The sequence below is a fragment of the Neorhizobium galegae genome (assembly GCF_017877055.1).
Taxonomy (GTDB): domain Bacteria; phylum Pseudomonadota; class Alphaproteobacteria; order Rhizobiales; family Rhizobiaceae; genus Neorhizobium; species Neorhizobium galegae_D.
This window is the reverse complement of record NZ_JAGIPG010000001.1, coordinates 852,038-964,260: the sequence shown is the minus strand read 5'-3', so window position 1 is coordinate 964,260 and position 112,223 is coordinate 852,038. Positions and strand designations below refer to the sequence as shown.

The 112,223-nt window shown below is 62.0% G+C and carries 115 protein-coding genes and 2 pseudogenes (2 of these 117 running past the window's edge); 52 read left to right on the top strand and 65 right to left on the bottom strand.

Annotated features, from left to right (window positions below):
- Window positions 1–1,155, bottom strand: partial view of a flavin-containing monooxygenase gene (locus J2857_RS04435; RefSeq protein ID WP_210008806.1) — the 5' portion only. Its footprint begins 387 nt before the window's first position; only the first 1,155 of its 1,542 coding nucleotides appear in the window; the start codon lies at window positions 1,153–1,155; the stop codon falls past the left edge of the window.
- Window positions 1,156–1,290: 135 nt separating this feature from the next.
- Here J2857_RS04435 and J2857_RS04430 point away from each other — a divergent pair, with 135 nt between their 5' ends.
- The gene (locus J2857_RS04430; RefSeq protein WP_210008805.1) at window positions 1,291–1,761 is read left to right on the top strand and encodes a pyridoxamine 5'-phosphate oxidase family protein; all 471 of its coding nucleotides are present in this window, start codon (window positions 1,291–1,293) and stop codon (window positions 1,759–1,761) included.
- Complete coding sequence (locus J2857_RS04425; protein ID WP_245363009.1) at window positions 1,758–3,107, top strand: GAF domain-containing protein; 1,350 nt, start codon at window positions 1,758–1,760, stop codon at window positions 3,105–3,107. The genes J2857_RS04430 and J2857_RS04425 overlap by 4 nt, the downstream gene beginning before the upstream one ends.
- 457 nt (window positions 3,108–3,564) lie before the next feature.
- Here the strand turns inward: J2857_RS04425 and J2857_RS04420 are convergent, their stop codons facing one another.
- On the bottom strand, window positions 3,565–3,960 hold the full coding sequence (locus J2857_RS04420) for a hypothetical protein (RefSeq protein ID WP_210008804.1): 396 nt from the start codon (window positions 3,958–3,960) through the stop codon (window positions 3,565–3,567).
- A gap of 490 nt (window positions 3,961–4,450) precedes the next feature.
- Here J2857_RS04420 and J2857_RS04415 point away from each other — a divergent pair, with 490 nt between their 5' ends.
- Window positions 4,451–5,293: an alpha/beta fold hydrolase gene (locus J2857_RS04415; RefSeq protein WP_210008803.1), complete on the top strand. Its 843-nt coding sequence runs from the start codon at window positions 4,451–4,453 to the stop codon at window positions 5,291–5,293.
- 356 nt (window positions 5,294–5,649) lie between these two features.
- On the opposite strand, the gene J2857_RS04410 is transcribed toward J2857_RS04415, so the two are convergent.
- The 8 genes and pseudogenes from J2857_RS04410 to J2857_RS04375 form a co-directional block, all read right to left on the bottom strand.
- A complete protein-coding gene (locus J2857_RS04410; RefSeq protein WP_210008802.1) occupies window positions 5,650–7,893 on the bottom strand; it encodes a molybdopterin cofactor-binding domain-containing protein in 2,244 nt (747 codons plus the stop codon).
- On the bottom strand, window positions 7,890–8,363 hold the full coding sequence (locus tag J2857_RS04405; RefSeq protein WP_210008801.1) for a (2Fe-2S)-binding protein: 474 nt from the start codon (window positions 8,361–8,363) through the stop codon (window positions 7,890–7,892). The genes J2857_RS04410 and J2857_RS04405 overlap by 4 nt, the downstream gene beginning before the upstream one ends.
- Window positions 8,360–9,646, bottom strand: coding sequence for a cytochrome c (locus J2857_RS04400; RefSeq protein ID WP_210008800.1), 1,287 nt, complete (start codon window positions 9,644–9,646; stop codon window positions 8,360–8,362). Before J2857_RS04400 ends, J2857_RS04405 begins: the two co-directional genes overlap by 4 nt.
- Before the next feature lie 563 nt (window positions 9,647–10,209).
- A pseudogene (locus J2857_RS04395) lies at window positions 10,210–11,879 on the bottom strand (FAD-dependent oxidoreductase).
- A 14-nt stretch (window positions 11,880–11,893) separates the two neighbouring features.
- Complete coding sequence (locus J2857_RS04390; RefSeq protein WP_210008799.1) at window positions 11,894–12,196, bottom strand: UBP-type zinc finger domain-containing protein; 303 nt, start codon at window positions 12,194–12,196, stop codon at window positions 11,894–11,896.
- Window positions 12,197–12,258: 62 nt separating this feature from the next.
- The gene (locus J2857_RS04385) at window positions 12,259–12,630 is read right to left on the bottom strand and encodes a response regulator transcription factor (protein WP_046602038.1); all 372 of its coding nucleotides are present in this window, start codon (window positions 12,628–12,630) and stop codon (window positions 12,259–12,261) included.
- 68 nt (window positions 12,631–12,698) lie between these two features.
- Complete coding sequence (locus tag J2857_RS04380) at window positions 12,699–13,364, bottom strand: response regulator transcription factor (RefSeq protein WP_210008798.1); 666 nt, start codon at window positions 13,362–13,364, stop codon at window positions 12,699–12,701.
- Entirely contained in the window at window positions 13,357–14,943 is a 1,587-nt protein-coding gene (locus J2857_RS04375; protein ID WP_210008797.1) for a PAS domain-containing sensor histidine kinase, read from the bottom strand. The genes J2857_RS04380 and J2857_RS04375 overlap by 8 nt, the downstream gene beginning before the upstream one ends.
- A 495-nt stretch (window positions 14,944–15,438) precedes the next feature.
- On the opposite strand from J2857_RS04375, the gene J2857_RS04370 reads away from it, so the two are divergent.
- From J2857_RS04370 to J2857_RS04360, 3 genes are read left to right on the top strand one after another with little or no spacing between them, the layout of a single operon-like run.
- Window positions 15,439–15,957, top strand: coding sequence for a Dps family protein (locus J2857_RS04370; RefSeq protein ID WP_210008796.1), 519 nt, complete (start codon window positions 15,439–15,441; stop codon window positions 15,955–15,957).
- A gap of 30 nt (window positions 15,958–15,987) precedes the next feature.
- Window positions 15,988–17,202 carry an MFS transporter gene (locus J2857_RS04365; protein WP_210008795.1) on the top strand — a complete coding sequence of 405 codons (1,215 nt, stop codon included), beginning with the start codon at window positions 15,988–15,990 and terminating at the stop codon, window positions 17,200–17,202.
- Entirely contained in the window at window positions 17,199–18,314 is a 1,116-nt protein-coding gene (locus J2857_RS04360) for an FAD-dependent monooxygenase (protein WP_210008794.1), read from the top strand. The genes J2857_RS04365 and J2857_RS04360 overlap by 4 nt, the downstream gene beginning before the upstream one ends.
- Before the next feature lie 51 nt (window positions 18,315–18,365).
- Here J2857_RS04360 and J2857_RS04355 read toward each other — a convergent pair whose 3' ends face one another.
- From J2857_RS04355 to J2857_RS04340, 4 genes are all read right to left on the bottom strand, one after another.
- Window positions 18,366–19,052: a VOC family protein gene (locus J2857_RS04355; protein WP_210008793.1), complete on the bottom strand. Its 687-nt coding sequence runs from the start codon at window positions 19,050–19,052 to the stop codon at window positions 18,366–18,368.
- A 78-nt stretch (window positions 19,053–19,130) separates the two neighbouring features.
- Window positions 19,131–20,201, bottom strand: coding sequence for an ABC transporter substrate-binding protein (locus J2857_RS04350; protein ID WP_210008792.1), 1,071 nt, complete (start codon window positions 20,199–20,201; stop codon window positions 19,131–19,133).
- A 23-nt stretch (window positions 20,202–20,224) separates the two neighbouring features.
- Complete coding sequence (locus J2857_RS04345; protein WP_210008791.1) at window positions 20,225–21,055, bottom strand: ABC transporter permease; 831 nt, start codon at window positions 21,053–21,055, stop codon at window positions 20,225–20,227.
- Window positions 21,052–21,834 carry an ABC transporter ATP-binding protein gene (locus J2857_RS04340; protein WP_210008790.1) on the bottom strand — a complete coding sequence of 261 codons (783 nt, stop codon included), beginning with the start codon at window positions 21,832–21,834 and terminating at the stop codon, window positions 21,052–21,054. Before J2857_RS04340 ends, J2857_RS04345 begins: the two co-directional genes overlap by 4 nt.
- 238 nt (window positions 21,835–22,072) lie before the next feature.
- On the opposite strand from J2857_RS04340, the gene J2857_RS04335 reads away from it, so the two are divergent.
- Complete coding sequence (locus J2857_RS04335; protein ID WP_210008789.1) at window positions 22,073–23,179, top strand: NADH:flavin oxidoreductase/NADH oxidase; 1,107 nt, start codon at window positions 22,073–22,075, stop codon at window positions 23,177–23,179.
- Window positions 23,180–23,226: 47 nt separating this feature from the next.
- Here the strand turns inward: J2857_RS04335 and actP are convergent, their stop codons facing one another.
- From actP to J2857_RS04280, 11 genes are all read right to left on the bottom strand, one after another.
- Entirely contained in the window at window positions 23,227–24,873 is a 1,647-nt protein-coding gene (gene actP / locus J2857_RS04330; protein ID WP_210008788.1) for a cation/acetate symporter ActP, read from the bottom strand.
- Window positions 24,870–25,190 (bottom strand): DUF485 domain-containing protein, encoded by a 321-nt coding sequence (locus J2857_RS04325; protein WP_210008787.1) that lies wholly within the window; start codon window positions 25,188–25,190, stop codon window positions 24,870–24,872. Before J2857_RS04325 ends, actP begins: the two co-directional genes overlap by 4 nt.
- 72 nt (window positions 25,191–25,262) lie before the next feature.
- A complete protein-coding gene (locus J2857_RS04320; RefSeq protein ID WP_007753627.1) occupies window positions 25,263–25,670 on the bottom strand; it encodes a hypothetical protein in 408 nt (135 codons plus the stop codon).
- A 20-nt stretch (window positions 25,671–25,690) separates the two neighbouring features.
- Window positions 25,691–26,917 carry an FAD binding domain-containing protein gene (locus tag J2857_RS04315; protein WP_210008786.1) on the bottom strand — a complete coding sequence of 409 codons (1,227 nt, stop codon included), beginning with the start codon at window positions 26,915–26,917 and terminating at the stop codon, window positions 25,691–25,693.
- Window positions 26,918–26,987: 70 nt separating this feature from the next.
- The gene (locus tag J2857_RS04310) at window positions 26,988–27,710 is read right to left on the bottom strand and encodes an ABC transporter ATP-binding protein (RefSeq protein WP_210008785.1); all 723 of its coding nucleotides are present in this window, start codon (window positions 27,708–27,710) and stop codon (window positions 26,988–26,990) included.
- Complete coding sequence (locus J2857_RS04305) at window positions 27,700–28,437, bottom strand: ABC transporter ATP-binding protein (protein WP_210008784.1); 738 nt, start codon at window positions 28,435–28,437, stop codon at window positions 27,700–27,702. Before J2857_RS04305 ends, J2857_RS04310 begins: the two co-directional genes overlap by 11 nt.
- A complete protein-coding gene (locus tag J2857_RS04300; protein ID WP_210008783.1) occupies window positions 28,437–29,411 on the bottom strand; it encodes a branched-chain amino acid ABC transporter permease in 975 nt (324 codons plus the stop codon). The genes J2857_RS04305 and J2857_RS04300 overlap by 1 nt, the downstream gene beginning before the upstream one ends.
- The gene (locus tag J2857_RS04295; protein WP_210008782.1) at window positions 29,408–30,259 is read right to left on the bottom strand and encodes a branched-chain amino acid ABC transporter permease; all 852 of its coding nucleotides are present in this window, start codon (window positions 30,257–30,259) and stop codon (window positions 29,408–29,410) included. The genes J2857_RS04300 and J2857_RS04295 overlap by 4 nt, the downstream gene beginning before the upstream one ends.
- A 46-nt stretch (window positions 30,260–30,305) precedes the next feature.
- Window positions 30,306–31,844: an aldehyde dehydrogenase gene (locus tag J2857_RS04290; protein WP_210008781.1), complete on the bottom strand. Its 1,539-nt coding sequence runs from the start codon at window positions 31,842–31,844 to the stop codon at window positions 30,306–30,308.
- The gene (locus tag J2857_RS04285; protein ID WP_210008780.1) at window positions 31,837–32,844 is read right to left on the bottom strand and encodes an amidohydrolase family protein; all 1,008 of its coding nucleotides are present in this window, start codon (window positions 32,842–32,844) and stop codon (window positions 31,837–31,839) included. Before J2857_RS04285 ends, J2857_RS04290 begins: the two co-directional genes overlap by 8 nt.
- Window positions 32,845–32,879: 35 nt before the next feature.
- Window positions 32,880–34,109, bottom strand: a complete 1,230-nt coding sequence (locus J2857_RS04280; protein ID WP_245363006.1) for an ABC transporter substrate-binding protein — start codon at window positions 34,107–34,109, stop codon at window positions 32,880–32,882.
- Between the two features lie 163 nt (window positions 34,110–34,272).
- On the opposite strand from J2857_RS04280, the gene J2857_RS04275 reads away from it, so the two are divergent.
- Window positions 34,273–34,905, top strand: a complete 633-nt coding sequence (locus J2857_RS04275; protein ID WP_046602029.1) for a TetR/AcrR family transcriptional regulator — start codon at window positions 34,273–34,275, stop codon at window positions 34,903–34,905.
- Between the two features lie 710 nt (window positions 34,906–35,615).
- On the top strand, window positions 35,616–36,242 hold the full coding sequence (locus J2857_RS04270) for a hypothetical protein (RefSeq protein ID WP_210008779.1): 627 nt from the start codon (window positions 35,616–35,618) through the stop codon (window positions 36,240–36,242).
- Between the two features lie 206 nt (window positions 36,243–36,448).
- On the opposite strand, the gene J2857_RS04265 is transcribed toward J2857_RS04270, so the two are convergent.
- Window positions 36,449–37,114 carry a hypothetical protein gene (locus J2857_RS04265; RefSeq protein WP_210008778.1) on the bottom strand — a complete coding sequence of 222 codons (666 nt, stop codon included), beginning with the start codon at window positions 37,112–37,114 and terminating at the stop codon, window positions 36,449–36,451.
- Between the two features lie 349 nt (window positions 37,115–37,463).
- On the opposite strand from J2857_RS04265, the gene J2857_RS04260 reads away from it, so the two are divergent.
- Window positions 37,464–38,738 carry an MFS transporter gene (locus tag J2857_RS04260; protein WP_348635655.1) on the top strand — a complete coding sequence of 425 codons (1,275 nt, stop codon included), beginning with the start codon at window positions 37,464–37,466 and terminating at the stop codon, window positions 38,736–38,738.
- Between the two features lie 10 nt (window positions 38,739–38,748).
- Here J2857_RS04260 and J2857_RS04255 read toward each other — a convergent pair whose 3' ends face one another.
- Window positions 38,749–41,622, bottom strand: a complete 2,874-nt coding sequence (locus J2857_RS04255; RefSeq protein WP_245363005.1) for an ATP-binding protein — start codon at window positions 41,620–41,622, stop codon at window positions 38,749–38,751.
- Between the two features lie 212 nt (window positions 41,623–41,834).
- On the opposite strand from J2857_RS04255, the gene J2857_RS04250 reads away from it, so the two are divergent.
- The 8 genes from J2857_RS04250 (at window position 41,835) to J2857_RS04215 (ending at window position 49,056) form a co-directional block, all read left to right on the top strand.
- Window positions 41,835–42,716, top strand: a complete 882-nt coding sequence (locus J2857_RS04250) for a helix-turn-helix domain-containing protein (protein WP_210008775.1) — start codon at window positions 41,835–41,837, stop codon at window positions 42,714–42,716.
- A gap of 135 nt (window positions 42,717–42,851) precedes the next feature.
- The gene (locus J2857_RS04245) at window positions 42,852–43,967 is read left to right on the top strand and encodes an SMP-30/gluconolactonase/LRE family protein (RefSeq protein WP_210008774.1); all 1,116 of its coding nucleotides are present in this window, start codon (window positions 42,852–42,854) and stop codon (window positions 43,965–43,967) included.
- Between the two features lie 127 nt (window positions 43,968–44,094).
- Window positions 44,095–44,853: an alpha/beta fold hydrolase gene (locus tag J2857_RS04240; RefSeq protein ID WP_210008773.1), complete on the top strand. Its 759-nt coding sequence runs from the start codon at window positions 44,095–44,097 to the stop codon at window positions 44,851–44,853.
- Window positions 44,854–45,064: 211 nt separating this feature from the next.
- Window positions 45,065–45,274, top strand: coding sequence for a 2TM domain-containing protein (locus tag J2857_RS04235; protein WP_210008772.1), 210 nt, complete (start codon window positions 45,065–45,067; stop codon window positions 45,272–45,274).
- 89 nt (window positions 45,275–45,363) lie between these two features.
- Entirely contained in the window at window positions 45,364–46,620 is a 1,257-nt protein-coding gene (locus J2857_RS04230; RefSeq protein WP_210008771.1) for an MFS transporter, read from the top strand.
- A gap of 75 nt (window positions 46,621–46,695) precedes the next feature.
- Complete coding sequence (locus tag J2857_RS04225; RefSeq protein ID WP_210008770.1) at window positions 46,696–47,415, top strand: dihydrofolate reductase family protein; 720 nt, start codon at window positions 46,696–46,698, stop codon at window positions 47,413–47,415.
- 45 nt (window positions 47,416–47,460) lie between these two features.
- Entirely contained in the window at window positions 47,461–48,471 is a 1,011-nt protein-coding gene (locus J2857_RS04220) for an aldo/keto reductase (protein WP_210008769.1), read from the top strand.
- Between the two features lie 18 nt (window positions 48,472–48,489).
- A complete protein-coding gene (locus J2857_RS04215; RefSeq protein ID WP_210008768.1) occupies window positions 48,490–49,056 on the top strand; it encodes a hypothetical protein in 567 nt (188 codons plus the stop codon).
- Window positions 49,057–49,074: 18 nt separating this feature from the next.
- Here J2857_RS04215 and J2857_RS04210 read toward each other — a convergent pair whose 3' ends face one another.
- Entirely contained in the window at window positions 49,075–49,818 is a 744-nt protein-coding gene (locus J2857_RS04210; RefSeq protein WP_210008767.1) for a hypothetical protein, read from the bottom strand.
- A gap of 137 nt (window positions 49,819–49,955) precedes the next feature.
- Here J2857_RS04210 and J2857_RS04205 point away from each other — a divergent pair, with 137 nt between their 5' ends.
- Window positions 49,956–50,135, top strand: a complete 180-nt coding sequence (locus J2857_RS04205; RefSeq protein ID WP_210010030.1) for a type II toxin-antitoxin system HicA family toxin — start codon at window positions 49,956–49,958, stop codon at window positions 50,133–50,135.
- Window positions 50,132–50,584, top strand: a pseudogene (locus J2857_RS04200) (type II toxin-antitoxin system HicB family antitoxin). The gene J2857_RS04205 and the pseudogene J2857_RS04200 overlap by 4 nt, the downstream one beginning before the upstream one ends.
- Here J2857_RS04200 and J2857_RS04195 read toward each other — a convergent pair.
- The 12 genes from J2857_RS04195 to J2857_RS04140 all read right to left on the bottom strand — a co-directional run bounded on the left by J2857_RS04195 (window position 50,516) and on the right by J2857_RS04140 (window position 58,358).
- Window positions 50,516–51,265: a metallophosphoesterase family protein gene (locus J2857_RS04195; protein ID WP_210008766.1), complete on the bottom strand. Its 750-nt coding sequence runs from the start codon at window positions 51,263–51,265 to the stop codon at window positions 50,516–50,518. The pseudogene J2857_RS04200 and the gene J2857_RS04195 sit on opposite strands and share 69 nt — an antisense overlap.
- A complete protein-coding gene (uraH, locus tag J2857_RS04190; RefSeq protein WP_210008765.1) occupies window positions 51,265–51,621 on the bottom strand; it encodes a hydroxyisourate hydrolase in 357 nt (118 codons plus the stop codon). Before uraH ends, J2857_RS04195 begins: the two co-directional genes overlap by 1 nt.
- The gene (locus tag J2857_RS04185; RefSeq protein WP_210010029.1) at window positions 51,618–52,118 is read right to left on the bottom strand and encodes an ureidoglycolate lyase; all 501 of its coding nucleotides are present in this window, start codon (window positions 52,116–52,118) and stop codon (window positions 51,618–51,620) included. The genes uraH and J2857_RS04185 overlap by 4 nt, the downstream gene beginning before the upstream one ends.
- A gap of 15 nt (window positions 52,119–52,133) precedes the next feature.
- Window positions 52,134–52,496: a HepT-like ribonuclease domain-containing protein gene (locus J2857_RS04180; RefSeq protein WP_210008764.1), complete on the bottom strand. Its 363-nt coding sequence runs from the start codon at window positions 52,494–52,496 to the stop codon at window positions 52,134–52,136.
- Window positions 52,493–52,783, bottom strand: a complete 291-nt coding sequence (locus tag J2857_RS04175) for a nucleotidyltransferase family protein (RefSeq protein ID WP_210008763.1) — start codon at window positions 52,781–52,783, stop codon at window positions 52,493–52,495. Before J2857_RS04175 ends, J2857_RS04180 begins: the two co-directional genes overlap by 4 nt.
- 68 nt (window positions 52,784–52,851) lie before the next feature.
- The gene (gene uraD / locus J2857_RS04170; RefSeq protein WP_210008762.1) at window positions 52,852–53,349 is read right to left on the bottom strand and encodes a 2-oxo-4-hydroxy-4-carboxy-5-ureidoimidazoline decarboxylase; all 498 of its coding nucleotides are present in this window, start codon (window positions 53,347–53,349) and stop codon (window positions 52,852–52,854) included.
- Complete coding sequence (puuE, locus tag J2857_RS04165) at window positions 53,346–54,272, bottom strand: allantoinase PuuE (RefSeq protein WP_210008761.1); 927 nt, start codon at window positions 54,270–54,272, stop codon at window positions 53,346–53,348. Before puuE ends, uraD begins: the two co-directional genes overlap by 4 nt.
- 70 nt (window positions 54,273–54,342) lie before the next feature.
- Window positions 54,343–54,645, bottom strand: a complete 303-nt coding sequence (locus tag J2857_RS04160; protein WP_210008760.1) for an AzlD family protein — start codon at window positions 54,643–54,645, stop codon at window positions 54,343–54,345.
- Entirely contained in the window at window positions 54,642–55,337 is a 696-nt protein-coding gene (locus J2857_RS04155; RefSeq protein ID WP_210010028.1) for an AzlC family ABC transporter permease, read from the bottom strand. The genes J2857_RS04160 and J2857_RS04155 overlap by 4 nt, the downstream gene beginning before the upstream one ends.
- Before the next feature lie 80 nt (window positions 55,338–55,417).
- Window positions 55,418–56,275 (bottom strand): AraC family transcriptional regulator, encoded by an 858-nt coding sequence (locus J2857_RS04150; protein ID WP_210008759.1) that lies wholly within the window; start codon window positions 56,273–56,275, stop codon window positions 55,418–55,420.
- 60 nt (window positions 56,276–56,335) lie between these two features.
- Window positions 56,336–57,043, bottom strand: a complete 708-nt coding sequence (locus J2857_RS04145; protein ID WP_210008758.1) for a DUF1045 domain-containing protein — start codon at window positions 57,041–57,043, stop codon at window positions 56,336–56,338.
- Between the two features lie 124 nt (window positions 57,044–57,167).
- Entirely contained in the window at window positions 57,168–58,358 is a 1,191-nt protein-coding gene (locus J2857_RS04140) for an NAD(P)/FAD-dependent oxidoreductase (protein WP_210008757.1), read from the bottom strand.
- On the opposite strand from J2857_RS04140, the gene mnmD reads away from it, so the two are divergent.
- Window positions 58,357–59,079, top strand: coding sequence for a tRNA (5-methylaminomethyl-2-thiouridine)(34)-methyltransferase MnmD (gene mnmD, locus J2857_RS04135; protein ID WP_210008756.1), 723 nt, complete (start codon window positions 58,357–58,359; stop codon window positions 59,077–59,079). The two genes, J2857_RS04140 and mnmD, sit on opposite strands and share 2 nt — an antisense overlap.
- Before the next feature lie 69 nt (window positions 59,080–59,148).
- Here the strand turns inward: mnmD and J2857_RS04130 are convergent, their stop codons facing one another.
- A complete protein-coding gene (locus J2857_RS04130; RefSeq protein ID WP_210008755.1) occupies window positions 59,149–59,511 on the bottom strand; it encodes a hypothetical protein in 363 nt (120 codons plus the stop codon).
- A gap of 407 nt (window positions 59,512–59,918) precedes the next feature.
- Here J2857_RS04130 and J2857_RS04125 point away from each other — a divergent pair, with 407 nt between their 5' ends.
- Window positions 59,919–60,443 (top strand): chemotaxis protein CheD, encoded by a 525-nt coding sequence (locus J2857_RS04125; RefSeq protein ID WP_210008754.1) that lies wholly within the window; start codon window positions 59,919–59,921, stop codon window positions 60,441–60,443.
- A 170-nt stretch (window positions 60,444–60,613) separates the two neighbouring features.
- On the opposite strand, the gene J2857_RS04120 is transcribed toward J2857_RS04125, so the two are convergent.
- Complete coding sequence (locus J2857_RS04120) at window positions 60,614–64,333, bottom strand: response regulator (protein WP_210008753.1); 3,720 nt, start codon at window positions 64,331–64,333, stop codon at window positions 60,614–60,616.
- Between the two features lie 468 nt (window positions 64,334–64,801).
- Here J2857_RS04120 and J2857_RS04115 point away from each other — a divergent pair, with 468 nt between their 5' ends.
- Window positions 64,802–65,158: a hypothetical protein gene (locus tag J2857_RS04115; RefSeq protein ID WP_210008752.1), complete on the top strand. Its 357-nt coding sequence runs from the start codon at window positions 64,802–64,804 to the stop codon at window positions 65,156–65,158.
- 408 nt (window positions 65,159–65,566) lie between these two features.
- Entirely contained in the window at window positions 65,567–67,294 is a 1,728-nt protein-coding gene (locus J2857_RS04110; RefSeq protein WP_210008751.1) for a DEAD/DEAH box helicase, read from the top strand.
- Between the two features lie 42 nt (window positions 67,295–67,336).
- On the opposite strand, the gene J2857_RS04105 is transcribed toward J2857_RS04110, so the two are convergent.
- From J2857_RS04105 to J2857_RS04095, 3 genes are all read right to left on the bottom strand, one after another.
- Window positions 67,337–68,080 (bottom strand): SDR family oxidoreductase, encoded by a 744-nt coding sequence (locus tag J2857_RS04105; protein ID WP_210008750.1) that lies wholly within the window; start codon window positions 68,078–68,080, stop codon window positions 67,337–67,339.
- Between the two features lie 87 nt (window positions 68,081–68,167).
- Window positions 68,168–69,040 carry a DMT family transporter gene (locus tag J2857_RS04100; protein ID WP_210008749.1) on the bottom strand — a complete coding sequence of 291 codons (873 nt, stop codon included), beginning with the start codon at window positions 69,038–69,040 and terminating at the stop codon, window positions 68,168–68,170.
- A gap of 138 nt (window positions 69,041–69,178) precedes the next feature.
- Complete coding sequence (locus J2857_RS04095) at window positions 69,179–70,402, bottom strand: FAD-dependent oxidoreductase (protein ID WP_210008748.1); 1,224 nt, start codon at window positions 70,400–70,402, stop codon at window positions 69,179–69,181.
- 461 nt (window positions 70,403–70,863) lie between these two features.
- On the opposite strand from J2857_RS04095, the gene J2857_RS04090 reads away from it, so the two are divergent.
- The 5 genes from J2857_RS04090 to J2857_RS04070 all read left to right on the top strand — a co-directional run bounded on the left by J2857_RS04090 (window position 70,864) and on the right by J2857_RS04070 (window position 75,907).
- Entirely contained in the window at window positions 70,864–72,273 is a 1,410-nt protein-coding gene (locus J2857_RS04090; RefSeq protein WP_210008747.1) for a circularly permuted type 2 ATP-grasp protein, read from the top strand.
- A 12-nt stretch (window positions 72,274–72,285) separates the two neighbouring features.
- Window positions 72,286–73,227: an alpha-E domain-containing protein gene (locus tag J2857_RS04085; RefSeq protein ID WP_210008746.1), complete on the top strand. Its 942-nt coding sequence runs from the start codon at window positions 72,286–72,288 to the stop codon at window positions 73,225–73,227.
- Window positions 73,228–73,254: 27 nt separating this feature from the next.
- Entirely contained in the window at window positions 73,255–74,076 is an 822-nt protein-coding gene (locus J2857_RS04080; RefSeq protein ID WP_210008745.1) for a transglutaminase family protein, read from the top strand.
- Window positions 74,077–74,339: 263 nt separating this feature from the next.
- Window positions 74,340–75,305, top strand: coding sequence for a hypothetical protein (locus J2857_RS04075; protein ID WP_210008744.1), 966 nt, complete (start codon window positions 74,340–74,342; stop codon window positions 75,303–75,305).
- Between the two features lie 119 nt (window positions 75,306–75,424).
- Window positions 75,425–75,907, top strand: a complete 483-nt coding sequence (locus J2857_RS04070) for a hypothetical protein (protein WP_210008743.1) — start codon at window positions 75,425–75,427, stop codon at window positions 75,905–75,907.
- On the opposite strand, the gene J2857_RS04065 is transcribed toward J2857_RS04070, so the two are convergent.
- Window positions 75,904–76,128: a DUF3329 domain-containing protein gene (locus tag J2857_RS04065; protein ID WP_210008742.1), complete on the bottom strand. Its 225-nt coding sequence runs from the start codon at window positions 76,126–76,128 to the stop codon at window positions 75,904–75,906. The genes J2857_RS04070 and J2857_RS04065 overlap by 4 nt on opposite strands.
- A gap of 46 nt (window positions 76,129–76,174) precedes the next feature.
- A complete protein-coding gene (locus tag J2857_RS04060) occupies window positions 76,175–77,401 on the bottom strand; it encodes an ROK family transcriptional regulator (RefSeq protein ID WP_210008741.1) in 1,227 nt (408 codons plus the stop codon).
- 202 nt (window positions 77,402–77,603) lie between these two features.
- Here J2857_RS04060 and xylF point away from each other — a divergent pair, with 202 nt between their 5' ends.
- From xylF to J2857_RS04030, 6 genes are all read left to right on the top strand, one after another.
- Window positions 77,604–78,644 (top strand): D-xylose ABC transporter substrate-binding protein, encoded by a 1,041-nt coding sequence (gene xylF / locus J2857_RS04055; RefSeq protein WP_210008740.1) that lies wholly within the window; start codon window positions 77,604–77,606, stop codon window positions 78,642–78,644.
- Between the two features lie 182 nt (window positions 78,645–78,826).
- Window positions 78,827–80,152: a sugar ABC transporter permease gene (locus tag J2857_RS04050; protein WP_210008739.1), complete on the top strand. Its 1,326-nt coding sequence runs from the start codon at window positions 78,827–78,829 to the stop codon at window positions 80,150–80,152.
- Between the two features lie 14 nt (window positions 80,153–80,166).
- On the top strand, window positions 80,167–80,952 hold the full coding sequence (locus tag J2857_RS04045; protein ID WP_210008738.1) for an ATP-binding cassette domain-containing protein: 786 nt from the start codon (window positions 80,167–80,169) through the stop codon (window positions 80,950–80,952).
- Window positions 80,953–81,163: 211 nt separating this feature from the next.
- The gene (locus J2857_RS04040) at window positions 81,164–81,343 is read left to right on the top strand and encodes a hypothetical protein (protein WP_210008737.1); all 180 of its coding nucleotides are present in this window, start codon (window positions 81,164–81,166) and stop codon (window positions 81,341–81,343) included.
- Window positions 81,344–81,468: 125 nt separating this feature from the next.
- Window positions 81,469–81,858 (top strand): group II truncated hemoglobin, encoded by a 390-nt coding sequence (locus J2857_RS04035; protein ID WP_210008736.1) that lies wholly within the window; start codon window positions 81,469–81,471, stop codon window positions 81,856–81,858.
- Window positions 81,859–81,862: 4 nt separating this feature from the next.
- Window positions 81,863–82,234 (top strand): DUF423 domain-containing protein, encoded by a 372-nt coding sequence (locus J2857_RS04030; RefSeq protein ID WP_373426830.1) that lies wholly within the window; start codon window positions 81,863–81,865, stop codon window positions 82,232–82,234.
- Between the two features lie 20 nt (window positions 82,235–82,254).
- Here J2857_RS04030 and J2857_RS04025 read toward each other — a convergent pair whose 3' ends face one another.
- Together J2857_RS04025 and J2857_RS04020 are read right to left on the bottom strand one after the other, a co-directional pair.
- A complete protein-coding gene (locus J2857_RS04025; RefSeq protein WP_210010026.1) occupies window positions 82,255–82,476 on the bottom strand; it encodes a hypothetical protein in 222 nt (73 codons plus the stop codon).
- Window positions 82,457–82,861, bottom strand: a complete 405-nt coding sequence (locus J2857_RS04020; RefSeq protein WP_210010025.1) for a DUF2325 domain-containing protein — start codon at window positions 82,859–82,861, stop codon at window positions 82,457–82,459. Before J2857_RS04020 ends, J2857_RS04025 begins: the two co-directional genes overlap by 20 nt.
- A gap of 226 nt (window positions 82,862–83,087) precedes the next feature.
- Between J2857_RS04020 and J2857_RS04015 the strand changes: the two genes are divergently transcribed.
- Both J2857_RS04015 and preA read left to right on the top strand, forming a co-directional pair.
- Window positions 83,088–84,461: an NAD(P)-dependent oxidoreductase gene (locus J2857_RS04015; RefSeq protein WP_210008735.1), complete on the top strand. Its 1,374-nt coding sequence runs from the start codon at window positions 83,088–83,090 to the stop codon at window positions 84,459–84,461.
- 15 nt (window positions 84,462–84,476) lie between these two features.
- The gene (gene preA, locus J2857_RS04010) at window positions 84,477–85,790 is read left to right on the top strand and encodes an NAD-dependent dihydropyrimidine dehydrogenase subunit PreA (RefSeq protein ID WP_037076661.1); all 1,314 of its coding nucleotides are present in this window, start codon (window positions 84,477–84,479) and stop codon (window positions 85,788–85,790) included.
- Between the two features lie 21 nt (window positions 85,791–85,811).
- On the opposite strand, the gene J2857_RS04005 is transcribed toward preA, so the two are convergent.
- The 6 genes from J2857_RS04005 to J2857_RS03980 all read right to left on the bottom strand — a co-directional run bounded on the left by J2857_RS04005 (window position 85,812) and on the right by J2857_RS03980 (window position 88,732).
- A complete protein-coding gene (locus tag J2857_RS04005; RefSeq protein ID WP_210008734.1) occupies window positions 85,812–86,294 on the bottom strand; it encodes a hypothetical protein in 483 nt (160 codons plus the stop codon).
- A gap of 137 nt (window positions 86,295–86,431) precedes the next feature.
- Window positions 86,432–86,659 carry a hypothetical protein gene (locus J2857_RS04000; RefSeq protein WP_210008733.1) on the bottom strand — a complete coding sequence of 76 codons (228 nt, stop codon included), beginning with the start codon at window positions 86,657–86,659 and terminating at the stop codon, window positions 86,432–86,434.
- Between the two features lie 87 nt (window positions 86,660–86,746).
- A complete protein-coding gene (locus J2857_RS03995; protein WP_210008732.1) occupies window positions 86,747–86,974 on the bottom strand; it encodes a hypothetical protein in 228 nt (75 codons plus the stop codon).
- A 97-nt stretch (window positions 86,975–87,071) separates the two neighbouring features.
- Window positions 87,072–87,299, bottom strand: a complete 228-nt coding sequence (locus tag J2857_RS03990) for a hypothetical protein (RefSeq protein WP_037076669.1) — start codon at window positions 87,297–87,299, stop codon at window positions 87,072–87,074.
- An 87-nt stretch (window positions 87,300–87,386) separates the two neighbouring features.
- The gene (locus J2857_RS03985) at window positions 87,387–87,611 is read right to left on the bottom strand and encodes a DUF680 domain-containing protein (RefSeq protein WP_210008731.1); all 225 of its coding nucleotides are present in this window, start codon (window positions 87,609–87,611) and stop codon (window positions 87,387–87,389) included.
- A gap of 221 nt (window positions 87,612–87,832) precedes the next feature.
- The gene (locus J2857_RS03980; protein WP_037076676.1) at window positions 87,833–88,732 is read right to left on the bottom strand and encodes a LysR substrate-binding domain-containing protein; all 900 of its coding nucleotides are present in this window, start codon (window positions 88,730–88,732) and stop codon (window positions 87,833–87,835) included.
- 114 nt (window positions 88,733–88,846) lie between these two features.
- Here J2857_RS03980 and J2857_RS03975 point away from each other — a divergent pair, with 114 nt between their 5' ends.
- Window positions 88,847–89,887, top strand: a complete 1,041-nt coding sequence (locus tag J2857_RS03975) for a YeiH family protein (RefSeq protein ID WP_210008730.1) — start codon at window positions 88,847–88,849, stop codon at window positions 89,885–89,887.
- Between the two features lie 64 nt (window positions 89,888–89,951).
- Here the strand turns inward: J2857_RS03975 and J2857_RS03970 are convergent, their stop codons facing one another.
- Window positions 89,952–90,149 carry a DUF2735 domain-containing protein gene (locus J2857_RS03970; protein WP_210008729.1) on the bottom strand — a complete coding sequence of 66 codons (198 nt, stop codon included), beginning with the start codon at window positions 90,147–90,149 and terminating at the stop codon, window positions 89,952–89,954.
- Between the two features lie 446 nt (window positions 90,150–90,595).
- On the opposite strand from J2857_RS03970, the gene J2857_RS03965 reads away from it, so the two are divergent.
- The gene (locus J2857_RS03965; RefSeq protein WP_210008728.1) at window positions 90,596–91,633 is read left to right on the top strand and encodes a glutamine synthetase beta-grasp domain-containing protein; all 1,038 of its coding nucleotides are present in this window, start codon (window positions 90,596–90,598) and stop codon (window positions 91,631–91,633) included.
- 75 nt (window positions 91,634–91,708) lie between these two features.
- Here the strand turns inward: J2857_RS03965 and rutR are convergent, their stop codons facing one another.
- A complete protein-coding gene (gene rutR, locus J2857_RS03960; protein WP_007773843.1) occupies window positions 91,709–92,353 on the bottom strand; it encodes an HTH-type transcriptional regulator RutR in 645 nt (214 codons plus the stop codon).
- Between rutR and J2857_RS03955 the strand changes: the two genes are divergently transcribed.
- From J2857_RS03955 to hydA, 4 genes are read left to right on the top strand one after another with little or no spacing between them, the layout of a single operon-like run.
- A complete protein-coding gene (locus tag J2857_RS03955; RefSeq protein WP_210008727.1) occupies window positions 92,352–92,591 on the top strand; it encodes a hypothetical protein in 240 nt (79 codons plus the stop codon). The genes rutR and J2857_RS03955 overlap by 2 nt on opposite strands.
- 19 nt (window positions 92,592–92,610) lie before the next feature.
- Window positions 92,611–93,864 carry a Zn-dependent hydrolase gene (locus J2857_RS03950; RefSeq protein WP_210008726.1) on the top strand — a complete coding sequence of 418 codons (1,254 nt, stop codon included), beginning with the start codon at window positions 92,611–92,613 and terminating at the stop codon, window positions 93,862–93,864.
- A gap of 58 nt (window positions 93,865–93,922) precedes the next feature.
- Complete coding sequence (locus J2857_RS03945; RefSeq protein ID WP_210010024.1) at window positions 93,923–94,555, top strand: endonuclease domain-containing protein; 633 nt, start codon at window positions 93,923–93,925, stop codon at window positions 94,553–94,555.
- A complete protein-coding gene (gene hydA / locus J2857_RS03940; protein WP_210008725.1) occupies window positions 94,552–96,006 on the top strand; it encodes a dihydropyrimidinase in 1,455 nt (484 codons plus the stop codon). Before J2857_RS03945 ends, hydA begins: the two co-directional genes overlap by 4 nt.
- Window positions 96,007–96,049: 43 nt before the next feature.
- On the opposite strand, the gene J2857_RS03935 is transcribed toward hydA, so the two are convergent.
- Window positions 96,050–96,463 (bottom strand): cupin domain-containing protein, encoded by a 414-nt coding sequence (locus J2857_RS03935; protein WP_210008724.1) that lies wholly within the window; start codon window positions 96,461–96,463, stop codon window positions 96,050–96,052.
- A gap of 113 nt (window positions 96,464–96,576) precedes the next feature.
- On the opposite strand from J2857_RS03935, the gene J2857_RS03930 reads away from it, so the two are divergent.
- The 9 genes from J2857_RS03930 to J2857_RS03890 all read left to right on the top strand — a co-directional run bounded on the left by J2857_RS03930 (window position 96,577) and on the right by J2857_RS03890 (window position 106,914).
- On the top strand, window positions 96,577–96,906 hold the full coding sequence (locus J2857_RS03930; protein ID WP_210008723.1) for a hypothetical protein: 330 nt from the start codon (window positions 96,577–96,579) through the stop codon (window positions 96,904–96,906).
- Window positions 96,903–97,277, top strand: a complete 375-nt coding sequence (locus J2857_RS03925) for a hypothetical protein (protein ID WP_210008722.1) — start codon at window positions 96,903–96,905, stop codon at window positions 97,275–97,277. The genes J2857_RS03930 and J2857_RS03925 overlap by 4 nt, the downstream gene beginning before the upstream one ends.
- Window positions 97,274–98,065 carry an ABC transporter ATP-binding protein gene (locus J2857_RS03920; RefSeq protein WP_210008721.1) on the top strand — a complete coding sequence of 264 codons (792 nt, stop codon included), beginning with the start codon at window positions 97,274–97,276 and terminating at the stop codon, window positions 98,063–98,065. The genes J2857_RS03925 and J2857_RS03920 overlap by 4 nt, the downstream gene beginning before the upstream one ends.
- Before the next feature lie 48 nt (window positions 98,066–98,113).
- Complete coding sequence (locus J2857_RS03915; RefSeq protein WP_210008720.1) at window positions 98,114–98,998, top strand: ABC transporter permease; 885 nt, start codon at window positions 98,114–98,116, stop codon at window positions 98,996–98,998.
- Window positions 98,995–100,122, top strand: coding sequence for an ABC transporter permease (locus J2857_RS03910; RefSeq protein ID WP_210008719.1), 1,128 nt, complete (start codon window positions 98,995–98,997; stop codon window positions 100,120–100,122). The genes J2857_RS03915 and J2857_RS03910 overlap by 4 nt, the downstream gene beginning before the upstream one ends.
- A 60-nt stretch (window positions 100,123–100,182) precedes the next feature.
- Window positions 100,183–101,157, top strand: a complete 975-nt coding sequence (locus tag J2857_RS03905; RefSeq protein ID WP_210008718.1) for an ABC transporter substrate-binding protein — start codon at window positions 100,183–100,185, stop codon at window positions 101,155–101,157.
- Window positions 101,158–101,450: 293 nt separating this feature from the next.
- On the top strand, window positions 101,451–102,686 hold the full coding sequence (locus J2857_RS03900; RefSeq protein WP_245363004.1) for an efflux RND transporter periplasmic adaptor subunit: 1,236 nt from the start codon (window positions 101,451–101,453) through the stop codon (window positions 102,684–102,686).
- An 11-nt stretch (window positions 102,687–102,697) separates the two neighbouring features.
- Window positions 102,698–106,033, top strand: a complete 3,336-nt coding sequence (locus J2857_RS03895; RefSeq protein WP_210008717.1) for an efflux RND transporter permease subunit — start codon at window positions 102,698–102,700, stop codon at window positions 106,031–106,033.
- A gap of 197 nt (window positions 106,034–106,230) precedes the next feature.
- The gene (locus J2857_RS03890) at window positions 106,231–106,914 is read left to right on the top strand and encodes a Crp/Fnr family transcriptional regulator (protein WP_210010022.1); all 684 of its coding nucleotides are present in this window, start codon (window positions 106,231–106,233) and stop codon (window positions 106,912–106,914) included.
- A 235-nt stretch (window positions 106,915–107,149) separates the two neighbouring features.
- Here the strand turns inward: J2857_RS03890 and ureG are convergent, their stop codons facing one another.
- The 7 genes in view from ureG to J2857_RS03855 are tightly spaced (at most 45 nt apart) and all read right to left on the bottom strand, a layout consistent with a single transcriptional unit that may run on beyond the window.
- Window positions 107,150–107,761 (bottom strand): urease accessory protein UreG, encoded by a 612-nt coding sequence (gene ureG / locus J2857_RS03885; protein WP_210008716.1) that lies wholly within the window; start codon window positions 107,759–107,761, stop codon window positions 107,150–107,152.
- A 43-nt stretch (window positions 107,762–107,804) separates the two neighbouring features.
- Complete coding sequence (locus tag J2857_RS03880; RefSeq protein ID WP_210010021.1) at window positions 107,805–108,437, bottom strand: urease accessory protein UreF; 633 nt, start codon at window positions 108,435–108,437, stop codon at window positions 107,805–107,807.
- A gap of 45 nt (window positions 108,438–108,482) precedes the next feature.
- Entirely contained in the window at window positions 108,483–108,947 is a 465-nt protein-coding gene (gene ureE / locus J2857_RS03875; RefSeq protein ID WP_210008715.1) for an urease accessory protein UreE, read from the bottom strand.
- A gap of 15 nt (window positions 108,948–108,962) precedes the next feature.
- Window positions 108,963–109,634 carry a TIGR02117 family protein gene (locus J2857_RS03870; RefSeq protein WP_210008714.1) on the bottom strand — a complete coding sequence of 224 codons (672 nt, stop codon included), beginning with the start codon at window positions 109,632–109,634 and terminating at the stop codon, window positions 108,963–108,965.
- Window positions 109,635–109,659: 25 nt separating this feature from the next.
- Window positions 109,660–111,369, bottom strand: coding sequence for an urease subunit alpha (gene ureC, locus J2857_RS03865; RefSeq protein ID WP_210008713.1), 1,710 nt, complete (start codon window positions 111,367–111,369; stop codon window positions 109,660–109,662).
- Between the two features lie 30 nt (window positions 111,370–111,399).
- The gene (locus J2857_RS03860; protein ID WP_210008712.1) at window positions 111,400–112,176 is read right to left on the bottom strand and encodes a hypothetical protein; all 777 of its coding nucleotides are present in this window, start codon (window positions 112,174–112,176) and stop codon (window positions 111,400–111,402) included.
- A gap of 18 nt (window positions 112,177–112,194) precedes the next feature.
- Window positions 112,195–112,223, bottom strand: partial view of a lysozyme inhibitor LprI family protein gene (locus J2857_RS03855; protein ID WP_210008711.1) — the final stretch only. The gene runs 385 nt beyond the window's last position; the window shows 29 of its 414 coding nt (coding positions 386–414); its start codon lies off the right edge, out of view — the gene reads right to left on this strand; the stop codon is at window positions 112,195–112,197.

The following is a 112,223-nucleotide window of genomic DNA, read 5'->3' as shown; positions in this document are numbered from 1 at the left end:
TTCAAGAACCGGGAAGGCCGGTCCGACCAGATCGAACAGGCCGAGGAAGGCGAGCCCCGGCAGGTCCGGGTGGAAGGTGTGATCGTGAAGATCGGCACCATAACCGTCGAGACGGATCGTCCGGACGATATCCTCCGAAAGCCAGGGCATCGACAGGCGGTAACCTGTGCCGAACAGGATGGCGTCCACATTGGCGCTCGTCCCGTCGCGGAACCAGGCGGTATGACCGTCGATCCGCTCGATCCAGGGCTTCACCGCAATGCGCCCCTCCGCCACCGCCGGCAGAAAACCCTGCGACTGCGAGATGCCCGCCACAAAGGCGTTGCCCTCCGGCCTCCGTGCGCCGAACTGGTCCGGGGAACCGGCCACCTTCAGAACCTTCATGGTCAGACCTTCGGCCAGCATGCCCGGCGGCAACACGCTTTCCATCAGCACGGCGGCCCGATTGAACATCACGTGATCCGTCGGCACGCCGGCGATGATTTTCGGCAGGATGTAGCGCTGCCGGCGGTTGGCGGAGATCACCTGCGCCGCACCGCCGAGCGCGATGTCGGAGGCAATCTCCAGCGCACTGATCGAGCAGCCGGCCACAAGCACCTTGCGCCCGCGATAACGCTCCGGGCCGTTATACTGGGCGGTGTGGGCGGCGCCGAGAGCTCCGGCAAAGCCATCGAGTCCTGGTACTGCCGGCAGGTCGGGCACGTTCTGGCGTCCAGTTGCGATGATCACCCGCTGGAAGACTTCGGAACGCTCCTGCCCGTCTTCGGTCGAACGGATCAACCAGCCATTGCCAGCCCGCTCCAGCCGCTCGACCCGCGTCTTCAGTCTCAGATGCGGCAGCAGGCCAAAGGTGAAGGCATATCGTTCCAGATAATCGAGCATCTCTTCCTGCCGCAGATAGGCGGCGCTTCCGGAGGCGTGGTCGAGATCGGAAAAGGCGGTCATCACGCGGCTGGTGTTGGTGCGCATGCCGGGCCAGATGGCGCTGGAGGCCGAGGTGGAATTCCATTGGCCACCCAGGCGGGACGAGGCCTCGAAAATGACGGGTACCAACCCGCGGGCGATGAGGAAGCGCGCGGCGACGAGGCCGGCTGGACCGGCGCCGATCACAGCGACGGCGTTTTCAGGCATTGTGAGATGGTTCTGGGTGGACATCGGCTTGTTCCTTGTTCGATGGGAGCGCTTTAGCCCGTTCCGCGAATGTCGTTTCCTAAAAGCTCATTAAGTCGCGCGGGGGGAATCCTAAAACCTGCCTAACTGCGCTATGAACCTGTCCAAGGGGGACGCTCGATGTTCGGGGACGAAATCGCAGGCTTCATAGAAAGCCCGGTGATGCAGATCATCGGCAGCTCGAACGCTGCCCGCCAGCCGGAGATCGGCCGGGCCGTGGGCGCCTGGGCGTCCTACGGCGGCGATACGATCGACCTCGTGACCTCAGCCTGGCAATGGCCCGAGACCGTCGCCAATCTGCGCGAAAACGGAAAAATTGCCGTTACGTTCGCCCGGCCATCGGACTACGTCTCCTATCAACTGAAGGGACAGGCCACCATACGACCCGCAGAGCCGCACGAGGTGGAGCGCTCTTCCCAATATATCGTTGCGATCGTTTCGACGCAGATGAGACTTGGTATGCTACCGGAACTGATCATGCCGGTTCTTTCCAACCGCGATCCGATGCTGATCACGATGCGCGTCGCCTCGGTCTTCGTCCAGACGCCCGGCTCGCGCGCCGGGAACCGTATCTGGAGCACAACCCCATGACGCCAACGTCAATCGGGCTGACCCTGGCTGATCTCGAAGCCTGTTTTGAAGGCGTGATCCCATCAATTATTTCAACGGCGGATGCCGACGGGCTGCCGAACATTTCCTATCTCTCGCATGTCGCCGTGGTCGACGATCGGCACGTGGCACTCTCCAACCAGTTCTTCGCCAAGACCGCCGCCAACATCCGCCTGAACCCGCATGCGATGCTGCTTCTGGTGGATGCCCGCAATTCTGCGCAATACCGGCTGGAACTGGTCTTTGCTCACTCCCTGGAGGCGGGCCCGCTGTTCGAGCACATCGCGCTGCAGATCGACGCCAGCAGCGCCCAGGTCGGCATGGCGGGCATCATGAAGCTGCGCAATCTCGATGTCTTCCGGGTCGTGAGCATTGAGGCGATCCCCTCCCAGGTCCAGACCGCCGAACTCCCTCGGTCAAAACGAAACCGGCTGATAGGCGCTGCCAGGATTGCCGAGGCTATCGCCGCAGAAACCGACGCAGACGGCATCATCGATGCCATGCTGGAGGGCCTGCGCACGGAGTTCGGTTTCGCACACGGCTTGTTGCTGCAGCTTGATGGAGAGCGCAACCAACTCGTTGCCATCGGCAGCATGGGCTATGTCCCGTCCGGCATCGGCTCCGAAATTCCTGTCGATGAAGGTGTGATCGGCGCGGCCGCCGCCGGCGCGCGCCTCGTCAAGCTGAGCGACATGAGCCGCATCCGCCGCTTCGGCGCGGCCGTGCGCGATTCTTCCGCCGACGAGAACCGCACGCGGGCGATCCCGCTCCCCGGCATGCCGGACGCGATGAGCCAGATCGCCGTGCCGCTGATCGCCGCAGGCTTGGTGCGGGGCGTCCTCTTCCTCGAAAGCCGCGACCGCATCGCCTTCACCGGCGAGGACGAGGCGGCACTTTCGGTGATTGCAAGGCAGACGGCCATGGCATTGGCACTGAGCGAAAAACTTTCGCTCGAAGCCGAGCCGCAGGGCTTAGTCCGGATCCAATCGCCGGCATCCGAAAAGACAGTTCAAGTTGTCCATCATCGCTTCGATGACAGCGTTTTCATCAATGGCGATTATGTCATCAAGGGAGTGGCCGGCAGGCTGCTTGCCTCGATGCTGGAACAGCACCAGCAAAGCGGCCGTCTGGAATTCACCAACCGCGAAATTCGGCTCGACGCTGTGCTGAAACTGCCCGACTTCAAGGATAACCTGGAAACGCGGCTGTTGCTGCTCCGCCGGCGGCTGGACGAAAAGCGGCTGCCGATCCGGCTGACCCGCCTGGGCCGCGGCCGGATAGGCCTTTTCGTGGAAGGCCGACTATTGCTCAGCAAGGACCTCGCATAAAGGGCTTAGAGGGTTCGCAGCTTGTCGCTCCGCCAGGCCCACACGCTACACAACCTTCAAAACGTGGCGAGATATCCTGACGGTCGAGGAAGCAATCGAACCCTTCTACAATCGCATGATACTCGAATGTGAAGCCAGACTGGTCCATGCCGCCGCCCTGGCGGCTGGCCGCTCACCGAAGCGCTCCGGAGACTCGAGCGCTTGAGAAGACGGGATATCGGGGCTGACGTCGCTCCCGAAATCTGACAGCCCCCAGCCATGAAACGGCCGGATGCTTGCGATCTCGTGTGGATTCAGCATGCCAGCTTCGGTACATCTTCGCGAAGCCATCCGGGCTCGGTGCGAACATGATCAACATCGCAGACGGGCGACACCGATCGCCGAGAATGTCATAAATTGATCTGGATGTCGCAGCCGCCGAAGGTTTGCCGGAATGTATTCCGCGACGCATCCGGACTCAAACCTCTTTTCCGCTCACGGCATCACCGCTTCGCCGCAGGTGCCCGCGTTTGCGACGCTGACCGACAACGATGCGGCCGCCCGTGTACGGCTTGAACCCGACCGCATCGAGCGCCTCACCGAAGGTTTCCTGATGTCGCGCGGCGGTAACGAGTTCGGCAAGATCCTTGACGGAGATCACAACCGCCAGGTCATCAGGCTTCTCCAGATTGCCGATGATCTGCGGAACGCCACTTCGAGCCATTCTGAGAACTGCGCTTAGCTCGTCTCTCGCCTTCCTCACGGTCAGAGGATCACCGCTGGCATCGACGATCGTTTCCACGAGGCCGTCGGCAATCGCCTGCTGACTTGCGCCGCTGCTCTCTTGAACGCGCTTGATTATCCCGGGATCCACGTCGTCATCTCCAGTTATCGCGGAAGAAGGTGGAGCGGTAGAGGCTCATCTGTCAATTGGTCGACGATGGCATCCATATCGGCAAGATCTCCGTCCCCTCTCGTAGCGCTCAGCCCGCCTCAACATTCATCGTGATGCTCAATACGGAGGTCCCTTGCACGCCACCCGAACAGCCTATCTATCCTGATCCTAGGTATAGGTGCGGGCGCTGCTACGCTGCCGTAGTCTCTTCACGTCAGCAGCCGAGAACGAGCGGCGGAGCCCAGTGAGGGTTTCGCGTCCTTCATTAGGGCCACCGACGGCACTGAATGACCAACCTCGGATGACGGAGAGATAGGCCACCATGCAGACCGCGAATTCCGATCTGAAGCTCTCACGACGCGACGCGCTACGCACGGGCGCCGCGCTGGCAGCAGCAATCTCGCTGCAAACGTCACCGGCCTTCGCCGCGACGCAACACTCACAGCAACCAGGAACTGGAAACAGGTAAATGACCCAATCTTTCATCAGGACCAAGGACGGCGTCGATATCTTCTACAAGGACTGGGGTCCAAAGGATGCCCAGCCGATTGTCTTCCATCACGGCTGGCCGCTGTCGTCGGACGACTGGGACAACCAGATGCTGTTTTTCCTTGCCAGCGGCTACCGCGTCGTCGCCCATGACCGCCGTGGCCACGGCCGCTCGCAGCAGGTGAGCGAAGGCCATGACATGGACCATTACGCAGCCGACGCCTCAGCCGTCTACGAGCACCTGAACCTCAATAATGCCGTCCATATCGGTCATTCGACCGGTGGCGGCGAAGTTGCCCGCTACGTCGCCAAGTTCGGCCAGCCGCAGGGCCGCGTCGCCAAGGCCGTTCTGGTTTCCGCCGTTCCGCCGATCATGGTGAAGACCGCGAGCAATCCCGGCGGCCTGCCGATCGAGGTGTTCGACGGCTTGCGCAAGGCGCTCGCCGACAACCGCGCCCAGTTCTACCTCGACCTGCCGACCGGTCCGTTTTACGGCTTCAACCGTCCAGGTGCGAAGGTTTCCCAGGGTGTCATCCAGAATTGGTGGCGTCAGGGCATGATCGGTGGCGCCAAGGCCCATTATGAAGGCATCAAGGCGTTTTCCGAAACAGACCAGACCGAAGACCTGAAGAACATCACCGTTCCGGTTCTCGTCATGCATGGCGACGACGATCAGATCGTGCCGATCGACGATGCCGGCCGGCTGTCGGTCAAGCTCGTCAAGAACGGCACGCTGAAGGTCTATCCGGGCTATCCTCACGGCATGCTCACCACGCATGCGGATGTCATCAATCCGGACCTGCTCGCATTCGTCAAGGAATGAGCGGCAGCCTCGCTCACCCTGACTGGATTTTGTTCTCTGTTACAGGACGGCTGGCTCTTGCCAGCCGTCCTTCGCCGTCGTTGCATGCCTGAGGTCAGTCCGGTGAGGATTTTAGGTATGGGAGGATGTCTGGTCCCTCACCCCAGTTCGCCTGTCTTTAGAGGTGCGATCGGGATGTTGCTGGACGAGCCACATTCCGCCGCCGAAGTCGAGGCTTCGGATGCTCACCGCGCGAGTGTGCTTGCCCCCCGGCGGCGCCGTCTGCTCACCGCGGTTTCTCCTGTCCCGGTCCAAGCTCCGCACCCCGTGCGGCAGGACAAGACCGGAAGCTGGCCTACCGTGCCCGAGGATCGAAGTCAGAGCGTGACAATTGCAGATCTAACCACCTCTGCAGTGATCGGCATATCGGTGAACCGGACGCCGGTCGCGTCGGCGAGAGCATTGGCGAGCGCTGCCGAGGCTGGTCCCTGGCCGCACTCGGCTACTCCCAGGAACGGCTTCCCCGGCTGGTCTTCCACTATGACATCGATATGTTCAGGGACATCGCGGAAGCGGAGAATTGGATAAGTGCTCCAGTCGAAGTTTTTTCTCAGAGTTCCATCGGTTGCTGCGGCTTCGCGAGTACACCAGCTCAAGGATTGTATGATGGCCCCTTCGACCTGGTTTTCGATACCGTTGGGCGAAACGACCTCGCCGCAATCCACGGCCGCCTGGACCCTTCGGACGATGACCCGCCCCGTGTCCCGCTCTATGCGGACCTCCATGAAGATTGCGCAGTAAGCGCCGAGGTTCTTGTAACGCGCGAACCCCATCCCGAATCCCTGCAATTGTGCCGCCTTCTTGCGCTTCCTCCAGCCGAAGGCGTCGGCCGCGGTCAGCATAACCTGTCGCGCGCGGTCATCCGCCATGTGGTTCAGTCGAAGGTCGAGCGGGTCGATTCCCGCCGTCAGAGCAAGTTCGTCAAACATGCTCTCTATCGAGAAGACATTAAGGTGGGCGCCCAGTGATCGCAGCGCGGAAACCCGGATCGGCATGTCCTTGATGAAATGATAGACGACATTCATGTTTGGCAGGTCGTACAGAGGGTTGGAATTGCGGCTGCCATCGCCTTCGGGCATCGGAATGGGCTTGCCTTCCGGCACCGGAAACGAAGGGACGACCTCGTTCCCTACCAGGACGCCGCCCGCCCCCACGGGGCGATTGTTGTGGGGATTGCTCCACACATCGTAGTTCCATCTGACGATCCGGTTGTCGCCATCGAGGGCAGCATCCACCTCGGTCGCCATTCCGGGGCCTAGCGGTTCCCAGCCGAACTCCTGCTCCCGCATCCATTGCAGTCGCACGGGTCGACCCGGCAGAGATGCGGCGATCAGGGCAGCCTCGGCAGCGACATCGTCGGCACCGTTCTGGCCATAGCAGCCTGCTCCCTCGACATGGATCGCGCGGATAGTCTCGATGGGGCGCTTCAGGAGATCCGCGGCGACGCGCCGGACATCGAACGTGCCCTGGCTGTGGGTCCAGATCGTCAGAAGGTCATCCTGCAGCCAGGCCAGAGCGCACGACGGACCAATCGAACCATGACTTATCCAATGCCTGGTGAAGCTCTTCCTGACCGAGCGCCTGGGATCCGCAGTCGGCTTGCTGGCATCCAGAATGACGATGTCCCTTGCAGGCAGCGCCTTCAGCGTCTCGGCGACCCCACCCGTCGGGAACGGCGATCTCGCAAGCTCGTAGGGCGAGGCCTGGAGCCTCCGCATGAGCTTTACGGCGTTCCATTCACGTTCTGCCACCACCGCCGCGAAGTTTCCGTTCCGCACGAACTTCACGACACCGTCCATGGCCTCGATCTCGCTGTCCGGTGGCAACGCCAGCCTCGTTCCTTCGCTCGGTCCCCTGACGACTCTCGCATGCAGCATTCCGGGCAGCCGCATGTCGTGAATGAAAGCGGCTCCGCCCGTGGTTTTCGCCGGGATGTCCAGCCGTGGAAGATTGGTGCCCATTGTCCGGAACTGGCTCTTCCGGCGAAGCGGCGCGTCGGGTACGGCCTCGACACGCATAGACAGGGCTGATGCGGTTTCGCCGTATCCGATGCGGCGGCCATCGCTGGCTCTGATGGTCCCATCGCCCATCGAAGTCACGTCGCCTTCCCCGACCATGAGGATCGCGGCCGCCTGTCTGAGCAGGAGCATCCGGACGTTCGCCGCTGCATTCCGGATCGCGGTGCCACTGTCCTGCATCGAGTGGCTACCAGCCGTCAGCCCTTCGTCAGGCGTGCGCAGGGTGTCGACAGTGACGAGATCGACGTCCGCTGGGGGTAGGTCGAGTTCCTCGGCCGCCACCTGCGTCAGGGCCGTCCTGATGCCCTGGCCGAGTTCGGCCTTCCCAGAAAAGACGGTGGCCCTTCCGCTCTGATCGAGCAGGATCCAGGAATCGAGGTAGGGGGATGATTTCAGGCTGCCCGGAAGAGCGGGAGCGAGAGCCACAGGCTCGGCCCCTCCCTCGCCGCCGCCGGCAAGCTGGGCGCGAGCCGGTCTCGTCATGGCGAATGCCACTGCAATGCCGCTGGCTGCGAGGAAGGAACGTCTCGTGATCGGGTTCATCTGATCACTCCGGCCATTACATCGCTGGCACGCCGGACCGCATGAAGTATCCGCGCATGGGTTCCGCAGCGGCAGAGATTGGGCTGCATGTGCTCCCGGATCTGTTCGTCGGTCGGATCCGGGATTTTTTCGAGGAGAGCCTGCGCGCGCATGATCATGCCGGCTATGCAGTATCCGCACTGTGCCGCCTGCTCATCCTGAAAGGCCTTCTGCACAATTCCAGGCGCATCAACCGAGCCGAGACCTTCCAGGGTCCTGATCGATCTGTCACCGATAGCCCCGACCGGGGTGATACAGGAAAAGACCGCCTTCCCGTCTATGTGCACCGTGCAGGCACCGCATTGTCCGAGCCCGCATCCGAATTTTGCACCGTTCAGTTCCAGGTCATCCCGAAGCACGTAGAGCAGCGGCGTATCAGGATCACTTCCGATCTCGTGCTTCGCGCCATTGACTGTGATGGATATGGTCATCTTGCGTTCTCTTTCCGGATATCGCGAACCGTGTTCGCAAGGTGCGGCCAAGGCGACTGGGACGTGAACCGCGACCTTGCGTAGGCCAGGAGGTCCGCGACCTGTTCGTCGGTGAGATTGTCAGTAAAGGGCGGCATGAATGGAGCGTCGCTGGTCGGATCCTTGATGCCCTGCAGCACTGCCTGAATGGCGTTCCGCGGGTCCGGCGCGTTCACGTCCGAGGTATCCGAAAGCAGGGGCCGCCCTCTCGATGCCATAGGTGCGGCTGGCTCGTGACAGCCACCGCATGCGCCTTCGAACAAGGTGGAGGTTGCGGGATGTGACTGAACGGCGTCGCCAGCGACCCGCCGGCCGGCGGGACGAGTTACGGTGCCGGCATGCATAGTGGAATCGATGTAGGTAGCGATCGAACGGACGTCGTCATCGTTCAGTCTGGAAAGACCTTCCGTAACCGGCCCCATGGGGCCTGCTGCCGAGCTGTGCCCGCGTGCTGTGCCCGTCTTCAGATATTCGTAGAGCGTTTCGGTGTTCCACCGCTCGGACGAAACATTGCTTGCGTCCAAAGGAGGCGCGTTCCACCCTTCGGCCACGCCTCCAGCGAAGTGCTTGCCCCATTCCTCGCCGCCAAGGATGTTTCGCGGCGCATGGCAGCCGCCGCAATGGGCCAACCCGTCGACGAGGTATCTGCCCCGGTTCCATTCCGGACTCTCGGATGGATTGGAAGCCGTCGCGGCGGTTCGCAAGAAGAGTAGTTTCCATCCTGCAAGCAGCGGTCGAAAGCCTAGTCCCGGCATGAGCTCGTTCGGCGGGGCAGTCTTCTTCACAGGGTCCCGGCTCATCAGGAATGCGTAGACGGCATCGAGATCATCGTCGGTGACGCGCGAAAAGTGTTCGTACGGAAGCGCCGGATAGAGATGGCTCCCGTCGCGAGCGACACCCTGCTTCATCGCTCTTCTGAAAGCATCTGCCGACCAATTGCCAATCCCGCTGTCGGGGTCCGGGGTGATATTGTTGGAATAGAGGGTTCCGAATGGCGTGGCCAGGGCTCTCGAACCCGCAAGCGCAGGCCCATTGTCCGCGGTGTGACAGACGATGCAGTCCCCGACGGCGGCCAACTGCTCGCCTCTCCGGATCAGTGCAGGCGAGAGCGAGGCGCGATCCGGCGGCTTGATCCTTGGAATTTCCGGCTCATAGACGATCCACCCAGCAATTCCGAGGCCAACGACCGTCGCGAGACCGAAAAGGGTGGCGCCTGCCAGCAGTTTCCGATTAGTTGCGCCCATTCGTGAAAGTCCCTCTGTTTGCGAATGCCGGCGACATCCCTTGTCAGATCCCGCGAAACATCTATCGGCGGCCGTGATCAGGAGCGTTTCAGACGCATTCATTCCTCAGCTAGAAATCGATTGCCGATTTTTAGCCGACCAGGATCCGTCCGGAATCCGACTATGAGTTTGGTCTTCCTAGACCTTGGTATATGACCGTTCGGTCGACGGCATCACGGGACGGCTACGTCACACGCCCATCGCAGAGGATCGGCGAGATCTACGTGGTCTACCTTCCCAACCGTCAGCATTCCTCCAAGGGTCAGAGCCTTCATCGACTTCTTCGCCGCCAAGCGGCGTCACCACGATCAACGCGGATGGAGCATACTGCTGGACCAGAACACTGCGCCTTGAACGCCTCATCGCGCCCGTGGCGAAGAGCCGTCCTGAAGGGTCCTGTTGATTACGGCCTTCCTGCCCTCCCGACAACGCGGACGAGAGGGAGTATGGCATCATCAGATCGGCGCGGCTGCTTGCAGGTGCGCTAGAACACACCTCGAAAGACAGAGGCAGCCTGCTGTCTTCTAATTGCCAGTCGACCGTCGGAGACATTCGTGGATCTGAGACACGACAGCCGCGCCTTCGCCGACCGCGGCAGCCACACGCTTGGTCGATCCCGACCTTGCGTCGCCGACGCGAACACGTTGGGGATGTTGGTCTCGAGCGGCAGCACCGAGCGGCCTCCCGGAACGGGCTCGCCCGTCAGTACGAATCCCTTGTCGTCGACGTCCACCTGGGAACGAATCCATGCCGTGTTCGGATCCGCACCGATGAACAAGAAAAGATGTCGGACTGCAAACCGACGCTCGTTTCCGGATGAGCGACTGCGCACGACGGCCCCGGTAAGACCGGTTGCGCGGTCGCCTTCCAACTCGACGATCTCGCTGTCGACGTGGATCTCGACGTTGGGAAGTGCGGCGATACGCTCGATCAGATAGCTCGACATCGTTTCCCCGAGTGCCCTGCGGACGACGACATGGAGCTGCCGGACCCTTGGAGCGAGGAAGACGATCGCCTGCCCGGCCGAATTCCCACCTCCGACAAGGACGACCTCTTCGCCCTCGCAGAGCTTCGCTTCGATCGGGGAGGCCCAATAGGAGACGCCGGCACCTTCGAAGATGGAGATATTCGCGATGGGCGGGCGGCGATATCGCGCGCCGGATGCGATCACCACTGTGCGTGCCTCAACGCTTCGTTCTCCATCCAGCCTGAGCTTCAGGATCGCGTTCCCTTGTCCTGACTGTGGAGCGCAGGAGAGATCGAGCACCTGGATCGGGAAAGCGATTTCCGCCCCGAATTTCAACGCCTGATTGAAAGCGCGCCCTGCAAGGGCCTGCCCCGATATTCCGGCCGGAAAGCCCAGGTAGTTTTCGATCCGGGCCGACGCTCCAGCCTGGCCGCCAGCGGACCGCTCGTCGATCGTCAGGACCCTCAGCCCCTCGGAGGCGGCATAGACGGCGGTGGCGAGACCTGCGGGACCTGCGCCGACGATTGCCACGTCATAGATCGTACCGGGCACGAGATCAGGCGTGACCCCCAGGCAGACGGCGGCCTCGCTGTCGGTCGGATCCTTCAACACGGTTCCGCCGGGGCACACCATCAGGGGTAGCTCGTCGGACAGGATTCCCAGGCGATCGATCAGCTCACGGCCCTCGCCATCGGCAGTGGCGTCAAGGACGACATACGGATATCCGCTTCGCGCCAGGAAACCTTGAAGCCGGACTAGGTTCGGGCTGCCCGGTCTCCCGATCAGCACCGAACCAGCGCCGCCCTCGTCGATCAGTGCGACACGGCGAAGGATGAAGGCGCGCATCACGATCTCGCCGATATCCGCCGAACCGATGATCAGAGCTCTGAGATGGGGGGCATCGAATGAGACGGCCATGCACCCGTTCGTTCCGGCCCGCCCGCCCGCAAGCGACGGGCGGCCGGAAAGCTGGCTGACTTCCCCTGAGAACTGCCCGATAGTGTGGGCCGTCACCGGGACCTCGCCCGTCAGGCCGTCATGGCGGAACACGTCGATCGATCCGTCAAGCACCAGCCATGCGGGAGTGTGCTTTTCGCCGATATCGAAGATGGTCTCCCCCGGTTCGAAGTGGCGCGAGGCTCCATCAGCGAAACGCCTCGCGGCCGCCATCTGGTGCGGATCGAGGGCCGGGAACATCTGGTAGTCACGCGAGCCAGCGGTGCCCATCGTTTTTCCAATCTTCAATAGTAGCGCGGGATGGGGCCGCGCTGCGGCGTCTGATCCGGTAATTCGACGAAAACCTCGTCTACGTAGCACCACCCCCATCCTTCCGGAGGATCGTAGCCTTCGATGATGGGATGCCCGGTCTGGTGGAAATGCGCCGTCGCGTGTTTGCCGATCGATTGATCGCAGCAGCCGACATGGCCGCATTCACGGCAGATCCGCAGATGGAACCACGCCTGGCCCTCTTCCAGACATTCCTCGCAACCGATCGTCCTGGGAGTGACTGACCGGATTGTGGCTCCGTGGCTGCAATCGCTCATGCTCGTTCTCCATCATCAAAAGTATCTTGGATCGACTTTCCGTTTTCGACGGGAAGTAGTTCTCAACCCTTGCCTAGCGCCTTCTCGAGAGCGGCAATAAGGCAGTCGAATTCGACGGGCTTGCCGAGAAACGCCAATGCTCCTCCCTCCATCGCGGCGGAGCGGGTCCGCTCGTCGTGATAGGAGGTCATGAAGATGATGGGCGGCTTCGGTGGCTCCGTGTTAAGCAAGGCTTGGAGTTCCAGCCCGGACAGACCGGGCATCTTCACGTCCAGAAGCATGCAAACGATTGAGTCGCGTTGCTCCAGGGACAGGAATTCTTCGGCAGAGGAGAACAAGCGGCTCTCGTAACCGCATGACTTGACCATGTCGTCCAGCGCCTCGCGCATGGCTTGGTCATCGTCGACGATTGCGATGGTGGGGACAAAAGACACTGGAACGGCCTAATCTGTTTATTTTGTAGTTCTTCTTATGCGCTCGTCGGTCCGACCTCGATACCAGACTATGGTGTAGGTACGATCCCCGCTTCGTCCAGCAGCTCGGTCTTGCGCACTAGATCCGCTACCGAACGCGCGTCCATTTTGCGCATGACGTTGCCCCGGTGAAGTTTGACGGTGATCTCGCTGATGCCAAGGTTGAACGCGATCTGCTTGTTCATCAGGCCTTGGACAACTGCGGCCATGACCTCTCGCTCCCTCGGCGTAAGCGTGGCTGCAAGCGCGGCGACTGCGTCGGACGCCGCACTCTCGCGGCGACGCTGTGCGTCCTTGTCGAGGGCGACCGTCACAGCATCAAGGATATCCTGATCGCGGAAGGGCTTGGTCAGGAAATCCACCGCCCCCGCCTTCATGGCGCGCACCGACATCGGAATATCGCCAAATCCGGTCATGAAGATGATAGGCATATGGTTCCCCAGGCGCTCAAGGTGACCCTGGAAATCCAGACCGCTCACACCGGGCAGGCGTACGTCGAGTAGGATACAGCCGGGTTGGTCGCGGCGGTATGATTCCAGGAAAGCCTGCGTTGTCGCAAACGCCCGGCTCGAAATCTGCATCGACTGAAGCAGGTCCGTCAGTGCCTCACGCATGGATTCGTCGTCGTCGAGGATGTGGACGACTGGCCCTGCTGGAATCTGTTTCATTTTATTCCTGCTATTCGTCTCAGTCATCGGCGTTCTCGCTCATCGGTATTGTGATTTCAAAGACTGCGCCGCCGTCGGTATGGTTGCGCGCCGACAGGTCACCTCCGCGCGCTTCCATCATGCTCTTGCAGATCGAGAGCCCCATCCCCATCCCGGTAGCCTTGGTCGTGAAGAACGGCTCGAACAGACGGGCCATCGCCTCCTCGCTTATTCCAGGCCCGAAATCCCGCACCGATATCACCGTCGACCTGTCATCCCGGCGCTCCGTTTCGATGACGATCCTCCGCCTCGGGACATCCTTCTCTGCCATGACCTGGATCGCGTTCGAGATCAGGTTGATCAGGACCTGCTGCAGCTCGATCCGGACAGCGGCCACCGTTCTTGCCCCGGGTCCGTAAGTGACGTCAACGGTCACGTCCTCCCTGCCAAGATCGTGATCCATCAGCGCCCGCGTCTCGGCGATCAGCTCAGGAAGTCCGACCCGTTCAGGAACCTGGACCTCATGGGAAAGCAGCGAACGGGTATTTCGAATGATTTCACTCGCCCTCTTGCTGTCGCGGATCATTCGCTCGGCGGACCTTCGGATCGCGGCAAGATCGGGTGGGTCGCGATCCATCCACCGCAGCATGGTCTGTGCGTTCACGACGAGGGCGCCCAGCGGCTGGTTGAGTTCGTGCGCAAGCGACGCCGACAGCGCGCCGACAGTAGCGGCACGGGACGCGCGCGTGAGTTCGGCCTGAGCTTCGAGCAGCGCCTTCTGCGTCATCTCCCCTTCAGTGATGTCGACCATGCCAACGATGATGCGATCAAACTTGGACGAATCGTCAGGCAGGGTCATGCTCATGAGCACCAGTTTCGTCTGGCCATCCGCTGCCATCAGGTTGCCCTTCCCTTCGAACGAATTCTCCTCGTTGAAGATCGCGACCATCAGCTCGAGGAATGTCACGTCGTTCGGCGCCAGATACCTCCGCATCGAACCGTCGGGAGCTATCTCTCCGATCGTCCCCAGCAGGTCCCGGGCTGCAGCATTCGCGGCAACCGTCCGGATAAGTGCAACACAGTGGGATATGATCTCGGGTCTGGCCGCCGCGTACTCCCGAAGATCGACTACGCCTGTCGCTTTCAGCCCCATCAGGAAAGATCTCACTTGCGAGTAGTCCCGTTCCCAGAGTGCCACGCGGCTCTGCTCGAAGATCGAGCGGTAGCGGCGCTCGCTGTCCTTCAGGGCGGCATGGGAAGCGATCAGATCGCTTCGCGACCGGTCGTTGCGAAGGATCAGGGAGCAGGTAATCAGGAGCGCGGCAAGCGACACCGCTAGGCGCAGTAATGAGGGAAAATCGGGGCTGAAGCTGTGCGTGCCGAAATAGGAGACTATGGCGAGCGAGCCGCACACAAAGGACACTATCCAGATACCCTTTCGACTTAGGGACTCCGCCGCAAGGAGCAGCACAATCACGTACAGAACGGCGATGGCGCTTTCGATCGATGTGAACGTGTCGACGTAGAAGACCGTCACCGCAAGGATGAACGCGGCAAAGCGAGCAGCGAAATGGTGGCTTGGCGTGGCCGGAACCGCCCCGGGTATGGTCAAGTGATTGATTCTCATCGGTTCCCCTGCGTTTTGTCCGAACGCATTTTGCCAGCGGATTGAGAATAGTCCATCGAAAGGGTCGAAGGACCTATACAATGGTCTGGGCCTCAGGCAGCCGTAGCAGCAACGGCCGATATTGCTCTGAAGCCCACGTGACCACGGATACGGAGCCGCGGCATGCCACGGGACTTCGGCACACGGGGTTGAGGCGCCGGTCTCCATAGACGGCATTATCGATGCTGCCTGCCTCCGTGCGGAAATCATTTCCGAGAGACTTGTTGAGGCTACGCGGTGATCGCCGTTCCCGAGCTATACGAACGTACCGATCGGGCTGTGCCGGCGGCGAGATGTCGGCCCCCTAGCCCTAAGTATAGGACCCCTTAGACCAGCATTGGATGTCATGCGCTTCCGGGCTGTTCTAGCTTTCGTCAGCCGCAAGAGAGATCCCTGACCGGGTCGTCCGCGAGGATCCGCGGCTGAAAGTCAACGTTCTAGCTCAGGAGATAGACCATGGACCGCATCGCCGTCGAAACACGCCGCAAGGCACCCCTGACAACTCCCTCGGACTTCGAGCCCAACGCAGTCACCGAAATATCGGGTGCCTTGACGACGCTGCTGGCCGACGCGTTCGCGCTCTACCTGAAGACCAAGAACTTTCACTGGCACATGAGCGGCCCACACTTCCGTGACTACCACCTCATGCTTGACGACCAGGGCGACCAGATCTTCGCAATGACCGACGCGATAGCCGAACGCGCCCGGAAGATTGGTGGCACCACGCTCCGCTCGATCTGGCATATCGGCAAGCTACAGCGCATTCTCGACAACGACGCAGACTTCGTAACCCCCCGCGACATGCTCGCCGAGCTGAAGGACGACAACCAGCGCTTCGTATCCTTCATGCGGCAGACCCACGAGCTCTGCGCCGAGTACAACGATGTCGCCACGACCAGCCTGCTGGAAGTCTGGATCGATGAAGCCGAGCGCCGCGCATGGTTCCTGTTCGAGACAACGCGCGACGCGGCATAATTCGTCATCAGAATTCCGGAAGGTACGACCATGACTACCATCAGTGAAGAAATTCCGAGCACGAAGCCGATGAGCCAGATAGGTCTTCTGGCGATGGCTGTCGCTGCCGGCATCGCCGTCGCGAACATCTACTACAACCAGCCGATGCTCGGCATCATCGAGGCCGAGTTTCCCGGCCAGCACGTCGTCGGCATGGTTCCGACGGCAACCCAGCTCGGGTACGCGGTTGGACTGTTCCTGTTGCTCCCCCTCGGGGACCTCGTCAACCGGCGCTGGCTGATCATCGGCCAGTTCTTCATCCTGGCGGGTGCGCTCGCTCTTGTCGCAGTGGCACCGACACCTGCGCTGCTCATTGCCGCCTCGCTGATCGTGGGGGCCAGTTCCACGGTCGCGCAGCAGATCGTACCGTTCGCGGCATCCCTCGCCCCACCCGAGAAGCGCGGCGCGACCATCGGCACGGTGATGGCGGGCGTTCTGTCCGGCATCCTATTCAGTCGGACGCTGTCGGGCTTCGTCGGCGAGCATGCCGGATGGAGGGAGATGTTCTGGATCGGGGTCCCTCTGGCGCTCTTCGCCATGGCGCTGATGTTCTGGACGCTGCCTCATCACAAGCCTACGACACGCCTTCCCTACCATCACGCCATCGCCTCCCTCGCCGGACTCTGGAAGCGTGAGCGGACGCTGAGGGCGGCCACCTTCATCCAGGCGTTCCTGTTCGCGTCCTTCACGGCCTTCTGGACAATCCTGGCGCTTTACCTCCAAGGCCCGCAGTTCAACTTCGGTGCGGACATCGCAGGACTGTTCGGTGTGGTCGGCGCGGTCGGCATCTTCGCCGCACCGCTGGCAGGTCGGATCGCCGACCGCCGGGGACCTCATTTCGTAGTCTGGCTCGGCGGGCTGTTGACCGTGGCCGCCTGGATCCTCTTCGGATCTTGGCCGTCGCTGATAGCCTTGGTCTTAGGCGTCATCGTGCTCGACTTCGGGATCCAGGGTGCGCTGGTCTCCAACCAGCACCTCATCTACGCGCTCGATCCGAATGCACGCAGCCGCATCAACACGATCTTCATGACCGGGATGTTCCTTGGCGGTGCGGCTGGTTCGGCTCTCGCAACCGCGGCCTGGAGTCAAGCTGGATGGTTGGGCGTCAGCGTACTAGGGGCGACCCTCGGCATCATAGCAGTTGCGATAAAGGCCGCCCATCATCTGAAAATTCCCTCCAGTACCCTCAACGGCAGGCCATCATGAGGAAGCTCCGCATAAGGGTTGTTGGCGGTTCGCTGGCAGGGGTCTTCGCAGGGATACTGCTTCAGAGGAGCGGCCACGACGTGACGATCTATGAGCGTTCCGCGCACGGACTGGGAGGGCGAGGCGCAGGCCTCGTTCCCCAGCAAGACCTCTTCAACCTTCTCCGGATGATCGGTGCCGAGGACGCCGAAGAGGTCGGTGTGGTGGCGAGGGAACGGATCTACTTCGGCCGCGACGGACGCGTCCTTCAGACGACGCGGGCTCCGCAGAAGCAGATTTCGTGGGATTACCTCTACAATACGGTACTGTCGCACTTCGATTCGGAAGCATTCATGCTCGACCGAGAGGTGGTCCGGGTCGAGGATGGCGAACAAAGCGCGGAGATCATCTTCGGGGACGGCACCACGGAAACCGCCGATCTCGTTATCGGAGCCGACGGCGTCGGCTCCGTGGTGCGCGCCACCCTTAATCAGACGGACCACGGCAACCAGTTCGCGGGCTATGTCGCCTGGCGTGGACTGATCCCGGAAACGCAACTACCCAATGGCGCATCCATACTGCTCGACCGTTTCGCCTTCTACGTGACCAGCGGCGTGCACATCCTCGGCTATCTCGTTCCCGGATCCGGAGGCGAAATCGATGTCGGCCGCCGCAGATACAACTGGGTCTGGTACAGACCCACCGAACAGGACGAGCTGCAGCGGACCTTAACGGACGAGCGCGGTCATTCATCGCAATATTCGCTCCGTCGAGGTGGGCTTTCCATGGAACGGCGCGATGCCCTTCGCCGGGACGCCCATGAAATACTGCCGCCGCAGTTCGCGCTTGCCGTCGAAGCAGAGCCCACTCCCTCGATCCAGGGCATCTTTGACTATGAGGCGCCAAGGATGATCGGAAGATCTGTCGCGTTGGTTGGGGACGCCGCGTTCGTGGCGCGACCGCATACGGCGATGGGAGTATCAAAGGCCGCAGCAGATGTCATGGCGCTGGTGGCTTGCCTTGCCGGAGAACGGCAGATTCAGGCTGCGTTGGAACGGTACGAGGCCGCCAGGATCGGTGTTGGTAGAGAGATCGTAGACTATGGACGCCGTCTCGGAGCAACGGCTTTATAGATCCGGAATAGACAGGCGGTGCTTATTCGACCGCCTGTCAGAATGGTCGGGCTAAGCCGCCTGCCTGCCTGTCGTGCCGCTGATCACATTGCGCCGTATTACGATCTCGCCGTCACTGGTCGACACTCCCATCGCGTGCAGCCCATGCGCGCCGCCATTGAACCGCAGGCCCAGGGAATTCGCCGGGATGCCGAGGTAATCGCTCATCTCCTCTTCGGAGCCGCCGAGTTCCAGCCAACTGATTCCCGTGGCAGTCCGAGTGCCGAACTGCGGAGTGACGCGCGACGGATGCTTGGTGATGTCGCTGACGAGGAAGAAGTTCGGGAGGCCCGCACGCCAGCTTGGGATAGTCTCGGGAGTGCGGATCGCGACGCCCATCATCCCGTCGGGACGGGTACGCAGCGTGCTTTCGATCACATCGGTGCCGAGACGCTTGGCAAGCTGCTCCAGTTCATCCCGGCTATCGACCCGGGCACACCAGCCGATGAACACGTCGCCGTCCTCGCATTTCTCCTTGAAGAAGCGGGCAGAGGCATTGCCCTTCTCGTATTCGAAGACATCGACGACACTTTCGACCTCGATGTAGGTGTCGTTCCCTGTCGGGAAGATCTTGTTGGCGAGGCCGAGCTTGGGAAACCACCCTCCCTCGTAGCAGCCGAGGCCTGTCTCTTCCCGCAGGCGCTGTGCGCCATCGAAGAAATTGCGGACGCCGAGGCAGACGTGATCGATGTGAATCATTTTCCAGTTCCTGTTTCATTGAACATTGGAGACGGCCTACGACGGCCGCCCTTTGAGGATCGTTCTGGGAGGTCCCACTCAGAAGCCCGAGCATGCCTTGGCCTGCGCGATGACGGCAGCATGGTCGAAGTTGTTGATCCTCCGGAAGAAGGCTTGGTCATCCGGCACGAGCTTCTTGGGGTCGATCGTCTGGGGAATGAGCTTGTTCTCGAGCAGGAACGCCTGAAGCTTGTCGAGGCCCTCGACCGAGACCTTGGCGCGCAGCTCACCGCCGGCCCTGTCGAACGCCAGGTTCGCCTCCTCGACGTTCGACTTTTCGATTTCGGTATCCTGCTCGAGCGTCGTCGTGCGGTTGGCTCCGTAGTTCTTGCGATAGATCTTCGCGACGCATTCGGGATTTGCCTCCGCGAAAATCTGGGCCTTGGCAATCCCTCTCGCCAGAGCCTCGACCAGTTCAGGCTTCGCCTTGAGGGTGTCGTTAGTTGCGACGAGACCGTAGTCGGGGAACTGCATCCACTGGTCGTCGTAGAAGTACGATGCGTTGTTCCCGAGAGCCTTGAAATTGGCGATCTCGGACATGAATGTCAGGCTGGCGTCAACCGCACCCGACTTCAGTGCTTCGTATGACTGCGCCCCGAGACCGATCACGGCCTGGCGGACCTCACGCTGCGGGTTGATGTCGTGCGAGGCCAGCATGCTGTTGAGATACATCGCTCCGCCGGAGCCGGCGACCGCAAGGCCGACAGTCTTGCCCCTGAGGTCTGCGGCCTTCGTGATGCCCTTGTCGGCCATCGTCAGAATGCGCCAGGACGTGTTGCGCATCGTCGCCAGCATCCGGATGTCTGTCAGACCCTTGGCGTCGGCGGCAAGCCACGGGGTCGTGTTCATCATCCCGATCGTGCCGCTGCCGCCGATGATGCTCTGGACCGCTGCGGCCGAGCCTTGGGAATAGACGACCTGCACGTCATAGCCATCGTCCTTCCACCAGCCGAGCGCCAGGGGCACATAGAGTTCGAAGACGGCGGTGATCATGACCGGGTTGCCGTGGATGATCTTCACGGACTCCAGAGCGTTTGCTGTGCCGGACGCGATGGGCATGGCTGTAGCGATCGCGGCAACGACTGTTGCCGCCTTCAAGGCATTCTTCATGACATGTTCCCTTTTGGTTTAGATTAGCCCTTCGGATTTTCCATCCAGAAGACGAGTTTGCGGCCAATGGCCTGGATCGCAGCGCTGGCGGTCGCGGCGATGAACGTCAAGACCGCGATGGCCGCGAAGACCCCTGCGGTGTCCAGCGCGAAGCCAGCGCGGATGATCGCCGAACCGATACCTTCCTGCGCGCCGACGAATTCGGCGACGATCGCCCCGATCACGCTCAGCGTCACACCGACATTGAGGCCGCCGAAAATGTAGGGCGCCGAATTGGGAAGCCTGAGATAACGGAAGCGACGCCATGCGGACGCGTTGTAGACGTCGAACAACTCGTCCTGCTCGGCGGGCGTCGCTCGTAGCCCGATGACCGCGTTCACGAAGACCGGGAAGAAGGTGATCAAGGCTACGATCACCACCTTTGAAGTCATGCCGAAGCCAAACCAGATGACGAAGAGCGGTGCGATCGCCACCTTGGGGATGGCCTGAAGGGCGACGATATAGGGATAGAGGATTCGTTCGGCGACTCGCGACCCGGCGACCGGGATAGCCAAGGCAAATCCGATCGCCGATCCCAGTACGTATCCGAGGAAGACCTCTTGCAGCGTGATTAGTATGTCGGTTCCAAGGTCTCCGACAAACAACCCGGACCAAAGTGCGATGGCGATGGCGCTAGGCTTTGGCAGGAGCGCCGGACTTATGTTGAGAAGAGGTATCAACACCCACTCCCAGGCGGACAGGAACGTCACGAGGACGACCACCGATGCCAGGGTGACGATGTCCGGAGCCGGGAAACGGAACCGCGATGGGGATTTGACCTTGCGGTGAACGGAAGCGGATATGACCTCACTCATTGGACAAGCCCCTCTGCTTCGAAATGCTTTCGCACGGCGCTGGTATAGTCACCGAATTCCCTGGAATTGATCATCTCGAGCGTCCGGGGCCGAGGGAGTTCGATCGTGATGTCATCCACCACGCGGCCGGGTCTCGGCGCGAGGACAATGACTCGGTCGGCAAGGAAGACCGCTTCCTGGATGCTGTGCGTGACGAAGATCACCGTCTTCCGGCTTGTCATCCAGAGTGACTGCAGTTCGACCTGGAGCTTGTCCTTCGTCATCGCGTCGAGTGCGGCGAAGGGCTCATCCATCAGCAGCACTTCAGGATCGTGAACCAGTGCACGGGTGATGCCGACCCGCTGCTGCATGCCACCGGAAAGTTCGCTCGGATACTTGTCCTCGAAACCGTTCAGGCCAACCATGTCGAGAAACTTCGTCGCCCGCTCGTCGACTTCCCTGCGGTTCGCCCCACCGATGTCCGCTGCCACCGTTACGTTCTGGCGCACTGTTCGCCAGGGCAGTAGAACTGGCGACTGGAACACCATACCGATCCCCGCGGTCGGAGCTTCGATCTCCGCGCCACCGATCGAGACGCTTCCACTGGACCGTTGGATCAGCCCCCCGACCATCCTCAGAAGAGTGCTCTTTCCGCAACCGCTGGGCCCGACAAGAGTAATGAACTTTCCCTTATCTATTGATAAATTAACGTCGGTTAGCGCGGTGACGTGATCTCCTGACCTCGTCACGAATTTCTTCGACGCCTTCTTGATTTCGATGAATGACTCTAGTTGTTCCACCTTCAAAGCCTTCTATATTTGTCGTTCATGGGCTTTTCGACAGTTGCCACGGGTCGCCGCTGATTGATGAAAATTTAGTTATCATCTGATAAATAGAATGACAATACTCGTTTTTGGCGATAATTTAGGCATGACGAAAACCGCAATGCATTCATGCACCTCTGTGCGTTGGACGCTGTGGAAATCGAAGTTTTCCCGATACCGAAAAGATCTTCGGACAACCTGAGATGGAGAAGTCATGAACCGCACCAAACTCTTTACGCCTACTTCGGTGGGTCGACTGACATTACCCAATCGTATTGTGATCGCCCCGATGTGCCAGTACTCCGCGCACGAAGGCATGATGACCGACTGGCATCTGATCCATCTTGGAAACCTGGCCAATTCCGGCGCCGGCTTCCTCACAATCGAAGCCACCGCGGTCTCTCAGGAAGGACGGATTTCCTACGGCGACGTCGGCCTCTATTCGGACGGATGCGAAACCGCGATGGGGCGGACCCTCGAGTCGATCCGGCGCTGGTCCGACATCGCGATCGGTATTCAGCTAGGGCATGCCGGACGGAAGGCCTCGACGGATATTCCGTGGAATGGAGGCAGCCAGATCGCTCCCGGGAAGGATAACGGATGGCAAACCGTCGCCCCAAGCGCCGTGCCCTTTCAAGCTTCGTACGCCCCTCCACGCGCCCTCGACAGAGAGGATCTGAAGCGGATACGGCAGGCATTTGGCAATGCCGCGGCGCGGGCGGCGCGACTCGGATTGGCCGCGATCCAGATCCACGGCGCGCATGGCTATCTGCTGCATCAGTTCCTTTCGCCTCTGTCGAACCATCGCAGCGACGAGTACGGAGGATCGCTGGAGAACAGGATGCGGTTCCCACTCGAGGTCTTCGAAGTCGTCCAGGAAGAGTTCTCGGCAAGCGGCCCCGTAACCATGCGGGTGTCAGCCTCGGACTGGGTGGACGGCGGCTGGTCGTTGGACGAGACGATCGCGTTCGCGCAGGCCCTCGAGACGAAGGGCCGCGACGCCATCCACGTCTCCTCCGGTGGTCTCGCCGCCGAGCAGAGGATCGCGATCGGGCCGAACTATCAGGTGCCATTCGCCCGGGCCGTGAAGGCTGCGACTTCCATGCCTGTCGTGGCAGTCGGTCTCATCACGGAGTTCGAACAGGCGGAAGCGATCGTCAGCACGGGGGATGCCGACATGATCGCAATCGCCCGCGCCATACTGTACGATCCACGCTGGCCATGGCATGCCGCCGCCCATTTCGGGGAAAGTGTGAAGGCAGCCCCGCAGTACCTGCGTTGCCAGCCGCGCCAGTTCCGCACGCTCTTCGAAAGCGCCTGACGAGGACTGAATGGCCTCGGGTGCACGCCCGAGGCCATTCGGGAGGATTACGATCTTATCCCGGTATGGGCCGTGACATACTGAGCGTCGAAACCCTCGCGCGCGGCGGCACCGCTTCTGCTCCGGTCGGAGACCGAGGCGAGGAAGGTCACCACGAAGGCCAGTGGCACGGAGAAGAGAGCCGGATTGTCGTACGGAAAGATGGCCGCACCGAAGCCCAGCGTTCCCGACCATACGGCAGGACTGAGCAAAACGAGAAAGAGCGCGCTCAGAAGCCCTGCAAGCGATCCAAGTACCGCGCCACGTGTGGTGAGGCCCCGCCAGGTCACAGAGAGAAAAATCACCGGGAAGTTCGCGCTTGCCGCGATCGCGAACACGAGCCCCACCATGAAGGCGATGTTCTGGTTCTCGAACAAGATCCCGAGGACGATCGCAAAGCCGCTGATGAGGACGGCCGACAGCTTCGACATCCGGATTTCTTCGGCTTCCGTGGCATTGCCCTTCCGGAAGGCCCGCGCATATAGGTCATGTCCCGCTGCGGAAGCGCCTGCCATCGTCAACCCGGACACGACGGCGAGGATCGTGGCGAAGGCCACCGCCGAGATGAAGCCCATCAGGACAGATCCTCCAAGCTTGTCGGCGAGGTGGATCGCAACCATGTTCGTCCCGCCGATGATCTTGCCTGCGGCATCCAGATAATTGGCATCGCCGGATACCAGCGCGATCGCACCGAAGCCGAGGACGAAGAGCAGCGAATAGAAGACCGTGATGAAACACGTGGCGACGAGAACGGACACCCGAGCCTGCACCGCGTCCGACACGGTGAAGAACCGCATCAGGATGTGAGGCAGCCCGGCGGTCCCGAATATCAGGGCTACGCCCAGTGACAGCGCAGAAATCGGATCCTTGACCAATCCGCCAGGAGCCATGATCGCTATTCCCTTGGGATGGATCGCCACGGCAGATGCGAAGAGGCCATTCAGACTGAAGCCGAAATGCGCGAGGATGAGCGTCGACATAAGAACCGTCCCGAAGAGCAGGAGCACGGCTTTCGTGATCTGCACCCACGTCGTCGCCAGCATTCCGCCGAACGTGACGTAGAGCATCATCAGCACACCGACAAGCACGACCGCAATCCAGTACGGCAGACCGAACAGAAGCTCGATGAGCTTTCCCGCACCGACCATCTGAGCGATGAGGTAGAAGAGAACGATAACTAAGGTGTTCACACCCGCGACCGTCCTGATCGGCCGCTCGGACAAGCGATAGGCGGCGAGATCCGCAAAGGTGTATCGCCCAAGATTCCGAAGAGGCTCGGCGATCAGGAACAGGATCATTGGGAACCCGACAAGGAAGCCTATCGCGTAGATCATCCCGTCATAGCCGGATCCGTAGACCAATGCGGTCACGCCGAGGAACGTCGCAGCCGATGTATAGTCCCCGGCTATCGCAAGACCGTTCTGCACGCCGGAAAGTCCGCCGCCGGCGGCATAGTAGTCGCTGGCGGTTCGGGTTCCGCGCCGTGCGGCCCAGACCGTCACGCCGAGGCTTGCAATGACGAACACCAGGAACATGGCGATCGCCAGCGGATTGAGTGCTTGTCGAGCCACCTCGCCCGTCAATGCATCCGCTCGTGCACCGGAAGCAAATATTGTGAGCGCGAGTCCACTTGATGCTGCTGTTTTCCGGTTCATGGGATTTCCTTGCGCAGCGCAGACGCGAGCTTGTCGAGGCGCATGCTTGCGTAGAGAGCGTAGATTGCTGTCAGGACAAGTCCGAAGACCATGAGGGAAACGCCAGCGACCACGCCAGTGCTTATGGAAGAGCCTGGAGATATGGGAGCGGCGAGGATCCCCGGGGAAAAGGCGACGACACTGATGAAGGTGAAGTACAAGGCCGCCATCACTATCGCCAGTCCCGCCCCGAGGCAGTTCCTTTCGAGGCTGATCCTGGAGAACAATGGCCGCTTTCGGATCTGCTCCAGATCCACCGGTTTGACTTGTGCATCCATGCCGCCTGTCCTCCAATCCAGGGTTGCGGGGATGGCCGTACGAACCGCGACCATCCCCGCATTCCGAGAACTTTAAATAACCAGTGGCGCGTTCGCGCTGTCCTTAAATTCCACGGTAGTGAACGTCAGATCCGTGTCACCAATATTCTCGAGATCATGCGTCATGAACTCTCCAAGTCCATAGTGATGATGCTGCGTGTCACCGGGCTTGTACGAGACTTCCGCGACGCGGCCGTCGCCGTAGTTCGAACGTGCCCTTCCCCCGGTGACAGCGGTCCAGAAATAGTCGAGCACGTGGGTGTGAAAGCCGATGCGCTCCGATGGCTTCAAGGTCAATGACCAGACGCGAACCCTGTCAGTCTCCGAGACGAGCGCACTCCCTACCCTGCCGTTCCCGGCGTTGCGGGCAAACTCCTCGGCCAGTTCCTCGCTCAATCCTTCCGGGGCCTTCGGCCAGGTGTCGATTACGTGAATTCCCATGATTTCGTCCTTTCTCTTGTTCAGGCCGCGATGCCGGTCGACACGGCGGTCTCGCTCATGATCGCGTCGGGGTGGCGATGTCGCTCCGCCATTGCCCGCTCTTCATCGGTCAGGATCTGTGCCTGCATGTATGCTCCGAGGTGCCGCGCCCTGCGGATGACCGCCTGTCCGTAAGCCAGGCGCTGGCGCTCGAATTCCTCAAGTGCCGATGCGACGTCGGGCTGGGCCTCGACCGCCTCGGCAAGCGCGAACGCGTCCGCAGCCGCCTTCGTGACGCCCATCCCGACATGTGGCCTCGCGACGAAGGCGGCATCCCCGAGTAGGGCGATCCGCCCGCCGATTGACATTCGTGGCGTCTCGAGATCCTGGATTGCCTGGATGAACGGCTGTGCGGTCTTCGCGACGACCTCCGCGAACTGGGGCGACAGGAGGTCCTGGGCGGCACTGCGCATGTCGTCGATCACGGCCGGTCGGATCCTGTTCGGGGGGATGGATAGCGCATGGGTCACGCCGTCGACGTCGGTGAGCAGCTCCTTCAGCCCGCCCTCCTGAGCCGCAGGGCGGTACCAGACGAAATTGAAACGGCGGTGGCCGGGTTCGATGGACTCGTCCGCGCCGGCTACTGGGTATCCGAGCATCTGTTCTCCCGTCGGAAGCGAGAACGCGAAATGGTCGCACAGCGCGCTCCTGGTGTCGGCCGACAGATCGGCCTCATCGACTAGACCGCGCCAGGCTACATAACCGACATAGTTTGGCATCACGTCCGGCATGTACTGTGCACGCACAGCGGAGAAGATGCCGTCCGCCGCCACCAGGAGATCACCCCTAGCCTCGCTGCCATTGTCGAAACGAGCCACGACGCCGTCGGCTTCGACCTCGACGCTTTGCAGGTTGTAGCCGTGATGATAACAGCCCTCGGGCAGGCCTTCTTTCAGGATGGCATAGAGCCGTCCCCAGGAGGTCAGGATCTGCGGATGCGACTTCTCGCCAATGATTTCGCCGTTGCGGTCGAAGACACGGCGGCCCTCGACGCTCACTCCGACCTTGGCGTTCTCGCTGTCGATGCCGCATGCGTCGAGGATGTCGAACAGCTCGGGATGAGTGACGATGCCTGCGCCACGGCCAGCCAGTTCTGAGGATATCCTCTCGTAGACGTCGACCGTCCATCCCTTGCCAAGCAGCAGGCGGGCGGCGAAGAGCCCGCCCATCGAACCGCCGATGATCAATGCGTGGCCAGTCTCTTTCATTTCAGGTCCTCCATTCAGGATGAGGTCGGTGGCCGACGTGTCTCTGCGGCGGCCACGTTCGGTCGGCGAGTCAATGAACGCCGAGATGATTGTTCAGAAGCGAGCTGTCCTGGATGAGGTCCGCCGCCGTGCCGCGGGCGACGATCTCGCCCGTGCTGATGATGACCACGTCGTCGGCAAGCCGGAGGGCGAAATTAGTATGCTGCTCCACGAGTACGATCGACAGACCAAGCTCCCTGAGCTGACCGATGATACGCCCGACCTCGGCGACGATCTGAGGGGCAAGACCTTCGGTCGGTTCGTCCATCAGGAGGATCAGCGGATTGGTCATCAGCGCCCGCCCGATCGCAAGCATCTGCTGCTCGCCTCCGGACAGGCGTCCGGCGGGATGAGATCGGCGCTCCTCCAGCCTTGGAAAGACCTTGAAGATGTCCTCGACGTCCCACACCACGCGTCCGGACGGTGTCGGCCGCCTCTTCGCGACAACCAAGTTCTCCGTCACGCTCAGGCTTTTGAAGATGCGGCGACCCTGGGGCACCAATGCGATGCCCGAGTGGCAGATCGCTTCTGGAGTGGCGCCTTCGATGCTGCGGCCGAATACAGACACGTGGCCGCTGCGAGGCTTCATCAGTCCCGCGATCGTGTTCATGCAGGTCGTCTTCCCCGCCCCGTTCCGGCCAAGCAGAGCAAGGACTCGTCCTTCCGTAACATTGAAGGAAACGTCCTGCAGGATGTGGCTGTCGCCGTAGAAGCTGTTAACGGCATTGAGGGTCAGCGCGTTGTTATTCGGCAAGATAGGCCTCCTTTGTCCGCGGGTCGGCGATCACCTCGTCCCGACTTCCGTCAACGAGGAGTTTGCCGTTCTGGAGAAGGGCGATGCGGTCGGCAAAGCCGAGCGCGACGTCCATGTCATGTTCGATCATGATGACGGTCAGCGATCGAGGGAGCGCGTTGAGCAGACCTTCGACGCCCTTTCGCTCCTCCTTGGAAAGGCCTGCAAGCGGTTCGTCGAGCAGCAGCAGCCGTGGCTGCTGGGCCAGCGCCATCGCGATCTCGAGCCGTCGTCTTTCGCCATAGGAAGTCTCGCTGACGCACTTATCGGCTATATAGTCGAGCATGACCGTCCGCAGGATTTCCATCGCCGAAGCGCGGAACTCCTCATCTGCATCGAGCGAACCGAAAGGCTTCCAGCGGCGGGAAGTGCGCCCAAGACTGGCAAGCACGACGTTGCGGATGACCGTCTCGCCCGAAAAGAGCGTCAGGATCTGGAAGGTCCTGCCGATCCCGCGCGCCGCGCGCCTGTTGGTCGGCAGGGCCGAAACATCCTCCCCTGCCAGCGATATCGTTCCGAAACTCGGAGCCAGATCCCCCGCAATCAGGTTGAACAGCGTCGTCTTTCCTGCGCCGTTCGGCCCGAGGATGAGGCGCCTCTCGCCTTCCATGACCTTGAAGGAGACGTCGCTGATGACATGCAGGCCGCCGAAGCTCTTGCTGAGGTTGTTGAGTTCCAATGCCGACATCAGCGTGCCCTCGAAGTTGGCTGGAGGGAGGCGCTGGGCGCGGCCCCCTTTCGGAAGCTGCCGATCATCCCAGCCAGGATCCGTTTGCTTCCCGGAAGAAGCCCTTCGGGCATGGCGATGATGATGAAGAGGAATATGCATCCGAGCAGGGTCGGCCAGCGGTCAGTGTAGGCACTGGCGACGTTCTTCAGCAGGACGACGACGCCGGCTCCGAGCAGCGGTCCGAACAAGGTACCTATGCCTCCGGCGATGACCATGAGAACCGCTTCCGAGGAGACGGTCAGTGACAGCGCGTGCGGGCTTATGAACTGGAAGATCTGGACGTAGAGAATGCCGGAGACCGTCGCCACGAAGCCGGAAACGAGGTACGCCACGTAACGAATGGCCCAGGTGTTGTAGCCGAGCGTGCTCATCCGCCGCGGCTGGTCGCGCACGCCCTTAATCGCAGCGCCGAGCGGTGAGCGGATGAACGCTGCGAGGAGAACCATGACGAGGGCCAGCACCGCCAGACAAACGTAGTACAGTGTGAGGGGATCGGCTGAGATCACGCTGGCGCGTCCCAGGCTGATGCCGTTGTCGCCGTTCGTGAGGTCGGTGTAGCGAAAAGCCACGCCCCAAACGATCTGCCCGAGTGCCAGCGTGATCATCAGGAAGCTGAGGCCACTGGTTCTGAGCGCGATCAGACCGAACACGGCGGCGGCCGCCGTGCCAATCAGAAGGGCCGCGCCAACCGCAATCCATGGCGAGAAGCCGTAGGTGCCGGATGTCACCGCATAGGCGTAGGCGGCGATGCCTAGGAACCCGGCATGGCCGAGAGACACCATGCCGCCGTACCCGGCGAGAGTGTTCACGCTCACGGCGAACAGGCCGTAGACCAGGATCTGGGTCGCGATTCCGAGGTAGAAGTTTCCCGGAAGAAGGAACGGCAGAATGCAGGCGATTGCCGTGATGAAGATGATTCCGACGGTCTTCATGCTGCTTGCCTCCCGAGCAGGCCTTCAGGACGGACCGCAAGCACGATGACCATCGGAAGGAAGAGGATGACGTAGGAGAGATCGGGCAGCAGAATTTGTCCGAACGTGTATATGATGCCGATCAGGACGCTGCCGATCAGGGCGCCCGCAAGGCTGCCGATCCCCCCGAGGATGACGACGAGAAGCGCCAGCGGCAGCATTTCCGTGTCAAGGCCGGGGTATACCGAAAGGACCGGAGCCGCGAGCGCTCCCCCGATGCCTGCAAGAGCCGAACCGAGGCAGAAAACGACCGTGAACAGGCGCGACACGGGGATGCCCGTTGCCCGGGCCATCTCCCGGTCGTCGACTGCCGCACGAATCTTGGCCCCGAGGGTCGTGCGCTCGACGACGAGCCATAGAGCAATGGCGACGAAAGCTGCTACCACGATCAGGAAGAGGCGGTAGAGCGGAAAGGCGAACATCCCCAGTCGTGCCGCTCCCTGCAGAAATGCCGGGGGCGCCAGCGATATAGGATCTCCCGACCAGATCAGAAGGCATTGATCGGCGACGATGAACGAGAGGCCAAGAGTTCCGAGAACCTGCGCCAGCTCGCGGCCAGCAAGCCTCTGCACCAGAAGGTGCTGGACGAGCCCACCGAGGAGCGCGCAACCAGCTCCTGCGGCTACGATGGCGATCCAGAAGCCGGCGCCGATCGCGGAGGTGGCGAGATAGCCGCCCAGCATGAAGAACGCGCCATGCGTCAGGTTGGCGACCCTCATCAGGCCGAATATCAACGAAAAGCCCGCCGCCAGCAGGAACAGCACCGCGGCGAAGGCGAGGCTGTTGAAAAGCCCGGTGATCCAAAACATTGAAATGCCTCCTCCATCTCGAATGAGTTCGTGGGGGTGGTCCGGCTCAGTTGAGCCGGACGTCCGCGGCGCCCATGTCGTACCAGTCGAACGGGCGGTCGCCGACGTTGAGCATGACGGCTTTCACATCGAAATACGCTTCGAAAGCCTCTTTGCCGAACTCCCGTCCGATCCCGGAAAGCTTGAACCCACCCCACGGCGAGGCGGCGTCGACGCGGTGGTGATCGTTGATCCAGATGATGCCCGCCTCGATGCTGTCAGCGACGCGATGGGCACGGGCTACGTCACGCGTGCGCACCGCCGCAGCCAGGCCATATGGGCTGTCGTTCGCGATCCTGACCGCGTCCTCTTCGGCGTCGAAAGGAATGACGACCGTGAAGGGACCGAATACCTCCTCCTGTGCGATCCGCATGCCCGCATCGACGTCCGCAAAGACGGTCGGCTCGACGAAGTACCCGCCGTTCGAGAGCTTCTCCGGGATGCGTCCGCCTGCGACCAGTCGTGCGCCCTCGCTCTTGCCGATCGCTACGTAGTCGAGCACGCGCTGGCGCTGCCGCTCGGAAATGACTGGCCCCATCTGGGTCTCGACGTCGAAGGGGTCGCCGATCCGGATGGCGGCTGCCTTCTTCGCCAGCTTCTCGACGAATTCGTCGTAGACCGCACGCTGGACGATGTGACGCGCGGCGCAGACGCAGGTCTGCCCGGCACCGACGAAGGCACCGAAGGCAGCATAATTGACCGCCTGATCCACGTCGAAGTCGTCGAAGACAACGACCGGGGTCTTGCCCCCGAGTTCGAGCGTCTGACGAGCGAAGTTGGAGGCTGCGGCCGCGCCTGCCAGCCGTCCCGCTTCGGTGCCACCTGTCAGAACCAGTTTGCGGATGCCAGGATGACTTGAAAGCGCCCTCCCTGTAACGGCACCGTTTCCGGTCACCACGTTGAAGACTCCGGGTGGCAGTCCAGCTTCGGAGAAGAGCTCCGCCAGCCGCAGTGTCGTCAAGGGCGTGTATTCCGACGGCTTGACCACGGTCGTGCAACCCGAGGCGAACGTCGGTGCGAGATTGCGGCAGGCAATAAGAAGAGGGTGATTGAAAGGAGTCACGTTGGCGACGACGCCGACGGGCAGTCGCTTCGTGTAGGTGAGATACTCACCCTCCACCGGAATGACATCGTCGCGCTTGGCGAGCGCGAGACCAGCATTGTAGCGGAAGAGGTCGGGAACCCGTGCAAGCTGCGCTCGGGTCTCGCGGATCGGCCGCCCGTTGTTCAAGGTCTCGAGTTCATACAGTTCCTCGAGATGGGCCTCCATGACATCCGCCAGCTTGTTCACAAACCGGGCGCGGGTCCGCACGGAAAGCCCGGCCCAGTCCGGAGAGCGGAAAGCCTGCGCCGCGCTCTGCACGGCAGCGTCCACATCCTCTGCCGAGCAGAGCAGGACAGATTCGACGACATCGCCCGTGCCCGGAGAGCGGATCTCCATGAGGTCACGAGGACCGGCGGCAACGGTTTTGCCGTCGATGAAGAGGCCACGGGGCGTAGCGGAGACGGTCCGACTGCTTGTGGTACGGATGGTGTTGTCAGACATTGAGAAGTCCTTTCACTGCGGCGGTGCCGACCAGGTCGATCGCGTTCCTGCCCGATATGAGTTCGAACTCTGCGGCCCCGATCCCGGTGGCCCTGAGGGTCTCGACGGGAGAGAGGTCCGCCATGTCGAAGGGGATGTCTGTTCCCAAAAGCACGTGATCGGCACCGACGAGCGATATGAGGAAGCGTAGCGCTTCAGGGTCGTGCGTGATGGTGTCGAAGTAGAAGCGCTTGAGGAGATCCTTCGGCGAGATCTTCGTGGTCTGCGCCTCTTTCCGGACATTCTGGCCATGGACCAGCCGACCGATCTGATAGGGGGCGAATCCGCCACCATGGGACAGGCAGATCCTGATGTGCGGGATCTCCTCCATCACGCCCCCGAAGATGAGATGCGCGGCCATGACGGTCGTATCGAGCGGATTGCCGATTAGGTTCGTGAGGTAGTAGGGCTCAAGCCCTGGCTTCGCCCCGAAATAATAGGGATGCGTCAGGATGAACACGCCGAGATCGGCGGCCTTCTGCAGAACCGGGCGATATTCCGGAGCTGCTAGCTGGACCCCGTCGATGTGCGTCCCGATCATCACCGCCCGGATTCCGAGCGTGGACACGAGATATTCCAGCTCGGCGATCGACGCCTCGGGCGACTGCATCGGCAGCGTGCCCATTCCGATCAGACGGCTTGGGGCAGTGGCGACGAACGCCGCCACTTCGTTGTTCAAGTAGCGGACGAACTCGGCGTTCTTCTCGTCCGGCTCGCGATAGAAGAAGAGGGTCGGCGATGGCGAAATGATCGCTGCATCGAATCCTCGTTCGTCGAGCTTGCTGACCTTGACCTGAGGATCGGCGAATTCCGGAAACAGCGGATAGGCAAATCCCTCCCGGTGAACAAGGCGCGTGATGCCGTCGAATCTTTCTACGCGAACTCCGAATGCCTCGGGATCTGCTTCGAAGATGGACACGATGCCTTCCGGAATGATGTGATTATGCGCGTCGACAATCATGCGACGTTGTTCCTTCTCGATGATGTGGTCGGTAGTCAGATCTTTGTAGGATTATTCCGCGAGTAGACCGGTTCCGCGAGAAACCGCTCGGGCTGGTAGGTCCAGAACTGGGAGACCTGGTCGTAGGTCTTGATGACCGTATTGACGAGGCGATTGTCCTTGCGCTCTACCTTCCGGATATAGATGTTCTCGATCGGGTTGCCGTACTGGTCGAACTTCCAGGGACCGCGGGGATCGTTGGCGATCTCGGCCTTCTTCAGCGCCGCGATAAGGCCCTGCTTGTTTTCCACCTTGCCGTCGATCGACTTGAGGGCGGCCTCGAGGGCGAGCCCCGCCGAGTAGGCTCCCACGGAATAGAATCCCGGATCGACACCCGTCACCTTTCGAAGCTGCTCGACGAAACTCTTGTTGTGTGGTGTGTCAATGCCAGCGGAGTACCAGCCGGCGGAGATGATCCCGAGCGCTTCGTCGCCCATCGTGTGGAGCACGCCCTCATCAACCGTGGTCATGGCTGAGATGACTGGGATCTGGCCCTTCAGTCCGTACTCGTTATACTGACGGAGGAAGCGGAGACCATTTGCACCGGAGAACGCCGCGAAGACCGCGTCGACCCCGGAAATCTGCGAGATGTAAGACCCGTAGTCCGCAGCATTGAGAGGCGCCCAGAGCTTGTTCGTGATCGAGCCGCCGCTTGCCTCGAACACGCGCTGGAATCCGGCCGTCTGCTCCTGACCGAAGGCAAAATCGTCGGCGATCGTGATGATCTTCTTGTAGCCGAGTTCCTTGGCTGCATAGTCTGCGAGCGGATGGCAGGGTTGCGCGGATGTCGAAGACGTCCGCACGAACCATGGATTGAGCTTGCGCTGAGTAAGGTCTTCGGCTGCAGCCGACGAGCAGATGAATGGTATCTGCGCTTCGGCGAGGTAGTCGTTTATGGCGAGCGCCTCGAAGGCCGCGACCGGGCCAACGACCATGTGCACGTTCGAGCGCTGCACCAGTTCCTGGGCTCGGGTTTTGGCAAGCGCAGGCTGACCACCGGTGTCGGCGACGATGAATTCCACGGCGCGGCCGGCAATCGTATTGTTGCGCTGCTTGAGAAAGAGCTGGAAGCCGTCCTCCATTTGCCGCCCACCTGTCGCAAGCGCGCCCGACTTCACGCTGAGCATGCCGATACGGATGGGCGTACTCTGTGCGAGGGCGGGCAATGCGAGCTGAGACCCAGCAAGAGCCGCTGTACCTGCCAAAACCTGACGTCGATTAAGCATTTGATCCTCCCAGATCCGTTATTTATCGATTGATAAACTGATCGATATTTTCCGCGTGGTCAAGTGTGTATTATTTGATTTTTGGCAGCAGATGCCGCAGGTTGAGTTTGCGTTTAGCGTATGCAGTTGATAAATTAATGGAAATGAGTAAGCGGGAGGGCACATGAAAACGCCAGAAGCCAGAAGGCGATTGTCACCGGATCTCCGCGAACAGGAGATCGTCCGAGAAGCCGTCAAGTTCTTTGCAGAGTTCGGTTTTGAAGGGCAGACCCGCGAACTCGCCAAGCGTCTTGGGATCACACAACCGCTGCTCTATCGCTACTTCCCCACAAAAGATGCTCTGGTCGAGCGCGTCTACCAGGAGGTTTTCTTGAGACGATGGAACCCGTTTTGGGAAGAGCTTCTCCAGGACCGCAGCAAGCCGCTTGGGGAGCGGCTTACTGAATTCTATCGGGATTACTCGCAAGTCATCCTCACATACGAATGGGTCCGGCTATTCATGTTCTCGGGCTTGAAGGGTCTGGACTTCAACACCCGTTATTTGGACCTGCTGCGCCAACGAGTCTTCGATTTGATCATCAATGAGTTGAGGCTCGCGCATTCCCGGAAGCCCCCGGACGAGGTCCCGATCACTACGATGGAGATCGAGGCTGTCTGGGGCCTACACGCAGCGATTTTCTACCTGGGCGTGCGAAAGTTCATCTACAACATGCCAGTTGAGAACATAAACTCCATTGTCGACCTGGAGCTGCGGATTTTCCTCGACGGTGTGCCAGGAACCCTTGCTGGGAGATAAGTTTACTTGAGAACCTGATCCTCGTAGCAGGGCGGGAAGCGTCGCGCCGCTACGTTCTATCGAAAAGAGGCTGTCGCGATGATCAAAGCAGCGAGCGCTTAGCGATCCGAAAATCGACTCCGGAATTTGCCTCGGCAGGCACCTGTCGGGGCTTTTTTGTGCTCGCAACCCGGATGAGCGGCGGAAAGTGCGCCTAATGTAACGACGCAACATGCACCGCTCCGCGGGGACGTTCTGATTTATGAATTGATTCAATTGATCTTTTTCAGAACGATGACTTTTCACCGCCCGCTTCTCAGATGACTGAGAAGCCTGCGGTGACGAGTCACTTTTCCCAACTTTAGGGGGCATATTGCCCCCTAAAAAAGAGTCACTGAGTTCAAAACCCATGATTTCCAGAGCATGGACCACCCGCGTACAGACGATCTTCAACCCGATCGGGGAACAACTATCTCGGAAGCCAGGACGACACCTCTCCGCCTTGTTCTATCAGTGAAACGCCGGGGCCTCTGTCGTGAGTACTTCGAGTGATCTGCGAAACGCAGGCGTGGAGATGAAGTCGGCAAGATTGCCAGACACCTCGAACTGGACGTCGAAGTATCTGCCGCTATAGGGTTTCCTTATGGCGAGTGCACGCTCAAGAGACCTTGGCCGAGCATGCGCGGCGCCACATCGTTGACTCGGAAGACCGCTGATCCCATCTGTGTGCCGTGCCGAAAAATGAGAACTACGACGTAGAGCTGCTCAGGACATGGACGCTTTCGCCCGCGGCCACTCTCGGTTCATCCGTGCGCGCGAAAGGCATACTGCAGGAGATCCAGGCTCGGCTTCCCGCAGTCTCGAAGAAATCAGTCGTTCTCGGAGGCAGCGAACTCACCCTCTCGATGGCGGCCAGCGACAACGCGGCGTTCAAGGCGGCCTCAGCGGTGATCGCGAGGACGGTGGAGGAAGCTCAAAGCCTGCCAGTCAACCCGCGCGAGATAGAGGACGTTCTCGGGATGAAGACAAGCGAGCGGCATCGCTGGCTCGCGGACGGCCGTCTACCTAGCGCCGGCACGAGAACGGTAAGGCTGGCCGGGCGCGCCCGCAGAATCACGTTCCACGTGTTCGATCCGGCAGTGGTGGAAGACCTTCTCAACAGGGGAGCCGTCGAAGAGTGGCGGGTGGAGGACGCAGAGGCGAAAGCGGAGAAGCGAAGGAGGGCCGCGTATCAGGCGAAGCTGACGCGGTCGAAGAAGGCCAACAAGCGATCGAAGAAGGTAGAGCGTGGCCTCGACGATACCGCGTCAACCCTAAGCGGCTGGGAGGAGTTTGACATTGACGGGCTGCTGCGTTGAGCGCACAGCCTCGGCCCTAAGCGGACATCAAAATTCGCATTGGGGAACAGCTGCTTTGCGCCCCCATTTCGGCCATTTGAGTCACCGGCTCGAGCTCTTCAAAGCAGTCCTTCTGCGTGCCCAAGAGCCGCAAGGGTTCCGGGTCCAATTTCCGTTTCCCGCTCCTTATTAGTGTTTCGGAAAGAGAATAACAGATCGACAACATCTCAATCGGCATGTCCTGAAAGCCGCTGTAAGTCGGCGTTCTCGTGCACATAGCGGCCTGGTTCCAGTCTTCCGACAAGCTTGACGATGGCGTCGGAAACGAGCCTGGCGGGTATGACGCCATATCGGGAGAAGCGGCGGGGCAGGATGGGCGAGAGCGCGGTGAGCGCGCGCTGCGCGATCGCTTCCCAAATCCGTGTGTCGTCGCGGTGGCCGACCAGAAAGCCCGGTCGGATAAGGTCCAATCGCTCGAAGCCAAGATCGCTGACTGCCTGTTCAACGGCGCCTTTGGTCTCGAGATAGAAGCCGGGCCCGCCCGCGCCGATGGAACTCACAAGGATAAACTGACGGGCGCCCAGCGCCCGTGCACCCTTACCGAGAGCCAGCACATAGTCATGATCGACGCGGAACATGGCAGTTTGCGATCCAGCCGTGCGGATGGTGGTACCAAGGCAGGAGATGGCGACATCGATGCCCTCGGGCGCGATCGGCATCAACGTAGCCTCCGGCCGGCCACACAACTGTTCGAAATCGATGGGATGGCCCAACGCGGCCGATCCGGCGCGAACGAGGCTAACGAGATCGATGTCGGACCGCTCGACGAGTTGCAGGCGAACGCCACTGCCAATCAATCCGGTGCCGCCGGCAAGCAGAATGTGTCGGGTCATGGGTGAGCTCTCCGTCGTTCAAAAAGGCAGGGCGGGACCATGCCGTGGCGAAACGCCGGCTCGGCTGCCCAAGATCGTTTACACTGGTGCTAACCTCAAGACCGCCGGGCTAAGATAGCGCGTTCGCCCTTTGCATGTATTGCTGTTCTTTTGACCGGGCTTGCTGTTGAGGGCCGCGCGTCATTCCATTGCCGATCGCGATCTTGCTTGCCGCAAGCAAGAGTGCAAATCTCGAGTCAGGTTGTATCGGTTCCTGGCAGGTAGGACCAATGGCTTGGTAAACTCACCGACGTCCCACAGCGGCATTCGCTCCGAACTCCCGCCGTCCAACATAACTGGATGGTACGCGGTGACGGTGCTCTGCATCGCTCTTCTGGTTTCCTATACCGACCGGCTGATCATCAATCTCGTCGTCGATCCGATCAGGGCCGATCTCAGTTTGACGGACGTGGAAGTCAGCCTGCTCCAGGGCGCGGGCTTCGCCATCATATTCGCCCTTGCCGGTCTTCCCAGCGGGCGGCTGGCGGATGCCGTCAGTCGCCGCAACCTGATTGTCGCCGGCGTGCTGCTGTGGTCGGTCGCGACGGTCGCCTGCGGGCTCGCCGGCGATTTCTGGAGTTTCTTTGGCGCCCGGCTTGCGGTGGGAATGGGTGAGGCGGCCCTGGTGCCGGCTGCTTCTTCGCTGATCATCGACTTCTTCTCGCCGCGTCGGAGAGGAGCGGCGCTGGGTGTTTTCTCCCTTGGCGCGACCTTCGGCGCCGGCGGTGCACTTCTGATCGGCGGAATGCTTCTGCGGGGGATCGAGGCCGGACGCTTTGCCTCGCTACCGCTGATGCCAGAGCTGGCACCGTGGCGGCAGGTCATGATTCTCGTTGCGCTTCCCGGCTTCGCGTTGCTGCCCCTGCTTTTGTCGATCCCGGAACCGGCGCGGCAGAACAGGTCCGGCCTCCTCCCGCTTTCCGAGGTTTTGCGGCGGCTGATGGCGAACAATGGAACGGTGTTGCGCGTATGCATGGTAAAGGGTGTGCTGGCCATCGGCGACCACGGCCTGTTCGCCTGGATGCCGACGCTGTTGCAGCGCGTATACGGCATGAGTGCCATGGAGGTCGGCGGCCTTCTCGTCCTTGCTGTGTCGGTCAGCGGGGCGAGCGCCTCGGTGCTGGGAGGCGCGCTGTCCGACTGGTTTGCACGGCGCTGGGGCGTGCCCACCCGAGTGGTCCTGTTGCTGGGATGCTACCTGATGACCATCGTGGGTGCCACGATGGTTTTTTTGGCGGAAACGGGCCACCAGGCCGCGCTTGCATTGGGCCTATGGGCCTTCGGGTCGATCGGCGGATACGTCATCGGCCATGTCGTGATGCAGGAGAGCGTTCCGAGCGAGATGCGGGCAACGACGATCGCGCTGTCCCTGACCTTCATCGGGCTGATCGGGATCGGTCTTGGGCCGACGCTGGTGCCGCTGGTGGCATTGCACGGGTTTGGCGGTGAAGCTGCGCTTCAGCCGGCCATGGGCACCGTCAGCCTGGTTGCGGCCCTGCTTGCCTTCGTCGTCATCTGGCCGCCGATCGGGGTCGGCCTCGCTGTCTTGAGAACTCGCCCGAATGCAATGGGCCAGGAGCGCTGACCAGAGGTGGTTATCTCTCGCCCGGGGCGCCCGACCGCGTGGCGATCAGTGTCCGTGCCCGCACGAGATCGCCCGTAGAAAAGCCCTCCTGAAAACGGTTATAGGCCGAGGCGAGCATGTCCTCGGCCTCATTATCTCCTCCATGCAGCCGCATGAGCTTGACGAGGCTTGTCGCGGAGCGCAGTTCCCAGGATAGCGCCTCACCTTGGCGAGCGAGTTCGATCGATCTTTGATAGCACTCCACCGCCTTGTCCGGATTGGCCGGTTCCTGGAAGCGGATCATGTTGCCCTTGATACGCAGAATCTCCGGTATCCCGACCACCTGTCCGCGGCTTTCGCATAAGGCGATCGCCTCGTCGATGGCGGCCAGTCCGACGGCGAGGTCGCCTTGGCGTGCGACCGCCTCCGCGTAGTTGGTGAGATAGTTGGGATAGCGCATCCGGAAACCGCCATCGCGGACCTCGGCAAGCGCGTCGCGATAGGCTGCAAGGTCAATGGGACGGTGGGTGTAAAGGCACATTCGGCCACGCGTACACATACCCATGTTCCGCCAGATCGAGAGCCCATGCTTGGTGGCGTGCTCCAGTCCGCTGTTGAGATAGCTCCAGGCTGCCTCGTAGTCGCGGACATACATGGCAATGATCAGCGACCCGTGCAGCAGGGCGGAGCAGAGGGAGACCGCGTAATTGGAAGCCTCGGCCTCCTCTAGCTGTCGTCGCGCGACCGCAATTGCCTGGTCCGGAAAGCCCTGCAGCCAAAGCACTGTTGCCAGCGAGCCTTGCGCCGTCAATCGTTGATCGAATTCGAAGCGGGCAACATCCAATTGTGCCGTGCGGCCTGTGGGTCGTTGGACGATGTTCTCGAGTTGCTGCCGCGACGCCGCGAGTGCACCCAGCCAGGACAAGGCCGATCCGGTCTGCGCATTGGCGTCGCCTGGGTGCGCATCCTGCCCGTTGGTCTCTAGCGCACGGATCTTCCTGGCGACGGCTATCGCGGAGTGGGAGTCACCGGTCCACAATTCGTATTCCGACAGTCCGCGCAAGCACGCCAATTGCATATCCGTGTCGTCCAATTGCTCCGCGATCGCCAGCGCCTTGGTCAGGGACGATTTCACCTGAAGCAAAGGGCCGCGGGTGTGCAACAAGGTTGCACCGAGCGTGAGATTGAGGACCAGGTCGTCACGGATGCTTCGATGCGACTGAAAGCTGTCGTCCAGTGCCCTTTCGACGGCCATCCGACATTCTTCCACCAGCGAAACCTGCTTCCCGAACGGAATGGCAGCCACCGTCAGCCGAACGCCCAGCGCCGCCTTGTCGGCACTCGTGAATGCCCAGCGCATCGCGTCGCGGATATCGTTGGTCTTCGGACCATATCGCAGAAGCCATTCTGTGCGCGTCAGCCGTTCCGCATCTGATGTCGCGCGCTCGACCAGTTCAAGGCAATGTTCTGCATGTCGCTGCCTGGCGCCCTCAAGCTCGTTGTTGGCGACAAGTTTCTCCAGCGCATAGGCACGAGTAGTATCCAGCATCCGATACTCTACCTGCGTATCGTGCATCTCGGCCGTCAGCAGCGATTTCGCAACCAGGCTGGCGATGTTTTCCACCGCCCTTGCGCGATCGATATGCTCGTCAATGGTGATGGCACAGGCCGAGTCCAGACTGAAGATGCCGGCAAACGCAGCCAGGCGGCGCAGCATCGTCTGCTCGATTTCCGAAAGAAGCTCATAACTCCAGTCGATTGTCGCGGTGAGTGTACGATGCCGTTCAATTCCTCCCCGATGCCCTTGCAAGAGCCGAAAACGGTCGCCGAGTTGTTCGATCAATTCGCCAAGGCCGAACGCATCAACGCGGGTGGCCGCCAGTTCGATGGCAAGTGCAAGACCATCGAGATTGCGGCACAGCTCCGCCGCCAGCGGTGCGTCGGCATCGCTCAGGATGAACGACTCGAGCCTGTCCGTTGCGCGATCAACGAACAGCTCTATCGCCGGAAATGTCAACGCGGTCTCAGCATCGAGTGCTGCCGTCTTGGCCGGCGTTCCGAGCCCCGGCAACCGCCGAACCCGCTCACTCTTCACACGGAGAGCTTCGCGGCTGGTTGCGAGGATTCGGACGGCTGGAGCCTCGGCCAGGATGCGATCGGCGCAAGATGCGATGCCATTGATGATATGCTCGCAACTATCGAAGACGAGCAGCATTTCGCGCGAACGCAGGAATGCGCTCAACGCCTCGAGCATGTTGGAGGAATGGGCTGTCAGGCCGATTGCAGTTGCGATGGCATTGGGGACGAGGCTCGGGTCCTTGAGGGGTGACAGGTCGACCATCCAGACACCATCCTTGCAAGTCCCGATCCAGTGCTCGGCGACGGCAAGGGCGACCGTCGTCTTTCCAATTCCGCCCGCGCCCACGATCGAGACGAGGCGTGCTTCCCGCAATTCCCGCAGGATAGCATCGATTGCATCCTGTCGTCCCACGATGCGGGTGGTCGCCGTTGGCAGGTTGTGGTTCAGGGCCGCCGGCACGCCGACATCGGAGGCGAGATGGACTGAACCGGAGTGGTGGACCGGTGCGGAGAAGCGGTAGCCCCGGCCGACAACCGTCGCGATATACCGGGCGGCGCCCGGCGGCTCATCGAGCGCGCGCCTCAAGGCCGCCATGTTGACCTTGAGATTGCCTTCCTCGACAAATGTGTCCGGCCAGACGCGAGCCAGCAATTCTTGCTTGCCGATGACGGCTCCCGGACGTTCCACAAGCACCGTCAGGATATCAAGCGCCCGCCCCCCGATGCGAACGGGCACGTCGCCCCGCATGAGCAACTGCCGTTCGGGAAGCAGCACGAACGGTCCGAAGGCGAATGATCGTGACCGCGGCGGCGAGAGATCGTTCATCAAATGCCTCCCATCATTCGACCACAGTCCTTGCTGTCTCCTGACCGCGAGGTGGCGGGCCATCCAGCAAAGGAAAAAGCTCGCGCATCCTGAAACATCGGCGCGCCGCGGTGTCGAGCCGCACTGACGTCATTTAACCGAAATTAACTCGCCACACCCGCCCCGATACGGCTTGTTGAGCATATCAGAATTGCACGCCGGAGAATGGACAAATGTCTCTGCTGACCCACGGTGACCGAAAGTATCAGTCAAGCACCTTGATCGGCAATGTGGCCGAATGGGATGCCCTGCGTGTCGAACAAAGGCGTATCGGACCCGGAGCCCAGAATTGCGTGGGGCGGGAATGCACCGAACTTGCCTATATACTATCCGGCCAGGCGAGGGTCCGGCGCAAAGGTGACGGGCAAACACAGGAAGGCATCGCGCGTCCGGGAACAAGCTGGCTGGTTCCGGTTGGAACCCACGAGACCTTGCTCGAACTCGATGGATCGGTCGAATGCCTTTTGGTCTTTCTGCCCGCGACGCTGCTGGAAGACAGTGCGCTTGCGGACTACGGGATCGATCCTGCTGGCACGCAGCTTGCCTATGCGGGAGGTTTCGTCGATCCGGCCCTGGTGCGGATCGGAACGGCCTTGCATGGTTTGCTTGGTGGTGGCGACGACCCGATCGACCGAATCTATGCCGACGGGTTGCGCACGACGCTTGCAGCTCACCTCATGGGAAACTACACGGTCGGCCGATGGCGGACGCCATCGCGAGCGCCCTCCCTCGATCCGAAAAAGCTGCAACGCGTGCTCGACTTCATCGAAGTGCGTTTGGGAGAGGACATCGCGCTGGACGACCTCGCAGGGGAGGCCTGCCTCAGCGCCTTCCATTTTTCTCGTCTGTTTCATGAAGCGACCGGGATGCCGCCCCATCGCTACGTCATCGAAAGGCGCATCAAGGCGGCCCAGAAAATGCTCCTGTCCGGAAGGTCCACGATAGCGGGGATCGCTCTCGACGCGGGCTTTGGATCGCAGGCCAATTTTTGCCGGACATTCCGAAAGCTGACCGGGATGACACCAAGCCAGTTCCGAGAACGGTCCTTTGCGTGAAATGCGCCGGTGCGCCGCATTTGAATAGCAATATTCGCCGCCACATCGGCAATATTTCGAAATACCGGCATCCCCGGATCATCCTAGAAACAGGCAGTGATTTTGACGTGATCGGCTCAAATCCGGGAGCATGATATGAAGGCGCCTGTTGTTCGAAGAGTCGCCGGATGCGCAGCAGGCTTCCTTGTGGCAGCAGTCGCATATTTCTGTTTCTGGCCAGTGCCGGTTGAGCCCGTGTCATGGGCGGCCCAGGTTCCGCCCGGCTACGTCGGCGCCTACGCACCGAACCACCTCCTGTCCGGCTTGCGCAGAATCGACATCGGCACCGAGCATGGCCCCGAGCACATGGCGATTGGGCCTGACGGCAAGCTCTACGCAGCCATGACAAGCGGCAACCTGGTACGCATGGATCTTGACGGCGCAAAGCAGGAAGTTTTCGCCAGTACAGGCGGGCGGGTGCTCGGTTTCGCCTTCGATGCAGGAGGCCGGATGATCGTCGCCGATGCGATGAGGGGACTTCTTGCTATCGACTCCGAGGGAGGCGTGAACCTGCTGACAGACCGCGTCAGTGCGAATGATCCGATTGCCTATGCCAATTCCGTCGCTGCGGGACCGGACGGCACCATCTACTTCACCCAATCCTCAACGCGCTTTGCTCCCGCCGACTGGGGCGGGACGTACGAAGCGAGCGTGCTCGATATTATCGAACAATCCGCAACCGGCCGGGTTCTGGCGTTCGATCCGGCGAGCCGGCAGGCAAGGATCGTTGCCCGCGGACTGTCGTTCGCCAACGGCATCGCCCTTTCGTCGGACGGTCTGAGCCTGTTCGTCAATGAAACGGGCCGATATCGGATCTGGACGATCGATACGCGGGCGAAAGACATAGATGTCCAGAGCGGCTCGCCGCAAGCCCGCATATTGCTCGATAACTTGCCCGGCTATCCGGACAATCTGCTGCGGGGACGCGATGGGCGCATATGGGTGGGCCTTTTCAGGCCGCGCAATCCGGCGGCGGATTCACTCGCCCAACGGCCGTTCTTTCGCAAGATATTGCTGCGCCTGCCTCGATCCTTTCTGCCGACCGGCAAGCCTTACGGGCATGTTTTTGCCATAGACGAAAAGGGCAACGTTGTTCGGGACCTTCAGGATCCCGACGGCGCCTATCCAGGAACGACCGGCGCCACCGAGATTGCCGACCGTCTCTATATCCACAGCCTGTCCGCGCCAGCGATCGGGTGGGTGCCGCTTTGATTGCCGACTGAGTACCTGGTTTTCCGGCCGGAAGGTCGAGCGAAGGCGCGGCCCGCCGATCCGGGTCATCTGATCTTAGCAAGCCCGCCGCAGCCGCGGTGATCATCAACCCTCAAAGGAGAGTTCCATGTCCATGAAAACTGTCATAGCTGCCGCTGCTATTGGGACGGCAAGCATCGCCTCATCGGCATATGCCGCCGGCGCCCCCTCCGTCGTGCTTGTGCACGGGGCCTGGGCCAATGGATCGAGTTGGGCGCAGGTGGTGCCGCTCCTGCAGGCGAAGGGGATCAACGTCGTGGCCGTCCACAATCCCTTGTCCTCGTTCGAGGCTGATGTTGCCGCGACCCGCCGCGTGATCGTCGACCAGCCAGGGGACGTCATCCTCGTCGGACATTCCTATGGTGGCGCCGTGATCACCGAAGCCGGCAACAGTGACAAGGTTCGGGCGCTGGTCTATGTGGCGGCTTTCGCACCGTCAAAGGGCCAGTCCATTAACGCGATTGTACGCCAGGCGCCGGAGCCACCGGCATGGCAGAAGGAAATCCATGCTGATGCGACCGGAGTTCTCACATGGTCCGCGGAAGGAATGGCGCGCTACTTCGCTCCCGATATCTCACCCGCTGCGGCGGCATTGCTGGCCGCCACCCAGGCGCCGCTGTCTGCCGCTGCATTCGACGGCAAGGTGACATCCGCTGCCTTTACCCAGAAGCCGAGCTGGTTCGTCATTTCCGACAACGACCAGATCATCCCGGCGGGCCTTCAGCAGGCCTTTGCCCAGACGATGAAGGCAACGACGGTCCATGTCGCCTCAAGTCACGTGCCGATGCTGTCTCAGCCGCAGACCGTGGCGGATGCCATTGTCGCGGCGGTTGAAGGGTCGCGGTGAACGGCCACCGGCGATCCGACAATCTCAGTCAGCGGGCCACTCGCCCACTGACTGGCACTCGGGCTGCTGCCGCAATTGATGCCCCAAAAGCGCAATCGCTTTCAAACAAAAAGCAACATTGGCAAAGAGCACTTTCAATCAACCCAATAGGTTACGAGATGAAAGCACCGCCCCAACCATGACGGCAACTCAATGTGACGTGGAGAATATCATGAAAAACGCCAGTCCGGCCGAAAGACAGCTTGGGCTTCGCATCCATGCAATCGCCTTCGTTCCGAGCATCATCGTGCTTGTCGTCATCAACCTGCTCACCGGGGCGCCTTATTGGGTCCTCTGGGTGCTGCTGGGCTGGGGAACCGGGCTTCTCGCGCATTGGCTGTCCGTTCGCCGCCAGAATGCGGGCAAGCGCGAAATTCCCTGACGCGCACCGACGGCAGGCAGGTCGCCGGCGAAGATATGCCGCGTCCATCTCGGCCCGTGACCGGTTTTCCAGATACAGGAGGATGAAACATGACCGTTTCAAACGATGCCGGAATCGTCCCGGCTGCCGTCAAGGCCACGACCGACGACACGTTTCATCCTGACGGCGGTTCCGTGCCTCGATCAGGAACAGGCAGGCTGACCCTGCTGGCGCTGGCCTTGGGAACGTTCTGTATCGGCACCACCGAATTTGCCAGCATGGGCATCATCCAGCTTTTCGCGGGGAGCCTCGAGGTCGATCTTGCGACGGCGACGCATGCGATAACCGCCTATGCGATCGGCGTGGTGATGGGCGCTCCGATCCTGACGATAGCCGCCGCAAGGTTGAACCGGCGCACACTCCTTCTTCTTCTCATCGGCGTGTTCGTTGCAGGCAATGTCCTGTCGGCGATTGCCGATAGCCTGGCGTTTTTCGTCGCGGCACGGTTTATCAGCGGATTGCCGCAAGGCGCCTATTTCGGTGCTGGCGCCGTGGTGGCGTCATATGTCGTGGGGCCGGGCCGCTCCGGCCAAGCGTTTGCGATCGTCATGACCGGGCTGACCATCGCCACCATTATAGGATCGCCGCTGGCCACGTTCCTGGGCCAGAACATCGGCTGGCGGGAGACCTATCTGTGCATCGCCGCCCTCGGCCTGGTGTCATTCATCTCGCTTTGGCTTTTCGTTCCTCGCACATCCGAGCTCGATGGCGCGTCGATCGCCCATGAGCTGAGCGGCCTGCACAAAGGGCGCGTCTGGTTGATGATGGCGGTCGCCGCGCTGGGAGTTTCCAGCATCTTCGCCGTCTATACCTTCATCGCGCCGTTCATTACCGATCTCGTGCGCCTCCCGCCGGAGATGATCCCGCCGGCCCTGGCTGTCTTCGGCGTCGGAATGACTGTTGGCAATCTCTACGGCGGTCGGCTTGCCGACCGGCATCCGAGGCTCGGCATCACGGCCGGCTACGGATGCACCCTCCTGGCGCTTCTTCTGCTGGCCCTGTGGGGCGCCAACCCCTGGGTGTTTTTTCCGGCGATGTTCGGGGTCGGGGCGACGATGATGGTGGCCATCCCCACCATCCAGGTGAGATTGACAGCTCTGGCCCCGGAATCCGCAACGCTGATGGGTGCTATGAACCTCGCTTCGCTGAACGTTGCCAATGCGCTTGGCGCATGGGCGGGCGGTATCACGATCGGTGCAGGCCTGGGACTTCTGTCGACTGTCTGGGCTGGTTTCTTCCTGACCTCGGCGGGACTGGTCCTGTTCATCGTTGCGATGTCCGCAGGTCGTCGCCGGTCCGGGGGATGATGACCGGTGATCGGCCGGTGCAAGGGCGCGATCGCGGGCGCCTGTCGCCTGCGAATTTCGAATATGGGAGTGACAATGAGACCCAGGGTTACATTGCACATGATGTCCAGCATCGATGGCCGGATTAATACGGTTGGCTGGCCGGTGTCGGCGGATCGCGACGACGCCTACGAGATGTTGCACCGCGACCTGCGCAGCGATGCGTGGCTTGTCGGCCGCGTTACGATGGCGGAATTCGCACTTGGTGAAGTGCGCCCGATGCTCGCCGACAGGATCTATCCACGCCAAACCTGGAAAGCGGCGGCGGCAGGGATGGCCCCCTATGCCGTCTATCTCGACAGGTCGGGGTGCCTGCATCTCAACCGCGAGCGGGTAAACGGCGATGCGCTGATCGCGATCCTGACAACGAATGTATCCGACGATTACATTGCGGAACTGCGCAGGGATGGCATCTCCTATATTTTCGCCGGCGATACGGAGCTCGACCTTCATCGCGCACTCCACATCCTGCGCACCGAATTTGGCATCGAAACGATCCTGCTCGAAGGCGGGGGCACGATCAATGGAGCCTTTCTAAGGCGAGATCTGATCGACGAGGTCAGTCTTCTGATCCTGCCAATCGCCGATGGCAAGCCGGGCGTGCCGACCACCTTCGACCACAATATCGCCGGCGCGCGTCCCCTTGAGCTGATCTCGGTGACCACCCTCAAGGGCGGACTATTGCATGTGCGTTATCAGGTCTTGTCTGCGGACCAGGACCGCGGCTGTCGGGCAGTCGCCCCATCCGCTTCCTAACATGACCGCACTGCGCGGCTCTCAACATCGAAAGGATGGCAACAGATGACACTCAAGGATATTCTCCCCGGCCAGCTGGGGTTCGGCACTGCGCCCCTTGGCAACATGTTCCGCGCGATCCCGGAGGAAGAGGCATTCGAGACCGTGGAAGCGGCCTGGAACGACGGGATCAGGTATTTCGACAATGCCCCTTTCTATGGGGCCGGCCTCGCCGAAATCCGCATGGGCGAGGCGCTCGCGAACAAGCCGCGCGACGAATATGTGATCAGCACCAAGGTCGGCCGGCTGGTTCTCGACGAATTCGAGGACGTCAGCGACAGTGGCTTCGGAGAAAATGGAGTCTTCAAATACGGCCGTCGCAACAAGGTCGTTAACGACTATTCGGCCGACGCTACGATGCGCTCCATCGAGGGTAGTCTCGAACGATTGAAAACCGACCGCATCGAGATCGTCTGGGTGCACGACGTTGCGCAGGATTTCCATGGCGACGAATGGCTGGGCATTTTTGAAAGCGCACGTCTCGGCGCCTTTCGGATGCTGGATCGCTTGCGGGATGAAGGTGTCATCAAGGCCTGGGGCCTGGGCGTCAACCGGGTGGAGCCGATCGAATTGCTGCTCGGCCTCAAGGAACCGCGTCCGGACGGCTTCCTTCTCGCGGGCCGCTACTCCCTGCTGGATCACGATCGCGCGCTACAACGCGTCATGCCTGTCGTCGCGGAACGGGGACTGGGGGTCATCGTCGGCGGTCCCTACAGTTCCGGCGCGCTCGTCGGCGGCCCGAATTTCGAATATTCACCTGCCACGCCGCAGATCCTGGACAAGGTGGCAAAGATCAGGGCGATCGCGGACCGCCACGGCGTCAGCATGAAGGCCGCCGGCCTGCATTTCGCCCTCGCGAACCCGGCCGTGGCCGGCGTCATTCCCGGGGCCAGCCGACCGGAGCGGATCGCGGAGGACAGCGCTGCCTATGCTGAAATGGTACCCGCGGCCTTCTGGCGTGACCTGCGCCACGCCGGTCTCGTCAACCCCGATGCTCCCGTTCCTGAAACGAATTGAACCGATCTGGCCGGCCGGGTGGAGAGCCGTTCCGTCACTGAAGTCATGACACTATCGATCGAAGGACAGAACGTGTTTGCCGCACGGCATAGATCTCGAGGCCGCGTTTCCCTGGTGACAGGTCTCGCCATCTGGCAGGCGATCCAGGCCACATCTGTCCAGGCTCACGTCAAGTGGTTCGCACCATATATCGTAGGCGCACCGCCGGCACCCGTCAGCCTTACCTTGTCCAACGAATGGTTCTGGCTCGGACTTGGCCTCGTCGTCGTTTTTTTTGCCGTGGCGCGTGCTTTCGAGCGCAGCAGGTTCGGGGACCCGACACTGGACCTCGTGGACAAGATGACGGCTCCGTTCTGGAACCGGCTGGATGACTACCTGAGGGCGATCATCGCGGCCTTCTTCGTTGCGATATTCGCGGTGGGTGGGATCCATCTCACGCCGGATATCAAGACGCCCGCCGAGTGGGCGGTCATGGCTGCAGCTTGTTATCGCAGCAATGATATTCTCACGCGTGACGGTGCCTGTCGCCGGACTGGGCATCGTTGCGCGATGACCTATCACCGCCCGCCTCTCGATGACGGCTGAGGGGCGATCGGTGCTGTCTCAGCACCAGCCGCCCTTGCCGGCACCCGGCCGCTTCGCCAGGCCCTCGTTGACGAGGACATCTGCAAGCGAGCGACCGTTGCGCGTTACTTCACGCAGTTTGTGGCCTTCGATCTCGTCCTCGTTCCCCTGCCAGGTGACCAGTTCGAAAGGCCCCGAATCGAGGAAGGCGCGCACCCGCAGCTCCGCGTCGCTCGCCTTGATCCGTTCCGCCTCGCAACGCGGCTTCTTGATGTCCGGCACTTCGATGCCGACCAGCCGGATCTTCTGGCCGTGGAAGACGAAGCGGTCGGCAGCGGTGACGCAGTCGTCCTGCTTGGCCGATCCGCACAGATAGAATTTCGCCTCATAGGCGCCGGCGAGGTTCTCGGTGCTCTTCGGCGGTTCCGCAGCCTTCTGGATGTCATCGAGGATCGGCTTGCCGATCGGCGCCGGCGGGATGATCGCGGCGGTATGGCTCTGGTCGGGAGCGACCGCAGGCCTCGGGGTCACCGGCCGGTGCGACGGCCCGGAACTCACCTGGACGGGTTTTGCCGGCACCGGCCTTGCGGCCACCTGGACCGGTCTACCCGAGGTCAGGCCGGCGACGAAACGCCTGGCCTCCGCGGAATTCTCATAAAGCGCGATACCGCCGGCCACCAGCGCCAGCGCCCCGAGCCAAGGCCAGAGCGACGAACCGGGGCCTGACGACCGCTTTGGCGAACTCCTGCGCCGAGAACCGGATTTGCCACGCGTTTGGGCCATGACGATCTCTCCTGTCGAATCGGAAAGAAGTATCGGGGGGAAGGATTGCCGAAAGGTTTCAGGCGGGGTGTCAGCAGTGGAAACGGCATTGGAGGATCACGAGCGTCTGCCGGTCGCCTTGGCCTTCCACGTAATAGATCAGCCGGTGCCTGCGCAAAGATGGCTGGATCGAGGTCGCCCAAAAGGGCAGCCATGTTCAGTTCAAGCATCCGCAAAAGGCCGGCCGGGTGACCATGCCCCATCCGAAACGTGATATCCCGCTCGGCACGCTGCGGAATGTCGAAAAGCAGGCGGGGCTGAAATTGAGGTGGTCGTGAGCAATTATATCGGCCTGGTCCACAAGGATGCGGAGAGCGACTAAGGCGTCTCCTTCCCGGATTTTCCGGGTGTCGTGACCGCCGGTTCGACGCTCGACGACGCGCGGGCGATGGCGGAGGAGGCGCTTGCCTTTCATGTCGAAGGCATATTCGAGGATGGCGAGGCCATTCCCGAACCGTCAAGCCTCGAAAACGTGATGGCCGATCCCGCCAACCTTGATGGCTTGGCAATCCTGGTGACGCTGAAAACCGGGGCAGCTAAGCTGCCTGAGGACATGCCGGAACGGATCGACCGTTTTGCCACGGATCAGGGTCTTTCACGCTCAGGTTTCCTCACCCGCGCCGCACGGCACGAGATCGAACGCGACGCCGGCTGGGACCTACCCCGCCCTGCCGGTCGCAAGCGCCACAGCCCAGTCGGCGCGGCCGTTTTCGGCGGCGAGCCGTGACATCGCCAGATGGTCGTAGGACACGTTGCGGAACTGCGGTGCCCAGCCGGAAGACGTCTTTTCCAGGATCGCGTAGGACGCCATCGCGTGGCCGGTCTCGACCTTGTGGAGATAAGGCGCGTCGTCACTATAGGCCGGGCAGCCGACGCTGCCGGGATTGACGATCAGCCGGCCATCGGAGAGTTGCACTGCCCGCGGAATATGGCTGTGCCCGCAGAGGATCAATGCCTGCTCGATCCCCTCCGCCAGCGCCTCGATTTCTTCCAGGGGCTTGAGGAAGACATGGCCTTCGCTCGATACCTGCTCCAGCCAGTAAACGTTGTCCGACTGCGGCGTCGCGTGGCAAAGGTAGGCCTCCTCGCGATAGACGGCGCTGAACGGCAGCTTGCGCAGCCATTGCAGATGGCGGAGCGCGAGTTCGGAAAAGGCATGCACCTCCCAGGACGGCATGGCGTCCGCCGGGTTCTCGATGAGGTAGCGGTCGTGATTGCCGCGCACGGTCAGCGTCGCCATCGTATCGAGAAGCAGCAGCAGGTCGGCGGTGCGCCCGGCTTCGAGCGGGCCGCTCAGGCAATCGCCGAGATTGACGATGTCGGTAATGCCCTGCGCATGGATATCCGCGAGCACCGCTTCGAGCGCTGCGCAATTCCCGTGGATGTCGGCGATCGCGGCAAAGCGCATCAGCTTCCCCTGTAGGTGGAATAACCGTAGGGCGAGAGCAGCAGCGGCACGTGGTAATGCGCCGTGGTGTCGGCAACGCCGAAGCGGATCGGGATCACATCGAGAAAGGCCGGCTCGGCCAGTTCGACGCCGCGGGCACGCAGGTAGTCGCCGGCGTGGAAGACCAGTTCGTATTCGCCGGCCAGAAACGTATCGCCGATCAGGACCGGCCCGCCATCGACACGACCGTCGCTATTGGTGACGACGGTCGTGAGTTTTTCGCGCGTGTCGCCGTTCAGCCGGTAGAGGTCGATCGAAAGCCCCTCCGCCGGTTTGCCGCTGGCGGTGTCGAGAACATGGGTGGTGAGGCCGGTCACAGGCTGGGCTCCGCGATAAGGTAAGGCGTTTCGAAGAAATGCTCCTCGTAGTTTGCGGACGTGTTGTCACGGTCCACCACCAGGAAATCGCTGACGATGCCGATCGCCATCAGCGGATGATGCCAGGCCTTGGGGAAATAGTTGACGCCCTGGTGCGGCTGCACGAGGAAGACCTGCGGCTTGCCCGGCCGGCCGCCTTCGTCATGGGAAACCGCGATCAGGAACGGCTGGCCCGAGATCGGCGAAAAGCTCTGGCTGGCGAAGGGATGCCGCTCCATCATGGTGATCGCATAAGGGAACTGCCGCGGCTTGCTGCGGAAGATGCTGAAGATCAGCCGCTCGGGCTCGCCGATCACCACGGGCTCGGCGAGCGCATGATAACGCTCGGTCGTGCCGCCGTTGATCAGCCGCATGGTCGCAGGATCGGCCTCGATGACATCGCCGAATGGAGCGAAGGCTTCCTTTGTGAGGGGCAGGATTTCCAGATATTCGGTCAATTTATACGCCTTCAATCATTCTCCCTGAGCACGCCAGTTGCGCAGGGAGTCGAGCTGGGAGAGAAGTTCGGGGATCATCCGGTCAACGGTCAGCCAGACCGTATCGATATCCAGGTGAAAATATTGATGCGCAATGCGGTTGCGCATGTCGCGGATGTCTTTCCAGGGGATCTCCGGATGCTCGACGACGAAATCCGGGAACCGCTCCATGAGCTTGGTTGCACATTCGCCGATCGCCGTGATGTTGGCGATCACGGCATCCTGTTTGATTTCATCAAGGCGGAAAGCCTCGCGATCCAGCCCGGAGACATATCTGACGGCCTTGTTTCCCGTGACGATCATCCGATCGAGATAGGCTTCGAGACGCTCTACACTCATATTGCCAAGGCTTCCGCCACGATGCGTTCACGGATCTTGGGCGGAAAATCGCCCGGGACCTTGACATCCACCGGCACGCCGAGCGCTTCTTCAAGATCGCCCTGAAGTCCACCGAGCGTGAACAGCGACGTCGTCGGCGACGGATCGACCAGGATATCGAGATCGCTGTCGGGCCTGTCCTCGCCGCGCAACACCGAACCATAGACGCGGGGGTTGGAGACCTGCCGGCGGGCAACGATCTTCCGGATGATATCCCGGTTCTTTTCCAGCACTTCCGACGGTCTCATGGCGGGGTCACTCCTGATATCGCCAATATAAATGACGAAAGGGATCGAGGAAAGGATCGTCCAGAACCTCAATGCCCCGGAAGCAGCGATTGCAGTCGCAGGAGCGCGATCTTTTCCACCTGGACCGTGGCCGTATCGAATTCCTCGTCGATGCTGTTGTGGATGCGCTTCTCGAAGGCGGCGAGGATGTCATCCTTCGTCAGGCCCTTGACCGCGATGATGAAGGGAAAGCCGAATTTTTCCGTGTAGGCGGTGTTGAGTTCGGTGAAACGGGCGTGTTCGGCAGCGCTCAGGCGGTCAAGCCCGGCGCCGGCCTGTTCCTTTTTGCTGTCTTCGGTCAGTTCGCCGGCAATTGCCAGCTTGCCCGCAAGATCCGGATGGGCACGCAGCACGCCGAGGCGCTCCTCGCGGCTTGCCCGGCGGAAAATCGAGGTCAGCGCGTCATGCACGCTCTTGGATGACAGCGGAACCAGCATCAGCCCCGCATCATAGGCCCGCTCGGCGATGAAAGGGGAGTGCTCGAACACGCCGCCGAACATCGCGACGAAGTCGCTGCGGGCGGTCACAGGGCGCCCGCCGGCTTGTGATGTTCGTGCCAGTGTTTGGCGATCTCGATGCGTTGCGGAATCCAGACCTTGTCATGGCTGAGCACATATTCGATGAAGCGCTTCAGCGCCGCGGCGCGGCCGGGGCGGCCGACGAGGCGGCAGTGGAGGCCGACCGACATCATCTTGGGAGCGCCTTCCCTGCCCTCCTGGTAGAGCACGTCAAAGGCATCCTTGAGGTAGGTGAAGAACTGATCGCCGGTGTTGAACCCCTGCGGTGTCGCAAACCGCATGTCATTGGTTTCGAGCGTATAGGGAATGATCAGGAAGGGCTTCTGGTCGAGGCCCTTGACCCAATAGGGCAGATCGTCCGCGTAACTATCGGAGGAATAGAGGAAACCACCCTCCTCCATGACCAGTTTCAGCGTGTTGTCGGAAGGCTTGCCCTGGTACATGCCGTAGGGCCGCTCGCCGACCAACTCCGTATGCAGGCGCACGGCTTCGAGAATGTGTTCGCGCTCTTTCGCCTCCGGGAAATCTTTGTATTCGAGCCAGCGATAACCGTGGCTGGCGATCTCCCAGCCGGCTTCCTTCATGGCGGCGACGGCTTCCGGATTGCGGGCCATGGCGAGCGTCACGCCGTAGACGGTGGTCTGCACCTTGAGATCGGTGAACATCCGAAACAGCCGCCAGAAGCCGGCGCGCGAGCCGTATTCGTAGATCGATTCCATGTTGAGGTTGCGCTGGCCCGGCCAGGGCGCGGCGCCGACGATTTCCGACAGCAGGTTTTCCGAGGCCGGATCACCATCCATGATCGAGCTCTCGCCGCCCTCCTCGTAATTGATCACGAACTGCACGGCGACATGGGCGCCGCCCGGCCATTTCGGATCGGGAGTGGAGCGGCCGTAGCCGACGAGTTCGCGCGGATAGTCTTTTGCCTGCATGGATCACCTTCGACGAATGAGGCCGGACGGTAGCGCACCCTTTCGGGCCATGTCGAGATGGAAACGTCGTCTAGAGGCCGAGCGCCCGAAGGATCGCCACCGAGGCGACCCCGAGTGCCACGGAAACGAGCATCGGCAGGCGAAGTGCCGCAAAAGCAGTCACGGCACAGGCCAAGGTTTCGGCAATCCCGGTGGCAAAGGCGGTCGGTGCGACGACAGCCATCAGCACCGCGGGCGGGATCGATTCGATCGCCTTGCGACGGCTGCCTTCGAGCGAGACATGGCGGATGAGGACGAGGCCGCTCAGGCGGGTGAGCACGGTGGCCGCCGCCATGGCGAGGATGGCGACGAGCGTGGCGATATCGACGGTCATGGCGTCACCCCCACATCCCGTTCTTTTCCGGTGGCCATGGCGGCGGCAAGACCGGCCAAGGCACCGGCGGCGATATACCAGACGCCCGGCACGAAATGCTGGGTCGCAACCGCGGCGGCACCGCTCGCCAGCAGCACCGCCCCGGTTTCCGGACCCTTCCAGAAGCCCATGACCAGAACGATGAATACGGCCGGGAAAGCGAAATCGAGCCCGAGCACCACCGGATCGCCGAGAAAGGCGCCGAGGCCCGCTCCGGCGATCCCGGAAACCACCCAGGCGAGGTAGAAAGGCATGACGAGCCCGGCGAACCAGGCCGGCGTCAGCCGCGCCACCTTGGCCCGGAACTCGGCCATCGCCCAGATCTCGTCAGCGAGGAACAGCATCGAGAGATAACGCGCCGGTTGGCTGAAACCATCTATCCTTGTGCCAAGCGAGGCGCTCATCAGCACATGGCGGATGTTGACCAGCAGGGCTGCAAAACCGACGCCGGTCCAGGAGGCAGGATGGGTCCAGATATCCATCGCCACGAATTGCGAGCCGCCGGCAAAGACCAGCGCACTCATCAGCCCTGCTTCCGCCGGCGACAGGCCTTTCGTCGCCGCAACCGCGCCAAAAACGAGGCCGATCGGGATGACCGCGGCGATCAGTGGCGAGATCGCCCGCATGCCGCCCAGAAACTCCTGAAATCCCATTTTGTTATTCACGTCAAAACACCTCCGGTTGAGGCGGAGGTCTTAGAGATCAAGTGGATAGCCGTCTTGAACGAAAGTGATCAGCGAGCCCGGTATTGCCCTGGCGTCAGGCCGGTGCGGGCCTTGAAGTGGCGAGTGAAATGCGCCTGGTCGGCAAAACCGCATTCGAACGCGATCTCCGCTGGCTGGCCGCCTTCCCTCAGGCGCTTGCGTGCCACGCGGATGCGGATATCGGTGAGGAAGGAATGCGGGGTGATGTGGAATTCCTTGGCGAAGGCGCGAATGAGATGAGCGCGGCTGAGACCCGCGACCGTTGCCAACTCCTCCAGCCCCACATCGGAGGCGAAATTTTCCACCAGATAGTCGCGGGCCTGGCGCACGGCGGTGCGCTCCGCGGTATCGGCCGGCACGATGATCGAGCTGCCGTGGCGGCGGAACATTGCGTCGAGCACCAGAAACATTGCCTGACTGGTCTCGAGCGCGCCGGCCCCCTCCTCCAGCGTCCGGTGTGCCTCGTGAAAAGCATCGGCGAGCCCCTGATCATGAAGGATCTGCTTGCCGAAGGCGGGCGTACCCTGGAAGGATCTGCCGGTGACGTCTTCGAGGATTTCGCGAAACAGCGTCATGTCCGGATAGATCATCCGGTAGCGGTAACCGCCCTCGACGGGCGCGCCGTCGTGGATCTCGCCGGGATTGATGAGATAGAGATCGCCCGGCCCCGAGCTTTCGCGCTGGCCGCGGATCGTCGCAATCTGGGCGCCGCGCTCGATGGCGCCGATACTGAATGTGTCATGCGCATGCGGCGCGAATTCATGGGTGAGGAATGTGGCGGACAGGCATTCCATGCCGCCGAAACGGCTGTCGCGCCAGAAGCGCGTGGTTTCCGCCTGGGCGAGCGGCATGTAATCGGCTGCCTGTTCCTGCGAGACGTTCTGCATCGCGCGGATATAGCAGATTTCCGCACCGGCCTCTTGAACAAAAGTGACTGCTGGAGCCCTTCAGGCGATCTTGCGCGCCGCGACGCGGCCCATCGGATGCAGCGAATGCACCTGGAAGGGTGCGCCCGGCTCCTCCTCGATGAACAGCGCCAGGTTGGCGATCTCGACCGGCTTTTTCAGGTAGGGTTCGAAATAATCGCGCAGCGCCAGATCGAAGCGCGGCATCTCGACCGGCGACAGCGGGCCGGTGAGCGTCATGTGGAAACGGAACTCGTCCATCACGTAAGGATGGCCCCAGCGATACAGGTTGGCGAATTGCGGCGCCGAGAGGTCACCAGAATCGCTGCGTTCCAGTTCCGCTTCGGTCAGCGGCGTGCGGAAATTGTCGAACTCCTGGACGACGGAAGCGGCGAGGAACCGGGCGGTATCACACGGGACGACGGGCGCAAGGCCGAAGAAATTGCCGAGCCGGACAACTTCGAGTTTCGGCAGTTCGAACGGGCTGTGGGTGCCGGCAAAGCGCATCAGGTGGCGCAGCAGCATTTGTTCGGTGACGTCGGGCGCCAGCCGGAACGGCGCCTTCAGCGTCGCATGGAAGCCGTGGCGACGCGGCAGCGCAGTGTTGAAGGCGATATCGTGAATGCCGATGCCGCGGATTGCCGGCGGCTCCATCGCATCACCTGAAAAGGCGTTGCGGCCGAGCCACTGGGCCGCGGCAAGCGTCAGCGGATCATGCGCCGGAGGCGTGAAATAGATGGCATAGCGCATGTGTCACCTTCTGAACGTCCTTTTTCAGCAACCCCGTGTTTTACGCATTGCTCAACAATCCCTGCCGTGGGGGTTAAGTGATTTGCGTGACAGAATAACGACGCGGAGGATCGAAAGTTCGCGTTTAACGCGAGGCGACGACAAGGTGATTGGCGAGCGTGAACGACGCCGGGAGGCGAGGTTCCCGGCCGTTCACGGCATTGAGGGCCGCATCCGCCAATCTGTGCGCGATCCCGAAACTCACCTTGAAGCCACCTGTGAGCGCGATCACTCGGGTGTGCTCGGGATGGGCGCCGACCATTGGATCGCGGTCGATCGCCTTCGGCCGCAATCCCGCCCAGCGCTCGACGACGGGGGCCTGGGCCAGGGCCGGCACCAGCGCCCGGGCGCGAGAAATGACGTCTTCGAGCTGCGCATCGGTCGAGGACGGGTCGTCGAACACATCCTCGCTGGTACTGCCGACCGCGACGTGACCGCCCTCATGGGCGACCACATAAAGGCCGTTCAGGAAGATCACCGGCAGGGCGGGATCGATATCGGCCTTGAGGAGCGCCGCCTGCCCCTTGACCGGCTGGCCGATCGGGTGCTTCAGCGGCGGCGAAATTCCTTGAAGCAGAGGGAAGGACCGGTGGCCGGCCGAGACGATGCAGTGGCCGAAGGTGACGACCCCACCACCATGGAATATAATCCTGCTTGCCGCCGGATCGATCGCCTCCGCCTCCAGGCCTTCAACGATCCGGACATTGCTGGCCGACCGAAGGAAGGTGACGAGCGCCGAGACGAGGCTGCGCGGTGAAACCCGGGCTGCAAACGTGTCATGCACCAGTCCGGCAGCCGCGAATGCGGCATCCGGCCACCCGTTTTGCGGGGGGCGGTCGAGCACATGCCAATGAAACCGGCGGTCGCCGCGCCGCCAGCAGGCTTCCGCATCGGCCGAGTGCCCGAGCGCGATCTTCCGTAAGTGCGGCTTCGGCAGCGGGATCAGCCGGCCGGAGCGGCGGTAGCCGCAGACCAGGCCGGTCTCGGCTTCGAGTTCGATGATCTCGTCTTCCAGCGACAGAAGCGCATCGAACTGGAACTGCTTCTTGTCGTTCCACTTGTCGGGCGTATGCGGCATCAGGGCGCCGAGCAGCCCGCCGCTCGCCCCCTGCCCCAGCGGTCCCGCGTCGACAAGCAGGGTACTGATACCGAGCCGCTCGGCCTTGACCGCCGCCCAGAGCCCCATGATTCCACCACCGAGGATGACGAGATCGGCGGACGGTGGCAGGACATGAGATTGACCGCCGGAGCCGGCAGGATTATCCGCATGTCCCATGAGCGACCGTGATCCTGAAATTCGTGTGACCGAAAGCCAGACCCTGGACTGGCATGACGGCGATATGCCCTATTCGCAAAAGTTTGGCGATCACTTTTATTGCCGCACCGACGGCCGGCTCGAATGCGGTCATACGTTCCTGGCCGGCAACGGCCTGCCGGAGCGCTGGGAAAGGCACCGGACTTTCCGGATCGGCGAACTCGGCTTCGGCACGGGGTTGAACTTCTGCGAGACCTGGCGGCAGTGGAAGCTTGCCCGCCCCGCAGGCGCGAAGCTCCATTTCACCTCGTTCGAACTCTACCCGATGCAACGCGACGAGATCGACCGGGCGCTTGCCCGCTGGCCGGAGATCGATGCGGAACGGCAGGCGTTGGGCGAAGCCTGGCCGGACGAACCCGCCGGCCACGTCGTCATCGAGGCGGACGCCCAGACGCGTCTGACGGTCGTCTGCGGCCCCGCGCTCGAAGGGGTCTCCGCGGCCGAGGCGGATTTCGACGCCTGGTTTCTCGACGGTTTTGCGCCGGCGCGCAATCCCGACATGTGGTCGCTCGAAATCATGCAGGCGATCCACGACAAGACCCTGCCCGGTGGCACGTTTGGCACCTATGCCGCAGCCGGCTTCGTGCGCCGAAACCTTCAATCGGCCGGCTTTACGGTCGAGCGGCGGCCGGGTTTTGCGGGCAAGCGCGAGATGCTGTGCGGCATCAAGCCCCCGCCCTGATCGGATCGGCCGAACGCAAGACAGCCGGCCCGAAGACCGGCTGCACCTCAATCATCTCTCATGTTCCGCCTACTGGCAAACCCGCAGGCTTTCCATATGCCAGCCGCCGTCATAGGCGTTGCGGACCCGGCGGTCCTCGAACCAGCAGCGCGGCCGTGGCGGCGGTGGCGGGTCGATGTAACGCGGTCCGCCGTCATTGGCGAGAGCGCCGCCGATGAGGCCGCCGATGACGCCGGCTGCCAAGCCGCCGGCGATCACCGCGCCGGTGTTATCGCGATGCCTGCGCGGCGGAGGTGGAGGGGGCCGGCGATCGTATCGGTCGTATCGATCGTAGTGCCTGTCCCATTGCTGGGCCGCGGCTTCGCCGGCCGGCATCACGATGCTGGTGCAGGTGGCGGCCAGGATCAGCGCCGAGACAATTATCTTCTTCATCACAAGCGTCTCCGTTTTCACCGAGCCGCGCCTGGAGGTGCAGGAAAAGACCCGATATTGCCGAACAATGCACATGCTGTGATTAATGGTCCCTGAACGGAAAAACCTCTTTTGGCAGAAGAACCCCGGTGACGGAATCGACCGGGACGGTCTCCAGCGGGCGTTGCCGAAAGCGCGGCTGCCGTGCGAGGTCTCGATCCTGCCTTATCCGCGGAGGGACTAAACGTCGCTCCACATCGGCGAAATGCGCCCATGCCGCTCCAGATCAAGCGCGGACCACCTCTCGAATTACGAAATACGTACCGGCGAGTATTTCTCGCCATTCATTGTTGGGCCTTCCCGTTCGCGTAACGCCTTCATACTTCTGCGCGAAAGTGACCTCCGCATGCACGGGAATGGAGCATTAGATGAACTTCACGGACTCCCACCATATTCATGTCCTTGGCGGTCAATATGCGGTCTCTGCCGATCCCGATACGGTACTGACGACGGTTCTCGGCTCCTGCGTCGCGGCCTGCATCTATGATCCCGTCACCAACGTCGGGGGAATGAACCATTTCGTCCTGCCGACGAGCGGCGGGCTGGATATCACCGAACACCCGGAACGTTACGGCGATCTGGCCATGCGCACGCTGGTCGACGATCTTTATGGTTCCGGTGCCGAACGCCAAAACCTCAGGGCCAAGCTGTTTGGCGGCCGCACCCGAAAGTCGAGCGGCTACGATCCGGGATCCCTCAATTCCGCATTCGCCAGGCGGTTCCTTCTGGAGGAAGGCATCAAGCTCGTCGACACCAGCCTCGGCGACGATCTGGCGCGTTGGATCAACTTTCACCCGACAACGGGCAGAGTGCAGATGAGGATTACCGACATCATGCCCGCCCCCTCGATTGCCGGCACGGCGCGGGTCGCGGCGCGGAAAAGGCGATATTGACCGGCTAGGCCACGTCTCGCCGCCGCCTCAGGCGGGACTGCAGTTATGTCGCCCATGGAACTCGGCGGTTCCAGCATGGCGACTACTCCCGGCCGGTAAGCCGCCTGGGATCGTCAATGTAACAGATCAGTGCCGATGAGATCATCAATGCGAGTAGAGAAAACTCCGGCTCAATTCGAAACGGAACTCACGATCGCACCGCCGAGCCAATTGCGGATCTTGGCTTCCAGTGCCTCCGGGCTGATCGGCTTGGAGAGGTAATCGTCCATGCCGACCTGAAAGCACAGTTCGCGGTCGCTCTCGAGCGCATGCGCCGTGACGCCGATGATCGGCGTATGGGTGCCGGTCTGCTGTTCCAACTCGCGGATCTTCTGGGTCGCCTGATGCCCGTTCATGACCGGCATCGAGACGTCCATGATGATGACCGCCGGATCGTGCTTTTTCCACGCTTCGACCGCTTCCGCACCGTTCTTGACGATCTGGAACAGCCAGCCGGTGGTCTGCAGGATCTGGGTGAAGACGATCTGGTTGACCTCGTTGTCCTCGGCCACCAGCACGTCGAGCGTCGGCGCCGCCTGCATGGGTGGCGTGGAGACCGGCGCCGCCGGCTCTTCGGCAATCAACGGCGTCGAAGCAGCCAGCGTGGGTGCGGCAACCGGCCCGGGGGCCTGCACTGTCGTCTGAGGCCGAGCGGCCGCCTGCCCCGCGTCGGCGGCCTTGCGCTTGGTGCGGATCGAACGGACGACGTCGATGATCGTGCTGCGCAAAAGGTTGGCGCGCGCCGGCTTCATCAGATGCGCCTGGATGTTGAGGGCGGCGAACATGCTGTCGTCGCCGGCCATGTCCATCGAGGTCAGGAAAACCACGCCGGTGCTGTCGAAGCGCGGATCGCGCCTGAGGTGTTTTGCGAAATCGAGCCCGTTCATCTCCGGCATATGGTAGTCGAGCACGATCGCATCGACAAAAACGCCGATACGCGCGGCTTCGCTGAGGATCGCCAGCCCCTCGGCGCCGCTGTCGGCTGCAACCGTGTCGAAGCCCCACATGGTGAGCTGCTCGGTGAGGATACGCCGGTTGACGGCATTGTCGTCGACGACGAGGATGCGGGCGCCGCTCGTATTGATCGGCAGGGTGGTGAGCACATTGCGTTCGCTGACCACCTGGAACGGCAGATGCACGGTGAAGACCGAACCGCGACCGACTTCGCTCGTCACGTCGATATAGCCGCCGAACAGTTCGGTGAGGCCCGCCGTGATCGCCAACCCGAGGCCGGTGCCTTCGTGGCGGCGCGTCGACGACGTGTCGACCTGCGAAAACTTCTCGAAGACGGATTTCAGCTTCTCTTCGGGAATGCCGAGCCCGGTATCCTCGATGCGGATCGACAGCATCATCTCGCCGGGGCCTTTCACCTCCGACCTCAGGTCGATGAAGACATGCCCCTTTTCGGTAAATTTCACCGCATTGCCGACGAGGTTGGTGATGATCTGGCGGAAACGCCCCGCGTCGCCCATCACCGTCTCGCGGATCGAGGCGTCGCCGCGCACGATGAGCTCGATATCCTTCTCGGCGGCCGAGGAAGACAAAAGCGTCGCCACGTCCTCGATCGCCTCGACCGGGTCGAACGGCGCCTTGCGCAGCTTCATCTGGCCGGCATCGATCTTGGAGAAGTCGAGAATGTCGTTGATGATCGTCAGGAGCGCGTTGCCCGACTTGACGATGATGTCGATGAAGGTCTTCTGGCGGGTGTCGAGATTGGATTTGGCGAGCAGTTCCGCCATGCCGAGCACGCCGTTCATCGGCGTGCGGATCTCGTGGCTCATATTGGCGAGGAATTCCGACTTCGCCCGGTCGGCAGCTTCGGCGCGCTGCAGGAGGCGGGTCAGATCCTCCTCGCGGCTCTTCATCTCGGTGACGTCGGTGAACACCGCCAGCCAGTGGTCGCTGCCGGTCAGCTTGGCCTCGACATGGATCCACTTGCGGCCTTCGACGCGGAAAGCGGCAAAGACCGGCTTGCCGGCTGCGACATTGTCTTCCCAGGCCTGGAGCGTTGCCGCCGCCTCCTCGGGCGTGCCAAGATCGCCGCGCTCGACGCAATGGCGGAAGAGATCGCGCCACTGGCCCCCGGCGCCCACCATCTCGGCTGGCATTTCGAGCATGGAGGGCAGCGCGTCGTTGGAGAAGATGATCTCGCCGTCATGCAGGATGAGCAGACCTTGCGACATGGCGCTCGTCGCGTCGCGCATCAGCGCGCCGTGGGTTTCGAGCGCGGCACGGGCCTCCTGGATCTCCTGCTCGCGCTTGCGGACAGCCGTGATGTCCATGTAGCTCAGCAGGATCTTCCCGCCGGAGAGCCGGGTGCCGGAGATGACGATCACCAGACCGTTGGCGCTTTTCACCTCGATCGGCGGCCGCTCCTGGCCATCGGTCAGGGCGGCGATGCGCTCCCGGTAGATTTCCTCGAAGCTGTGCGTCGAGCCGCTATAGATGCCGTGGTCGAAATTGACCTTCAGGAAGTCCCGGTAGGAACGGCCGGGCAGATCGAACTGCTCTCCGGCGTCCCAGAAGGAATAGAAGGCCGGGTTGGCGTATTCGAACAGGAACTGCTCGTCGAGGATCGCCACGCCGACAGGCATGGTGTGCAGGATCGTCTGCAGATCCTTGCCCATCTTCTCCGCCTTGTTCTGCGCCTCCTTGATGCGGGACACGTCCATGCGCGAACCGACGAGGTTGTGTGCACCGTCACTGGTGGTCACCCGGCGCAGATGCGTGATGACGGGGACGACTGTTCCGTCGGGGAAGGTGATGTCCTCCGACTTCTCGATGTCTTCGCCTGTCATCACCCGGTCGTTCTCGATACGGAAGCGATCGGCCGCGTCGGGGAACATTTCCGTTTCGGTCTTGCCGAGAAAATGGCTTCTGGGCTTGCCGAGCATCGCCTCGTAGGCGGCATTGGCATAGGTGAGCTGGCGGTCGCTGTTGCGCACGAACACGGGCACCGGCAGGTCTTCGAGGACCGCGCGAAACAGGTCCGTCTCCGAGACATGGCTGCGCAGGAGCATTTCCTGCTCCTTGAATTCGGTCACGTCGTGGCGGATGGCGATCAGCAGACCGTTCTCGAGGCGCTTGTTGATGCTCCGCAGCCAGCGCCCGTCGGAAAGCTGGTCGGTGCTTTCGGAATAGGGAAGCTCGAACGGCTTCATTCGCTCGGCGATCCACGCGTCCTTGCTCGGCACATTGGGACCGAAACTCGCCGGCGACACGCGCTGGCGGCGATCATAGGCAAATCCGAGGATATCCTTGAGGGTGATCCCCGGCTGGATATCGATCGAGATCGACGCAAAATGGTTGATGAGCTGGGAATTGCAGTAGAGCAGAACGTTGTGCTTGTCGTAGATGCCGATGCCCATTTCGAGCATGTCGAGGGCATCGTCGAGAAGCGCGTTGTTGAACGGCGAGAACGGCGCGATGGGCTTTGCACCGGTGAGCGGGGTGCCGGCAGGCGGGGCAACCACCTTCGGTTCGAACACGGCACCAATGCCCGGAACCGCTGCAAACGTGCCGAAGAGATAGGTGTGGTCGTCCTCCGTGAGGAAACGCTCGATATGGATCTCATGGCGGACGACGCCCGAGCGGTCGAAGCAGAGCGCCGTCTCGTCGGTGCCGAAGACGATCGCCCGGCATTCCTTTTCCTTGCGGTCGGCATCTTCCGACGCGCCTGCAAGGCCGCGGCTGGTATTGCCGGCAAATTCGCTCGGATGCTTGCCGAAAAGGCGTGCATAGGCGGCGTTCACCGCCACGTAGATGAGGGCGCTGTCCTTGATGAAGGCGGGCTCGGCGAGATCGTTGATCCGCTCGCACGCCGTTTTCAAGAGTTCGCTTTCCGTGTCCACCTTCTCCCGCTCCTTCGTGCCGGCCGATATCCGGCTCGATTCGTTTGTCTCCCAATCGATTGATAACACCATAGCGAGTGTTAATATCGTGTTGTTGAAACGGTACGACTTATCGTTTCTGGCATTTGTCAATCGGAGGCATCTCGATATGACGGAAAACGCAATCCAAGGTAGAATCCGGCTATCACCGGTGTCGGTCGCCCGCCACTCGGATGAAGGTGCCGGGGCGGAATCGGAAAGAAAAATACGAAACTAGGCCCGCTGGCTTGCATCAAACTTCCTCCATCTTATCGCCACGTTGTCGCCATGATCCACATTAGCGATTGCTCAGGCTTGACGAAAATCAACCGAAGGCGGCATCAAGCTGAACGTCCGTTCAGACTATCGGGAAATCATCTCCATGAATCTGCCGCCTTTGCGCGCCACGATTTCTGCACCCCTTGAGGACAAAAAGGGAAAGGAAAAAACATGTCGGCACTGAAGAAGACGATATCACTCGGCCTCGTCGCACTGTCCGTAGCGGGCGCCCTGACGGTGACCGCTCCTGCGGCCGAAGCCCGCGACCGCCACCATCGCGACGTCTGGCCGGGCGTGGCTGCGGGACTTGCCGGCGGCATCATCGGCGGCGCGATCGTCGCGGGATCGCAGCGGCCGACCTATGTCGAGCCTGAATATGTGGAGCCGGAATACGACTATGCTCCCCCGCCCCCGCCGCCCGTTTATTACCGCCGCGCCTATTACCGGGACTACCCGCCGGTCTGCGAACTCGAATGGCGCCGCAACCGCTATGGCGAACCCTATCGCGTCGAAGTCTGCTCGCGCTGATCAGCAAGGCTGATCGCATATCCTAAAGGCCTGTTTCCGCCGCCGGCGGAGGCAGGCTTTTTGCTGTGGTGGAGATATTCTGAGCGCCGTTGCGGCCGCGGCCGGGAAGCCGATCCATTTCGCGATTGCGAAACATCTGCTTGACTTTTGCCCGGAAAACCACCAAATGCGCTTCAGCTTTCACCTTCCGGCCGCCGCGTGAGTTGGCCCCGCGTCATTAAAGACACCGCGAAGAAGGAACAAGGCGCACAGATAGATCGCCCTCGATCCCGGAGGGTTTAAGCGCTGGAGAGCAATTTCCAACTTGCAAGTTCCCACTTCACGCGGGGTTCTTGACGCCAAAGGCAGACCGGACGGCATGGTGCCAGTCCGGCGATACGCTTTTGGCGCCCCGAAAAGGTATTCGACTTGACGAATTTCCATGAGCTTGGTCTGTCCAAGCAGACCGTAGCCACTCTGTTTGCGCTCGGTTACGAAACGCCGACCCCGATCCAGGCCCAGGCGATCCCCCAGCTTCTCGAAGGCCGCGACATGATCGGCCTTGCCCAGACCGGCACCGGCAAGACCGCCGCATTCGGTCTGCCGATCATCGAAATGCTTGCCAAGGATCCGAAGCGTCCTGACAACCGCACCACCCGTACGCTCATCCTCGCCCCGACCCGCGAACTGGTCAACCAGATCGCCGCCAGCCTGAAGAGCTACGTGCGCGGCACGCCGATGAAGATCAACGCCGTCGTCGGCGGCGCCTCGATCAACAAGCAGCAGCTGCAGCTCGAAAAAGGCACCGACATTCTCGTCGCGACCCCGGGCCGCCTGCTTGACCTGATCGCCCGCCGTGCGATCGGCCTGACCGCGGTTCGTTACCTCGTTCTCGATGAAGCCGACCAGATGCTCGATCTCGGCTTCATCCACGATCTGCGCAAGATTTCCAAGATGGTGCCGAACAAGCGCCAGACCCTGCTCTTCTCGGCCACCATGCCGAAGGCGATCGCCGATCTTGCGTCCGACTTCCTCAAGGATCCGGTCCAGGTTTCGGTCACGCCTCCGGGCAAGGCTGCCGACAAGGTCGAACAGTTCGTCCACTTCGTGGTCGGCAAGAACGACAAGACCGATCTTCTGAAGAAGTCGCTCGAAGAAAATCCGACCGGCCGCGCCATGGTCTTCCTGCGCACCAAGCACGGCGCCGAAAAGCTCTCCAAGCATCTCGAGCATGTCGGCTTCAAGGTCGCCTCGATCCACGGCAACAAGAGCCAGGGCCAGCGCGAGCGCGCCCTCAAGGCCTTCCGTGACAACGAGATCCGCGTTCTGGTCGCCACCGACGTCGCCGCCCGAGGCATCGACATCCCCGGCGTTACCCACGTCTTCAACTACGATCTCCCGGAAGTACCCGACGCTTACGTCCACCGCATCGGCCGTACCGCACGTGCCGGTCGCGACGGCATCGCGATCGCCTTCTGCGCTCCCGACGAAGCGCGCCTGCTGCGCGACATCGAGCGCCTGATGAACATCGAGATCACCACCGCATCCGGCGAACGCCCCGAAGGCGGCCGCCAGCCACGCGGCGGTGCCGGCAACAACAACCGTGGCGGCGCTGCCAATCGCGGCCGTGGCGGCAACGGCCAGGCACGCGGCAACGGCGAAGGCCGTCCCGAGCGCCGCGAACGTCCGGCCCGCAAGCCGTTCTTCGCAGCCGAAGGCGCCGAGGGTGGGGATCGTCCCCAGCGTCCGGCCCGCGCCAACGGCGATCGTCCCCATGGTGACCGCCCGCAGCGCGACAACCGTCGCAACGACGATTTCCGCGGCCAGCGTCGCGGCGAAGACGCTCCGCGCCCGGAAGTAGACAACGACCTCTCGACCACATCGGATTTCCGCCCGGTCAAGAAGCAGTTCGGTCCCCAGAACGGCGAAGGCCGTCCGGCCCGCACCGAGCCCCGCAAGGAACACCGCAAGGGCGGCAATGGGGCTAAGAACCCCCATGCCGCACACGGCGCCCATGAGCCCGCTGCCCAGCGCAGCAATCGCGGCCCGCGCGTCGAAGCCGCCCGGCCGGCCAATGGCGCCAATGCGGGTCCGGTAAAGTTCGGCAACGATAACCGCTCCGGCGGCCAGCAGGGCCGCACACGCCGCCCTGCATAGGGAAACAAAGCAAAGAGGCCGCGCGAGCGGCCTCTTTTTTTGTCATTTCACCGCCGCGTTGCCTCCATCCACGAAGAGCGCCGACCCTGCCACGAAGCTCGCCATCGGGCTCGCCAGGAAAAGTGCCGCCCGGGCGATTTCCTCGGGCTGAGCGATGCGCTTGAGGGCATGCAGACCTGCCGCCCATTCCTTTTGTGCCGCGTCGCCGGCCATGGGAGTGTCCGTGCCGCCGGGCAAGAGCGCATTGGCGCGTATGCCGCGCGCTCCATAGTCGGCGGTAATCCCCTTCACCAGACCCATGATCCCGGCCTTGGATGCGCCATAGGCGCCCATGCCGGGGATGCCGACGCTGGTGCCGACAAAGGTGGAGGTGAAGATGATCGATCCGCCGCCGCGTTCGAGCATGGCGGGGATCTGCGAGCGGGCGCCGAGGAAGGCGCTCGTGAGGTTCGTGGTCATGGTATGCTGCCACTCCTCTCGTGTCACCTCGCAAAGCGGCTTGTAGGGCCCGACCGTACCTGCATTGTTCAGGGCAATGTCGAGACCGCCAAACCGGCCAAGCGCGGTTTCGAGCAATGCCCGGTGGGTCTCCTCGTTCGCGACATCGCCTGCCACGGCAACCGCGCGGCCGCCGGCCGCCTCGATCTCGGAAACAAGTTTTTGCAGTTCCGCCTCGCCTCGCGCGTTGACAACAACGGCAGCCCCTTCCCGGGCGAAGAGAAGGGCGGCGGCTCGGCCGATGCCGCTTGATGCACCGGTAACGATGGCAACTTTGTTGGTCAGCATGATGTAACTCCTCTTGGGTTTACATCCGCTGTCTAAGGGGTCCCGGCTCCCGCCGACACCCGTTTCCTGACCGGCCGGAAAACTCTCTCAAGCTTTCCGGTTCACCATGTAGACGCCCGCCACCACGATCACCGTGCCGACGATCATCGGCAGGGTCAGCGGTTCCCCGAAAAGAATGGCCGCCTCGATCGCCACGACCGGCGGCATCAGGTAGATCAGCGAGGCGGCGCGGGAGACCTGGCCGCGGCGGATGAGGTAGAGCAGCAGGCCGACGGCGCCCATGGACAGGCCAAGCACAGACCAGGCCATGGCGAAGATCGCCTCATGCGTCCAGTCGAAGCGCAGGTTTTCGAGGCTGAGCGCCAGCGGGATCGTCACGATCAGCGCCCCGACGAATTGCAGCGTCGCGATCGAGAACAGGTCGCCCTCCTGTAGGTGGCGCTTCTGGTAGAGCGTACCGTAAGTGACCGAGGTCATGGCGACGAGGTTGATCAGCACCGGAACCGCAAGTCCTCCCAGCCCGCGTTCGAAGACGTCGAGAAGCTGCGGCGAGATCGCGATCAGAATGCCGGCAAAACCGAGCGCCAGGCCGACCTTCTGCAGGGGCTTGAGGCGCTCGCCGAGGAAAATCGGCGCGACCAGGGCGGTCAAAAGCGGCTGCAGCCCGGCGATGATGCCGGAAAGGCCGGCCGGCACGCCCTGCCCGATCGCATACCAGACGCCCGCAAGATAAAGCCCGTGCAGGAAAACGCCGGAGAAGATCGCGTGCCCGATCTGAACACCGCTCTTCGGCCATTTTGCCCCTGCGATCAGGCAGACAACGAAAAATGCCGCCGCGGCGAGCGCGTGGCGTCCGGCCAGAAATGTCAGGGGATCGGCGTGCACCGCCGCATATTTCGCGACGATCCAGCCCGTGGACCAGAGGAAGACGAAGAGGGCCGGAGCCAGACGATCGAGCATGACGGGGGATTTCCGGCGGAGTTTACGGCAGGCGCCGTTTTCATGGGGGCCGCTTGGCTTATTCCCACCTCGTTTCGTCGTCAAAGCAGAAAAACTGATGATTGCGATGAACGGCGTTTGAGAGAGGGGGCGAGATCCTTACGTCGGAAGCGGATCCTGCCCCATCAGCCTTTGTCCCATGGAGGCCGACTCGCGCACCACGCTGAAACCATATCCGGTCATCTCCCGCTCATAGGCATTGAGTGCCAGCGCAAGGCCGACCTCGCCGCGTTCGACGGCGACGATCGCATGTCCGAGCAGCGCCGCATCGCGCATGGCGACGTTGGCCCCTCGACCGAGCGTCGGCGTTATCGCATGGATCGCGTCGCCGAGAAGCGTCGCGCGAGAAGTCTCTCCGAGATCGCATGGCACGCTCGTATGCATCTCGATCGAGAAGAAGGAGGTCGGATCTCCCTGGGCCGGAACAGCCCTGGCGGCGACGGGCCAGCCATCCAGCATCCTGCCCGAAAGCGCCTGAAGCGCCTGGCTGCCGGCCTCTCGCAGCATGGCGTCGTCGTTGCCGAAATATTCCCGGCGGCCGCCAATGATGCAGACGACATAGTCGTCCTGGCTGGAAAGACCTGCCTCGGGCGCGAACTTGTCGGAAGCGACGTGCGGACGGTTCGGAAAAACCACCGGTCCCAGTCCGAGGAACACCCGCCGATCATCGGAAGCGACGGTGAAGACGTCAGCCAGAACCTGCTTGGGCAACAGGCGCTGAGCCTGTTCGATCGGAATGCGGCCGTAGATGGCGCGCACCCCGGTATCCATGATCCGCGCCTCGGGAAGGCGCTGCCGGCGCACCGCAGAACGGATCCCGTCGGCGCCGACCAGAATGTCGCCCCGTTCGGTGCTGCCGTCGGCAAACACGGCGGTCACCCCTTCGGCATCCGTTTCATAGCGCAGCAGCCGGGCACCGAAGCGGCAGACATCCTGCAGGCCGGTCAGAAGAATATGCCGCAAGGTGGCGCGGTTGACATTGACGTGCTGCGCAATGCCCTCGGCGAGCCAGTGGCTGGGCGACTTGTCATGCCCGCCGCTCGGCATCCGCCGCAACTCCTTGAGGCCCGTATCGACGATCGTCGTGAACGGCAAAGGCCGCATCGCGGTCGCTTCGAAAAGCCGGTAGAGATTGTCCGGCAGGACTTCCCGAAGGGCATTCACCCCATCCCGGTCGATATGCAGGCGATAGCCCTGCGGGCGATCCCAGGGACTCGCATCGCGTTCGAAGATTTCCACCTCGACATCACCACGACGCAGCATTTGCGCAAGGCAAAGCCCACCGAGACCGGCACCGGCAATCATAACTTTCAGCTTAGGCATAGGACGCTCCTCTTCCGTATCGGAAAAGGACGTACAGGTTGTGCCCGCTCCCCATGAGCGAACCCTTATACGAACGCAAAGCGTCACCCGGACTACCTACCGGGCAGTGACTTTTGCACGTCCGGTTTCTTTATGCCGAGCGGTCGAATTTCTGTCAAGCAGCCGATTTCGGGAGCCTTCACGGACCCGGACCGCGCGATCATTTGCAAACGGAGCGGAATCGATGCCAGCCGGCGACATTTGATCAGCGCTTGGGCAACTGATGTTTTTCAAGGCAGGAGACTTATTCACCCTCTCCTAAAATAGGACGCTTGCCGAGCGCCAGAATCAGCGCATCTACTGACAGGTGGGGCCTCGAGCCTGTGTTTTTTGACGCGCAGAATTCTTTTCCGCGAATTGCGCACAGTTCTTGCATTGCCTGCACCGTTGTATTCTTATGGCCAAAAAAGGGGAATGCGCCTTTGGCATTTGACGAAATGTTGACTGCGGAAAACCTTCCGCGACCGCCATACAAGACCTACCACGAATGGTATGCCAGTCAGGACGCTGCGCACCTGATCCGCAAGACCCAGGACGCGGAAAACATATTCAGGAAGACGGGCATCACCTTCGCGGTCTATGGACACGCAGACAGTTCCGAAAAGCTCATCCCCTTCGACATCATTCCCCGCATCATCTCGGCTCGTGAATGGCGCAAGCTTGCTCAAGGCATCGAGCAGCGGGTTCTGGCGCTCAACGCCTTCCTCGACGACATCTACCACAAACAGGAGATCATCAAGGCCGGCCGCATTCCCCGTGCGCTGATCGAGAGGAACGTCACCTTCCTTCCCGAAATGATCGGCTTCAAGCCGCCGGGCGGCGTCTACACTCATATCGTCGGCACCGACATCGTGCGCACCGGCGAGGACCAGTTCTACGTGCTGGAAGACAACGCCCGCACTCCGTCCGGAGTTTCCTACATGCTGGAAAACCGGGAAACCATGATGCAGATGTTCCCGGAACTATTTACGCTGAACAAGGTGCAGCGGGTCGAGGACTATCCGCGGCTGCTGCGCCAGTCGCTCGCCTCGCTTGCCCCTCCCGGCTGCAAGGGCCGGCCACGCGTCGCGGTGCTGACGCCCGGCATCTTCAATTCGGCCTATTACGAACACTCGTTCCTCGCCGACCAGATGGGCGTCGAGCTCGTCGAAGGTGCCGATCTGAGGGTCATCGACGGACGCGTCAAGATGCGCACCACCCGCGGCTACGAGGCGATCGACGTGCTCTACCGCCGCGTCGACGACGACTTCCTCGATCCGATGACCTTCCGCGCGGATTCGGCGCTCGGCATTCCCGGCATCATGGACGTCTACCGGGCCGGCAACATCACCATCGCCAATGCCCCCGGCACCGGCATCTGCGACGACAAGGCGATCTATTCCTACATGCCCGAGATCGTCGAATTCTATACGGGCCGCAAGGCGCTGCTCGAAAACGTGCCGACCTGGCGCTGTTCCGAGCCCGACAGCCTCAAATACGTGCTGGAGCACATCGAGGAACTGGTCATCAAGGAAGTTCACGGTTCGGGCGGCTACGGCATGCTGGTCGGCCCGACGGCAAGCAAGAAGGAACGCACCGAATTCGCCGAGAAGCTGGCCGCCAAGCCCGCCAACTACATCGCCCAGCCGACGCTGGCGCTGTCCACCGTACCGATCTTCGTCAACAAGGGGATCGCCCCCCGCCACGTCGACCTGCGCCCCTATGTGCTCGTCTCCGACAAGGTGAAGATCATCCCCGGCGGTCTGACCCGAGTGGCCCTGAAACAGGGTTCGCTCGTGGTCAATTCCAGCCAGGGCGGCGGCACCAAGGACACCTGGGTACTGGAAGATTGAGGTCGTAGACACATGCTCGGAAGAACTGCAAACGGCCTCTACTGGATGTTCCGCTACATCGAGCGGGCGGAGAATATCGCCCGCCTCGTCGATGCGGGCCTGCGCGTATCGCTGACCCGCGCCGGCTCCTCCGACGAGGACTGGCACGGCGTGCTCGAAAGCGCCGGCGTGCGCGAAGCCTATTCGCAAGTGCATACCGAACTGACGGCGGCGGATGCCATCGACTACCTGCTGCGCGACACGTCGAACCCATCGAGCGTCATGTCCTGCATCGAATTCGGGCGCAACAACGCCCGCATGGTGCGCACCGCTCTGACCCGCGAAACCTGGGAGGCGACCAACGAATGCTGGATCGACCTGAAGGCCCGGCTCGCCCGCAAGCTGAAGCAGACCGACCTGCCGGAACTGATCGACGTCATCAAGCACCGCTGCGGCCTGATCCGCGGCGCCTTCCACGGCTCGATGCTGAGGAACGACCTCTACAATTTCTCGCGCATCGGCACTTTCATCGAGCGCGCTGACAATACCAGCCGCATTCTCGACGTGAAATATTATGTGCTGCTGCCGGCAATCAGCCAGGTCGGGTCGAAGCTCGACAATTACCAATGGGAATCGATCCTGCGCTCGGTCTCGGCCCACCGTTCATACGGCTGGGTCTATGACGGGGAATACCAATCCGCCAACATTGCCGATTTCCTCATCCTGAAAGTGCAGATGCCGCGGTCGCTGGCTTACTGCTACGAGAAGATCGTCAGCAATCTCGGCTACCTTGGGGAAACCTATGGGGAGCAGCTGAAGGCCCACGAGACAGCGGCAGCAATCCGCTCGACGCTGAAGCGCGGCTCGATCTCCGACATCATGGACCACGGCCTGCACGAATTTCTGGAGGATTTCGTCAGTCGCAACAACCAGCTCAGCGCCGAAATCTCCGAAGGCTACCGCTTTTATCAGTAGGCCCAACAGGCACAGGATTTACCGCACATGCGGCTGAAGATCTCTCATACGACCGAATATCTCTACGACGAGCCGGTGCCCTATTCGCTGCAGCGCCTCAGGCTGACGCCGATCGACGGCCCCGGCCAGAAGGTGTTGAACTGGGCCGTCAGCGTGGACGGCGCCAAGATCGAGGCGGGTTATGCCGACCAGTTCGGCAACCGGGTCGAACTTGTCTCGATCGAAGGCACCGAGCACACGATCCGCATCACCGCATCCGGCGAGGTGGAGACCCAGGACCGCGCCGGCGTCTTCGGCCCGCACCAGGGTTTCTGCCCGCTCTGGCTGTTCCTGCGCGAGACGGCGCTGACCAAGGCGGGCAAGCTCATCCGCGAACTCGCTAAAAGCCTAAAGGGCGACAGCGAGCTTGCCAAGATGCACGCGCTGATGGAAACGATCCACGAAACCGTTGCCTATGTGCCAGGTGCGACCGGCACCGAGACGACCGCCGAACAGGCGCTGGAGGCAAAGACCGGCGTCTGCCAGGACCACACCCATATCTTCATCACGGCCGCCCGCCTGCTCGACATCCCGGCACGCTACATTTCCGGCTACCTGCTGATGGAAGGCACGACGGAACAGGCGGCGACGCATGCCTGGGCGGAAGTGTTTCTGCCGGGCCTCGGCTGGGTCGGCTTCGACGCCTCCAACAACATCTGCCCGAACGACAGTTACGTGCGGGTCGCCTCCGGCCTCTGCTACCGCGACTGCGCCCCCGTCTCCGGCATGCGCCTCGGCCCGGCCGGCGAGAACCTCAGGGTTTCCCTGACGGTGGCGCAAAGCCAAAGCCAGACACAGTCCCAGGGGTAACGGACGCGCGAAGACCGGGGACGCTGCCTGGCATAGCAGGCGTTCTCGGCCGACCGTAAAACCACCGGCTCAGGCCGTCGTGCGGCGCAATGGTTTGTTAACCACGCACCGCGTTCCCGATTTCACAGGCAGTTCAAGGGTTGAAGATCCGGAAGGCGGCAATCTATGCTGCATTGCGGCATGGACTATTGCCTGCCTACGATGCGCGGGGCTGCGGGTTACCGAAACGCATGGCAAATGCCATGCCTGAATGAGGATACCAGATGCTTGAGACGTCCAAAACCAAGCCGCAGGATCTCGAATCGATCGCGCGTCATGGCGGAACTTTCCGGCGAATGGCTGCACGCCTGCCCACCTATTTCACCGATCTGCGGGAAAACCCGGCTTGGCTTCCCATGTTCCTTCTGGCCCGGACAATTCCGTTCAGGCGGGCGCATTGGCTGACCGCCAAGCCTGTCTCGAAGTCCGCGCCGACGGAAACATCGATGTTCGGCGATATCGAAGCCGATAAGGTCGCCGACGAACTCCGACGAAGCGGGATCTTCACCGGCCTCGTCCTGCCCGATGCGATTCGGCATGAGATCGCCCGTTTCGCATCCGAAACCCCTTGCTTCGGTAATTTCGAGCGGAAACTCGAATTCCGTGCAGGCGAGCACGCGGAAGCGGAACGCCGATTCGGTCGGGCGATCTTGAGCGGCCACCATTTCGAAAGGATCGCCGGTTGCGAGGCAGCGGTCGCGGTGCAGCAGGACCCTCTTCTTCTGGATGTCGCAAGGCACTATCTCGGTGGTGAAGCCAGACTGATCACCACCCGGACGTGGTGGAGCTTTCCCACTCAGTCCGCTTCGGAGGCCGACCTCAGCCGTGCCTCTTTCAAGTTTCATTTCGATCTCGACGACTGGCGGATGCTGAAGTTCTTCTTCTACCTGTCGAATGTCGATGAGGACGCGGGACCGCACGTCTATATGCGCGGCAGCCACAACAAGCGGCGTCTCAAGCACCAACTGACCCTGCTCGTCGGGCATCCGGCAGAAGAAGTGCTCGAATTCTACGGAGAGGAAAGCGCCGTCACCCTGACGGGTAAGGCGGGCTACGGGTTCGTCGAGGACCCCTTCGGGTTCCACATGGGGACGGTCGCCAAACATCACCCCCGGCTGATGATGGAAGTCGGTTTCGGCGTATCGAAACCCTCAAAGCGCAGATATCACGGCGAGCCCGTCGTACGCTGAAGCGAGCCTGACGGCGGATGAGCCCGCAAAGGGGCTCATCCGATCGGTCGCCGATATTCCCGCACAAGCCCGACACCACCTTCGCATGTTCTGGTTCCGCCCCATAAAAGAGGTGGCGCATGCTGTTTGGGCAATCGGTCTTCCAGTCGGTTCTGACGCGACTGAGGCAAGAGCACGGCGAAGACGAGGCCGAAGAGACCGGCACGGGCTTCCGCATCAAGGGGCTCGGCATGGGTTTCGTCGCGCCGGCGGATGACGGTCCGGCTGTGACCGCCACCGGGACCGAGGCCTATTTCGCTTTCCTTCCCGACATTACCGAGATCGAAATCGAATCGGTGCTGGCGCAAGAGGAGCCACAAGAGCCACCGCCGGCACCGGTCATCCCCGCCCACCTGCTGCGGCTGACGACCGAGGAGATTGCCGCGGAGCTTGACATCACGGCTGCCGATACGGAGGCGACGCTCGGCGAGAAACGCCGGCATTTCGCCAAGGCCAACCATCCAGACGGCGTCGCGCCGGAATTCCGGGAGAATGCCAACACCCGCATGAAGACCGCCAACCTGCTGATCGACAACGCGATCAAAGGTCTGTTCTGGCGCTAGCGCAAATCCTGGTCCTGCTGCTCGTCGACAGGTCTCTCGACCGGCGGCTTTTTCCTTTCGATGAACAACTTGTAAGCGGCGTAGGCCCCCATGGCGCCGACGATGATCGCCCAGAAGGGTTCTCCGGCAACCAGCTCGAAGATCGCCCAGGCGGCGCAGACCGCCGGGATCAGCACCCGGCGCCAGAGCGGCTCGTAGAAGGGATGGTTCGGATCGATCATAATGCTACTCCCGGCCAGTCGTTCGCCACCAGTCACTCGCCATAGGTCATTCCCCGGCGGCCTGCATGCTCTGGCGTGAACCGATGATATCCTGGTCGACGATCGAAAATGCAAGGTTGAGATGTCCCTCGAATACCAGGGAAGGCTCGTCCGGCACGACGGTCAGGCCCGGCATGCCGCCGAGCCGCACCACATGCGTCTGCGCCAGCCCCTCCTCGATACCCGCCTGCAGCAGGTCCTGGTAGCGGGTGCCGGGACCGGTGATGAAGACCGGCATATGGCCATGCAGGCTGAGCAGCCGCGAGAGGCCGTAGCCCAACGCCGCACCCGCATTGCGGAACGCGAGCTGCGCCATGCGATTGCCCTGCCGGGCGCGGGCGGCGATCTTGTCGATTTCGGTGACCGGCACGAATTTCGCCGGGATCGTATCCACCGGCACCTCGAAGGCGGCGCGCAGGATGGCGTAGAAACCGGCATAGGCCTCGACGCAGCCGCGCGCGCCGCAGCGGCAAAGCCCGCCATTCGGCATATGCAGCATGTGCCCGAAATTGGGCGCCGAGATTTCCGGAACACCGCCGGTGACCCGGCGCGCGATCCCGAGCCCGATACTGTGGCCGAGCGAAAGCGCGGCCAGAACCGGCTCGCCGCCGCCCTGCGTCTTCACCTGCCGTTCGAGCAGCGCACCGGCCACCAGCAGTGTCTCGTTGTTGAGGATGACCTTGGCCTGCCAGCCGTCTTTCAGCGCCGCGGCGAAATCGACCGGCTGGGAACCGAAGACCGGCGACCAGACGAGCACCGGTTCTGTCGGACGTGCAAGCCCCTTGCTGCTGACCGATACGAGCAGCACGCTGCCGCGCTCGATGCGGGAACGTTCGACGGCCCGTTCCAGCCCCGCCGAGATGGCAGCCAGGAAGGCCGCGGTGCCGCCCTCGCCGCGCGGTTCGCTGAACCGGTCGAGCAGCGTGCCGGCGTAGTCGACCAGCGAATACTGGATCAGGTCCGACGAGATGATGACGGTAATGAGATAGCCGCAGTTGCGCCGCTGGCTGAACAAGACGCGCGGCCGTCCGCGGCCGACGGTCGCTTGCTGCTCGCTCTTTTCGATGATGCGGGCACGCTCCAGGTCGGCGGTGATCGAGGAGATCGTCGCCGACGCCAGCCCGGTCGCATCCGAGATTTCCGTATGCGCGAGCCGGCCGTGGCGTCGCAGCGCAGACAGCACGAGTACGCTGTTCTGCTGCCGGACCAGTTCCGTGCTCGATTTCGCCAGCATTCCGCCTGCAGCCTCCCTCACTCCAACTGTCGATACGGCAGTGCCTTGCCCTCCACAAGTGCCGATTGACAGCCCTCGGAATCTCTGACATCTAATTTCTCGACTGTCGAGAAAAAGCTTTAGACGCTTTATCCGACAGATTATCTGGCGGGGGGGAGAGCACGGAGGCTAGGGCCCATCCGCCGTCACTCGGGAGGACATTATGAGATCATTCGTAAAGCTGATGGCCGGCGCGGCCATCCTCGTTTCCATGCATTCCGCCACCATGGCGGCCAATCTCGTCGTCGGCGTTTCCTGGTCGAACTTCCAGGAAGAGCGTTGGAAGACCGACGAGGCCGCCATCAAGAAGGCACTCGAGGCTGCCGGCGCCAAGTATATTTCCGCTGATGCCCAGTCTTCCGCCGCAAAGCAGCTCACCGACGTCGAGTCGTTGATCTCGCAGGGCGCCAATGCCCTGATCGTTCTGGCGCAGGATTCGAGCGCCATTGGTCCGGCCGTTGAAAAGGCTGCAGCCGAAGGCATTCCGGTCGTCGGTTACGACCGCCTGATCGAAAATCCGGCTGCCTTCTACATCACCTTCGACAACAAGGAAGTCGGCCGCCTGCAGGCGCAGGGCGTCTTCAAGGCAAAGCCTGAAGGCAACTACGTCTTTATCAAGGGCTCGTCCTCCGATCCGAACGCGGACTTCCTGTTCGCCGGCCAGATGGAAGTGCTGAAGGCAGCAATCGACGCCGGCAAGATCAAGAATGTCGGCGAAGCCTATACCGACGGCTGGAAGCCTGAGAACGCCCAGAAGAACATGGAGCAGTTCCTGACCAAGAACAACAACAAGGTCGATGCGGTCGTGGCATCCAACGACGGCACTGCCGGCGGTGCGATCGCGGCACTCGACGCTCAGGGGTTGGCAGGATCGGTTCCGGTCTCCGGCCAGGACGCCGACAAGGCAGCCCTGAACCGCGTTGCTCTCGGCACCCAGACGGTCTCCGTCTGGAAGGACTCTCGCGAACTCGGCAAGAACGCCGCTGAAATCGCTCTGGCCCTTGCCGGCGGCAAGAAGCTGAACGAGATCAAGGGCGTCCAGACCTTCGACGGCGGCCCGAAGAAGGTCAAGATGCAGTCGGTCTTCCTGAAGCCGCAGGCCATCACCAAGGACAACCTGAACCTCGTCATCGAGGCAGGCTGGATCAGCAAGGCCGAAGCCTGCCAGGGCGTCAAGGCCGGCGCAGTGGCGGCCTGCAAGTAACGCATGGTCGTCCGCAGATCATAAAATCACCGACGCCGCAGCACTTCTGCCGCGGCGTCGGTTTTCGGCGTAAGATGGCGCGGTCGCACGAATGTTTACCCGGCGGCTGAACGTCACGGAGGTGCGGTTCGGCTCGATATTGTCGAGCCGAGCGCCTCGTACAGAGTGGGGAACGGCAAAACATGGCCGAGACAATACAGTCCACGACGAATTCCAAGACATCGGCGGCGGCAGGACAGGCGGAAGGCAATTTTGTTGCCCGCTTTTTCCGCGCGACCGAGATCGACACGCGCATGCTCGGCATGATCGGCGCGCTGCTGATCATCTGGGTCGGGTTCCATATCCTGACGGGCGGCCTCTTCCTGACGCCGCGCAATCTCTGGAACCTCTCGGTGCAGACCGCCTCGGTGGCCGTCATGGCGACCGGCATGGTGCTCGTCATCGTCACCCGCAACATCGACCTTTCGGTCGGCTCGATCCTCGGGTTTACCGGCATGATCATGGGTGTCATGCAGGCCCGGCTTCTTCCCGAGCTGCTCGGCTTCGATCATCCGGCCATCTGGATCGTCGCGCTCGCCGGCGGACTGATCGTCGGCGCGCTGATCGGCACGCTGCAGGGCGTCATCATCGCCTTCCTCGGCGTGCCCTCGTTCATCGTCACGCTCGGCGGTCTGCTCATCTGGCGCGGCGCCACCTGGTTCGTGACGAGCGGCCAGACGGTCGCACCGATGGACGTCAATTTCCGCCTGATGGGCGGCGGCACGGAAGGCTCGATCGGCGCCACCTGGAGCTGGGTCGTCGGCATCATCGCCTGTCTCGCCATCATCGCGGCGATCATCAACGCGCGCCGCCAGCGCAAGCGCTTCTCCTTCCCGCGCCGGCCGGTCTGGGCCGAATACGTGCTGGTCGCACTCGGCTGTATCGTCGTGCTCGGCGCGGTGTGGATCGCCAACCAGTATTACTGGCCGATCGCCATCGCCCGCCGTTACGCCGAGGCAAACAACATTGCCTGGCCGGAAGGTGGCCTGCTGATCTCGCAAGGGATCGCCATCCCGGTGCTGATGGCGATCGCCGTCGGCATCGTCATGACCTTCATCGCCACCCGCCTGCGCTTCGGCCGCTACGTCTTTGCGATCGGCGGCAATCCGGAGGCAGCCGAACTCGCCGGCATCAAGACCCGCTGGGTAACGGTCAAGATCTTCGCGCTGATGGGCATGCTCTGCGCCATCGCGGCGGCGATTTCCACCGCTCGCCTCAACGCCGCCACCAATGCGCAAGGGGAGCTCGACGAGCTTTATACGATCGCCGCAGCAGTGATCGGCGGCACCTCGCTTGCCGGCGGCATGGGATCGATCGCCGGCGCCATGCTCGGCGCGCTCGTCATGCAGTCGCTTCAGTCCGGCATGGTGCTGCTCGGTATCGACTCGCCGTTCCAGCGCATCGTCGTCGGTATGGTGCTCGTCACCGCCGTGTGGCTCGACACCGTCTATCGCTCTCGCGCCAAGTAACAGGAGTTTTCATCGTGACGGAACAAAACACTCCGCTCGTGGAAATGAAGAACATTTCCATCTCCTTCGGCGGGATTCACGCTGTCGAGAATGCCTCGGTCGATCTTTTCCCCGGCGAGGTCGTGGCGCTGCTCGGCCATAACGGCGCCGGCAAGTCGACGCTGATCAAGATCCTGTCGGGCGCCTACAAGCGCGACAACGGCGACATCATGATCAACGGCGAAACCGCCGACATCCGCAACCCGCGCGACGCCAAGAAATACGGCATCGAAACGATCTACCAGACGCTCGCCGTCGCCGACAATGTCGATGCCGCCGCCAATCTCTATCTCGGCCGCGAGCTGCAGACCAAATGGGGCACGCTCGACGACGTCGCCATGGAGGCCAGCACCCGCGAAGTGATGGGGCGCCTCAACCCCAACTTCAAGCGCTTCAAGGAGCCGGTGAAGGCGCTGTCCGGCGGCCAGCGGCAATCGGTGGCGATCGCTCGCGCCATCCTGTTCGACGCCCGCATCCTGATCATGGACGAGCCAACCGCAGCGCTCGGCCCCCAGGAAACGGCGCAGGTGGGCGACCTCATCAAGCAGCTGAAGCGCGAAGGCATCGGCATCTTCCTGATCAGCCACGACATCCACGACGTCTTCGACCTTGCCGACCGCGTCTTCGTGATGAAGAACGGCAAGGTGGTCGGCCATGCCCGCACCGAGGACGTCACCAAGGATGAAGTGCTCGGCATGATCATCCTCGGCAAGGTACCCCCCGGCGCCACGCCCGGCCCCGGCGCCATGAAGGTGGTGTGAACCCAGAACGATTGCGCCCGCCCTTTTAGGCCCGCCGCTGAAGAAAGGTGGCGCAGCGGCGGAACCGGGCCTCTCCCCCGGTTCCGCCTTATGTTTTCGGAGCAGGCCGTGTCCCGTTGCGAAACCCGGCAGGGTGTTGGCAGTCCTACATCTTGGAACTCCTCTCCTCCTCCGACGTTGGCTTTCTGAAACCCCAACACGGAGGACCAAAATGCCTGAAGAACGGACTGCACAGGAAGTCATCGAGCACAGAGGAAAACCGGTGAGGACGGCAAGACATTCGCCGGCCGGCCCATATGCCAAGGAGCGTCTGATCGACAGGGAGAAGACGCCGGGTGCCGGTTCCATGGCCGAGCCCGATGCCAAAGAAGTGGATGCGGGGTCGGAATAGCAAACGATCTATTCGGCGCCGCATGGCCGCACGAGAAGGCTATCTGCGACGCCGTGGCGCTTGCCCGCCCGGGCACGGATCGGTAACACCGTTCGGAACGATCAGAACGAGCGGGCCAGACGGGCATGGCGGACGAAACCATCACACTTTACGAGGCGATCGGCGGCGACGCGACGGTGCGGGCGCTGGTGAAGCGCTTCTACGAGCTGATGGACACGCTGCCGGAAGCGGCCCATTGCCGCGCCGTCCATCCGCCGAGCCTCGAAGGCAGCGAAGCGAAACTCTACGATTATCTGACCGGCTATCTCGGCGGCCCGCCGGTCTATGTGGAAAAGCACGGCCACCCACGGCTGCGCTCGCGCCATTTTGGCGCGGCGATCGGCCCACTGGAGCGCGACGAATGGATGCTCTGCTTCCGCCGCGCCATGGACGAGACGATCGAAAACCCGAAACTGCGCGAGATCATCTGGCCGCCGATCGAACGGCTGGCTTTCCACATGCAGAACAAGGAATAGGCCGTTGGAAAGACTCGGCAATCTGCGGCCGTTGATTCTGTTTGTGAGCGGCCTGATGGGGACCACGGGCGTGGCTCTGGCAGCGGCCGCAAGCCACGGCGGCGATACGGTCTTCCTCGGCTCCGCCTCGACCATGTGCCTGGCGCATGCGCCGGTCCTGCTCGGCCTTTATCTCGGTCACCGGTATTTTCGCACGGCGACGCTGGCCGCACTCGTGCTCGGCCTCGGCACGATTATCTTTGCAGGCGACCTCGTCTCGCGCCACTATCTCGGCGACCGGCTGTTTCCGATGGCCGCGCCGGTTGGTGGGACGGGGATGATGCTGGGCTGGCTGATTGTCGCTGCGGGAGCGGTTTTGAAGGCGCGGGAGGTTTAAGTCGCCTTCTGGCCTGCCCTCTACCGCTTAAACGCCAGCACCCGAGCGCTCTCGGCCGAAGCGGCTTCCGCCACCGTCCCCCGAACCGGCTTCGGCAGCACCACCACATTGGTCATATCCGCGGCCGCCTCGGCGCGGGCCGTCAGCAGCGCGTAAAGTTCCGGCACCAGCCCGTCGCCATTCTGTTCGGCAAGCTTGTGCAGGCCGATGAAAAGGCTGGTGTCACGACGTTCTTCGTTCATCATTGCGTTCCTTCATGGTCTGGAGCGCCCGCTCCAGACTGGATTTGGAGCCGTTGCGAAGCGGCACGAAGGCGACACCGAACTTCTTGCAGCCGGTCTTCACCCTCAGGCACGCATCGTGGCTGATACAGTCGATGGGGCAGAAGACGCAGTCGACCGACGGCAGGACCGTGTCGATACGGGAGACCGCCTCGCGAAGTCCGCCGTCGTGGTGGATCAGTTCGGCGCCGAAATTGCTGGCGATCTCCCTCAGGTGCGCCACCTGACAGTCACGGCCGCCGACATAGAGAAAGCTGCGGACGTCCGTCACGCCCGGTCCCCGCGTTTCGGCGCTCTTCGCCTCCGCGCCGGAATTGCTGTGTCTGTGCTTCTGCTTCTTGGCCATATGCCCCTCGCCGCCGATTCCGCTCACGCTTTGGTTCCTCGATGGCCGGCACCATATTAAAGTTGATTTTCAGAGTAAAGATTAAAGTGGACCCTTTTTATCATGATATATCGGGCGACCTGACATGGCCTCGCCATTTCCAAAAATTTACCGTTTGATAAATTTTTTTGCTGTGGTACCTTTTGCTCAATAGTTGTCCATGAATCCATAAAAGAGGGAACTTAGGATGGAACGACTGGGAAACGGTCCGAAGGCCGGGATCGAGGCTGGCCGCCTCACCGCTGCCGATTATGAGGCGAATTTCGCCGATCTCCACCCGCGCCTCGACAGGCACGAGGCGCTGGTCGAATCCGATCGCTGTTATTTCTGCTACGACGCGCCGTGCATGACGGCCTGTCCCACCTCCATCGATATCCCGCTGTTCATAAGGCAGATACAGACGGGCAATCCGCTGGGGTCGGCGAAGACCATCTTCGACCAGAACATTCTGGGCGGCATGTGCGCCCGCGTCTGTCCCACCGAAACGCTCTGCGAACAGGCCTGCGTGCGCAACACCGCCGAGGACAAGCCGGTCGAAATCGGCAAGCTGCAGCGTTATTCCACCGACATCGCCATGGAACAGGGCCGGCAGTTCTATAGCCGCAAGGCTCCAACCGGCAAGACGATTGCCGTCGTCGGCGCAGGCCCCGCCGGCCTTGCCGCAGCACACCGGCTCGCGATGCACGGCCATTCGGTCGTCGTTCTCGAAGCGCGCGAAAAGGCAGGCGGCCTCAACGAATACGGCATCGCCACCTACAAGGCGGTCGATGACTTCGCCGCCCGCGAAGTGGATTACGTGACCGCGATCGGCGGCATCGAGATCAGGAACGGCCAGGCGCTCGGCCGGGATTTCTCGCTCTCCGACCTGACGGCGCAATACGACGCCGTTTTCCTCGGCATGGGCCTTGCCGGCGTCAACGGCCTCGGCATCGAAGGCGAGGCACTTACCGGCGTCGAGGATGCGGTGGATTTCATCGCCGCCCTTCGCCAGGCAAAGGACAAGAGCGTGCTGCCGATCGGCCGGCGTGTCGTGGTGCTCGGCGGCGGCATGACCGCCATCGACGCCGCGATCCAGTCAAAGCTGCTCGGCGCCGAAGAGGTGACGATCTGCTATCGCCGCGGCAAGGAGAACATGAACGCCTCGCCCTACGAGCAGGATCTGGCGACCGCCAACGGCGTCATCATCCGCCACTGGCTGGCGCCGAAATCGATCATCGGCAAGGACGGCACGGTGGCCGGTATCGAGGTGGAATATACCGCGATCCGCGATGGAAGGCTGATCGGCACCGGCGAGACCGGCGTGATCGCCGCCGACCAGATCTTCAAGGCGATCGGCCAGACCTTCTCCGCCTCGGGCCTCGGCGCGCTGCAGTTCGAGAAGGGCAAGATCGTGGTCGATGCCGAGGGCCGCACCTCGATCGAGGGCGTCTGGGCCGGCGGTGACTGTATCGGCACCGGTGAGGACCTAACCGTGTCGGCCGTCGCGCAAGGGCGCGACGCCGCGGAAAGCATCGCAAAAGCCCTGGCTGCCGCAGCGCAGCCGGCAACCGCAGTGGCTTGAGGGGAGATCGAAACAATGGCTGATATCCGCAACAATTTCGTCGGCATCAAATCCCCCAACCCGTTCTGGCTGGCGTCCGCGCCGCCGACCGACAAGGCCTACAATGTCGAGCGCGCCTTCAAGGCGGGCTGGGGCGGCGTGGTCTGGAAGACGCTCGGCGAGGAAGGCCCGCCGGTCGTCAACGTCAACGGCCCGCGTTACGGCGCGATCTGGGGTGCCGACCGCCGCCTGCTGGGCCTCAACAATATCGAACTGATCACCGACCGCGACCTCTACACCAACCTTCGCGAGATGAAGGAAGTGAAGAAGAACTGGCCGGACCGGGCGATCGTCGCCTCGATCATGGTCCCTTGCGAGGAACAGGCCTGGAAGGCGATCCTGCCGCTGGTCGAAGAGACCGAAGTCGACGGCATCGAGCTCAACTTCGGCTGTCCGCACGGCATGTCCGAGCGCGGCATGGGCTCCGCGGTCGGCCAGGTGCCGGAATATATCGAAATGGTAGTACGCTGGTGCAAGCAGTACACCCGCATGCCGGTCATCACCAAGCTGACGCCTAACATCACCGACATCCGCCACCCCGCCCGCGCCGCCAAGCGCGGCGGCACGGATGCCGTGTCGCTGATCAACACGATCTCGTCGATCGTCTCGGTCGATCTCGACACGTTCTCGCCCAACCCCTCGGTCGGCGGCAAGGGCAGCCATGGCGGCTATTGCGGCCCGGCGGTCAAACCGATCGCGCTCAACATGGTCGCCGAAATCGCCCGCGATCCGGAAACCTATGGCCTGCCAATCTCCGGCATCGGCGGCATCACCACCTGGCGTGACGCAGCCGAGTTCCTGGCGCTCGGCGCCGGCAACGTGCAGGTCTGCACAGCGGCGATGACCTACGGCTTCAAGATCGTCCAGGAAATGATCACCGGTCTGTCCGACTGGATGGACGAGAAGGGTCACCGCTCGCTCGACGACGTCATCTGTCGCGCGGTCCCCAACGTCACCGACTGGCAGTACTTGAACCTCAACTACATCGCCAAGGCGCATATCGACCAGGATGCCTGCATCAAGTGCGGCCGCTGCCACATCGCCTGCGAGGATACGTCCCACCAGGCGATCACCAGCATGGTCGATGGCGTGCGCCATTTCGAGGTGATGGAAGAGGAATGCGTCGGCTGCAATCTCTGCGTCAACGTCTGTCCGGTCGAGAACTGCATCACCATGGAAGCCCTGCCCGCCGGCGAACTCGACAAGCGCACCGGCAAGGTGGTCGATCCCACCTACGCCAACTGGACCCAGCATCCGAACAACCCGATGGCCAGACAGGCCGCGGAGTGATTGGAAACCACCTTGCCGCGGTCAGCTTGACCGCGGCATTTTCGTTCTGGCGTTCCGGATCAGGAAGGCCATGCGATCACGCGCGAGGGCGGCCTTGTCCAGCTTGAGGTGCTCGCTGAATTCCACGGAGCCGTGTTCCGGCGTCTTCAAAAGGCAGTGGTAGTGCATACCGCCCTCGCCGTCGCTTTCCGCGTCGATGGTCGGAGGCGGCAGGCGGTCGGGATCGATGCGTTCCTCGTCATGGGTCCAGAGCCAGCGGCGGATGACGATCCATCTGCCATCGCTCCCTTGCCGGACCGAGACGATTGGCCGGGCAAGCGCTCCGGAAGCCAGCCAGCCACCAAGACCCCAGAAGAAAGCGATGATGACAGCCCTGAACGGTTCCTGGGCGATGCCGCCGTTGCGGAAGAACACCCAGGTCATCAGCCCGAGAATGGCGAACCAGGCGACGATGAAAAGCCAGCCGTAGAGCGGGCGCACATTCCTAAAAAGCAGTCTCTCCATGGGTTTTACCTCCCAAGACTTCTTTCGGTCCGGGAATTATAGCACAACGCCGGGCATATGCGAATTCTCTGAAGAACGAGTGCAAAAACAAAGAGGCCCGGCGGTTGCCGGGCCTTCTTCGTCTGGGATGCGACAGATTAATTCGGGCGGTTTGCGCCGTCGAAATAGTCGCCGCTGTTGACTTCGGTCTGGATGTTGGCCTTCTGAGCGCCAGCCTTCCGGTCGATGCTGCCCGTCTGAACCTGATCGACGGTAGCGGAAGCCTTGGAGGCGCCGTCATAATAATCGCCTTCAGCGAGAGCGACGGAAGCGAACGAGGCCGAAGCGATAAGGGCTGCGGCGATGGCGGAAGTGATCTTGGTCATGATGGTAGTCCCTTCAGAGTTACCCGCGGCTTCAAAGTTTGCGACCTGGCCTGCGGAGATTGTTTCGGTGTCTTGAATGAGCTGCAGTTAGTTCGGGCGGTTTGCGCCGTCGAAATAGTCGCCACGGCCGACGGGAGCCGGGATCTGGTTGGCGTTCTGCTGGTCCTTGGCAATGCTGCTGGTCTGCATGTGGTCGACCATGGCGGAAGCCTTGGAAACGCCCTGGAAATAGTCGCCTTCGTCAGCGAAAGCTGCACCGGCGAACGAAACCGAAGCGATGAAAGCTGCGGCGATTGCGGAAGTGATCGTGGTCATTGTCTTGGTCCTTTTAGGTTTGGAAGTCCGGTCTGCGTTACGTGCGGTTTGGGATACGGAGCCGGATGGATTTCAGTTTCACGGCCTCGAACGATTTTTAGTTCGGGCGGTTGGCGCCGTCGAAATAGTCGCCGCTGTTGGCGTCTGCCTGGATGTTGGCCTTCTGAGCGTCGGCCTTCTGGCCGATGCTGCCGGTCTGAACCTGATCGACGGTAGCGGAAGCCTTGGAGGCGCCGTCATAATAATCGCCTTCAGCGAGAGCGACGGAAGCGAACGAGGCCGAAGCGATAAGGGCTGCGGCGATGGCGGAAGTGATCTTGGTCATGATGGTAGTCCCTTCAGAGTTACCCGCGGCTTCAAAGTTTGCGACCTGGCCTGCGGGGATTGTTTCGGTGTCTTGAATGAGCTGCAGTTAGTTCGGGCGGTTTGCGCCGTCGAAATAGTCGCCGCTGTTGACGTCGGCCTGGAGCTTGCCGTTCTGGCCGATGCTGCCAGTGCTGATGTGATCGACGGTAGCGGAGGCGGCGGGAGCGTTCTTCTGGGCGCCCTGGTAGTAGTCCCCTTCGGCGAGAGCGGCAGAACCGAACGAAGCCGAAGCGATGAGGGCGGCGGCGATGGCGGAGGAAATTCTGGTCATTGTCTTGTTCCTTGCATGGGGTGGAGCCGAGTTTCTCGAAGCCCCTCCGTGTGTTTGATCTTGTCCGAAGCTCGTTGCCGCGCTTCTGATGCTCAAGATGGTGCAAGTCGACCGTCGGGAATAGACAGCAAGTTGCGGACGTATTGTTCGCAAATATTGAACGATTTAAATTTTATCGTTCACACAAGAGGCATGCACCTGCGTGGGGATTGGCCGGAGGATTACCGGGAGCTGTCTTCAGCGGGCTCGTTCAGCAGGTCGAGCATGGCGCGCAGTGCCCGGGTGACGTGGCGCTCGCCGTGGAAAAGCGCCGAAAACTGCCGCAGCGGCATCGGGAAATCGGCAATGTGAAGCCGGCCGGAAAAGGAGTGGGACGATGCTGCCCGGCTTGAAAGCACCGTGGCGCTCAACCCCGCCTCCACCGCTGCCATCGCCGCTTCGTTCGACGGCATTTCAAGGACAACCGACAATGACTGCGGCTCGATGCCGAGATTGATGAGCTGCGCCTCGAAGGCGGAGCGGGTGCCCGATCCCAGTTCGCGCATGATCCAATTGGTTTCCAGAAGATCGCTCGAGCGGATCTTTCGCCCGTCCGCCCAGGGGTGGCGGCTGCCGACGACCAGCACCAGCCTGTCCTCCGCCACCTTTCGGCGTTTGAGCCCGACCAGAAACACTTCGCCTTCGACGACCGCGAGTTCCGCCGCCCCGGTCAGCACCGCATCGGCAGCACTCTGGGTATTGCCGACGGTGAGCCGCAGATCGACGCGCGGAAACCGCTCGTGATAGCTGACCAGCCGGGCGGGCAGCCAATAGCTCGCCACCGTCTGGCTGGCATGGACACGCAGGATGCCCGAGGCCGATCCACCCAGATCGGCAAGCACATGCTCGGCAGTCTGTGACCGCTCCAAAACGGCGCGCGCCTCCGGCACGAACAGTTTTCCCGCTTCGGTGAGTTCGATCCGCCGCCCGACCCGGTTGAACAGGATCACCGCATGCCGCGCCTCCAGGGCCGAGATCGCTGCGCTCACTGCCGACTGCGTGAGGTTCAACGCCTCAGCCGCGCGGGTCACATGTTCGCGGGTGGCGACTTCGAGAAAAATTCGGAGCTGATCGAGGGTCATCGTCTCAAAACCATTCGCTTTTATCGAACGATATCAGAAAACTTATCAATTGGATTTGTGTTTTTGTAAAAGAGAGAATGATTTTCGACGAATAGAGAATCTCGTGGAAAAATCATGAAGCCGATCCAGCCGACTGCGGAACAGCGCGCCCACCTCTCCTCTCCCTATTGGCCGGCTTTCACTCAGCTTCTTCCTGGACTTCTCCTGACCGCCGCGATTGCTATGGTCGCCCTCACCGTCCGCAACCTCACAGGCTGGACGACGCTGAGCCCGCTCATCCTGTCGATCGTCTTCGGCATGCTGATCCGCAATCTGGCCCCCGTCCCCACAGCCGTCGAACCAGGCATCGGCTTTTCGCTGAAGCGAATCCTGCGTTTCGGCATCGTGCTGCTCGGCCTGCAGGTGACGGCCGGCCAGATCCTCTCCCTCGGCGGCGCCGGCCTTGCCATGGTGGCGCTGACGCTGGTGACCACCTTCGTGGCGATCCGTCTGGTCGGCCGGGCGATGGGCGTCGACAAATCGCTGACCGACCTGATCGCCGCCGGAACGTCCGTCTGCGGCGCCTCGGCCGTCATCGCCGCCAATACGGTGGTACGCGGCAAGCAGGAGCATGTGGCTTATGCGGTCGCGTGCGTGACGCTGTTCGGATCGCTGTCGATGCTCGCATACCCGCTGCTCGCCACCCCGCTCGGGCTTGATGCACGCGGTTACGGGCTGTGGACCGGCTCGACCATCCATGAAGTTGCCCAGGTGGTGGCCGCCGCCTTCCAGGGCGGTGATGTCGCCGGGCAGTTCGGCACCATCTCCAAGCTCGCCCGTGTCGTCATGCTGGCGCCGCTGATCATGACGCTGGCACTTGCCATGCGCTCCGGCGGCGAAGGTCCATCGAAGGCCTCGGCGCCGATGCCGTGGTTCGTGCTGGGCTTTATCGGGATGATGCTGGTCAACAGCGCGGTGGCCATTCCGGCAGAGGTGAGCCAGACGCTGGTGACGCTGACGAGTTTCCTGCTCTCCATGGCGCTCGCTGCCATGGGCCTGCAGACCGACATACGCAAGCTGAAGGCGGAAGGCTGGCGGCCGCTGGCGCTCGGCGCGTTCGGCTGGCTGTTTATCGCGGTTTTTGGCTACGCGATGCTGAAGCTGTTCGCGTTCTGAGGAAAACAGGTGGAAAGGAGGAGGGCCGCGTCAGCAATGGCGCGGCCTTTTCTTCATCCATGGGTCAGCAGGGCTTCGGGCGCTCGGGCGACGGGTTCGAATCCCGAACCGCTTCGTCGTGATACCAGCAATTGGTATCGACCACGCTCAAGGCTACATCATGGATTCCGGTCGGCACGGTCCGGCCATCATCTAGGCGCCGCCTCGGGCGGACCGGGAACTGATAGATGGTTGCTGACTCACGATGGATGTGAATTGTCATCCGATCGTCTCCTAACTTCAAAAGTGCATCCAAACACGCACAGAGCACAAATCTGCACATTTTTTGTGCTTATTGCATTATTTTACATCATTTTTGCGACTCACGCTAGGCGCTAATTTAGCGGCAGCGAGGTTCCGGCGATCTATTTTGCTCGCAGGGACCGCCAGCGGGGAAACGTCTGCCAAACGACCTCGGTTCCGGGCAATCGTCACAGAACCTTCAAAACCCGTGGATTTCATGAGAGTGTCCTCATCTACCGGGCTTTTACTCACTTTCGGCGCCTTGGTGGCGCGCTACCATTCACACTTTTTTAACCCAAAACCGTCGCCCGGGTCCAAACTGGCACGGGAAATGCGTTCTCTCGTGTACCCCGGAGGCGCGGTCTCGTCGCGATACCGCTTCCTCGGATGGCTCAACCATGAACGTCACGGCCTGAGAGATAAAATATGACCAAGTATAAGCTCGAGTACATCTGGCTCGACGGGTACACCCCGGTACCGAACCTGCGTGGCAAGACGCAGATCAAGGAATTCGACACCTTCCCGACGCTCGAACAGCTGCCGCTGTGGGGCTTCGACGGTTCGTCGACCATGCAGGCCGAAGGCCGCTCGTCCGATTGCGTGCTGAAGCCGGTTGCGATTTATCCGGATCCGGCCCGCACCAACGGCGTTCTCGTCATGTGCGAAGTCATGATGCCGGATGGCGTCACGCCGCACGCTTCGAACGCCCGTGCGACCATTCTCGACGACGAGGATGCCTGGTTCGGTTTCGAGCAGGAATATTTCTTCTACCAGAACGGCCGCCCGCTCGGCTTCCCGGAACAGGGCTACCCGGCTCCGCAGGGTCCGTATTACACCGGCGTCGGTTATTCGAACGTTGGCGACGTCGCCCGCGAAATCGTCGAAGAGCATCTCGATCTCTGCCTCGCTGCCGGCATCAACCACGAAGGCATCAATGCCGAAGTGGCCAAGGGCCAGTGGGAATTCCAGATTTTCGGCAAGGGCTCCAAGAAGGCCGCCGACCAGATCTGGATGGCACGCTACCTGCTGCAGCGCCTGACTGAAAAGTACGGCATCGATATCGAATATCACTGCAAGCCGCTCGGCGACACCGACTGGAACGGCTCGGGCATGCACTGCAACTTCTCGACCAAGTACATGCGCGAAGTTGGCGGCAAGGACTATTTCGAAGCGCTCATGGCTGCCTTCGACAAGAACCTGATGGACCACATCGCCGTCTACGGCCCGGACAACGACAAGCGCCTGACCGGCAAGCACGAAACCGCTCCGTGGAACAAGTTCTCCTACGGCGTTGCCGACCGCGGCGCCTCGATCCGCGTGCCGCACTCGTTCATCAAGAACGACTACAAGGGCTATCTGGAAGACCGCCGTCCGAACTCCCAGGGCGACCCCTACCAGATCGCTTCCCAGGTTCTGAAGACGATCGCCGAAGTCCCGACCAACAGGGCCTCCGCTGCCGCCTGATAAAGGCCGGTACTCGACAATACGGAAACGCCGGCCTTGTGCCGGCGTTTTTCGTTTCCGGCCTTGAGGTGAGGATCAGGCTTTGCGCGCCCGCAGCCCGTCGATGAAGAGCTGTTCGAGAAACCGGGCTGCATCCTCGAAACGCCCCTCTCCCGCATAATCCTGGCCGAGCACGGCGCGCACCTGCACATCGAAGTCGGCATAGTGCTGGGTGGTCGACCAGATCGAGAAGATCAGGTGGTATGGATCGCATTTGGTGATCTTGCCGGATCGTGCCCAGGCGCGGATTACCTCCGCCTTTTCGTCGACAAGCGCCTTCAGCGGGCCCTTCAGCTCGTCCTCGATATGCGGCGCGCCCTGCAGCACTTCATTGGCGAACAGCCGGCTTTCGCGCGGGAAATCGCGGGCCATTTCCAGCTTGCGGCGGATATAGGAGCGGATCTCCGATTCCGGATTGCCCTCCGCATCGAAGGCGCGCAGCGGCTCCAGCCAGGTGGACAGGACCCGGTCGATCAGCTGGCGATGGATCGCCTCCTTGGTGCGGAAATAATAGAGGAGATTGGGTTTCGACATGCCGGCCGCCTCGGCGATTTGGTCGATCGTGGCGCCGCGGAAACCGTTCTGGGAAAACACGTCGAGCGCCGCTTCGAGGATGCGCTCCTCCTTCTCCTCTTGGATGCGCGTGCGTCTCTGCGTCTTCGCCGCCCTCGGGATGGCCATGCCTGTCCTTGCCCTCTTCCGCGTCCACCCGGCGCTTTCGAAATTCCTCTGGATTTTTCGTGATTTTCGTCTTGAGTGGCGCGGCGGAAATAGTAATGTTTTACCAAGCGGTCAAATTATCGGCGACAAGCGGAATAAACGCAATGCCGATCTTCGCATTGCCCTCTTATCAGATCGGGGCGCCATGCGAAGGACCGACGGGAACGACAAGCATGCCGCCCGCAACGGGTGGACGTAAAACAGGCGAGGATGAAAAAATGGTGGCAGCACCCGGCGAGAACTTGCGCATCAATGGCGATCGTCTGTGGGACATGCTCATGGACATGGCGAAGATCGGCCCCGGCATTGCCGGCGGCAACAATCGCCAGACGCTGACCGATGCGGACGGCGAAGGCCGCCACCTCTTCCAGACGTGGTGCGAGGCCGAGGGCATGAGCGTCGGCGTCGACAAGATGGGCACGATGTTTGCGACCCGCGCCGGCGCCGATCCCGACGCATTGCCGGTCTATGTCGGCAGCCATCTCGATACCCAGCCGACCGGTGGTAAATATGACGGCGTTCTCGGCGTGCTCGGCGCGCTGGAAGTGGTCCGCACGATGAACGACCTCGGGATCAGGACGAAGCACCCGATCGTCGTCACCAACTGGGCGAACGAGGAAGGTGCCCGGTTCGCGCCGGCCATGCTGGCATCCGGCGTCTTCGCCGGCGTGCATTCGATCGACTATGCCTATGGCCGCAAGGATCCCGAAGGCAAGACCTATGGCGACGAACTGAAGCGCATCGGCTGGCTCGGCGACGAGGAGGTCGGCGCCCGCAAGATGCACGCCTATTTCGAATACCATATCGAACAGGGACCGATCCTCGAAGCCGAGAACAAGCAGATCGGCGTCGTCACCCACTGTCAGGGCCTCTGGTGGCTGGAATTTACCCTGACCGGACGTGAGGCGCATACCGGCTCGACGCCGATGAACCTGCGCGTCAATGCCGGCCTTGCCTTCGGCCGCATCCTCGAAATGGTGCAGGCGGTGGCGATGGCCGAACAGCCGGGCGCCGTCGGCGGCGTCGGTCAGGTGTTCTTCTCGCCCAATTCCCGCAACGTGCTGCCGGGCAAGGTGGTGTTCACCGTCGACATCCGCACGCCGTCCCAGGAAAAGCTCGACCGCATGCGGGCGGTGATCGAGAAACAGGCGGCCGAGATCTGCGAACCGCTCGGCGTCGGCTGTTCGGTCGAGGCGGTCGGCCATTTCGACCCGGTGACCTTCGATCCGGTCCTGGTCGGCCGTGTCCGCGAAGCGGCCGAAAAACTCGGCTACAGCCATATGAACATCATCTCCGGCGCCGGCCACGACGCCTGCTGGGCCGCCAGGGTGGCGCCCGCGACGATGATCATGTGCCCCTGCGTCGGCGGGCTCAGCCACAACGAGGCGGAGGAAATTTCCAAGGAATGGGCGGCGGCGGGAGCGGACGTGCTGTTCCATGCCGTGCTGGAGACGGCGGAGATTGTGGAGTGAGCTGATGCGCTTGTCGGTGAACACGTCCGCATCTTTGATGGACAGTTGCTCATCTTCGATGAGCTCCCCCTCATCCGACCCTTCGGGCCACCTTCTCCCCGCCGGGGAGAAGAGGGAGTGCGCCGCGCTGGCACCTTTAAATCCACATCGTCGCATGCGAGGTTCAGGCAGGGTCGAAAACGGTAAGGCAAGAAACATCTTCTCCCCAGCGGGGAGAAGGTGGCCCGAAGGGTCGGATGAGGGGATGCGCAGCATGCCAGCAGATGACATTACCAAACGGCGCCCCGGAAAAACAATGCAGGCGCGCCGGCTCCGCAAGAACGAAACCGAGGAAGAATACCGCCTCTGGAGTGAGCTGCGAAACCGCCTCCTGAACGGCTACAAGTTCTCGCGCCAGGTTCCTCTTGGACCTTATGTGGTCGATTTTATCTGTCGCGAGGAACGCTTGGTCGTCGAAATCGATGGCTTCCATCACGCAGAAAGCCAATCCGATATAACCCGGACAGGGTGGTTCAACGCAAAAGGCTACTCCGTCCTGCGCTTCTGGAACCACGAGATCACCCGTGAACGACGCGCCGTGCTGGACACGATATTAGCCGCATTGGACGGTCAAATGACCGAGCGCTGCGACACAGCACGCTACTATCCGTCAAATCTCACCGAAATTGAAAAGACAGGGGAACAACAATGACCACAGTCATAAAGGGTGGAACCATCGTCACCGCCGACCTGACCTACAAGGCGGACGTGAAGATCGACGGCGGCAAAATCGTCGAGATCGGCCCGAACCTTTTCGGCGACACCACACTGGATGCCGCCGGCTGTTACGTCATGCCGGGCGGCATCGACCCGCATGTGCATCTCGAAATGCCGTTCATGGGCACCTATTCCGCCGACGACTTCGAGAGCGGCACGCGGGCAGCGCTTGCCGGCGGCACGACCATGGTCGTCGATTTCTGCCTGCCCGAGCCCGGCCAGTCGCTGCTCGACGCGCTGAAGCGCTGGGACAACAAGGCGACGCGGGCCAATTGCGACTATTCCTTCCACATGTCGGTCACCTGGTGGGGCGAACAGGTCTTCAACGAGATGAAGGCGGTCGTTTCCCATCACGGCATCAACACCTTCAAGCATTTCATGGCCTACAAGGGCGCGCTGATGGTGAACGACGACGAGATGTTCGCCTCCTTCCAGCGCTGCGCCGAACTCGGCGCCCTGCCACTTGTGCATGCCGAAAACGGCGATGTCGTCGCCGCTATGCAGACCAAGCTGATGGACGAGGGCAATAATGGGCCGGAGGCGCACGCCTACTCCCGCCCCGCCTCCGTCGAGGGCGAGGCGACCAACCGCGCCATCATCATCGCCGACATGGCGGGCGTCCCCCTCTATGTCGTCCACACCTCATGCGAACAGGCCCATGAAGCGATCCGCCGCGCCCGGCAGAACGGCATGCGCGTCTACGGCGAGCCTCTGATCCAGCACCTGACGCTCGACGAGAGCGAATATTTCAACAAGGACTGGGACCATTCGGCCCGCCGGGTCATGTCGCCGCCCTTCCGCAACAAGCAGCATCAGGACAGCCTCTGGGCGGGCCTTGCCTCAGGCTCGCTGCAGGTGGTGGCGACCGACCACTGCGCCTTCACGACCGAACAGAAGCGCACCGGCCTCGGCGATTTCCGCAAGATCCCGAACGGCACCGGCGGTCTCGAAGACCGCCTGCCGATGCTGTGGACCTATGGCGTCGCGACCGGCCGCATCACCATGAACGAGTTCGTGGCGGTGACCTCCACCAACATCGCCAAGATCCTCAACGTCTATCCGAGGAAAGGCGCGATCCTGGTCGGCGCCGACGCGGATATCGTCGTCTGGGACCCGAAGCGTTCGAAGACCATCACCGCCAAGAGCCAGCAGTCGGCGATCGACTACAACGTCTTCGAGGGCAAGGAAGTGACCGGCCTGCCGCGTTACACCCTGACCCGCGGCGTGGTCGCGATCGAGGACGGGGCGATCAAGACGCAGGAAGGCCACGGCCAGTTCGTCAAGCGCGAGCCATTCCAGGCGGTGAACAAGGCACTGTCGACCTGGAAGGAACTGACCTCGCCGCGCAAGGTGGAACGGACGGGCATTCCGGCCAGCGGGGTTTGAACGGGACCCGATGTCTCCAAAAAAATCCTGCACGAACACGTCGTCAATCAGCAACCAGTCCGTCCAGCTCCGGCAGCAGCACGACGCTTTCCTGTTCGTTCGGGTCGGTGCGGGCGATTACCGCCGAACAGGGCGCGTCGGAAATGTTGGCCGGCAGGTGCGGCACGCCGGCGGGGATGTACATCATCTCGCCGGCCGAGAGTTCGGCACATTCCTCCAGCCGGTCGCCATACCAGGTGACGGCGGAGCCGGAGAGCACGTAGATGGCCGTCTCGTGGGTTTCGTGCAGATGGGCCTTCGCCCGCGCGCCCGGCGGAATGGTGAGAAGATGCATGCAGATGCCCTTGGAGCCGACCGTTTCCGCAGCGATCCCCTCGAAATAGCTGAGGCCCTGCTTGCCGTCATAGGCAGCGCCGGGCTTCACGACGCGGCAGGTGGGTTTTGATGCGCTGTCCATGGCAAAAGTCCTCTGTCGAACGGGATCTGCCGCCAGCATATCATGGCGGTTCGAGGACGGGAGCCGGGACACGGGAAAAGGCGGCATTCGGACTTGCGTCCCTGCTCCTGACGATGACCGCCGCTTCCGGCGCCGGCGCCCAGGTACCGGCGATCGAAGGCACCTATGGCGCCGAGGGCGGCTGCCGGGTCGCAAACACCCGTGACCCGGAGGAATTTGCCGCGACGCTGACCGGGCAGGCGGTGACGACATATGCCTCTCGCTGCACCTTCAAAGGAACCGCCAAACGGATCGTCGGCGGTTTTCGAACCGAAGCGCTCTGCGACGAAGAAGGGGAAGAAACTCAGCACACCGCAATGATCGATATCCTGCGCAACGGCGATGTCTATACTGTACGCTTCGCAGACGGACTTGAATGGGGACCTTTCGAGAAATGTCAATGAATACGATCCGCTTCACCATTGCATCGGCAGTCGTTGCCGCGATGTCGATCGCCGCTCCCGCCAAGGCCGCGACATTCCTCGATGGCGCCTATGGCAGCAAGGAAGGCTGCACCTATGCCGAGACCGGAGAATCGTCCGGCGCCGACGATTTCCTGCTGCTGAACGACGAGGGCGTGACCACGTCGGTTTCCGCCTGCGAATTCAAGGGCGCGCCCAAGAAGACGGCGACCGGTTTCACCATCAAGGCACAATGCGATGTCGAAGGGGAGACCGGGCCGGAAGACACCGCGACGCTGACCAAATCCGCCAAGGGCTACACCGTCAGCTTCCCCGGCGGCACCAAGCTGGGACCGATGCCGAAATGCCGATGAACAATTCTCCATCCTCCGTCGTCTCGGCCCAAAAGCTCGGCCTTACCTTCGAGACCAGTGACGGGCCGGTGCACGCGCTGTCGAATGTCGACCTCACGGTGAACAAGGGCGATTTCGTCTCCTTCATCGGTCCGTCCGGCTGCGGCAAGACCACCTTCCTGCGCGTGATCGCCGATCTCGAAAAGGCGACGGCCGGCGAGATTACCGTCAACGGCATGACGCCGGAAGAGGCGCGCAAATCGCGCTCCTACGGTTACGTCTTCCAGGCGCCGGCGCTTTATCCGTGGCGGACGATCGAGAAGAACATCGCCCTGCCGCTGGAAATCATGGGCTACTCCTCGACCGACAGAAAAGCCCGCATCGAGCGCACGCTCGATCTCGTCAACCTCTCGGGCTTCGGCAAGAAATACCCCTGGCAGCTGTCCGGCGGCATGCAGCAGCGCGCCTCGATCGCCCGCGCACTCGCCTTCGACGCCGATCTGCTGTTGATGGACGAACCCTTCGGCGCGCTCGACGAGATCGTCCGCGATCACCTGAACGAGCAGCTGCTGAAACTTTGGGCTCGCACCGAAAAGACCATCTGTTTCGTCACCCACTCCATTCCGGAGGCTGTCTACCTCTCGACCCGCATCGTCGTCATGTCGCCGCGGCCGGGCCGGGTGACGGATGTGATCGAATCGACCTTGCCCAGGGAACGCCCGCTCGAAATCCGCGAAACGCCGGAGTTCCTGGAGATTGCCCACCGGGTGCGCGAGGGATTGAGGGCGGGGCATAGTTATGAGGAGTAGAGCTTCCCATTCCGGTGGCCACACCCCGAAGCCTTGGAGGACCGCGGCATGAAACCCGACTCCTCCAGGAACCGCATCATCCCCGTCCTCACCATCCTCATCGCCATCGTCGCCGTCTGGTACGTCGCCGCCTATTTCATGAACGCCCCGTTCCAGCGCGATCTCGACCGGCGTGCCAACGTCACCTCCACCACCATGGAATTCATCGGCAAGACGATGGCGCAGCCGAAGCCTATCCTGCCGGCACCGCATCAGGTGGTCAGCAACGTCTTCGAGAACACGTTTCTGCGCAGCGTCACGTCCAACCGCAGCCTCGTCTACCATTCCTGGGTGACGCTCTCCTCGACCGTGGTCGGCTTCACCATGGGCACGCTGACCGGCATCCTGATCGCGGTCGGCATCGTGCATCTGAAGGCGCTCGACCGCAGCCTGATGCCGTGGATCATCGCCTCGCAGACCGTGCCGATCCTCGCGGTCGCGCCGATGGTGATCGTAGTGCTCGGCGCGATCAACATCACCGGCCTCCTCCCCAAGGCGCTGATTTCCACCTACCTCTCCTTCTTCCCGGTCGCAGTCGGCATGGTGAAGGGCCTGCGTTCGCCCGAACTCATCCAACTCGACCTGATGCGCACCTATTATGCCAGCGGTGCTCAGACCTTCTGGAAACTGAGGGTGCCGGCTTCCATCCCCTTCCTGTTCACCTCGATGAAGGTGGCGATCGCCGCAAGCCTGGTCGGCGCGATCGTCGGCGAGCTGCCGACCGGGGCCGTCGCCGGCATCGGCTCGAAACTGCTGGCCGGGGCCTATTACAGCCAGACGATCGATATCTGGGCGGCGCTGATCGCCGGCTCCGTGCTGGCGGCATTGCTGGTGACCATTGTCGGCATCATCGCCAAAATCGTCGATCGCTCGATGGGCGGGAGGCCGGCATGAAGCGCGCTCTTCATTCTTGGCAGGGCGCCCTTGCCCTGATTCTTTGCCTTGCCGCCCTCGCCTGCCTGCCGCTGATGGCAGCGGACGCCCCCTCACCCTTCGGTACCGGCACCGTCGTCCTGGTTTTCCTGCTTGTCGCCGGCGCAGCACTGGTCTCGTTCACGAATCTCTCCCAGCCCCTCGTAGCGACTATCCTGTTCGTCGCAGCTCATTTGGCCGTCTGGCTGCTGCTCGCGGGCATCGCCGGCAACGAGGGCAAGGCGACGCTTGCCTTCTTCCTGATGCTCGCCGCCTCATGGCTGCTGGCCTGGCGTTGCGTCACGGAGCTCTCCGGCATCCGCCCAAAATCCAAGTCCGGCGACACGTTCCTCCGCCTCCTCATTCCCGCGATCTTCGGCGCCTGGATCCTGATCCTCTGGGAGGCGGCGACGCGCGGTGCCGGCATTCCCTTCATCATCCTGCCGCCGCCGTCTTCGATCGGCGCAAGGCTCGCCGGCTCGGTGCCGATCCTCTGGGCCGACGTGCAGCAGACGATCTTCAAGGCGGTGCTGTTCGGTTATGTGGTCGGTTGCGCCTCCGGCTTCGTCGTCGCGATCCTTGCCGACCGCATCGCCTTCCTGCGCCGCGGGCTGCTGCCGATCGGCAACATGGTCTCGGCCCTGCCTATCATCGGTGTCGCGCCGATCATGGTCATGTGGTTCGGTTTCGACTGGCAGTCCAAGGCCGCGGTCGTCATCATCATGACCTTCTTCCCGATGCTGGTGAATACAGTGGCGGGGCTCGCAGCCTCGGGCGCCATGGAACGCGACCTGATGCGCTCCTATGCCTCCGACTATTGGCAGACGCTGATGAAACTGCGCCTGCCGGCGGCCATGCCCTTCATCTTCAACGCGTTGAAGATCAACTCGACGCTGGCGCTGATCGGCGCGATCGTCGCGGAGTTCTTCGGTACGCCGATCGTCGGCATGGGGTTCCGGATCTCGACCGAGATCGGCCGCATGAATGTCGACATGGTCTGGGCCGAAATCGCTGTTGCAGCGCTCATCGGATCGGTTTTTTATGGCGTCGTGGCGCTTGGCGAAAGAGCGACGACGTTCTGGCATCCGTCTAACCGCGGTGGTTAGGCGCTGAAATCCGGCCCGCTTCGGCGGAACCGGCAAACCTCAGAGGGAAGGATAAAAAACATGAGAAAAATTCTCGTTGCACTGATGGCGGGCGCCATGTCGCTTGCCGCAGCCCAGGCGGCGATGGCCGCCGACAAGGTAACCCTGCAGCTGAAATGGGTCGCGCAAGGCCAGTTCGGCGGCTACTACGTCGCCAAGGACAAGGGCTTCTACAAGGAAGAAGGCCTCGACGTCACGATCAAGCCCGGCGGACCGGACATCGCCCCCGAACAGGTGATCGCCGGCGGCGGCGCCGACGTGATCGTCGACTGGATGGGCGGCGCGCTGGTGGCCCGCGAAAAGGGCGTGCCGCTGATCAACATCGCCCAGCCCTACCAGAAGTCCGGCCTGCAGATGATCTGCCCCAAGGACGGACCGGTCAAGACCGAGGCCGATTTCAAGGGCCATACGCTTGGCGTCTGGTTCTTCGGCAACGAATACCCGTTCTTCGCCTGGATGAACAAGCTCGGCCTGAAAACCGACGGAGGCAAGGACGGCGTGACCGTGCTGAAGCAGAGCTTTGACGTGCAGCCGCTCATCCAGAAGCAGGCGGACTGCATCTCGGTCATGACCTATAACGAATACTGGCAGGCAATCGATGCCGGCTTCAAGCCGGACCAGCTCACCGTCTTCAACTTCTCCGCCATGGGCAACGACCTGCTCGAGGACGGCCTCTATGTAATGGACACCAAGCTCAAGGATCCGAAGTTCAAGGAGACCATGGTGAAGTTCGTCCGCGCCTCGATGAAGGGCTGGAAATACGCCATCGCCAACCCGGGCGAAGCAGCCGGGATCGTCATGGACAATGGCGGCCAGGACGAGAACCACCAGAAGCGGATGATGGGCGAAGTGGCCAAGCTGATCGGCACCGCGACCGGCAAGCTCGACACCGCGACCTACGACCGCACGGTCAAGGCGCTGCTCGACCAGAAGATCATCACCAAGAAGCCGGAAGGCGCCTATACGAGCGAGATCACCGACGCGGCACTGAAATAATAATCGCCTGTCGTTCACTTAAAGAGAACGCGCGGCTACAGGTCGCGCGTTTTTGAAATTTTTCTCACTCAAATCATAACTAAAACTCATTCGTCTCATAAGGGCGACGGATTGATTTGTGCAACGCAAACACGTAAAAGTGCGGCGTTGATGAATCTTTCGCTGCCGGTCTTGTAACCGTTTTGCGCGGTTACCACCTTGATCCGGGTTATCGTGCGCTGAGGGGGCGTGCCGTGACCGGAGCGGTTCCCAGCGGAATATTTGCCCCTTACCTTCAGTTTGAAAGTAATCGCATGTTTCGCAAGTTTACCAAGTCTGCCGGTATCCCGGCTCTTCGCCTTGCACTCGGCGCCAGCATCGCGCTTGCCGCAGGTTCCGCATTGAACCCCAATTCTGCCCTTGCGCAGGACGCGGCCACGCCGGCCCCGGCGCAGACGGAAATCAAACTGCCCTCGATCATTGTCACGGAAGCGGTCGAAAAGCCGCTGGTCGATCGCGTCATCGCGACCGGCACCGTCAGGCCCGTCGAGGAAGTCTATGTCCAGCCGCTCGTCGACGCCTTGTCGATCAAGACGCTGAATGCCGACGTCGGCGACGAAGTGAAGGCAGACAGCGTGCTTGCGACGTTGAATGACGACGCGCTGCTTCTCGAGAAAAGCCAACTCCAGGCCAACAAGGCAAAGGCCGAAGCAGCCGTCGCACAATATCAGGCGCAGGTGATCGAGGCCCAGGCCAATGTCGCCGACACGACGCGCCAGCGCGACCGCCTCGTGAAGCTCAGCCAAAGCGGTACCGGGACCGTGTCCCAACTCGAACAGGCGTCGGCTGCCGTCGAGGTTGCGCAGGCACGGCTGAACGCCGCCAAACAGGCGGTGGTCGTCGGCCAATCCGACATCAAGGTGGTGGATGCCCAGATCGAGGACATCAACTTGAAGCTCGCCCGCACAGGCGTGAAAGCGCCGGTCGGCGGTGTCATTTCCGTCCGCAATGCCAAGGTCGGCGCGATCGCCAGCGGCACCGGCAATCCGCTCTTCACGATCATCAAGGACGGCGCGATCGAGCTCGTCGCCGACCTTTCCGAGACCGACATCCAGAAGATCAAGGCCGAGCAGAAGGCAATCGTCACGGTCGCCGGCGGCAAGGTGAAGATCGAGGGCAAGGTTCGGCTCGTCTCCCCGACGGTCGATCCGGTCACCCGCCTCGGAGCGGTGCACATCGTCATCGACGACGAGAGTGGCGCGCGCTCGGGAATGTATGCCAGCGCCGAGATCGTCGTCACCGAGACCAATGCCCTGGCGTTGCCGCTCTCCGCCGTTACCACCGGACGGAACGGTTCCACCGCCCGCAAGGTCGAGGACAATGTGGTCAAGCAGGTGAAGATTGAAACCGGCATCCAGGATGGCGGTTTCGTGCAGGTCGTCAGCGGCCTTACGGCCGGTGACATTGTCGTTGCGAAGGCCGGCGCCTTCGTTCGGGACGGCGACAAGATCGCCCCGGTCCCGGCCGAACCCGCCACTATTGCGAACTGAGGTTGAGCCGCATGAACTTCTCCGCCTGGTCGATCCGCAATCCGATTGCTCCACTACTCGGTTTTGCCCTGCTGCTTGTCGTCGGCATCCAGTCGTTTTACGCTCTGCCGATCACCCGTTTTCCGAATATCGACGTTCCGGTCGTGTCGATCACCGTCACCCAGAGCGGCGCGGCCCCGGCCGAGCTGGAAATGCAGGTGACGAAGGAGATCGAGGACGCCGTAGCCTCGATCAGCGGCATCGACGAAATCCAGTCGACGGTGACAGACGGCCAGTCGCAGACGGTCGTCGTTTTCCGCATCGAAAAGCCGACCGCAGAGGCTGTGCAGGACACCAAGGACGCGATCGACAAGATCCGCAGCGACCTGCCCGCCGGCATCGAGGAACCCGTCGTCACCAAGGTCGACGTCGAGGGCCAGGCGATCCAGACATTCGCCGTCTCCTCGCCGAACATGACGCTCGAAGAACTCTCCTGGTTCGTCGACGACACGGTCAAGCGCGCCCTGCAGGGCCAGGCCGGCATCGGCCGTATCGACCGTTACGGCGGCTCCGATCGTGAAGTCCGGGTGTCGCTGAACCCCGCCAAGCTCGACGCCTACGGCATCACCGCTGCAGATGTCAGCACCCAGATGCGCGGCACCAACGTCGATCTCGGCTCGGGCCGCGGCCAGGTGGCCGGCAACGAACAGACGATCCGCACGCTCGGCGATGCCCGCAGCGTCGCTCAGCTTGCCGACACGACCATCACGTTGCCCAACGGCCAGTTCGTCAAGCTGACCGAACTCGGCACCATCACCGACACCTATGAAGAGCCGAAGTCCTTCTCGCGCTTCAACGGCACGCCGTCGGTTACCTTCGCCGTATTCCGCGCCAAGGGCGCCAGCGAAGTCTCGGTCGCCGAAACCGTCGCCACCAGCCTCGACGAAGTGCGCAAGGCCAATCCGAACGTCGCGATCGAGATGGTCGACGACTCGGTCTACTTCACCTACGGCAACTACGAGGCGGCTCTCCATACGCTGATGGAAGGCTCGATCCTCGCCGTCATCGTGGTGTTCCTGTTCCTGAGGAACTGGCGCGCAACGCTGATCGCCGCCATCGCCCTGCCGCTTTCAGCGATCCCGACCTTCTGGATCATGGATGTCATGGGGTTCTCGCTGAACCTCGTAAGCTTCCTGGCGCTGACGCTCGCGACAGGTATTCTAGTCGATGACGCGATCGTCGAGATCGAGAACATCGCGCGGCATATCAAGATGGGCAAGACGCCCTATCGAGCGGCGCTCGAGGCGGCGGACGAAATCGGTCTCGCCGTCATCGCGACCAGTTTCACGATCATCGCAGTGTTCGTGCCGGTCTCGTTCATGCCGGGCGTTCCGGGCCAGTACTTCATCCAGTTTGGCCTGACGGTCGCTTTCTCGGTGTTCTTCTCGCTCGCGGTGGCGCGACTGATCACGCCGCTGATGGCTGCCTATCTGATGAGCCCCGAAGACGGGATGGAAGACCATCACGACAACGACGGCTGGATCATGAAGGCCTATACGCGCCTCGTCACCGGCACGACCCGCCGCTGGTACTGGCGTTATACGACGATGCTCGCAGCAATCGGCTTCCTGATCGGCTCGGTGATGCTGCTCTCCCAGGTCCCCGGCAGCTTCCTGCCGCCGGACGATTCCTCGCGCGTCGTGCTGTCGGTGGAACTGCCGCCGAATGCGACACTCGACGAGACGGCTGCCAGCACCGACGTCATCTATGACGCTGTACGCCATATCGACGGTGTTGAGAGCGTCTTCATTCTCGGTGGCGCTTCGCCGAAGGGTGACCTTGAACTGCGACGCGCAACCGTGCGCGTCATTCTGCAGAACATCGACCATTCGCTGGTAAAGACCCTGGTCAACAAGGGTCTGGGATCGATCCCTCTCGTCCGCGACTTTGTGCCGAAGATCAAGGAAAATGGCCGCACGCGTCCGCAATGGGATGTCGAAAAGGATATCTTTGCAGCTGTCCGCTCCATTCCGGACGTGCGGATCTCCAAGGTCAACGACCGCGCCGAGCGTGACCTGTCGTTCAACTTCCTCTCCACCAACGAGGCGGACCTGAACGAAGCCGTCAGCGTGCTGGAATCGAAGCTGCGCGCCTCGCCGGTCCTTTTCAATGTCTCCTCGGAAGGCGCCCTGCCCCGTCCGGAACTCCAGATCCGGCCGCGCATGGCGGAGGCCTCGCGCCTCGGCATCACCCCGCAGCAGATCGCCCAGACCGTCCGCGTCGCGACGATCGGCGATGTCGATGCCAACCTTGCCAAGATCTCGCTGGACGACCGGCAGATCCCGATCCGCGTCCAGGCGTCGCTCGACGTCCGCCGCGATCTCGCCTCCATCCGCGCCTTGAAGATCAAGACCGCGGCCGGTGCCAGCGTGCCACTCTACAGCGTCGCCGACATCGATTATTCGGAAGGCCCGAGCTCGATCAAGCGAAACGACCGCAACCGCGTCGTGGCGATCGGCTCCGACGTGCCCTTCGGCACGGCGCTCGATACCGCCTCGGCCGAGTTCAAACGCATCGTCGACGAGACCGAATTCCCGAAGACGGTTCGTCTGGCCGAAAGCGGTGATGCCAAGGTGCAGGCCGAAATGCAGCAGAGCTTCGGCAATGCAATGCTGATGGGCCTGATGCTGGTGCTAGTGGTGCTGATCCTGCTCTTCAAGGACGTCATCCAGCCCTTCACCATCCTGTTCTCCCTGCCGCTTGCCATCGGCGGCGTGGCGGTGGCGCTGATCATCACCCAGAACGCGTTGTCGATGCCGGTGCTGATCGGTATCCTGATGCTGATGGGCATCGTCACCAAGAACGCCATCCTGCTGGTGGACTTCGCGATCGAGATGAAGCGTCAAGGCCTGGAACGGGTCCATGCCATGGTGGAAGCCGGCCGCAAGCGCGCCCGTCCGATCATCATGACCTCGATCGCCATGTCGGCGGGCATGCTGCCCTCGGCGCTCGGCGTCGGCGAAGGTGGCTCCTTCCGTGCGCCGATGGCGATCGCGGTGATGGGCGGCATCATCGTTTCGACGGTGCTCTCGCTTCTCGTCGTGCCGTCCTTCTTCCTGATCATGGACGACCTGTCGCGCCTGCTCGGCAAGATCTTCGGCCGCATGGTCGGCAAGAAGGAACAGGAGGACTTCGGTCTTTCCAACGAGGAGCTCAGCCAGGAAGCGCGCAAGAACGCTCAGACGATCGCATCCCTGGAAGAACGCCTCAACCAGATGGAACGGCAGACGAGCGCCAACGACGATCGTTCTCCCGGCGCGCAGGCCAGCAGCAAAGTGCTGCGCCTGCCTCCGCTGGCCGCCGAATAAGCACTCCTCCCCCACTGCAATTCCGGCAACGCCGGGCCTCATGGCCCGGCGTTTTTCGTTGAAAAAAGCCGGCTCGCGGAGATTGCAGAAAAAATGCGCCAATTTGATCGATGTCAAAAACAGATTTGTTGAACCTGTTATTTTAGCGACATCGGGAATGCGCGGCGGTTCAGGTTATGGAAGAGACAGCGGACATGATGAACAGCAATTTAAAGCTCAACAACAGGGACCGGGCTGTCCTGATGAAGGCACCTTTCCTGACCAGCCTGACCGGCAATTCTCTCGTCCGGATGATGTCGACCATGAGTGTCATCAGCCTGACGAACCGCAAGTCGATCTTTCGCGAAGGCGAGGATGCGGACGCTTTTTACTGTGTTCTCAGTGGTTACGTGCGGCTCTACCAGCTCAATCGCGACGGCCGTGAGGCGGATATCCGTATCTGCAGTCCCGGGGACACGTTCGCCGAATGTCTTCTCTATGGCGGCACCAAGTACCGTCATCATGCACAGACAGCCGAAGCCACGACGCTTGCCCGCTTCGACATGCAGGCGGTGCGGGATCTGGCCGAACAGGAGCGGGATATCGCCAAAGCGGTGATCACCTCGCTCTCGAAACACCTTATGACCACGATGGACTGCGTCGCCAACGACAGGTTGCATACGGCACCGCAGCGGGTGGCGAATTATATCCTGACGCGGTGCCCGGTGGATGGCGGCCCCGCCTCCATTCGCCTGCCTTTCCAGAAGAACCTGCTCGCAGGCATGCTGGGCCTGGCTCCCGAGGCGCTCTCCCGCGCATTCTCCACTCTCCGGCGGACCGGAGTGACAGTACGCGGGCGCGTGATCCAGGTCGGCGACGTGCAGGCCCTGCGCGAAATCTGAAACTCGAGGGAAAGCGAGACCGGGCGGGCGGGTCCGGGCTCGCTTTGGATGCATGCTGCGACGCGGGCGGCGGGACCGCAGCATGCAGACAAGGCCGATGGCTTCCCAGGGAGCCATCGGCCTCGATCTTTTTTAGAGCATGTCGCGCAAAAGTGTGCAGCGGCTTTGCGACAACGACATGCGTAAAACAGAGACTTAAAGCGTGCCGGGCGGATCCGAAGGATCGCGGTACGCTTTAAAGACCACCCTGCTCCTTCAGGAACCGGACCACATGGTCCACGCCCTCGCCGCGCTTCAGGTCGGTGAACAGGTGCGGCTTGGCCTCGCGCATGCGGTAGGCGTCGCGGTCCATCACATCGAGATCGACATCGACGTAAGGAGCGAGATCCTTCTTGTTGATGATCAGGAGATCGGAGCGGGTAATGCCCGGGCCGCCCTTGCGCGGAATTTCTTCGCCCTGGCAGGTGGAGATCACATAGATGGTGATGTCGGCGAGATCCGGCGAAAAGGTCGCCGCGAGATTGTCGCCACCCGATTCGATGAAAACCACGTCGAGATCGGGGATGCGCTCGTTAAGACCCGCGATCGCCTGAAGATTGATCGTCGCGTCTTCGCGGATGGCGGTATGCGGGCAGCCGCCGGTCTCGACGCCGACGATGCGGTCCGAAGACAGCGCTTGGCTGCGCACCAGCGCTTCGGCGTCCTCCTTCGTGTAGATGTCGTTGGTGACGACCGCGATGGAATAATCCGCACGCATCGCCTTGCAGAGCTTTTCCGTCAGTGCCGTCTTGCCCGAGCCGACTGGGCCGCCGATGCCGACGCGCAAAGGCCCGTTTGCCGATTTCATGTGTCGTCCTTTCATTCTTCCTGACGCCAGCTTAGGACCGCTTTTACGAGCGGAAAAGCCGCGAATGCTGTGTTTCGTGCCGCAGAGAGGCGATTTCCGCCTGCACGGTCGCGCCGCCGAGATCGTCGAGCGTGGCAAGGCTCGCTTTCCCTGCGATTTCGGTGATCAGGCCTTCGATATCCGCGAGAATGGCCACGCCTTCGGTCTGCCCCGCCACACCAAGCCTGATCCCCGCGGATACCGATTGCGAAGCGGCTGCATGCAGGTAGGCGGCAAGTGCCTGGACCGCAGGCACGCCATGCGCTGCCGCAACAGCCCCGACTGCGACCGGAAACAGCACGGCCGTCGGCAGGCGGTCGAGGACCGGATGCGGCCACGCCGAGGCCGCCGCGGCAAATGCCGTGCCGAGCGACAGCGTCTCCTTATGGCGCTCCGCGGAGCCGGCAAGCGCCAGCCCCAGTTCGGCCGTCTCCATCAGACCGGCCTCATCCTCAAACCGCCGCCAGGCAACGCCGAACAGGACCGCGTCGTTCCACAGGAAGCCGTGCCGCAACAGGCTCGACAGCCAGCCGCTCAGCCCAGACGCATCCTTGACGAGGCCATCCAGCACGGCCCGCTCCAGCCCGCCCGAATAGGCGAAACCGCCGATCGGGAAGGCCGGGGAGAGCCAGGCCATCAGCCGCAGAAGTGCTTTCGTATCGAGGCTTTCGCTCACCGAAGCTCAATGTCCGTGATGGTCATGACCATGGCCGCCATGCGAATGATAAGCGCCGCGGGCCGGCTGGAAACCTTCCTCGACCTCGGCGACGGTAGCGCCGAGCCCCTCCAGCATCGCCCGGATCACATGGTCGCGCAGGATGAGGATACGCCCCTCCTCGATCTGCGCCGCCAGATGCCGGTTGCCGAGATGCCAGGCAAGCTCGATCAGGTGCAGCGTGTCCCGCGCCCTGATCTCGAAGAGTTTTTCCGGGGCCGCCTGCACCTCGATCGTATCGCCGTTGTCGAGCACCAGCCGGTCGCCGTGGTGGAAAAGCATCGCCTCCTTGAGATCGAGCATCACCATCTCGCCGTTGGAAAGATGCAGGAGCTTGCGGCGCAGATGCCGCAGATCATGCGGCAGGGTGACGATATCGACCGGCGGATCGGAGATCACCCCTGCGGGGTGATAGGAGTGGATGTGCTGCATGGAAAACTCCGGGGATCAATTGAAAAGCTTGAGGGATAGCGTAAGCGTCTGCGGCAGCGGATTCCAGAGGCCGGTGCGCAATCCGGCGGCGCGAAGTGCCGCGGCGGCCCAGGTGTTGCAGCCGGCAAACGCGTTGAAGTAGCCGTTCGCCTCGAAGAACCGGTCATTATCGCCATAGCCCGCCTCCGGCACCACAGCCACCTCGCCTGCCTGACGGCTGAAGCTCGTCTGGATAAACGCCAAAAGCCGCTGGAATTCCGCCGCCTCCAGGTCGATCGGCATCACCGCCGGATGGCTTTCATCGATCCCGCCGGCAACGTCCACATGCATGACCGAACTGTCGATCGTCAGTGCCCGCAATACCGGAATCGGCTTCAAGTCCGCCCAGGTCGGCGTTTCAAGATAGAAAGCCCGCCCACCCCAACCGAGCACCAGCCATTCCGCACCGGGACTGGCAACGGGGATTCCGGACCGCCCCAAAAAAGCAAAGGCGGCACGGGTATCTTCAGCCAGCGGAATGGCAATGTCCGTATGGATCGGATTGGACAGAACCAGGATGCGCCTTTGCGCCACCGGTTCCGCCGCCCGGCTCGGCGCAAACAGCGGCCGCGGGATGAAGGTCCCGACGGCCACCGCGACAACCACGAACAGAACCGCGGCAAGGAGCCAGCGCAAAAACGTCTTCATCAATGGGCTCCGAGGTGCCAGCGCCTCAGAACAGGAAATAACGTTGCGCCATCGGCAGCACGGTCGCAGGTTCGCAGGTGAGCAACTCGCCGTCGGCCCGCACTTCGTAGGTCTCCGGGTTGACCTCCACATGCGGCGTCAGCGAATTGTGGATCATCGAGGCCTTGGAAATGCCGCCTCGGGTGTTTTTGACCGCCACCAGCTTCTTCGCGACGCCGAGGCGCTGGGCAAGACCGCCGTCGAGCGAAGCCTGGCTGACGAAAGTGACTGACGAATTGGTGCGCAGCTTGCCGTAGGCGGCGAACATCGGACGGTAGTGCATCGGCTGCGGGGTGGGGATCGAGGCGTTCGGATCGCCCATCGGCGCCGCCGCGATCGAACCGCCGAGCAGCACCATTTCCGGCTTTACGCCAAAGAAGGCCGGGTTCCAGAGCACGAGATCCGCCCGTTTGCCGACCTCGACCGAACCGATCTCATGGGAAACCCCATGGGCGATGGCCGGGTTTATCGTATATTTGGCGATGTAGCGCTTGACGCGGAAATTGTCGTTATTGCCGGTTTCTTCCTTCAAGCTGCCGCGCTGGCGCTTCATCTTGTCGGCCGTCTGCCAGGTGCGGATCGCCACTTCCCCGACGCGGCCCATGGCCTGGCTGTCGGAGGAGATGATCGAGAAGGCGCCGAGATCGTGGAGGATGTCTTCGGCGGCGATGGTTTCCTTGCGGATGCGGCTTTCGGCAAAGGCGATGTCTTCCGGGATCGACGGCGACAGGTGATGGCAGACCATCAGCATGTCGAGATGTTCGGCGAGCGTGTTGATCGTATAGGGCCGGGTCGGGTTGGTGGAAGACGGGATGACGTTCGGATTGCCGCAGACCTTGATGATGTCGGGCGCGTGACCACCGCCCGCCCCTTCCGTATGGAAGGCGTGGATAGTGCGACCCCGGATTGCGGCGACGGTATCCTCGACGAAGCCGCTCTCGTTCAGCGTATCCGTGTGGATCATCACCTGCACGTCGAAGGCGTCGGCAACCGTCAGGCAATTGTCGATCGCGGCCGGCGTCGTGCCCCAGTCCTCGTGCAGCTTCAGGCTTGAGGCACCGGCGAGGATCATCTCCTCGAGTGGAGCCGGCAGCGAGGCATTGCCCTTGCCGGCCAGCGCCAGGTTCATCGGGAAGGCGTCGAAGCTCTCGATCATCCGCTCGATATGCCAGGCACCGGTGCAGGTGGTGGCAAGCGTTCCATGCGCCGGGCCGGAGCCACCGCCGAGCATGGTCGTGACACCGCTCATCAGCGCCTCCTCGATCTGCTGCGGGCAGATGAAGTGGATATGCGCATCCATGCCGCCGGCCGTCAGGATCTTGCCCTCGCCGGCAATCGCCTCGGTGGACGGGCCGACGATGATCGTCACGCCCGGCTGCGTATCCGGGTTGCCGGCCTTGCCGATCGCGTGGATACGGCCGTTCTTCAAACCGACGTCAGCCTTGTAGATGCCCGAATGGTCGACGATCAGCGCATTGGTGATGACGGTGTCGACGGCGCCTTCCGCCCGCGTCGCCTGGCTCTGGCCCATGCCGTCGCGAATGACCTTGCCGCCGCCGAACTTCACCTCTTCGCCATAGATGGTGAAATCCTTCTCCACCTCGATGAAGAGCTCGGTATCGGCAAGCCGCACCCGATCGCCCGTGGTCGGACCGAACATGCTGGCATAGGAGGCGCGGGACATCTTGTGGGGCATTGGGTGGACTCCATGACGAGAATGGGTGTTTTATGCGACCTTGATCGCGTCCGCCGGCGGCGGGGGCAATTCTACGACTTTTTCCGGCAGCGCCCTTATGAGCGCGCGCGTCATGCTGGCCAGATCGTTGGCGACATACAAACGCTCCCCCGCATTCACGAGGAATTCATCGGGCAGCGAACGGAACAACCGCAACTGGACAGTCACGCTTCTGGCGGCAGTATCGTGGACCTGTTCATATTTATAGGTGTAGCCGGCCGTCTCGGCGGCTTTGACGACATATTCCAGCCGCTGACGAATCTCCCCTTCGTCCATGGAGCCGATAGCCAGAAAATAGGAAACCACCATTCTCTTGACGTTCACCTGAACGTACACCCGCTGGTCGAGGCCGTAGGCGAGAATGCGATACTGGCAATAGTGGCTGCCCTCGTCGTATTTGATAAGGATCTTCGTCCTCGACGACACGGGCTTCGCCGCATAGGAGGCATCAAGCTCCCGAAAATCGTCTTCGTCGTAATCGACGATGCGCAAGGCCTCGGGGATCTCCTGTACTAGATAGCTTGCCGTGCGCTCCTTGAGAAACGGCACGCCGACACTGAATTTCGTATAGAAGATCAGTGCGATGACGCTTAGCCCTGCCGCACATGTCTGTGCGAGCGTCAAGGCGGTAGTGACGAGGCCCGCATCCACTCCGGTCAACAGCGAAAACAGGACAACCGATACCGAGAGCAGGAAGATGAAGACGGCCAGAACCGTTATGATGACCTTCGCGCGACGAGGGATATAGACTATGTGTTCGCTATTCATTGGACGCCCGGTTCCGCATCAATTCCCCATCGCCTCTGTCAGCTCTT

Coding starts and splice junctions, on each gene's coding strand:
- J2857_RS04015 (WP_210008735.1), top strand. CDS start 83,088: ATGGAACGACTGGGAAACGGTCCGAAGGCCGGGATCGAGGCTGGCCGC.
- J2857_RS04425 (WP_245363009.1), top strand. CDS start 1,758: ATGACGCCAACGTCAATCGGGCTGACCCTGGCTGATCTCGAAGCCTGT.
- J2857_RS04080 (WP_210008745.1), top strand. CDS start 73,255: ATGCGGCTGAAGATCTCTCATACGACCGAATATCTCTACGACGAGCCG.
- J2857_RS04115 (WP_210008752.1), top strand. CDS start 64,802: ATGTCGGCACTGAAGAAGACGATATCACTCGGCCTCGTCGCACTGTCC.
- J2857_RS04290 (WP_210008781.1), bottom strand. CDS start 31,844: ATGTCTGACAACACCATCCGTACCACAAGCAGTCGGACCGTCTCCGCT.
- J2857_RS04095 (WP_210008748.1), bottom strand. CDS start 70,402: ATGCCTAAGCTGAAAGTTATGATTGCCGGTGCCGGTCTCGGTGGGCTT.
- J2857_RS04325 (WP_210008787.1), bottom strand. CDS start 25,190: ATGGATGCACAAGTCAAACCGGTGGATCTGGAGCAGATCCGAAAGCGG.
- J2857_RS04345 (WP_210008791.1), bottom strand. CDS start 21,055: ATGAGTGAGGTCATATCCGCTTCCGTTCACCGCAAGGTCAAATCCCCA.
- J2857_RS03935 (WP_210008724.1), bottom strand. CDS start 96,463: ATGGACAGCGCATCAAAACCCACCTGCCGCGTCGTGAAGCCCGGCGCT.
- J2857_RS04210 (WP_210008767.1), bottom strand. CDS start 49,818: ATGGCCCAAACGCGTGGCAAATCCGGTTCTCGGCGCAGGAGTTCGCCA.
- ureE (WP_210008715.1), bottom strand. CDS start 108,947: ATGCAGCACATCCACTCCTATCACCCCGCAGGGGTGATCTCCGATCCG.
- J2857_RS03900 (WP_245363004.1), top strand. CDS start 101,451: ATGTTTCGCAAGTTTACCAAGTCTGCCGGTATCCCGGCTCTTCGCCTT.
- J2857_RS03915 (WP_210008720.1), top strand. CDS start 98,114: ATGAAACCCGACTCCTCCAGGAACCGCATCATCCCCGTCCTCACCATC.
- J2857_RS03890 (WP_210010022.1), top strand. CDS start 106,231: ATGAACAGCAATTTAAAGCTCAACAACAGGGACCGGGCTGTCCTGATG.
- J2857_RS03925 (WP_210008722.1), top strand. CDS start 96,903: ATGAATACGATCCGCTTCACCATTGCATCGGCAGTCGTTGCCGCGATG.
- J2857_RS04155 (WP_210010028.1), bottom strand. CDS start 55,337: ATGGGATTTCAGGAGTTTCTGGGCGGCATGCGGGCGATCTCGCCACTG.
- J2857_RS04250 (WP_210008775.1), top strand. CDS start 41,835: ATGTCTCTGCTGACCCACGGTGACCGAAAGTATCAGTCAAGCACCTTG.
- J2857_RS04070 (WP_210008743.1), top strand. CDS start 75,425: ATGCTGTTTGGGCAATCGGTCTTCCAGTCGGTTCTGACGCGACTGAGG.
- J2857_RS04235 (WP_210008772.1), top strand. CDS start 45,065: ATGAAAAACGCCAGTCCGGCCGAAAGACAGCTTGGGCTTCGCATCCAT.
- J2857_RS04415 (WP_210008803.1), top strand. CDS start 4,451: ATGACCCAATCTTTCATCAGGACCAAGGACGGCGTCGATATCTTCTAC.
- J2857_RS04365 (WP_210008795.1), top strand. CDS start 15,988: ATGACTACCATCAGTGAAGAAATTCCGAGCACGAAGCCGATGAGCCAG.
- J2857_RS04060 (WP_210008741.1), bottom strand. CDS start 77,401: ATGCTGGCGAAATCGAGCACGGAACTGGTCCGGCAGCAGAACAGCGTA.
- J2857_RS03950 (WP_210008726.1), top strand. CDS start 92,611: ATGGTGGCAGCACCCGGCGAGAACTTGCGCATCAATGGCGATCGTCTG.
- J2857_RS03980 (WP_037076676.1), bottom strand. CDS start 88,732: ATGACCCTCGATCAGCTCCGAATTTTTCTCGAAGTCGCCACCCGCGAA.
- J2857_RS04125 (WP_210008754.1), top strand. CDS start 59,919: ATGAACTTCACGGACTCCCACCATATTCATGTCCTTGGCGGTCAATAT.
- J2857_RS04400 (WP_210008800.1), bottom strand. CDS start 9,646: ATGGGCGCAACTAATCGGAAACTGCTGGCAGGCGCCACCCTTTTCGGT.
- J2857_RS04360 (WP_210008794.1), top strand. CDS start 17,199: ATGAGGAAGCTCCGCATAAGGGTTGTTGGCGGTTCGCTGGCAGGGGTC.
- J2857_RS04025 (WP_210010026.1), bottom strand. CDS start 82,476: ATGAACGAAGAACGTCGTGACACCAGCCTTTTCATCGGCCTGCACAAG.
- J2857_RS04430 (WP_210008805.1), top strand. CDS start 1,291: ATGTTCGGGGACGAAATCGCAGGCTTCATAGAAAGCCCGGTGATGCAG.
- ureC (WP_210008713.1), bottom strand. CDS start 111,369: ATGCCCCACAAGATGTCCCGCGCCTCCTATGCCAGCATGTTCGGTCCG.
- J2857_RS04380 (WP_210008798.1), bottom strand. CDS start 13,364: ATGACTGAGACGAATAGCAGGAATAAAATGAAACAGATTCCAGCAGGG.
- actP (WP_210008788.1), bottom strand. CDS start 24,873: ATGAACCGGAAAACAGCAGCATCAAGTGGACTCGCGCTCACAATATTT.
- J2857_RS04005 (WP_210008734.1), bottom strand. CDS start 86,294: ATGGAGAGACTGCTTTTTAGGAATGTGCGCCCGCTCTACGGCTGGCTT.
- J2857_RS04230 (WP_210008771.1), top strand. CDS start 45,364: ATGACCGTTTCAAACGATGCCGGAATCGTCCCGGCTGCCGTCAAGGCC.
- J2857_RS04035 (WP_210008736.1), top strand. CDS start 81,469: ATGGCGGACGAAACCATCACACTTTACGAGGCGATCGGCGGCGACGCG.
- J2857_RS03895 (WP_210008717.1), top strand. CDS start 102,698: ATGAACTTCTCCGCCTGGTCGATCCGCAATCCGATTGCTCCACTACTC.
- J2857_RS03870 (WP_210008714.1), bottom strand. CDS start 109,634: ATGAAGACGTTTTTGCGCTGGCTCCTTGCCGCGGTTCTGTTCGTGGTT.
- J2857_RS04410 (WP_210008802.1), bottom strand. CDS start 7,893: ATGAACCCGATCACGAGACGTTCCTTCCTCGCAGCCAGCGGCATTGCA.
- J2857_RS04000 (WP_210008733.1), bottom strand. CDS start 86,659: ATGACCAAGATCACTTCCGCCATCGCCGCAGCCCTTATCGCTTCGGCC.
- J2857_RS03985 (WP_210008731.1), bottom strand. CDS start 87,611: ATGACCAGAATTTCCTCCGCCATCGCCGCCGCCCTCATCGCTTCGGCT.
- J2857_RS04245 (WP_210008774.1), top strand. CDS start 42,852: ATGAAGGCGCCTGTTGTTCGAAGAGTCGCCGGATGCGCAGCAGGCTTC.
- J2857_RS04020 (WP_210010025.1), bottom strand. CDS start 82,861: ATGGCCAAGAAGCAGAAGCACAGACACAGCAATTCCGGCGCGGAGGCG.
- J2857_RS04355 (WP_210008793.1), bottom strand. CDS start 19,052: ATGATTCACATCGATCACGTCTGCCTCGGCGTCCGCAATTTCTTCGAT.
- J2857_RS04100 (WP_210008749.1), bottom strand. CDS start 69,040: ATGCTCGATCGTCTGGCTCCGGCCCTCTTCGTCTTCCTCTGGTCCACG.
- J2857_RS04175 (WP_210008763.1), bottom strand. CDS start 52,783: ATGAGACCGTCGGAAGTGCTGGAAAAGAACCGGGATATCATCCGGAAG.
- J2857_RS04105 (WP_210008750.1), bottom strand. CDS start 68,080: ATGCTGACCAACAAAGTTGCCATCGTTACCGGTGCATCAAGCGGCATC.
- J2857_RS04320 (WP_007753627.1), bottom strand. CDS start 25,670: ATGGGAATTCACGTAATCGACACCTGGCCGAAGGCCCCGGAAGGATTG.
- J2857_RS03930 (WP_210008723.1), top strand. CDS start 96,577: ATGACCGCCGCTTCCGGCGCCGGCGCCCAGGTACCGGCGATCGAAGGC.
- J2857_RS03880 (WP_210010021.1), bottom strand. CDS start 108,437: ATGGCCTGGCTCTCCCCGGCCTTCCCGATCGGCGGTTTCGCCTATTCG.
- J2857_RS04280 (WP_245363006.1), bottom strand. CDS start 34,109: ATGCTTAATCGACGTCAGGTTTTGGCAGGTACAGCGGCTCTTGCTGGG.
- J2857_RS04075 (WP_210008744.1), top strand. CDS start 74,340: ATGCTTGAGACGTCCAAAACCAAGCCGCAGGATCTCGAATCGATCGCG.
- J2857_RS04315 (WP_210008786.1), bottom strand. CDS start 26,917: ATGAAAGAGACTGGCCACGCATTGATCATCGGCGGTTCGATGGGCGGG.
- J2857_RS04390 (WP_210008799.1), bottom strand. CDS start 12,196: ATGAGCGATTGCAGCCACGGAGCCACAATCCGGTCAGTCACTCCCAGG.
- J2857_RS04370 (WP_210008796.1), top strand. CDS start 15,439: ATGGACCGCATCGCCGTCGAAACACGCCGCAAGGCACCCCTGACAACT.
- J2857_RS03920 (WP_210008721.1), top strand. CDS start 97,274: ATGAACAATTCTCCATCCTCCGTCGTCTCGGCCCAAAAGCTCGGCCTT.
- J2857_RS04350 (WP_210008792.1), bottom strand. CDS start 20,201: ATGAAGAATGCCTTGAAGGCGGCAACAGTCGTTGCCGCGATCGCTACA.
- J2857_RS04140 (WP_210008757.1), bottom strand. CDS start 58,358: ATGGGACATGCGGATAATCCTGCCGGCTCCGGCGGTCAATCTCATGTC.
- J2857_RS04065 (WP_210008742.1), bottom strand. CDS start 76,128: ATGATCGATCCGAACCATCCCTTCTACGAGCCGCTCTGGCGCCGGGTG.
- J2857_RS04300 (WP_210008783.1), bottom strand. CDS start 29,411: ATGAAGACCGTCGGAATCATCTTCATCACGGCAATCGCCTGCATTCTG.
- J2857_RS03905 (WP_210008718.1), top strand. CDS start 100,183: ATGAGAAAAATTCTCGTTGCACTGATGGCGGGCGCCATGTCGCTTGCC.
- J2857_RS03910 (WP_210008719.1), top strand. CDS start 98,995: ATGAAGCGCGCTCTTCATTCTTGGCAGGGCGCCCTTGCCCTGATTCTT.
- rutR (WP_007773843.1), bottom strand. CDS start 92,353: ATGGCCATCCCGAGGGCGGCGAAGACGCAGAGACGCACGCGCATCCAA.
- J2857_RS04305 (WP_210008784.1), bottom strand. CDS start 28,437: ATGTCGGCATTGGAACTCAACAACCTCAGCAAGAGCTTCGGCGGCCTG.
- J2857_RS04255 (WP_245363005.1), bottom strand. CDS start 41,622: ATGAACGATCTCTCGCCGCCGCGGTCACGATCATTCGCCTTCGGACCG.
- preA (WP_037076661.1), top strand. CDS start 84,477: ATGGCTGATATCCGCAACAATTTCGTCGGCATCAAATCCCCCAACCCG.
- J2857_RS04220 (WP_210008769.1), top strand. CDS start 47,461: ATGACACTCAAGGATATTCTCCCCGGCCAGCTGGGGTTCGGCACTGCG.
- J2857_RS04180 (WP_210008764.1), bottom strand. CDS start 52,496: ATGAGTGTAGAGCGTCTCGAAGCCTATCTCGATCGGATGATCGTCACG.
- J2857_RS03970 (WP_210008729.1), bottom strand. CDS start 90,149: ATGACAATTCACATCCATCGTGAGTCAGCAACCATCTATCAGTTCCCG.
- J2857_RS03965 (WP_210008728.1), top strand. CDS start 90,596: ATGACCAAGTATAAGCTCGAGTACATCTGGCTCGACGGGTACACCCCG.
- J2857_RS03975 (WP_210008730.1), top strand. CDS start 88,847: ATGAAGCCGATCCAGCCGACTGCGGAACAGCGCGCCCACCTCTCCTCT.
- J2857_RS04040 (WP_210008737.1), top strand. CDS start 81,164: ATGCCTGAAGAACGGACTGCACAGGAAGTCATCGAGCACAGAGGAAAA.
- J2857_RS03990 (WP_037076669.1), bottom strand. CDS start 87,299: ATGACCAAGATCACTTCCGCCATCGCCGCAGCCCTTATCGCTTCGGCC.
- J2857_RS04085 (WP_210008746.1), top strand. CDS start 72,286: ATGCTCGGAAGAACTGCAAACGGCCTCTACTGGATGTTCCGCTACATC.
- J2857_RS04160 (WP_210008760.1), bottom strand. CDS start 54,645: ATGACCGTCGATATCGCCACGCTCGTCGCCATCCTCGCCATGGCGGCG.
- J2857_RS04405 (WP_210008801.1), bottom strand. CDS start 8,363: ATGACCATATCCATCACAGTCAATGGCGCGAAGCACGAGATCGGAAGT.
- J2857_RS04295 (WP_210008782.1), bottom strand. CDS start 30,259: ATGTTTTGGATCACCGGGCTTTTCAACAGCCTCGCCTTCGCCGCGGTG.
- J2857_RS04145 (WP_210008758.1), bottom strand. CDS start 57,043: ATGCGCTATGCCATCTATTTCACGCCTCCGGCGCATGATCCGCTGACG.
- J2857_RS04285 (WP_210008780.1), bottom strand. CDS start 32,844: ATGATTGTCGACGCGCATAATCACATCATTCCGGAAGGCATCGTGTCC.
- J2857_RS04225 (WP_210008770.1), top strand. CDS start 46,696: ATGAGACCCAGGGTTACATTGCACATGATGTCCAGCATCGATGGCCGG.
- J2857_RS04265 (WP_210008778.1), bottom strand. CDS start 37,114: ATGACCCGACACATTCTGCTTGCCGGCGGCACCGGATTGATTGGCAGT.
- J2857_RS03955 (WP_210008727.1), top strand. CDS start 92,352: ATGCCTGTCCTTGCCCTCTTCCGCGTCCACCCGGCGCTTTCGAAATTC.
- J2857_RS04335 (WP_210008789.1), top strand. CDS start 22,073: ATGAACCGCACCAAACTCTTTACGCCTACTTCGGTGGGTCGACTGACA.
- J2857_RS03860 (WP_210008712.1), bottom strand. CDS start 112,176: ATGAATAGCGAACACATAGTCTATATCCCTCGTCGCGCGAAGGTCATC.
- J2857_RS03945 (WP_210010024.1), top strand. CDS start 93,923: ATGAGCTCCCCCTCATCCGACCCTTCGGGCCACCTTCTCCCCGCCGGG.
- hydA (WP_210008725.1), top strand. CDS start 94,552: ATGACCACAGTCATAAAGGGTGGAACCATCGTCACCGCCGACCTGACC.
- J2857_RS03995 (WP_210008732.1), bottom strand. CDS start 86,974: ATGACCACGATCACTTCCGCAATCGCCGCAGCTTTCATCGCTTCGGTT.
- mnmD (WP_210008756.1), top strand. CDS start 58,357: ATGAGCGACCGTGATCCTGAAATTCGTGTGACCGAAAGCCAGACCCTG.
- J2857_RS04130 (WP_210008755.1), bottom strand. CDS start 59,511: ATGAAGAAGATAATTGTCTCGGCGCTGATCCTGGCCGCCACCTGCACC.
- J2857_RS04240 (WP_210008773.1), top strand. CDS start 44,095: ATGTCCATGAAAACTGTCATAGCTGCCGCTGCTATTGGGACGGCAAGC.
- ureG (WP_210008716.1), bottom strand. CDS start 107,761: ATGAAATCGGCAAACGGGCCTTTGCGCGTCGGCATCGGCGGCCCAGTC.
- puuE (WP_210008761.1), bottom strand. CDS start 54,272: ATGCAGGCAAAAGACTATCCGCGCGAACTCGTCGGCTACGGCCGCTCC.
- J2857_RS04050 (WP_210008739.1), top strand. CDS start 78,827: ATGGCCGAGACAATACAGTCCACGACGAATTCCAAGACATCGGCGGCG.
- J2857_RS04150 (WP_210008759.1), bottom strand. CDS start 56,275: ATGCAGAACGTCTCGCAGGAACAGGCAGCCGATTACATGCCGCTCGCC.
- J2857_RS04375 (WP_210008797.1), bottom strand. CDS start 14,943: ATGAGAATCAATCACTTGACCATACCCGGGGCGGTTCCGGCCACGCCA.
- J2857_RS04195 (WP_210008766.1), bottom strand. CDS start 51,265: ATGCGCTTTGCCGCGATCGCCGACATCCACGGGAATTGCGCAGCGCTC.
- xylF (WP_210008740.1), top strand. CDS start 77,604: ATGAGATCATTCGTAAAGCTGATGGCCGGCGCGGCCATCCTCGTTTCC.
- J2857_RS04275 (WP_046602029.1), top strand. CDS start 34,273: ATGAAAACGCCAGAAGCCAGAAGGCGATTGTCACCGGATCTCCGCGAA.